Below are 98,541 nucleotides of genomic sequence, written 5' to 3'. Positions count from 1 at the left end.
CGGTCGTGGCGAAGTGGTTAACGCATCGGATTGTGGTTCCGACATTCGGGGGTTCGATTCCCCTCGTCCGCCCCATTCTATGCAATCTACAATTTTTAAAAAAATAATTATTATGGCGGTCGTGGCGAAGTGGTTAACGCATCGGATTGTGGTTCCGACATTCGGGGGTTCGATTCCCCTCGTCCGCCCCATTTATTCTTTGGGGTATAGCCAAGCGGTAAGGCAACGGACTTTGACTCCGTCATTCGTTGGTTCGAATCCAGCTACCCCAGTTTTTGCGGAAGTAGTTCAGTGGTAGAATACGACCTTGCCAAGGTCGGGGTCGCGGGTTCGAATCCCGTCTTCCGCTCCAACTTTCTTACGGCGGCATAGCCAAGCGGTAAGGCACGGGTCTGCAACACCCTTACCACCGGTTCGATTCCGGTTGCCGCCTCCATACTTCATGTATGCTGTAAGTAATTTGTTGTTATGCCCGAGTGGTGGAATGGCAGACACGTCGCACTCAAAATGCGATGCCGCGAGGCGTGCCGGTTCAAGTCCGGCCTCGGGTATCCACGTCGAAAAGATGCAACCCTGGTTGCATCTTTTCTCTTTCTACATTATTGTAATAAATGTTCTTGATACACTCTATTATGCCCAAGTGGTGGAATGGCAGACACGTCGCACTCAAAATGCGATGCCGCGAGGCGTGCCGGTTCAAGTCCGGCCTTGGGTATCCAGTACACATTTAATAAACGCTCCTTCCACATTCGCGTGGATAGGAGCGTTTTCCATGGGTTGGAGTCGTGTATTGCTAGTCAATCGTCCATATGTGTTCAAAAAGTGAATGGTTCCTTTCCATTCACTAGCACGGAAGGACTTTCTTCATCAATTACATAGCAAGACGCCTCTCCTCCGCTAATGGACGTAAACATATTGCCGCATGCAGTAGTCAGTTTCAAAGCTTCCTCCTTATCCATAGAAGGTCGGAGAAATAGAACGTGCAGCGCATCCGTCGTCTCTTCCGTCACGGCCGTTCTGATAGAGTCTACATAAGGACTGCCGAAAGGGCTGTATTCATCTTTTAATTGAAGGATGTTGTGAAGTGAGTTGAAACGTCCATTCAAACCATCATATCCATCTTCTTCTCCGCCAACGGTTAATTGGATATCTCCGACAAGCTTAGCTGCATCGTAAATGCCTGCAGGAATTTCATATTGGAGAGAGAAAAATGTATTGAGGTCAACCGCAGTATGGACAGTGTGCAAGTAATTCTGCTTCTTAATTCTTCGGTAAAGAGCTTCCACGGATGGTCTGTATCGGTTTGGATCCGCTCCAAAAGCTTTCCAGGTCTCTCTCCATTCCTTAATGCCAGGAAAGTCAGTCAGAGGTTTGGTGTCCAATTCGAAAAAGAGCTGTTCTTGGAATAATTGAAGCCTTCCTCTTAGCATTTGAGGAGATTCAGACACTGTAATTTTGGTATAATGGATAATGCCCAATTTCAATCCGGGCATCTGCTTCAATAGATGTTTATTTAAAGTTATTTTCATCCTCATCACCTTTGTTATCTTTTCATCAATCCTATCATAAAGGAGGCGGAATGTTGTGAATGTCGCTCATCTACAGTCGTCCATCAAAGAATATGCAGCTATGATCGGCATCGATAAAATTGGCTTTACAACCGCCGCTCCTTTTCTCGAATTAAAAAACAGGCTGCGACGTCAGCAGGAATTGGGCTATCAATCCGGCTTCGAAGAAAGTGATGTTGAAAAACGGACAGAGCCACTCATGTTGCTCGATCGCGCTGAAAGCATTATTTCCATAGCGATCGCTTACCCTTCTAAAATGGCAGAGGCGCCAAAAGGAAAGAGGGGAGAGCGGCGAGGCATATTTGCGAGGGCATCGTGGGGAATGGATTATCATCACGTTCTTCGTGAAAAGCTGCAGCTCTTAGAATCGTTTATATCCGAAAAGATGCCAAATGCGACAATGCGTTCGATGGTGGACACAGGAGAACTTGTTGACCGGGCTGTGGCCGTCCGAGCGGGAATTGGCTGGTCCGGTAAAAACTGTTCAGTGATCACACCTGAATTCGGTTCGTATGTGTATTTAGGGGAAATGATTACGAATATCCCGTTTGCGCCTGACGTTCCGATGGAGGATCAATGCGGGGATTGTACGCTCTGTTTAGATGCCTGTCCTACTGGGGCTTTGATTCAAGGAGGGCAGCTCAATGCACAACGATGCATCGCCTTTTTGACACAGACGAAAAAGCCTATACCTGAAGAATTCCGTGCAAAAATCGGAAATAGGGTATACGGCTGCGATACGTGCCAAACTGTATGCCCGAAAAATAAAGGTAAATATAATCTTCACCAGCCGGCGTTTCAACCTGAGCCCGAATTGGCGAAGCCGCTCCTCGTACCGATGCTTAGTTTGTCGAATCGTGAATTCAAGGAAACGTACGGACATATGTCGGGTTCCTGGAGAGGCAAAAATCCGATACAGCGGAATGCCATCTTGGCACTTGCTCATTTCAAGGACGAGACTGCTGTACCTACTTTGTCGGAACTACTTGTGAAAGATCCACGTCCGGTCATCCGCGGAACAGCTGCATGGGCACTCGGACAAATTGGGACGAACGAAGGCATTGAAGCGGTTGAGAAGGCATTGCATACAGAAGAGGATCCGAACGTACGGATCGAGATGGAAAAAGTATTGGAAATTATCTAAAGGAAGTGCTGAAATGGCAATACATGTCGCATTATTTGAACCATTGATACCCGCGAATACAGGCAATATCGCTCGTACATGTGCCGGAACAGGAACAAAATTGCATCTTATAAAACCACTCGGATTTTCCACTGATGATAAGATGCTCAAGCGTGCCGGGTTGGATTATTGGCAATACGTAGATATTACGTATCATGAAGGGATACAAGAATTTTTTGACGCATATCCTGAGGCACAGTTTTTCTTCATTACGAAATTCGGGGAACGGACGTATTCAGACTTTAATTTTTCGGATCCTTCCAAGGACATCTTCTTCGTTTTCGGGAAAGAAACGACAGGCCTACCTAACGAAGTGATTGAACAGAACAAAGAAAACTGCTTGCGCATACCGATGAATGATCATATAAGATCATTAAACTTATCCAACACAGCTGCGATTCTTATTTACGAAGCGCTACGGCAGCAGTCATTTTTAGAATTGAAATAAACAAAAGCGGAGGGTGGCGGTAAGCTGTCACCCGAAGCAGGATGATAAAAAACGGGACAGCCACTTATGGCATGTCCCGTTTTTACTACTTATTTTTTCACTTTACCTGGTTTATCTTCGTATCCGCCTGTAAGGATTGCAGAAAGGAAAGCGAAGCAAACGCCCATGATAAGGATAAGATTCATCAGATGTACCTCCTGTAAAATCAGTAGTCCTTCAATTAGTATACCCTAATAAGTTAGAAAATGAAATGACTGGACTGAAAAATTGTGTCATTCTTATTAACAATTGATTATCTCTATTCGTCAAAATTATGAAATACAGGTACAATATAATCAGAAACAAGATAGGAGGAGAGTGGATTGGATTCTTTCGACAGTAAGGTGACACTGACAAACGGAGTAGAAATGCCTCAGCTCGGTCTTGGCGTTTATAAAATGACTAACAGGGAAGAGACGATACAAGCGATTTCACATGCCTTAAAAGTCGGCTATCGTGCTATTGATACAGCTGCAATCTATGAAAATGAGAAAGAGACAGGCGAAGCGATCCGGCAATCGGGAATTCCGCGTGAGCAGCTATTCATCACGTCAAAAGTGTGGAACACTGATCAAGGGTATGATGCGACGTTAAAAGCATTTGAAGCCTCATTGGAAAGGCTCGGTATGGAGTATTTGGACCTTTACTTAACCCATTGGCCAGTGTCCGATACATTCGTGGACACATATCGTGCAATCGAGCGGCTTTATGATGAAAAACTGATCCGGGCTACAGGAGTATCCAATCATCATATCCATCATCTTAAGCAGGTTTTCAATATCGCGAATGTGAAGCCTATGGTTAATCAAATCGAATTGCATCCTCGGCTTACACAGGAACCACTACGTAACTTCTGCAACGAACATGGCATTGTCATCACTTCATGGTCGCCATTGGCAAGAGGGAGGCTTATGGACGAACCGACGTTGATGCAGATTGGAATGAAATACGGAAAGACGCCTGCCCAAGTCATAATCAGATGGCATTTGCAACATGGTTTGGTTGTCATTCCTAAATCGGTGACACCATCCCGCATTGAGTCAAACATTGATGTAAACGACTTCGAGTTGACGTTGGAGGATATGATGAAAATCGATTGCCTGAATCTCAACGAGCGAACGGGTACAAATCCGGAAACGTATGACGAGGCGTAAAATACCAATTAAAAAACGCGGAATAAATGAATTGTTCATTTACTCCGCGTTTTTTTATATAACTTCTATCGTAGTCTGTTCATTAGTAAAAGGATGTTCGAAAGAAACCTTTTTTGCCACTAAACGGTAGTTGCCATCTGCAGTTTCACTTCCACCATAAAGTATATCGCCTTTGACAGGATGTCCGATATGGGAAAAGTGTACCCGGATCTGATGGGTTCTTCCGGTTTCAAGGCTTGCCTCCACAAGTGTTGTGTCATCATTTCGTTCAATGACACGGTAGCGGGTGATGGCATCCTGTCCGCCAGGAGATACCCGGCGGCGCGTTGGATGGTGGCGGTCCCGCCCAATCGGATATTGTAGCGTCCCGCGCATCCGTTTCAAGCGTCCTTCCACTTCTGCGTGATAGTTTCGTGTAATGGCACGTTCCTCGATCATCCGGTCGAAAAGTGCTTTTGCAATTGGATGCTTCGCAACGAGCACGATTCCTTCCGTTCCTTTGTCAAGACGGTGGATATGCTCTGCATAAGCTCCGCCATTGCTTGCGACATGCGCCATGATGGAATTCATGAAAGTCCCGCCCTCATCGTTCTCATCGGGATGAATAGCTATGCCAGCCGGTTTCGTAGCGGCGATGATATGCTCATCTTCGAATAAAATGGAAACTTCCGCTGTATCATCCGGTTTATAGGAGGACACGGCGTCCTTAAAGTGAAAAACGAGTTCTGTCCCTGCTGCCAAAGGCGTGCGCCAGTCGACAGGCTGTATGGCTGTATCCGTAACAGCCTTTTCCATTCTCATTTGATGAACTGTCTTCTTACCTGCTTTCCAATCGTCCCGAAGAATTTCCTCAATCGTCTGTCCGTCTCGGATTATCTGATAACGGAAGGCTGTATGATGCTTTTCCATCATTCTTTATCGTACGCATCGAAGAAGGCTCGGATATCTTCTTCGGGATTTTTTGGCAAGCCAACGGAACGTGCAACTTCTTTTCCATCCTCATAATGTATTAATGCCGGCCAAGATGTAATGCCGTATGGCTGAGATTCCTGTTGGAACTCAAGCATATTGTACTGATACACGTGAATTCCTTTTTCCTTCGCAATCGGCATAAGGATTGGTGTCATTTCCATACAATATGGGCATTCTGGAGAAAAGAAGTACGCAGTAACAGATTCACCGGACGTCACTTTTTCGTAAAGGTCATCTGGTAAGATAATATTGCTGTAATTTTCATTTCCAAGCAAATCGATTGTCGCCTGGTCAAGTTTGTTTGTTCCATATGGATTATCTTTCAGCTTTTCTTTGTTGGATTGGTTATTCAATACGATGATTAAAGCGAAGATGGCGACGATGACACCGCCGATAATAAGTAATTTCTTCAATTCAATTAGACTCCTTTTGCCATTTCAATAAGAAAAGGCTTGTAATGAGGATCAGCACAAATGCCGTTAAAGCCATGAACGGAATTGTGATGAATCCAAGGTAGTTCACATACTGTCCTGTACAGGATACATCTCCGCAAGCGGGCGCACTATCTTGTAAAAAACGCAGTTTCTGCAGTCCGTAATGGTAGATTGAAATGGAACCGCCGACAATCGAAAAAACAGCTGCCGTCAATGCAATTTTTGCGTTTTTCTGGAATAAAGCGACGCCGGACATCAACACGATCGGATACATGAAGATACGTTGATACCAGCATAGTGTGCAAGGTTCAAATCCGCGTACCGTTGAAAAGTACAAAGATCCTAATGTTGCGATGAGGGAAGTAGTGAAAATGAAAACAAGTCCGTTCTCCAAGCGTTTGTGCATACGATCAACTCCTGTTCCTACGACTCCACCTTGATTATACGGGGAAGGTGTATTCATGTAAAATATTCGTAACTAGATGACTTTACTTCATTGATTATGGGTACATATTATGTAGAAAGGGTGAAGTGGATGAGTGAAGAAATTGATTTATCATCATTTGAAATGAGCATGATCATCCGGGAGATGAAAGAGGATGACATCGAAAAGATTTTGAAGATGCAAGAAGTATGTTTCCCGGGCATGGATCCGTGGGAAGAGGGGCATTTGAAAAGCCATCTGTCCATATTTCCGGAAGGGCAGTTCGTTGCTGAGCTCGACGGGGAAATTATCGGATCCTGTTCAAGCTTGATCATCAATTTTGATGAATACGATGATCGGCATTCGTGGGATGATATTTCCGCGCATGGCTATATAACGAACCACAATCCTGAAGGCTATAACCTATACGGCATCGAAGTGATGGTTCATCCGGATTATAGGAGAATGAAGGTAGGGCAACGGCTGTATGAGGCGAGGAAAGAGCTTGTACAACGATTGAATTTGAAGTCTATAATTATCGGGGGAAGAATCCCGAATTATCATCGGTATGCTGCGGAAATGTCTGCCCGTGAATATGTAGAAGCGGTAACGCGACATAAAATTTATGACCCCGTCCTCACATTCCAGCTACTAAATGATTTCACGCTTATGCGGATCAATCCTAATTATTTGCCTGATGACAAGGCATCAAAAAGATACGCTACATTGATGGAATGGAATAATGTCGATTATAAGGCGACGACGAAGCGGCATTATAAGACAAGCTATCCGGTACGTATTTGTGTTGTTCAATATTTGATGAGAAAAATATCTTCATTCGAAGAAATGGCAAATCAATGCGAGTACTTTGTGGATGTTGCGTCTGATGCAAACTCGGATTTCGTCGTCTTTCCTGAAATATTTACGACGCAGCTCATGTCGTTCTTGGATGAACCTTCTCCAAGCAGGGCCGTGCGGAAAATGACAGAATACACACCACAGTACATTGAATTGTTCACGAATCTTGCCGTCCGATACAATGTGAATATTATCGGAGGCTCCCATTTTGTTGAGGAAGATGATGAGGAAATTTACAATATCGCCTATCTATTCAGAAGGGATGGGTCGATTGAGAAACAATATAAGATCCATATTACGCCGAATGAACGGAAATGGTGGGGAATCAGCCAAGGCGATGAAATAAAAGTTTTTGATACAGACTGCGGAAAAATTGCCATCCAGATCTGTTATGACATCGAATTTCCAGAGCTTGCGCGCATTGCGACGGACAAAGGGGCGAATATTATCTTCACTCCTTTTTGTACAGAAGACCGACAAGGCTATTTACGCGTACGGTATTGTGCACAGGCCCGGGCAGTTGAAAATCAGATTTACACAGTGATTTCTGGAACTGTCGGCAATTTGCCGCAAACGGAGAACATGGATATCCAATATGCACAATCAGCCATCTTTGCGCCTTCTGATTTTGAATTTGCGAGGGATGGAATTGTAGGAGAGACGAATGCGAATTTGGAAATGGTGTTAATTGGTGATGTGGATCTTGAAATTTTGCGAAGACAACGCCAAGATGGAACGGTAAAACAGTTGAAAGACCGCAGGCATGATGTGTATCGAGTGGAGTATAAGAAAGGATAATACAGACAAACGGCACCCCTCAAAATGGGATGCCGCAGCCTGTTGACAAACGCTCGCATCCGTTGTTGCTCGTCTCGCTCGTCCGCTCATGAACTTTAGTTCTATTCGCGTCTTCGCTCGACTTCACGCCTAGGCTGACAAGCGTTTTCAATCAGGCTGGGGAAATTCCTGCCCATTGTCACTTGCCTTAAAAAGAGTGTAGACAAAGTCTGAAAACGACTTTGTCTACACTCTTCGGCATCCCTCAAAATGGGATGCCGTTTAGCTTTTATCTACTATAGTTACGCTTCGATCTGCAGGTCAGCAGATCCATTCGTTTTTTCATTTTTCATGACTTCCAAGTAAAGGATATGATGTCCTTCAACATCTTTCACAGTAAACTCATAGCCTTGTTCAATGATTTTTTCACCCGGAACAGCTTCGAAACGTTCCGACATGAACCATCCTCCGATTGTATCGATATCCTCTTCATTAATATCAATATCGAGTACATCGTTAACGCTTTCAATTAACATTTTTGCGTCCAAAATATAATGGTTATCATTGATTTTCTGTACTTCAGGCACTTCGTCCATATCAAACTCATCTTGGATTTCTCCGACAATCTCTTCTAAAATATCTTCAATTGTCACGAGTCCGGAAGTTCCGCCGTATTCATCCATCAGAATGGCCATATGAATCCGTTCGCGTTGAATTTTAAGTAATAAATCACCGATTGCCATCGATTCGATGACCCGGATGATTGGTTGCATATATTCGCTGACAGGCTGATCTCCTGTTTCAGGATCTTTAATGTAAGCTGTCAATAAGTTTTTCATATTCACCAAGCCGATGACATGGTCTTTATCGCCGTCTGTGACCGGGTATCTTGTAAATTGCTCAACACCCATCAATTCAAACATTTCCCTCAAAGTGACGTCTTTCTCAATTGTCATCATTTCAGTACGGGGCACCATGATTTCTTTGGCGAGCCGATCATCGAACTCAAATATTTTATTGACAAACTTATATTCCGACTGGTTGATTTCTCCACCTTTTAAGCTATCAGATAAGATCATCCTCAACTCATCCTCAGAATGGACCATTTCCGATTCTGAAGCTGGTTTGAAACCGAAAAGGCGGATAATGGCACGTGCCGATCCGTTCATCCCTTTAATGACAGGGTACATAATGAAGTAAAAAAATATGAGCGGTTTCGCTGATGCCAGCGTAATGGCTTCCGCTCGCTGAATTGCGATCGTTTTAGGAGCCAATTCACCTACTACCACATGTAAAAACGTTACGACTGTAAATGCGATGATGAAAGAAAGGATGGTCGCAGCATTCGGGGCAATATCAAATTGGGTAAATACTGGCTTCATAAGTAGTTTGACGGTCGGTTCGCCTAGCATACCGAGACCTAAAGCAGTTATCGTTATTCCCAATTGACAAGCAGATAAATACTCATCGAGATTGCTAATGATTTTTTTTGCTGTAATCGCCCGGCGGTTCCCTTCCGCAACAAGCTGGTTGATCCGTGTTGTTCGTACTTTCACTATTGCAAATTCACTCGCAACAAAAAATGCGGTGAGTGCGATCAAGGCAGCAAATGCTGCCAATCGTATGGCAATGTCCAAATAAGTTTACTTTGCCCCGCGCCCGAATGAGGGGTAGAACAAAGTGCACACCTCCTGTAAAATTAAAATGGGTATTTAAGATAATGATAAATTATTTACAAGAAAAAAACAAATGGTTTTGCCTAAGTTTTGTATAATGGATGAAATGATCGGAGGTTTTAATTTGAAGAAACGGAATAGTAAAACAGAGATTTTGCGTACATCTCTACTATTAGGACTAACATCTTTCGGAGGTCCCGCGGCCCATATCGGTTACTTCCGAGATGAATATGTAAAGAAAAAGAAATGGCTTGACGATAAAATGTATGCGGATATCGTGGCGTTATGCCAATTCCTGCCTGGCCCTGCAAGCTCGCAAGTCGGAATTGCAATCGGATTGATGAGAGGGGGGTTACTCGGAGGGATTCTTTCCTGGATTGGTTTTACATTGCCGTCTGTATTGCTGCTAATGGCATTCGCATGGCTAATTTCATCGTCAGCAACATTCGATATCGGGTGGATTAAAGGATTGAAGATTGTTGCAGTTGCTGTAGTCGCACATGCGCTAGTCGGAATGAGCAAATCATTGACGCCGGATCGGCCGAGAATATCACTTGCTATCGTTGCGGCAGTTTTGACATTATTGATTCCGACTGCGATTGGCCAAATCGCCATCATCGTTGGAGCTGGTATTGTCGGGTATATGTTATATCGGAGAGAAAAGGCGCCGAAGCCGGAGTCAATCGATCTTTCATTTGGAAAGAAGACGGGAGTGGCGGCATGGGCAATTTTCTTCTTACTTCTTATCATCGTTCCGGCGATTAGGACTTTCATTGAAAATACGTTCCTGGCCATTTTTGATATTTTTTATCGGGTCGGTTCAATTGTTTTTGGAGGAGGACATGTTGTATTGCCGATGCTGGAACGGGAAGTCGTGCCAGCTGGCTGGATGGACGCTGAGACGTTCATCGCAGGATACGGGGCGGCACAAGCGGTACCTGGGCCACTTTTTACATTGTCCGGTTATTTGGGACAGTTAATGAATGGACCGTCGGGGGCTGCGGTTGCGGTAATTGCAATGTTCTTGCCTTCATTCTTGCTTGTCATCGGCACATTGCCATTTTGGTCGGCAATTCGATCAAAGCCTGGAATTCAAGCAGCCTTAAAAGGAGTGAATGCGGCGGTCGTCGGAATTTTGCTTGCAGCGCTTTATGACCCGGTATTCACTAGCGCTATCGGCCAGCCGGTCGATTTTGGAATTGCAATCATCGCTTTCGGTCTTTTAATGTATTATAAAATGGCTCCTTGGCTCGTAGTACTGATTACGGCAATATTAGGAGCACTATCCCATTTGTTCATAGGATGATGCATTTTAAGCTGCAACTCGCGCATACAATGAAAAATGCCAGGAAACGTTCTCCTGGCATGCCCATTTCTATATATACTTTGCCGTGGGGTTCTGTTGATGAACTTTGCCGCACATCAATAACAACCAGTAGATGACCACTTCATCAAATACTTTGAGTGGTATAGTTTTTAATACCCGATTGCCATGTATTAAAACAATGGATGTAAATTGTGCAGAAATGTATTGACAAATGGAAATTATCAGTGGTACTGTTGAATTATTCGAAAATCGAAATAGTGAGGAAGGTGCGGAAAATGAAAAAAGTCCTTTTTATCAAAAAACAATCAAATATGTATCCCGTGCTGACCTGCTCTTTCTCTATTCTATGAAATGTACCAGGGCGGCATGACTTAGTCGTCCCTTTTTTTGAGCACACGCTTATGTTAAAAGGCGTGTGCTTTTTTGTCTTTAGAAGGAATATTTGGTGTTTCCACGTCATATACGTGTGAGATATAAAAAAATGAAGGAAAGGAGCGCTGATTATGAAAATTATCAATCAGCAACGGAAACTATTAAAGAAGGAATCTCTAGAAAGTGGATAGTTGAAAGATTTGAAGGAAGAAGGTTGAAAGTATGTTTTCAGTATTATTTAAATTAAAGTGGTTTTTCAAGGAAAATCGCAAAAGGTATACAGTAGCACTTGTCCTTTTAATGGTGGCGAATGTGCTCGTTATTTTACCGCCGTGGTTGATCGGGCAGGCGATTGACGCCATTTATACGAAGACGATGACTACGCATCTGCTTGCACTATTCATCGGAGCGATGTTTCTCATCATGCTTGTAGCGTATGTCGGAAACTTCGTCTGGCAGTATCAGCTTTTCGGAGGAGCATATGTAATTGAAAGGCAACTGAGGACACGGCTTATGCGCCATTTCCTTAAAATGACTCCGACATTTTATGAGAAAAACAAGACTGGGGATCTAATGGCGCGTTCGACGAATGACCTTCGCGCGATTTCGGAAACTGCAGGCTTTGGGATTATGACGCTCGTCGACTCGACTGCGTATTTGGGTACGCTCATTATTACAATGGGATTCGTCGTCTCTTGGAAATTGACATTAGCAGCAATTTTGCCATTGCCAATCTTAGCCTATATATTGCAAGTCCTCGGAAAGAAAATCCACGAACGGTATATGACAGCCCAAGAGGCATTCGGTGATTTGAATAACAATGTGCTAGAGGCTGTGGCAGGTGTCAGGGTCGTTCGTGCATACGTACAAGAGCGCGCTACGGAGCAACGTTTCGCGGATATGACGGAAGATGTGTACAAGAAGAATATGCATGTCGAAAAAATCGACGCGTTGTTCATGCCTTTTTCGAAAGTGCTCACAGCGCTGACATATATGATTGGTCTCGGGTACGGTGCCTATTTAGTGTCTGCTGAGGAAATTACGCTAGGAAACCTAGTCACATTTAATGTCTATTTAGGGATGATCGTTTGGCCGATGTTTGCAATCGGTGAGTTGATAAACGTATTGCAGCGAGGAAATGCTTCCTTGGATCGTGTTATGGAGACGTTGAATTATGAGGAAGATGTGAAAGATCCTGATAAGCCAGTCGATATCGATCAGCCGGAAAGTGTCGGCTTCAATGATGTCAGCTTCACGTATCCAATGTCACATGCGGTCAATTTGGATCATATCGAGCTTCAGTTGGACCGTGGGCAGACGCTCGGCATCGTCGGAAAGACGGGAAGCGGGAAAACGACGTTCGTCAAGCAACTGTTGCGTGAATATCCTGCAGGGGACGGGGAAATCGTCTTTTCGGATGTTGCCCTTCAATCGTTGAAGAAGGATCAAGTCCGTGATTGGATTGGATACGTACCACAGGACCATGTACTTTTCTCGCGTTCTGTTCGTGATAATATCCTGTTTGGACGTCCGGAAGCGACGGAGGAAGATATTGCCGAATCAATCCGTCTATCTCATTTTGAAAAAGATTTACAGATGCTGCCTTCAGGACTTGATACACTTGTAGGAGAGAAAGGCGTTGCATTGTCAGGTGGTCAGAAGCAGCGTATTTCAATCGCTCGTGCTCTTGTGAAAAATCCTGAAATCCTTATTCTCGATGACTCGCTTTCAGCGGTTGACGCGAAGACAGAAGCGAAGATCATTGAAAACATCCAGTCGGAACGGTCAGGGAAAACGACGATCATTACAACACACCGTTTATCTGCAATCCAACATGCGGATTGGATCATCGTACTTGACGATGGGCGTGTTATTGAAGAAGGAAGACATGAAGACTTGCTTGCGAATAACGGATGGTATAAAGAGCAATTCGACCGCCAGCAGATCGGGGAGGTTGAATAATATGAGTACTGGAAAACGTTTAGTGCGTTATGCGCTTGATTATAAGAAGCTTTTAATTACAGGAATGGTCCTTCTTGGATTTGCTGTTGCAGCAGATCTAATGGGACCGATGATTGCAAAGAAGATCATTGACGATCATATTGCCGAGGCGGTTGATAAGACGATCAATTTTACACCAATCGCTAAACTGCTGGCTGTATTCTTTGGGCTAGCTGTAGTGACAGCTGTTTTAAGGTATTTCCAATATTTATTGCTGCAAAATGCTGCAAACCGAATTATCCAGAAGATGCGGAATGAATTGTATGGGCATATCCAAACGTTGCCGATCCGTTATTTCGATAATTTACCTGCAGGAAAAGTCGTCGCGCGAATTACAAATGACACAGAAGCAATCCGAAATTTGTATGTGACGGTCGTTTCACAGTTTGCAATTAGCGGTATGTATATGCTTGGGATTTTCATCGCCCTTTTCATTTTGGATCCGAAAATGGGAGCCATTACGCTTTTCGTCTTGCCAGTACTATACGTCTGGATGAAATTGTATCGGAGATTCGCTTCGAAAGTGAACCATATTATCCGGAGCAAAAATAGTGAAATGAATGCGATGATTAATGAATCAATCAACGGCATGACGATCATCCAAGCTTTCCGCCGTGAAAAGCAGATGGATGGCGAATTCAATGAATTGAATGATGAACATTATAAGTACCAAAGTAAATTATTGAAAGTCGAAGCGGCGACGTCCCATAACCTGGTCGACATTATCCGCTCGCTAGCATTCGTCTTTCTGATCTGGTATTTCGGTGGTGCTTCATTGTCGGCGGAAAGTGTCATTTCTGTCGGGATGCTATACGCATTCGTCGATTATATTACACGGCTATTCAACCCGATTACCGGAGTCGTCAACCAGTTTGCGCGACTTGAACACTCACTTGTCGCCGCTGAGCGTGTGTTTAGCCTGATGGATCGCCAAGGGGAGCCAGTCAGCGATGAGAAGATTGCCCGGTATCGAGGAAACGTCAGATTCGAGAAAGTCTGGTTCGCTTATAAAGATGAGGAATATGTGCTGAAGGATATATCTTTCGAGGCGAAGCAAGGGGAGACCGTTGCGCTCGTTGGTCATACCGGATCCGGAAAAAGTTCAATCATGAACTTGCTATTCCGTTTCTATGATGTATCAAAAGGTAAGATAACGATCGACGGAATGAATATCGGCAACATGTCGCGCCAAACAATACGCGATCATATGGGAATCGTATTACAGGATCCGTATTTGTTTAGTGGAACAGTAGAGTCAAACATCAGCTTGGGAGATGCTCGTATTTCACGCGAAAAAGTACAAGAGGCGCTTGATGCGGTCGGTGGAGAACGCGTACTGAAGCACTTGCCTGGTGGGATTGACGAGCCGGTCGTGGAGAAGGGAAGCACGCTTTCTTCAGGGCAGCGCCAGCTTATTTCATTCGCACGCGCACTTGCCTTCGACCCTGCGATTTTAATATTGGATGAAGCGACATCAAACATCGACACGGAAACAGAGGAAATCATCCAGCATGCGATGGATGTGTTGAAGAAGGGGCGGACGACGTTCATCATCGCCCACCGTTTATCGACCATTAAAAATGCTGACCGCATTTTAGTATTGGACCGAGGCGAAATCGTCGAGCAAGGCGATCACGATGAGTTGCTTGCGCTCGGCGGACAGTATGCACAAATGTATAAACTGCAGGCGGGGAACGGTTCAAAAGTTGGATGAATTGTATGTGCGGACTGTCACGGAAAGTCAAAACAATGACTTTTCGTGGCAGTTTTTTGTTTGGGAGAAGGCGCGCGTCCAAAGTGAGAGGTTGCGCGTCCAAAGCGAGGGGTTGTGCGTCCAAAGCGAGGGGTGGCGCGTCCAAAGTGAGGGGTTGCGCGTCCAAAGCGAGGGGTTGCACGTCCAAAGCGAGGGGTTGCGCGTCCAAAGCGAGGGGTTGCGCGTCCAAAGTGAGGGGTTGCGCGACCAAAGCTCTTCCCCAAAGTCCGCTGAAACTTCCATGTTACTGAACCGTAAATGTAGCAAGGGCCATGCAGAAAATAGTTAGTTGAAATGAGGAGGAGTAACGTGAAAAACTTTAGTGTGAGAGAGTGTCCGAAATGCGGCAGTCACGAGATTGGTAGAGGGAAACAGTCAGGATATGCAGGGATAACACCATATGGAAAAATTGGATTTAACCATAGTTTAATACATTTGATATGTACAGATTGCGGATGGGTCGTTGGTAGTTATGTTGAAAATCCGGCAACTTTCAAAAAGACAGTTAGTGATTATGTCCGTGGTATTTAGCGTATCAAGTAGCAGAAATTAATAATGAAAGCGACTTCATTTTTTATTACTTTTCAAAGCTTAGATTATAATGAAAATTCCGTTGCGAAATGTTTCGTAAACACGTATATTTAGAGTGTCGAAGTATTTGTTGCGGAAAGTTGGAATTATAGATGAAATGGTTCAGTGAATGGGGACGTAAATTTTCCTCTTTCAATCGGAATGTTAGGCTTTTTATAATCGGGAACGCACTTATCCAAATCGGTATGGGTGTTTTCATGGTCATGTACAATTTATACATAAGAGAGTTAGGAATGCCCGAAACGGTAAATGGGAAAGTGATTTCCATGACTGCAATGGCTTCCGCAATCATGCTTGTACCTGCGGGTTTTTTAAGCGACCGATTCGGTCGTAAATGGATGATTGTCGGTGGTGCCGTATTAGCGGTGACAACGCTCTTCTATCGGGGGATTGCAGTAGCAGAGACTCCGATTATTACAGCTGCATTTTTGACGGGTTTATTCATGGCATTCGTTCAAGTATCGGGCATTCCGTTTCTGGCGGAGAATTCATCACCGACAGAAAGGGTAAAGCTTTTCAGCGTGAATTTTGCAATCGTCACGATCGCAAATGTCCTCGGTAGTTTGGCAGGAGGCATTATAGCGGACGTTTTGGAAACAGTGTTCAAGCTAAGTACAACGGAAGCAATTCGATATGCATTGCTTTTAGGCGCTGCGATTTTCACAGTCGGCTTAATTCCACTATTCAAATTGCAGGAAAAACCCATTGAATCTGCCAAGGAGAAAAAAGGGCAAATAGAAGAGACGTTACCACCAGATGATAGCTTCAAGCGGAATTTAATAGTCATTTTCCATTTTTCATTCGCAAGCTTATTGATAGGATTTGGTTCTGGTTTAGTCATTCCATATTTGAATTTGTATTTTGCGAATCGGTTTGATGCTTCCAATTCCTATATCGGGCTTGTTTTATCATTAGGTTCAGCAATGACCGCAGTTGCCGCGATGATTGGTCCAGCACTCTCGCGGAAAGTTGGTAAGGTGAGAGCGATTATTTTATTCCAAGCGTTATCGATCCCGTTCCTACTATTAACGGCGTATACGACATCATTATGGTTGGCGTCTCTAGGATTTTTGCTTAGACAGGCGCTTATGAACGCGGGCAACCCGATCCAAAGTGCCGTCGCGATGGAAGTCGTGTCCGACAAATACAAAGGACTCGCCAATTCTATGAATCAGATGGTATTTAATCTTGGATGGGCAACGATGGGATCGGTTGCAACAGGATTAGTCGTTGCGCATGGATCTTATTGGGGCTACGCGTATGCATTCACGATTACTGCTGGACTTTATATTGTATCGTCATTCTATTATTATTTCATATTCGGAAGAAGGAAATTGGCAGGGGAATGAGAAAAGCGGAGGGCTGTGTTTAGCCTCTCCGCTTTTTTTATTCGCCTCGTCTGTACTGAGTTTCTTTCCAAGCATTTTGCTCATTCGGTACTCGGCTTTTATCCTCGAAGACATTTTCGGTTTTCTGGTTTTGCACTTTCAACTGTTCTTTTTCTTTCTGCAACTGTTCAGGGGTCTTTTCATTTTCCTTCATCATATCTATCCCTCCTTATCGAGGGATAGTATGGACGGAAAAATTTCCATCATTCATAGACATGGAATGTCATCAGCTCGTGGATCATTTTTTTGACGTTTTCTTCGTCGGTTGGCGTTTCGCCAGTCCATTCAATAGTGCCGTCTGGCTTATAGTCTCCCGTGAAACGTTCGTTTTTATAAAAAAAGGAAAACGTCCATCCAGGCAAGCTGCCGCCTGCAAACATCGGTTTATAGCTAAAATGCTGAAGCAATTGAATCGCTCCTTTCATAGACAAGCGCCCATCCGCATAAAGTGTACAAAAGACGCGAAAGGGTGCTGACGTGTTTGTTGATAAATTAAAGCAGGCAATCGAAGGTGAGTACAAGGATTATTACTTTTACAAGTCCATGTATGAGAAAACGGATGATCCTCTTTGGCGGGACTTCATCCAGCATGCATATGAGGATGAAAAAAGCCATTATGAAATGTTTCAACAACTCTATTATATGATGACTGGGACGTTTGTACAAAATCCAAAGAAACCAATTCCATGCTACAATTTCAAACAATGTGTCAAACAGGCACTCGTTGGTGAATTGGATGGCGTAGAGACGTATAAAGAAATGTTATTGACGATTCCTTTTCAGCAAGCGTACAATCCTTTGTTCATCGCCATGCATGACGAAATGGAGCACGCGATCCGGATGTCGACAATCTATAATTCATTATGAATCAAAAACACGAGACCATCTAGTTATGATGATCCCGTGTTTTTTACATACAACGATACTCTTCCTTCCATAGTCTATTTTTGAATACCTGTATGATAAGTTTGAAATATTTTGCATTTCCTATATTATTAGACTGAAATGTCTTTAAATTTATTTTGCTGAAAAAGGATGAATGGAAAAAAGGAAAGGATATGACTTTATGAACGTTTGGGCCTGGATTGGAATGTTAGGTATTATAATTCTTACACCTTTGTCATTACTTAAAAAAGAGAATCGAACGAAAGAGGAAATCAGGAAAGTGGTCGTGATGGAGATAATTGCGCTAACAATTATTATCGCGGTCCTCTTGTTTAATGTGAATTATCTTCTTGCAATTGTTGTCGGTTTTATTGTGATGATTGTATTCAATAAAAAAACGTATACAAAGAAGAGATTAATAACTTATGGCGCAATTATTCTTGTTATAGGAATTGCAGTCAGTTATGTATTTCGAGATAATCCGGATTATGTTTTAAATCATTTAATAGAAAATCCGCAAACGACGTCTTTTTACTTAGCGGAAAATGGCGTTGAATTAATCACTTATCAATCGGATGTCGTCCGGCCATTAGCAAGCACAGTAAAGATGTTGATTGCTGTCGAGTATGCAATGCAAATAGATGAAGGGGTTTTGGATAAAGATCGGTCTGTGCCATTGGATGAGTTATCCCGTTATTATGCAAAAGGAACGGATGGCAATGCACATGTAGAGTGGCTTAAAGCGATGGAAGGCGAAGGGAAAGTTGTAGAAAATAAAGTAACGCTGCATGACGTTGCAAAAGGAATGGTGACGTATAGCTCCAATGCCAATACAGATTATCTAATAAATTTGCTTAGAGCAGATGCTATCAATGAGCGGGCAATATCGCTCGGGCTTACTAGGCATGAAGAAGTATATCCGATTGTTGGTGCGCTCTTAATTCCGGAATACTGGAAAAGTGAATCAATGAACAACGAGGAACTAATTAGAGGGCTTGAAGCGATACCGATTGATGAATATCGAGAGTTAGCGATGCATTTAAGTACTCAGCTGAAGGAAGAGGTGATCAAGATTGAAGATTATACATTTGATTTGCCTTTAAAGGTACAAAAAGTATGGTCGGATCGTCTAATTGGTGCATCAGCTAATAATTATGGGGAATTATTGGCGGTAGTTTCGAATGAGCAGCTTCCTGAGAAAGCTGCTGAGACAGCAAGGGATTTACTTGAGTGGCCAATGCAACTAAACGTAGGCAACAAGAAGCGTTTTGTTCATCTTGGGGCAAAAGGCGGATCGACTGCATTTATAGTAAACGATGCAATGTACGCAGAAAATCATAATGGGGATAAAATTGAAATGGTGATCTTCACCGATGACTTAAGCCTTTGGCAAGGAATGCTCATTCGAAACAATCTTAATTCGTTTGAATCCAAATTACTTGGTAATGAGGAATATCGTCTAAAGATTGTGAAAGAACTCTCCGATTTGTAATGAACCAAAAAAGCCAGCATCGAAGTGATGTTGGCTTTCGTTTACTATATTTCTAACTGTTGTTGAAAGTAAGCTGCAGCTTCCAGCATCCGCGGCCCGTACCAAAACATTTCTCCGTCAACGAGGACTGGTTCGGTTTCCGGCATCATATCCATAAACTCTTTGAAATGTTTTTCTTTAAACGGAAAGGGTTCTGATGCGAGCAATACATAATCCAATTTCGCATTTTGAAAATCGTCGGCTGTAATGGCGGGATATCTTCCTTCCGCTTCGGTAAATGGATTGACGAATCCCATCTTTTCTAATAACGAGTTGATGTATGTATCTTTCCCGACGACCATATACGGTTTTCTCCAAATGACGTAGCCAATGCGCTTACTAGATGCTTTTGGCAAGGAGGCGAATTGGTGTTGGATAGAGTTAATTAACTTCGCCGCAGCAGCATCCCGATCCGTCAAAGTTCCGATTTCCTCAATCATCACGTATGCATCATCTACTGATTGAACTTCGGCGACGTACACAGGGAAGAATTTCTCCAGTTGCTCTACAATTTCTTTCGTATTTTCCTCTTTTTCAACGATGATGAGATCCGGTCGAACATCTTGGATTGCCTCCAGTTTGATGTCCTTTGTGCCTGCAACAGCAGGTACATTTTCGACTATTCCTTTCGGGTAGATGCAAAATCGTGTCCGGCCAACAATCTTCTCTTCAAGGTCAAGTGCAAACAACGTATCAGTAATGCCCGGACATAAAGAAACGATTCGTTTTGGAGGAAAGGGAAAAGTAACACTTCGTCCGACACGGTCTACAACAGTTTTATTCAAAACTTTGCTTCATTCCTTTCATACGAAGAATTTTGCCGCTTCTTTGGCAACCTCTTCAGGGGCTTTCAAGGACAAAGGTTCTCCATGCAAGTAATTGAAAACATTCATATCGCTTGTTTCAAGCATCCCGATTGTCATTCGTGGAATCAGCCGGACATGAACTTTCTCGGATGTCTGCTTGTTCACTGGGATGAATAACGCAGCATTGAAGCTTGCCAATCCAACTTCTTTGAAATAGCTGAAGAAACGGAGAAGGCTTTTTGCAAGATCATCATAGCTGTCAGCAGTCAATTCATTGAAAGAATCCGCTTCGAAAACTCCGATAAAGTCGCAATGGCTCTTAGGAGCATAAGCGTGCATCCAGTTGATGCCGCCTTCATTTCCGATCCAGCGTTCGTTCAGCTTGTTTTCTTCATTAACAAGTGAAGTAAAGTAGTTCCTTCCTTCATTTTCATAAAAAGCAAGGCTGTTTGACGTCACGGTTGCCTGATAATTCGTCGGCTCCTCCGACGCCAAAACATGGATATGTGGATGAAGGATGCTGCCTCCTGAGGGTGGCAAGTAATTCCAATTGACAGAGACGTACTCGGTATTTTCATCAAACTCCAGCACTTTTTGGATATATTGATGAGCGGCTTTAAAAGCATCCGAAATAAGAGCTTCAGTAAATTCCTCAAGCTTCACATAATGTTGATTGGACATACGGACGACAGCATTATGCTTGCTGTAAGGAAAGAGATTCGGAAAGACAACCGCTTCTTTTCCAACGAATCGTCCACCTTCCACAAGTTCATCAGGAAAACGAGGCGTGATTTTGGATACATTTTCAGCGCAAAAAGGACATTTTTCGCCTTCCGTAACCTTGGCAAGCTCTGAATAATCCTTTGGCACGAATGGGGCACCCGGATCGAAAATGATCCGTGACGTTTCACCGGTTAACGGATCGAATCTAATTTCTGTTTTTCTGTCAATCAACTTCCCGTCTTGCATCGGATCATGGAATGTGAAAAATTCTTCACGTTTGCGAAATGAAATTGGCATCGTCATACTCCCCCTTAAAAACATCTTTCTTCCATTCTATCGTTGACTGACAGAAAAGTCAGCCGGTTGCTTATCGAAATGTCGTAATCACACGCCCTTTTCCATTTTTAACTGACACTCGTCCTTGAGCCCCATTCACGAATGTAATTTGAGGGGGGACGTGCCCTACATCAGCGTCGTATACGACCGGCAATCCAATCATCTCTTTTAATCTTTCCATTGAATCCAATACAGTAAATCCACCGACTTCTTGACCAGCAGGAGAGCGGCCGAAGATAATTCCCGCGGCATTGTCAAACCATCCTGCATAGGCGAACTGAAGCATTGATCTATGAAAATCAGTAGCGTTCATCTCGCAGTTCTCGAAATACCATAAAATCGGCTCGTCGTTCAAGAAGTTCTTCTGAAATGAAGCGATATCGCCATAAGGAGTTCCAACGAGATGACGGATCGTATCAATGCAACCGCCTAAAAAGCGTCCTTCCAATTCAATCGTTTCTGTTCCAATCGTCTTCCATGCTGTCGAAGAATCGAGTTTATATACATAAGGATCATTCGGAGCATCATGCTGCCATTTGGATTGAAACTTTTCAGATGAGTGTTGTTCAATAATTGATCCTTCAGAAGCTTGTAGTACATTCATGAACTGGCTTGCGACAGGTTCCCATTCATCACTGCGCAATTCTACGAAGTTTGGTCCATGCGCAGTCGCAATTCCCGTTTTGACAGTCATCGCAAATAGGAAGGTGCTCATATCCGAATAGCCTAAAATCCACTTCGGGTCAATTTTGTCCCAATCGATAAATGGCAATATTTCTAATAGGATTTCTCCACCCCATGGAGGGATGATTGCGTTTATGTCCGGATTGTTGAACATTTCCATTAGCTTCGCTGCACGGACTTCTTTAGTTGCTGAAGCAGCCTTGTATTGCGTCCAAACCGTATCATCGACATGTACATTGAACCCTCTTTTTTCAAACTGGTGTTTTGCATGATGGACAAGATGGTGAAGACTTTCGTCAACTCCGGACGAAGGAGCTGTCACGCCGATCGTGTCTCCTTGTTGCAATGGTCTTGGATAGCGGATCATAAGAATCACTCCATTTTCTTTCATAATATATGGTAAGATAATTGTATAGTAGTTTATCAAGAATTCTCTAAATTGTCCCGAACTATTTACAGAGGGGGGAAAAGGGCTTGTTGAAATATAAAAAGATGTTTGGATTGAGTGTCATCCTTTCAGTGGCTTCAGCGTTTATACTTCCGGGGAATGAAAATGGATTCGGATGGCCATTTGCATGGATGGAATACCATGGGCACTCCTCAATTACATTTGGATCGGAGCTATTTCAACCGAATAATTTCGGAGCTGTTTTCTTCGACCTATGGAATTTAGTATTCGGGGCATTACTAATTTACATTGTCCTTTTATTGATTTACAAAGGTCTGAATAAATTAAATATAGATGCAGAGATAGGGGAAAAGTGAAGATGATTAAGTCTGCGAAATTGTACACAAATAATATAAAAGCATTACGGCGTTTTTACGTAAATATATTGGAGCTCGATATGACCGAGTCGACATCGGAACAGTTTACAGTGAGAATCGGCGAATCTTATCTTACTTTTACTCAGACAGACAAACCGGCCTTTTATCATTTTGCTATCAATATTCCGGGGAATCAGTTCTCGATGATGAAATATTGGATCACGGATCGTATCACATTGAACCGCGAAGAAGGGAGAGACGAAGTCTATTTCCCAAGCTTTGATGCGGATTCAATGTATTTTGAAGACCCAGCCGGCAATATTGTTGAATTGATCGGTCGTAGGAAACGTGATCTTTTTGGAGACCTGACAAAAGAATCGTTCTTAAATATTAGTGAAATCGGCATCACAACCCCTCATGTTGTCGAAGTAGGCGATGAGTTGCAGGACCTTGGGATTCCGTTACGCAATGGAACCGAAGTGGAGCCAAATGAACTGAACTTCCTCGGACGCGGAGACACCTTCATCGTCCTTGTTCCGCCAGGCCGCCGCTGGTATTTTTCAAAGAAGGTAGCGGAAGCATATCCGCTTGAACTTACTTGGAATGATGCGCATATTAAATTGAACGGGGAAGGGAACCTTTCTATTGAATAACTGAGGAAAGCCGATTGCATCTTCAGCAATCGGCTTGATTTATGTTATGAGCTGGATTAATAGATCACTCACGCGGATTTATGATCACCTACCACGAAAATCCTCTCCATCATATCGTATGCTTTTTCCAATTGAACTCCTTCTGTTATAATGGAAACCGAACGAAATGGAAATAAGGTGAAGCGATGGATTTCATATGGACGTTATTGTTTATGGCTTTCATTGGGGCATTGATAGGTGCCTTTACGAATCATTTGGCGATTAAAATGCTGTTCAGACCCCATGAAGCGAAATATATCGGAAACTGGCGGCTTCCTTTTACGCCGGGGTTAATTCCAAAACGGCGTGACGAACTTGCCGTGCAATTAGGGAGGACGGTCACGAACTATTTAGTGACGCCCGATGTATTGAGAAATAAATTATTGACGCCAGAAATGGAAAGAAAAGCAGAAGCATTCCTCCAGAAAAAGATTGAGGATCATGTACTTCATTCGGACAAGACGTTGCATGATTGGCTTCACGTGGCGGGTGCGAACGATGTTGTTGAGAAAGCTGAGCGTAAAATCGAGTCTCTCTTAGACGCCCAGCTTTTGAGCGTCCGTACAAAATTGACGTCGGGCACGATTGAAGAGGTTGTACCAATGGAATGGCAGGAACGGGCGAAAGCACAAATTCCTGTCATGACAAACTATGTCCTGAAGCGATCCGAGCAGTTTGTGGATTCGTATGAGGGTAAGGTCATGTTCCAGAAATTGATCAATGACTTTCTTGAGTCAAAAGGGACGTTCGGCGGCATGTTGAACATGCTTTTCGGCGATTCCAACTCACTCGTTGAGAAGGTGCAGCGGGAAGCATTGAAATTCATCAATGCGCCAGGAACTTACAATCTCTTGCATTCTGTTATCGATAAGGAATTTGAGAAGCTGCAAAAACGGCCAATGGAAGAACTGCTTGCAGGGTTTAATTGGGATGGACTGTTCACTTCCGTCAAAGCATATGCTAACAAGGAACTTGCGCTAGATGCCCGGTTGAATAAAACAATCCGGGATTATTGGCCAAATGGTTCCGAATGGACGGCAGAAAATTTGACGCCAAAAGTTACACAGTTCGCTTTTGATCAAGCGCAAAAGCAGTTAGAGGAATCTTTGAAAAAACTGAAGCTCGATCAAATTGTCAAAGAGCAAGTCGATACATTCCCGGTAGCTGTCCTGGAAGATCTCGTCCTTGGCATTTCCAAGCGGGAATTCAAAATGATTACGATCCTGGGCGGGTTTTTAGGCGGTCTCATCGGGATTGTGCAAGGGTTAATCGTCTTGCTTACTAACTAAGGGGGAATAGAGGATGACTATTAATATTTATGACGACTTGAACAAATTGGAGTCTACACTTCGGAAGACAGACGAATTTGCAGAGGTGAAAAACGCGATTGAGGAAGTAAAGAATGATGAGCAGGCGCTTGAGTTGTTCAAAAGCTTCCGTAAAATCCAAATGACGCTTCAGCAAAAGCAGATGCAAGGCGAAGAGATTGCACATGAAGAATTGGAATATGCGCAAAAAACGGCTCAATTGGCTCAGCAAAACGAAAAGATTATGCAAATGCTGCAAGCGGAAATGAAACTGAGCGGCCTAATTGAAGAAGTGAACCGTGTTTTAATGAAACCGGTTCAAGAAATGTATGAATCCATGCAATAAAACCGGCCTAGCCGGTTTTTTTGTGTTATTATTTCAGGGAGTCGAAACGATAACAGAAAGATGGAGTAACCATGCAAAAAATAATTTTAACAAAATCATTCGAACAAGATTGGATACGGATGTTCACCCATCTCGCCAACCTCTTCTTCGAACAATCTAAAGTCATCACAGATTCAAAAGAAGAAGGCATACTTGTCGATTTATCCATAAATAAAGACAGTGAAACAATACGGGGCAGCGCCCATTTAACCTACGATGGCAATGAATTCAGCGCGACGTTTACTGAACAAGTAACAATGGACAATTCTGAAACCGAGACGCGTCAGTTGAAAAGGGTTTATTCCCACGTATTCCTCGAAGTATTGGAACAACTTACTGGAATGAAACAATCTTGGGGCATCCTAACCGGGATTCGTCCAATGAAACTTTTCCATAAATACCGCCAACAAGGACATGATATCGAAGCGGCAAAGCGCCTATTAATGGAGAAGCACCGGATTTCTGAAGAGAAAAGTGAGCTTTTAGCGACGATTGAAAACGTTCAGCTACAGGCAATCCCTGATTTGCATCAAATCCAAAACGATGTGAGCATTTACATCGGCATTCCGTTTTGCCCAACAAAATGTGCATACTGTACGTTCCCGGCTTACGCAATTCATCGGAAAAATGGCCGCGTCGAATCTTTCCTTGACGGGTTGCATGAAGAAATCCGTGAGATCGGGAAATGGTTGACAGAACGGGATATCAAGATCACGACAATTTATTTTGGCGGAGGAACGCCGACTTCCATCGAAGCAGACGAAATGGATGCTCTTTATAAGACGATGTATGATTCATTCCCTCATATGAATGAAGTGAGGGAAGTAACCGTCGAAGCGGGTCGGCCAGACACAATTACCCCTGCTAAAATCGATGTGCTGAAAAAATGGGGCATCGACAGGATCAGCGTCAATCCGCAATCATATACAGATGAGACGTTGAAGGCGATCGGAAGGCACCATTCCGTCCAAGAAACGATCGATAAGTTCTGGCTGTCGCGAAATATGGGAATGAAAAACATTAATATGGACCTTATTATCGGCTTGCCGAATGAAGGGCTCGAAGAATTCCGCCATTCGTTAGACGAAACAGAAAAGATGCAGCCGGAATCGCTGACAGTTCATACGCTTTCATTCAAACGGGCTTCCGAGATGACGCGGAATAAAGAGAAATATAAAGTGGCGGATCGGGAAACGGTTGAACAGATGATGCAGATGGGTGAGCGTTGGACGAAGGATAATGGTTATGTTCCGTATTATCTGTATCGACAAAAAAACATTCTCGGCAATTTGGAAAATGTCGGATATGCGAAACCTGGCGAAGAGAGCCTATACAACATCATTATTATGGAAGAAGTGCAAACGATCATCGGAATCGGCTGTGGAGCGTCAAGTAAATTCATGGATCCTGCTACCGGCAAAATTACGCAATTCCAAAATCCGAAAGACCCTGCTGCGTATATCCTTACATTTGAAGAGTATATCGATAAGAAGATCGAACATCTTGAAAGAATCTTTCCTGAAGTAAGTTATAGCTGAATAGTAAAAATTTAGACCTTAGTAATTTTCGAATGCTAAGGTTTTTATTTGAATAAAGAGGGTATAGCAAGACAGTTATCGAATTAAGTAGTGAATAGCAATTCATAAATGAAGGGGTGGGACATTTATGTACACTACAATAAAACTTTCAATAGATGGCCGGCTTGCCAGATTGATGTTGCATCGTCCACAGTCCATGAATGCAATGGATGATGTGATGATGAAGGAAATTGGGGATGCATTTGAATCATTGAAATCTAATCAAGACGTTCAAGTGCTGATCATTCAAGGTGATGGAAAAGCATTTTCAGCTGGCGGGGATATAAAGAAAATGGTTGACCCAGACTCTCCAATGGATATTGAGAAAGTGATGGTCGATGTATCGCGTTTGGCAAAAGCGTTATACGAACTGCCGCAAATTACGATTGCTTCAATTCACGGTGCTGCAGCTGGGCTCGGTTTTAGTATGGCGCTCGGTTGTGATTTCATCGTAGCTGAGGAGAGTAGTAAACTTGCAATGAATTTTATCGGTATCGGGCTTGTACCTGATGGTGCCGGCCATTTCTTCCTAAAAGAACGGATTGGAGTGCCGAAAGCGAAGCAGCTAATTTGGTCGGGTGAAGTGATGAATGCTGGAGTAGCTATGGAGAGAGGGCTCGTCGATCAAGTCGTTCCGGACGGTACTGCCGGACAAGCTACTGAAGCGCTTGTTGAAAAGTTTCTATCAGCTCCAATCGCGGCAATGCTTGCTTCCAAAAAGATATTACATGAGCAGAAAATTGCTGAGTTGGAAAATGTATTGCGAATGGAAAGCGAAATGCAAGTGGCGATGCGAAAAACAAAGGATCATTTGGAAGGAATTAAGGCATTTGTAGATAAAAGAAAACCGGTCTTTATAGGAGAATAATTTTTCGGACAGCTGTTGTCCTTTGTATTTTGGATGACAACTGTCACTACATAGAGACATGAACTCATCGGAGGGAAGTTATGACAAGCTCAATTAATTTTGAAGTGAATAAATTTATTAAAGAAAATGGGGAGCATTTTGAAGAAGAATTATTGAAAGAGGCGTCGACTGTAAGGGAAAAAATTAATGAAATCCTCGAAGTCGGGAATATTGATTTAATTAATAATGCACATAAACTTGTCTCCTATACGATGGAATCGAGAATGGAAGAACTTCAGCAATTCGCAAAAGGAGAAGGAATTGCTTGGGCAACTTATTCATTGACACTAGCGTTTAAATTGGAGTGGGTCCAAGCTATCCGGAGGACAGTTTGGACATTCGTTCAAAAATTTATCGAGGTTAGGGAAGTCGAAATCGACTTTTTTCACATGGAGAAACAAATTAATATATCTATCGATAAATTCCTGAACACATTTTTCATTAGTTATTCTGAATATAAGGATGAACTCTTGAAGGCACAAAGGGAACTCGTTGAGAATCTATCGGTGCCTATCATCCCGATTACCCCTACTGTTTGCATTCTTCCTATTATAGGTTCGATCGATTATTACAGGTCGAAAGTAATGGAAGAGAAGGTGTTGATGGAAGTTGGCAGATTGCACACTCAAACGTTGCTGATGGACCTATCTGGGATAGCGGTCATGGAAGCGGAAGTGATTGATCAGTTAAAGAAGATCATTGATGGGGTAGCCATGATGGGATGCACAACAGCAATTACAGGATTACGACCAGATGTCGTCCGAAGCATGGTACGTCTTGGTGTCCAATTTGAAAGGAACACACAAATGGTTGGAACACTGCAACAAGCACTGAGAATTTATTTCACAAATTAAAGGACTTACTCCCCTAGAGGAGTAAGTCCTTTTGTTTTGTATTTATCCGCTGTGTCGCGCCATGTGAAATAGCCTCTTTCCACTGCCGCTATTAACAATTCAGCAGTCGCAATATTCGTTGCGAGCGGTATTCCATAAACATCACAAAGACGCAGTAATGCACTGACGTCAGGCTCATGGGGCTGGGCGGTCAAAGGGTCACGGAAGAATAGGATTAGATCCAACTTTCCGGTAGCAACCATGGCACCAATCTGCTGGTCGCCTCCTAACGGTCCTGACATCATCCGGTTAACATGAAGATCAGTTTCCTGCATAATCCGTTTTCCAGTTGTACCAGTTGCATACAACTCATATTTTGAAAATACATGTTCATATGCAATCGTGAAATTCACCATTTCATCTTTTTTCTGATCGTGTGCAATGAGTGCAATATTCAAGTGGAGCACCTCCATACTGTGGCTTGCACCTTTAACATATCATAGGGGCATAATCGAAGCCAAATCTTATAAATGGTTTTACCAATTCTTATTATACGTGAAACAGCAATAGTTTCCCTGCTGGTGAAGCGAGGCGATGCGTTTGTTCAAGGAGATTTTTTTCTTCGAGCAAAGCATGGCCTTTTTCTTTTGCCGAATCATCGTTATCTGCCGTGAATGTTTCCTCTGTAATTAACTGTCCTGTTTTTTCATAAGCCGTCAATTTATAAGTTCTCAACCTAATCACCCTTCCGTCCTTTTCTCCATTATACTATGAACGCTTCAGAAATGAATAGCTATTCATTCCGAAAACGAATTGTAAAGGTTGCTTGACATTCTGCATATAGTAAAGTAACCTTTACGTAAAGCAACCTTTACAATGAAAGGGGGAGCATGTAACTGAATAACGTGATTAAGGAATTGCGAACGTCGATGGGTTGGACGCAGGATGATCTTGCGGAAAAGTTAGAAGTGTCAAGGCAAACAATCATCTCTCTGGAAAAAGGAAGATATAATCCATCGTTGATTTTAGCATTTAAAATTGCGAAGCTCTTTAATTGCCGTATTGAAGATATTTTTCAACCGGAGGAGGTTTGAAGATGTACGAAGGATTTGATATTTGGGCGTTTTTGGCGGGCTTGCCGCTCGGGCTAGTTATATGGGGAATTGTGCATTATTTAATGTGGAAAAAAGGAAAGAAGGAGCGGTTATTTGATGAAAGGTATACAAACCTTCATCGACACGCGAGATCGATTTCATGGAAGGTAATGACCGTAGCTATTTTACTTGCTTGGATCATCGTCATGATTGTTGAAGGAGCAAAATTGGCGTTTTTTATCTTAACTGGGCTGTGGGTTATTCACATGCTCTCCTGGATGGTAGGGGCAGCGATTGTGAACAAACATCATTAATGGGAGAGGGGGGGAACTATGGTTCCATCAATTGAAAGTATATCAGGATTTATAACAGGGGCGGGAATCGTACTATTGATCGCCTTCCTTTATTTCAAAAAGGGAAAGAAAGAACGCCGCTTTGATGAAAGATATCAGGAGGTTCACGGGAAAGCGAGAACACTGTCATGGTCAATTACACTTATTGCGCTTATGTTGATGTGGGTAGGAGCACTTATTTTCGAAGGTCCGAAATTGGCCTATCTCCTACTGTCATCAGCATATGGAGTGATGCTCATTTCATATTGTATCGGGGTCCTAATAATGAATAAGCGGATGTAGCGAAACTATTATTCAATGAAACACGTAAATGAATAAAGCCTGAAAAGGGAAGGGAGAAACAAATGGCATTACAAATCGAAAATGTAACAAAGCGGTTCGGGGATTTCACTGCTGTTGACCAATTGAATCTTACGGTGGAAAAAGGTTCTATGTACGGATTCCTTGGAGCGAACGGGGCTGGTAAAACGACTACGTTCCGCATGATTTTAGGGTTATTGAATGCGAATGAAGGACATATCACTTGGAACAATAAAACAATTTCCTATGATACAAGTCCGGAAATTGGCTATTTGCCGGAGGAACGAGGACTTTATCCGAAGATGAAAGTGGAAGACCAGCTAATTTTCCTCGGTGAATTGAGGGGAATGAAGAAGGCGGATGCAAAGAAGGCAATTGATTATTGGCTCGATCGGTTCGAAGTGTCGCAAAATAAGAATAAAAAAGTGGAGGAGCTATCGAAAGGGAATCAACAGAAAATACAAGTCATCGCAGCATTAATGCATGACCCGAAGCTCCTTATCCTCGACGAGCCATTTTCTGGACTCGACCCGGTAAACGTGGAAATGTTGAAGAAGGCAATCACCGATTTCAGAAATAACGGAGCGACCATCCTTTTCTCCAGTCACAGGATGGACCATGTGGAAGAATTATGTGAGAAGCTTAGCATCATCCATCATGGTAAGCAGGTCGTGAGCGGCTCGTTGCGGGATGTGAAACGGTCATTCGGCAGACAAAATGTACGAATCCGTTCTGATTATGATTTGAAGAACCTCGATAATGTTCCGGGCGTCATTTCCGTCGCTCATTCCGTTGAAGGCGCTGTCTTCCAGATCGAGGAGGAAGAAGTGGCGACCGATTTGTTGACAGCTGCATTGCAAGCCGGTCCGATCCGCCACTTTGAAATCGAAGAGCCTTCCTTGCAAGACATTTTTATCGCAAAGGTGGGGAAAGAATATGCGTGAGTTTTGGATCGTTTTTAAACAAGCATTTGCGTCAAAGGCAAAATCAAAGTCTTTTATTATAACAACCGTAATTATGATAGCCGCAATATTTTTATTAGCAAACATATCAAAAATTATTGATACAGTTCAGGAAGTGACAGGAGCAGGTGATTCACAGAATGCCCTACAAGTCGTAGATTCAAGCGGGATGCTCGTCGATAGGCTGCAATTGCAGTTAGCAGACGATATCTCTATCGAAGCGACCGACGAATCGGAAAAGAATCTTGAGGAGAAAGTGTCGTCCGGGGAAATCGATTCATTCCTTAGCCTCTCAGTCGATGATGGAGGAATTATCCATGCGAAGTATACGACGATGAGCATGATGGATTTTTCATTCCCGATGCGTATACAAGATGCATTGCAATCAATCCAAACAGAAATGAAGGCAGAAGAGCTTTCCCTTTCAAGTGCACAAGTTCAAACTTTGTTTACTCCAATTCAGTTTGACCAGAAAAACGTCTCGCCTTCCGCAAAATCGGAAGAGGAGCTGAATCAGGCGAGAGTTCTCGTTTATGTTCTCATGTTCGTCATCTATATGGCAGTCATCATGTATGCGAGCATGATTGCGATGGATGTCGCGAATGAAAAATCTTCAAGGGTAATGGAAATCCTTATTTCAAGCATTTCACCTGTAAAGCATATGTTTGCGAAAGTGTTAGGAATTGGATCATTAGGGATTCTTCAAATTATCATTTACGGAGTGACAGGCTACATCGCATTGAAAACGTCCGCGACGGAAGTACCTGGAGGGTTTTCGGATTTCTTCAGCATGAAAGATGTAAGTATAAGCACATTGGTGTATGCGGCAGTATTCTTCGTGCTCGGATACTTCCTCTATGCAACTCTTGCTGCTTTACTAGGTTCGTTGGTGAGCAGGGCAGAAGATGTCCAGCAAATGATTATGCCGATGACGATGCTTATTGTCCTAGCATTCATCATATCCGCAACGGGCTTGGGCAACCCTGAACTCGGCTATGTGACATACTCTTCATACTTCCCATTCTTTGCTCCGCTCGTCATGTTTTTGCGGGTAGGTATGCTCGATTTGCCGATGTGGGAACCGTTGCTTTCAATCGCCATTATGTTATTGACGATATTTGTTCTCGGCTGGTTCGGTGCGCGTGTGTACCGTGGCGGAGTCCTTATGTATGGACCTTCACGTTCATTGAAGGACATTAAAAAAGCGATCCAGTTAGGGAAAGAATAATGACAAGCCGTTTTTCGTCGAAATAATCGACGGAAAGCGGCTTTTTCATGAAATATTTTCTAATCTGCTTTCACGTATGGTAAAATTAGAACAAATATTCGTGAGGAAGGGAAGATGCTTCTTGTCTACAATCCGTTTTATACATACGGCAGATTTGCATCTCGACAGTCCGTTCAAAGGGATGACAGGACTGCCACCGGCACGGTTGAATGAACTGCGGGAAAGCACATTCACTGCTTTCAACCGACTCATTGACTATGCGGTCGAATCTTCGCCGGATTTCATATTAATCGTTGGAGATATTTATGACGGAGAAGATCGCAGCTTGCGGGCTCAGAGGAAATTCCAAGAAGGGATGGAAAAGCTCCATAAAGCAGGGATTCCTGTCTATATCACTTATGGAAATCATGATCATCTAAGTGGGAATTGGACCCGTTTTGAACTGCCGCCGAATGTCCATGAATTTTTAGGTGAGGTAGAAGAAGTGTCATTGACGGTAAGAGGGCAGGAGGTCGTGATCCATGGCTTCAGTTATCCAAACAGATATGTTAAAGAGGAAATGGTCAGCAAATACCCAACCGCTTCAAACAATCAATCATTCCATATTGGGCTGTTGCACGGAAGTCTCGCCGGAAACGAAACACATGCTGTCTACTCGCCTTTTACAATCTCGGATTTACAGTCAAAGCATTATGATTATTGGGCTTTAGGCCATATCCATCTCCGTCAGCAATTATCGGACAACCCTCCGATCGTCTATCCTGGGAATATTCAAGGACGTCACCGGAATGAATCAGGGGAAAAAGGGTTTTACGAAGTGGAGCTCAGTAAAACGGATGCAGTCCTATCATTCATCACGACTTCAGCCGTCCATTTCGGACGTATTCAAATCCCTTGTGCACAGATTACACATGCGAATGAATTCCTCACTGTTTGCGAGGAGGCATTGCTTTCATTCGCTTCGGAACATGGGCCTGCCGTCGTCGATGTTGAAATCTTGCATCTTGACGAGGAAACCTCCGCTTTTTTTGCACAGACAGCGGAAGATATATGGCTGGATGCCATACGTGAATTGATGGAAGGCGATGAACCGTTTGTATGGGTTCAGCGATTGACAAGTATCTATGCTCTCCATAAACAGGAAAACAATTCGCTCGTAGAATCTGTACTTGGACAAGTTGACAATTGGTCGACTGAACAGTGGAAACAAGTGCTGGAAGACGTTTATCAGCATGTGCGTACTACAAAATACCTCGACCCGTTAACAGAACAAGATATCCACGACTTACGGAATGATGTTGAGAATCTCCTGTTGAATGAGTTGCCTACGATGTTGGAGGTGAATCGGTGAAAATTAAAAAGTTGGTCATTTATGGCTTCGGAAAGCATGAAAACAAAACGATAGAATTCAGTGATGGCATAAATGTACTCTACGGCCATAATGAAGCGGGCAAGACGACGATCCAGCAATTCATTATGCAAACGCTTTTCGAATTTCCCCAAAAGAATAGTGCACAGATTCGATATGAACCGAAAGCGGGCGGTAAATTTGGCGGTCAAGTCCATCTGCACGATGATCTGTATGGAAACTGCATCATTGAGCGCGTGCAAGGAAAATCAGCGGGAGACGTTACCGTATATTTCGAGGATGGCACACAAGGCGGGGAAGAAGCTGTCAAAGCAATCGTAAGGCAGTACGACCGCGCCTCATTCGAATCAATTTTCTCTTTTTCTCTTCTTCAGTTGCAAGGCTTCGAGCGGATGGATGAAACCGAGTTAAGTAGGACGCTCCTCTCCTCGGGTACAACTGGCGTCGATACATTATTACGTGTTGAAAAAAAGATGGAGAAGGAGATGGGGGATTTATTTAAAAAATCCGGTCGCAATCCGGAAATGAATGCCCGAGCCAGCGAATTGAAGGAAATGGAGAAAGAGCTGAAAAGCGCACAGGAGCGGATTTCAGCATACGCTCCGAAAACGAAACGTATCCATGAACTTGAAAGGGAATGGGACGAAGCTAAACGAGCGTATGATTCATTGCGGGAGCAATATCGGGATCTGGAAGTAGATCTTCAATTATTACCGTTGAAGGAGAGGAAAATAAAACTCTCACGCAGACTGGAGGAAGTCCGTACTAACACTTTTCCAGCTGATGGAATTCGTCGCTTTGAAATGATTACTAGCAGACTGACAGAGATGGAAGCGAAGAAACGTGGTTTGGAAGCTGAAATAACGGCGCTGGCAGAGAAGGTGCCGGATAATCCTAGCCCGGAAAGGATCGCAAATTTTGAACGTTTGCTTGCGCGTGAGCCGGAGTGGCATGAATGGCGTTCGACAATCAGTGCGCTCCGCGAAAATATGGCACAGTTAAAAGTGAAAAGACTTCGCCTACTGGACCGTTTAGGCTTAGGTAAAGCAGATACTGTGCTGCATGTGGACGTTTCGATTCATAAAGAAGAACAGTTATATGAACAACTGCAGAGAGCGGATGCTATGAATCAGCAAATCGGCTTTATGGATAGGCAGCTTTCCCAATTAGAGAATGAATTGCGGGACATTCGAAATGAACAGCTCACATTGCAAAAGAACTCTCCTTCAGAAGTGGAGAGGAAGAAAGCGGAAGAGTGGCCATCCATTCGAAATCGGCTGGCCGAAGCGAAAGCGTTTATTCAAATGGGACAGTCAAGCAGGGAAGACGGCAATTCAACAATGCTTATGATTTTGCTCATAGTGGCGGCCGCATTGTCCGTTGTAGGGCTTTTTAGTGACCAGTGGATCGTCGTCGGACTTGGTGCGGTTCTTGCTGTGCTTGCTGTCATTGCAAAGCTTGGGAAACGCAGCGGTCAGCCGTCCCAAAAAGATATGGAAATGAAGCGGTTCGTCGATGCTTACGCCGGACAAGAAGCGATGATGGAAGCTATTGTTGAAAAGGTACGGGAATACGAAGAGAAGCAAAGTAGGCTGACAGAAGCCGCACAAGCAACTGAACGGAAAATGGGAATGATTGAGGAAGAGTATGGAGTTATCATGCAAGAAAAAGAACAGCTAGATACATCTTTAAGCGGATTCTTTCTTGCATATGGATTACGGAAAATACCGAACTCTGGAATCCTTCACGAGTTTTTTAGCATGGTCCGATCGTTGCAGGAAATGGAACGCGAGTTGGAAGACAATGAGCGCAGGTCGGAAGCGATCCAAGAGGAGATTCGCTTGAGGTACTCAGAAATAGAAAGTCTTTTATCGAAGGAAGTTCCGGAGTCATCGATCTACGATCAATTGCGCTCGGCTTACATTTCATTAAAAGAGAAGTCGCAATCATTTAAAACGACCACTCGTAGGATTGAAGAAATCAAAATACAAAAGCAAGAGGCGGAAGAGTTGCTATCTTCGTTAAGCAGTCAGCAACAAGAATTGTTCGGAGATGCCGGCGTAGAGACGGAAGAGCAATATTACAAAGCTTATGCGGCATTTCAGGAAACACTCACTTTGACGCAGCAAATCGATGATATTAATTCCCAACTCTCAATGCATGACGTGACAGAGAAAGAGCTTGGACGTCCGGAAGGCGAACTTCGGGAAAAACTCCATAAGATTGAAAAGCGCCTTTCTGGACTGGAAGAAGAGATGAATTCGTTAGTGAAAGAAAAAACCGCCTTGGAAGTTGAAACGGAGAAGTTGTTAACCGACGATTCTTATCAACGGAAACAGCAACTATTTGAAATGAAGAAAGCGGAGTTTGCCGAGCTTGCGAAACAATGGTCAGTCCGCCAAGCGATTGTCGCTGCAATCAGTGGCATGATGGAGGAATTAAAGGAGAAAAAGCTGCCTGAAGTGCTGAACAAAGCGGAAAATATATTCAATGAACTGACGGGCGGTGCCTATATATCTCTCGTATTATCGGAGAATGGTTTATTCCAAGCTGTTGCTCAAAACGGAATCCGTTACCCGATCATTGAACTGAGCCAGGCGACAAAGGAGCAGGCATATATCGCGTTGCGATTGTCATTGGCTAGCGCCAAAGAGGAAACAGCTCCATTTCCACTATTGTTGGATGATCCTTTTGTCCACTTTGACGAAACGAGATTTTCACGTATGATGGAAATTATGGAACGGCTTAGCACGAAGCATCAGTTCATCTACTTCACGTGTCATGATAAGATAGTAGAATACTGGACGAATGCAACGATTATTAACGTTTCCGAGATGGGAAGCGCCAAGGGGGCGATGACAAGGTGAAAAAAATAATGGAACATCAGGCCGGGGAACCGGTTGATCTTTTTTTACTCATTAAACAATCGACGAAGGGCATTACACAACAGGGAAGCCCTTTTATGACACTTATTTTGCAAGATAAGAGCGGTGATATCGAGGCGAAGCTTTGGGATACCGGTGAAGAGCAAGAACGTCTATATGCTGCCGCGACGATCGTCAAAGTCGGCGGAGAGGTGCATGAGTACCGAGGAAAGAACCAGTTGCGCATTAAAAGCATCCGTCCTGCAAAAGAAGAGGAAGGCGTGACAATTTCAGATCTAGTCCCTTCTTCTGCAAAAAGTAAGGAAGTCCTTTTTGAAGAGCTATTGCAATATTTCTTTGAGATGAAAAATCCGTATATCCAACGTATTACGAGACATTTATTGAAGAAGCATCAAACGGACTTCCTCGTATACCCGGCTGCGACAAGGAACCATCATGATTATGTATCGGGCTTGCTCGATCACGTCGTCTCGATGCTGAAGCTAGGCAAGGCGATTGCCGAACTGTATCCAGCTTTAAACAAAGATTTATTATACGCTGGCATTATATTGCATGATATCGGCAAGGTCGTTGAACTATCAGGCCCTATCGGCACGCAATATACGATAGAGGGGAACTTGCTCGGCCATATAACGATCATGGTGAATGAAATATCGAAAGCGGCGGATGAACTTGAAATTCAAGGGGAGGAAGTGATGCTTCTTCAGCATATGGTCTTGTCCCATCATGGAAAAGAGGAATGGGGAAGCCCGAAACGTCCAATGCTGATGGAGGCGGAAATTCTTCATTATATCGACAATATCGATGCGAAAATGAATATGCTTGGTCGGGCATTGTCCAAAACGGCGAACGGTGAATTTACAGAGCGGATTTTTCCGCTGGATAATCGATCATTTTACAAACCGAATATTGATTGAAAAAAAGGCTGCCTCAGGGGCAGCCTTTTTAGTCATTATTTTTCTTCTTTTGCGTCAGCTTTTGCAGGCAAGTAGCTGTCCAAAGCTTTTTTAAACTCATCGACTTTAATGTCGACATCAGCAGCTTTGATTAGTTCTTGAAGCTTCTCTTCGAATTGAACACGTTTCAAGCTATCTTCGATTTCAGCTTTGATTTCATCTTCTGTTTTTTCGGTTTCGGCTTTACGTGTGTCGAGCAATTCAATGATATGGTAACCGAAGCTTGTCTTTACAGGCTCACTGATTTCTCCTTTTTTAAGGGCGTAAGCTGCATCTTCAAATTCTTGGACCATTTTTCCAGGACCGAACCATCCAAGATCTCCACCTGTTTCTTGTGCAACAGGCTCAGTGGAATATTCCTTCGCTAATTTAGCGAAATCTCCACCGTCTTTCAATTTGGTCAATACTTCTTTTGCAGTCTTTTCGTCTTTAACGAGGATATGGCGTGCATGAATTTCTGTTTTCGCACGTTCTACGCCTTTTGCGATATCTTCATCGGACACTTTCAAAGACTCGATCATTTTCTTTTGAAGCATTTGAGATTTTACGTTCTTCTCAAAGAATTTTTCAGTAATTCCTTGTTGTTGGAGGTACATTTCAAAGTTTTCTCCGAAAGGTTCTTTTTGAGCTTTGATTTCCTCGTTTAGTTCCTTATCAGAGATTTTATATTCTGTTTCCAACGCTTGTTGAAGAAGCAAGTTTTCAACAACTTGTACACCAATTGCGTCCTTCATTTCTTCATATAGGTCTTCTTTTGTAATATTTCCGACTTTGGTTGTAGCGATGATTTCATCATCAGCTGCTTTTTGGTCGTTACATGCCGCTAACGTTAAAACTGAAGCTGCCATTGTTATTGCAAGGACTGTCTTTTTCATTATTTTTTCTCCCCTAACTTTTCTGTACGACAGTTGATACTATAACATAAAAACGATTATAAAACAAAAAGGTTCCTTACCGAAATGCCTATAACCAAAAAAGTCCAATGCATAGGATACAAAGAGAGAGGAGGTGCTCCAATGAGTGGATATGGCCAAGGCTCTTCTGGATTCGCTTTGATTGTTGTGTTGTTCATCTTGTTAATCATCGTCGGAGCTGCATACTTGTACTAAAAGAAAAAGTCCAACTCCCTGTTAAAAGGGAGTTGGACTTTTTCATCCTTAAACGTTCAATAAGACTTCAAGATAGAACGAAAGAATTAAGATCGTAATAAGAATATTGACGGTACGATATATTTTTGGTTGCTTTTCTTCAGGGATTTCCCGTGATTGACAAAGAGCGAATGTCATCTTGTTGATTTGGAATAAATAAAACAATGAGAACATGACAGTTACGATAAGGATCAAATCAATTCCTCCTCTTTACAGCTTCACTTCATCATAGCAGACATTTGAGGAAAATGACATTAATTTTCTTCGACGGCTTGTAATTCGGGAATATCTAGCGACTCTGTTTGGTTATGGTCCAAGGAAACTAAGTCATCGTTGAAAGAATTATCAATTCGTTTGAAGCCAAGCTCAAAGATTTCCATGAAGTCTTCTCCGTAAATATTACGTATGACAGACATGACTTCTAAGAATTCAGGAAATTTCCCATAAATACTTTTTATTGGAAGTGAACCGTCCAAGATGCCGTGTTCGGAGTCATAATAATGTTCGTTCATGCCTGTAATAAGTTCTTCACCTTCTTTGGTGACTGATACATATGTATTCCGACGATCATCTTCTTTTTTGGAGAATTGCAAGTATCCTCGTTCTTCAAGCTTTTTGGAGAAATTGAAAGCCGTGGAAACGTGCATGACGCCAAATTTTGCGATGTCAGAGATAGTGGCACCTTGGAGATGGTAGGCAATCCATAGAATATGGTGTTCATTAATATTCAAGTCATAAGGTTTTATCCATTGCTGCCAATCTTTTTCGACCGCTTTCCAAAGTGCTTTTGACATCTGGGCAACGCGTTGACTATAAATCATTGCTTCTTTTTGGGAAAACTTTTGCTCAGCCATAAGATACCTCCAACATCAAATAGTTAATCTTTTTTCATTATAGCAGGAAAACTTCAAATTAAAAAGTTGAAATTCCAAAAATACTATATATTCATAAATGATTTAATGTGGTGAAGTAGGAATGGTGAGGTTTTCCGGGCTAGTTTGAAAGGAAACGTTGTTTGAGATTCATTCAAATGAAGGTATTCGTGTTTAATTTATTTTAAAGAAAGTTGTAAATGGAATGTTAAAACCATCTATTAAGATCAAAACAATAGATGGTTTTACGCATTTTATTTAATTGGTTGACAACATAAACTTCCTTCACCTTTTTCAAGTGCAGACTTTAAACTGTTTAGTACACCCGACCAAGCCATTTGGTGCCATTCAAATGCTTCTCTCCAATTAACATCTTCTTCAAATCCTGAATGCTCAACAATAACTTTTGTAGAGTTAGTATCAACAGATTCAAAACTAACTTTTACAGTAGTTAATTCGTTATCATTATTCATTACAGAGTCAAATTGATCTGGGCCTTTCCAAGTGAATTGTAATTCCTTTTCTTCAATAAGCCTACTAATTTTACAGCCTTTCGTATTCATTCCGGTTTTATTTCCAGGAATAAAATAAAGCTCGTAAGCCCCGCCTTCTATAGCTTCTATGACTGTTTCGGGAGCGAACCATTCTGACACTCGTTCCGATATTGTCCAGGCATACCAAACTAAATGTAAAGGGGCATTAATGGTAACCTCATTAATAATGGTTCTGTCATTTGTATTGATTGTCAAAACAATTCCTCCTCATGGAAATATTTTCATATGTAGAATATCATTTATAGTGAGTTGAATAAAGAACTTTTTTAATTTGTCAACTATTCAAATGATTAATGTCGCTTAGAGGAGAGAACTTGCATTAGAATGGGGAGAGGTATTTTGAAAAAGAGAATGGGTGTTATATTATTTGCTTTGTTATTGTTAATCGGTTGCAATGACAACAACATTAAACGAAACAAAGAGTTAGAAGAAGATGTCAAATCATTTATTATTATGGTGTCAGATGATAGTGACAGCGAACTTCATTTAAGCGGTATCGTCGATTTCAACTGGGACAAGGCGTTTTTAATAACTCCATATACTTCACAAGAAGAGATAGAAAAACAAGTAGGTGTAAAGCTCAAAGACATCAGTAATATTAGTTTGCGGGATGATATCTATTTATTGATATTCATCAATAACGACAAAGTAGTTCAATATGCAGAAATAAATCGTCTGCAAACTACTTTTTCGTTAAGTGATCAAGAGTATCTTACCCCCTCAAATGATTCAATTTACATAGAAAGGTAACGGCGCAACACTTCCTGTTATTGATCTGCTTTGAGCTGGCAAGAGTTTTATCCAAATTAAGGGAGGAAAGTGAATGAAAAGAGTCAATGTTGTTTATGTGCTTTTGTTCGATGAAAATAAGGAAAAAGTATTAATGGTAAAAAATAAAGGGGAGAACTCATCTTACTATACTCTTCCTGGTGGTGCAGTAGAAGATGGTGAAACATTGGAGGAAGCCGCAATTCGTGAGGTTAAAGAAGAAACTGGAGTAGATGTTGAAGTAGACGGTATTTTAACAGTCAGTGAAGCATTTTTTGAAAAAAGAGGTCATCACACTATCCTCTTCACCTTTGTAGGGAAAATAATTGGAGGAGAATTAAACATCTCCTATCCTGAAGAAATTGAAGAAATTACTTGGATGGAACTAAATCTGGCAGAAAACTATATACATATACCAAAAGAAATGAAAGGATTAATAGTTAACAATTCCCCAGTACCATATATTTTTAGGGGAAAGGTTATTCATTGACTAACCGTTTCGTCGCAATATATAGAGAGAATAAGATTATGAAGGACATAGGGGAGAATCAAAAAAGTGATTCTAACTTAACAGGGCTACAAATAACAAACGTAAAAATACATATTTCACAAGAAAAAATCCAAAAACAATGCAAGACGATCGAATAAAATATAGTTTTACGAGAGGGATGTTTCATTCGGTAAATAGAATCGTCCAAAGCGAGCCGCTCCGCGTCCAAAGCAAGCCATCCAGCGTCCAAAGCGAGCCGCTCCGCGTCCAAAGCAAGCCATCCCGTGTCCAAAGCGAGCCGCTCCGCGTCCAAAGCAAGCCATCTCGCGTCCAAAGCGAGCTGCTCCGCGTCCAAAGCAAGCCACTCCGCGTCCAAAGCAAGCCATCCCGCGTCCAAAGCGAGCTGCTCCGCGTCCAAAGCAAGCCATCCCGCGTCCAAAGCGAGCCGCTCCGCGTCCAAAGCGAGCCATCCAGCGTCCAAAGCAAGCCGCTCCGCGTCCAAAGCGAGCCATCCCGCGTCCAAAGCGAGCCCCTCCGCGTCCAAAGCAAGCCATCCTGCGTCCAAAGCGAGCCATCCCGCGTCCAAAGCAAGCCGCTCCGCGTCCAAAGCAAGCCATCCCGCGTCCAAAGCGAGCTGCTCCGCGTCCAAAGCGAGCTGCTCCGCGTCCAAAGCAAGCCATCCCGCGTCCAAATCGAGCTGCTCCGCGTCCAAAGCAAGCCATCCCGCGTCCAAAGCGAGCTGCTCTGCGTCCAAAGCGAGCCATCCCGCGTCCAAAGCGAGCTGCTCCGCGTCCAAAGCAAGCCATCCCGCGTCCAAAGCAAGCCATCCTGCGTCCAAAGCAAGCCGCTCCGCGTCCAAAGCAAGCCATCCCGCGTCCAAAGCGAGCCGCTCCGCGTCCAAAGCGAGCCCCTCCGCGTCCAAAGCGAGCCATCCCGCGTCCAAAGCGAGCCGCTCCGCGTCCAAAGCAAGCCATCCCGCGTCCAAAGCGAGCTGCTCCGCGTCCAAAGCAAGCCATCCTGCGTCCAAAGCGAGCCCCTCCGCGTCCAAAGCAAGCCATCCCGCGTCCAAAGCAGACCTCCCAATCATAGAAAGGACCTATATTAGCTCGAAAAAAGCCAAACTCATTATAACTAGAGTTTGGCTTTCGTCATGTCTTTCACTTCTGTTGCGCTGCAATCGATTGTTCCAACTCTGCGAGCGAGTTCTGGATTGCTGAAAGTTCCTTCTCCAGCTTAAGTCTGTTAGTCTCCGTGGAGAGTTGCCATTGTTCGATTGATCCCTTAATTCCATTGACGGCTTCAGGAACTAATTCTTTCGCTTCCTTCGTCATATGAGTGATGGAATCTTTCAACTCGGAGATTTTTCCTTTAACATCTTGCAATTTATGCTTCATATCAGCTGAAGCGTTTTTAACGGACGAGCGAATTTCGCTGCCTGTTTGTGGAGTGGAAAATAACACAGTGACAGCGGCTGTCACCGAACCTGCAAGTAGCCCAGCGAGAAACGTAGATGCTTTCATGGGGGAGTGCACTCCTTTCATTTTGAATAGTATTCCTTTTCATAGTTTAATTAAAACATGGTAAACAGTTTCGGGCAAATGAAAAAAGCTTCCCCCCTCGAGGGAAAGCTTGATGTTATTAGTTTGATAATGCTGTTTTGAATGAAGTGCGTTTCAATAATGACTTAATGATCGGGGAAATGATAAAGAAGGCAACCCCATTCATTGCTATTGCAGGAAGAACGACTGTGATGAACAATAATCCGAATGGAATATTTATGCCCATAATGAAGATGGCGACAGATAGGAAAATTGTTCCGGATAACAGTGTTCCGCAGCAAGTGATGATGATTGAAACGATTAAATTGTTTGCGGCCTTTCTGAGCAGTGCAATGACTGCAAAAACGACAAAGGCTGTAATGAACTTATCGATGACATTTGGAATGAAACCACCTGGAAGGCTTGTAAAAATTCCTGAAAGCACTCCTGTCGTAGCTCCGAGTAAAAAGACGCTTCTAACATCCGGAAATAAAAAGATGCCGATGAACATCATCGTCAACATGAAGTCTGGCTTCATGCCTTCCCCATAACCTGGAATGACCAAGTACAAAGCGGCTCCCACTGCTACTAGCAGCGCCATCAACGTAAGATTTTTCGTATTCAATTCTCATCTCTCCTCAACTAGACTCTAATTTTTTGCGTTCTCCTGACGTATCCTCGTGATCGGCAGCGAAAACTTATATAAATTATACAGGTATTCTTATGGACTAGCAAGTACCATTACTTTCCGAATCGAGCTCGAATTTGTTCCGCAATTTCCTGAATCCGTTCTTGTGTGAACTCTTCCACCTTCGGATTCCAGTCCGATTGGAAGCCGTCCGTTTGATCATATCGCGGGATGAAATGCATATGGAAGTGGAATACAGCTTGTCCGGCCGCCGCTCCATTATTTTGAAGCAGGTTCATACCAGCAGGCGTGAACTCCTCTTTTAGAACGTTCGCGATTTTTGGTGCAACCGAGAATAGATGGGAAGCTTCTTCTTCGGTCATGTCATACAGATTCTCACGATGGTTTTTTGGAATAAGAAGAACATGCCCTTTCGTTACGGGCATGACGTCCATAATGGCGATAACGTGCTCATCTTCATAGATTTTCTGACTAGGAAGCGTGCCTTCTGCAATTTTACAAAAGATACATGATGTCATTTGAGGTCATCCTTTCCGATTCTAAGACTCCGTTTAGGAGAAGTATTCATTAATGACACAAGTGTAGCATATTTTCTGTTAATGCGTGAAAGATGGACAAAGCATTCCGGTTCGATGTTTGGTAAAATGGAAACAAGAATGGAGGATGACTATGGCGATTCTTGAAGTTAAAGACGTGACAGGCGGATATACACGAAAACCTGTCTTGCATGATTTATCTTTTGAAATTGGACAAGGCGAGCTTGTCGGTTTGATCGGTTTGAACGGTGCCGGAAAAAGTACGACGATCAAACATATTATCGGGCTAATGAATCCGCATGAAGGCGAAATCGCAGTGAATGGTGTCACGTTTCGTGAAAACCCTGAAGCATACCGTCAAGCGTTCACATATATTCCGGAAACACCGATCTTATATGAAGAGCTTACGCTGAAAGAACATTTAGAGTTGACAGCAATGGCGTACGGATTGGACCGGGAAGTGTTTGAGGCGCGAACTGAAATGCTATTGAAAGAGTTCATGATGGAGAAGCGGTTGAATTGGTTTCCATCGCATTTCTCAAAAGGGATGCGACAAAAAGTCATGATTCTTTGCGCGTTTTTAGTGGAACCTTCGCTATATATTATCGATGAACCGTTTGTCGGATTAGACCCGATCGGAATCCGTTCATTGCTCGATCAAATAGAAGAAAGAAAAGCGAACGGCGCCTCAGTACTGATGTCGACACATGTGCTCTCCACTGCAGAAAAGTATTGCGACCGGATTATTTTACTGCATGAAGGACGTGTAAGGGCGCAAGGGACGATGGATGATTTGCGGAAAGCCTTCAACAGGCCCAATGCTACGTTGGACGAGTTATATATTTCGATGACCGGGGATCATGATCATGAACAGTTTGCGTGAGATTTGGAGCGATCGTTTTGTCCGGTACATGACAGAACTGCAAAAGTATATGAAGTTCGTTTTCACAGGCCATTTAGCAATCGTTCTGCTCTTTACGATTGGGGCAGGCGGATACGCATACAGCGAATGGTTAAAAGAAGTGCCGTCTGAATTCCCTTCAGCGATTATCGCGGCGGTTCTAATCGGCGCAGTATTGTCCATCTGCTCGCCGGTAACATTGCTGAAGCCCGCAGACATCGTCTTTTTCCTTCCGATGGAAAACAAACTTGAAGAGTATTTAAAACGGTCGCTGCGATATTCGCTATTTTCACAGCTGCCGCTTCCATACATTTTATTTATCATTCTATTACCTTTGCTAGCAGCAACGGATGTTGCGGGAAAACCACAATTCTTATTGACTGCCATCGTCATTTTGCTCGTGAAATGGCTGTATGTCGAGACAGAATACCATTATCGCCGTGCTAATGAAGGAGAGGGGATTTGGAAAGACCGTCTCGTCCGGTTCGTGTTAGCAGCGCTGCTCATGTATGTGATGCTAGCTGGCAGTCCTTATTTTATTCCGCTCGTAGGTGTGCTTATGGCTGTCTATTATTTATTCTGGAAGAAAAGAAGTGCAGCAAATCCTTTCCCGTATGAACATTTCATATCGGTGGAGCAAAATCGTATGATGCGTTTTTATCGCTTCGCCAATTACTTTACGGACGTACCGCATTTGAAAGGGTCCGTCAGCCGTCGTGCATGGCTCGGGTTCCTATTGCGCTCTGCTCAATTCGGACAAACATCGCCTCAACGATATTTGCTTAGAAGGACTCTCGTCCGGACGGATGATATATTTTGGCTTTGGGTCAGATTGACTGTTTTATCAGTACTAGGTGTTGCTCTCATTCCGTTTCCGATTGTCGTCTATATCTTTATCGGAGCATTGGCCTTTGCATCATCCATTCAATTAGTGCATGCATTGCGCGCGGGTGATGATTTCCGAATGGATATGCTTTTCCCGGAATCGGAAAATACAAGGACACCTGCCATACGAAAAACAGTTAGCGGAGTCCAATTATTACAAGCAATTTTTGTACTTGTGACAGGTTTAATTGCAATCGGAATATCCGTAACACCGGTTATTATGGCGATCGTTGTATTCGTAGTTTCCGAAGTGACAATCCGTATGTCGAACGAGAAAACAGAAGAGATTTGATCGGCTATCCAAAAAAAGTAATAATAGAATATTCTTAAAAACCTTGCAATTGATCCCGGAATTTATGTATAATAAAAAAAAGGCATCAGGGGTGAGGGAGATGGAAAACAATTATTCATATGCCGAGTTCTTAAAAGCCGTGGGGAAAAATAGTACTTCGCTTCAAGCGGAGAGATTATTGAATGATATTTACATGGATCTATTCCTGAACCATATTCATCGAGAACAAACGAAAAAACGTCTCTTGAGGCTGATTGATCTTGCGCTTGATGAAAAGGACGAGTGCGCTTTTAACGAGCTTACGGATGAATTGGTGAAACTGGAAGAAAATTAAACAAATTTGCAGCGGGCTGCCAGCTAGTCGAAAACCGATTAGCTGAGTAGACCCGCTTTTTATTATTTCTACTGAATGGGTAAGAAGCAAATATAGCTAGTAGTATTGAAATTTATATTTGAACATACGTTCTCTTATTTCTTTGGTCTTGGCAAAGTCTATGTTAAAATGGAAATAATTCATTTGGGGAGGGGCTTCAATGGTCCGAAAATTCGATTTGCACGCTCCTTATGTTCCGTTAGGCGACCAACCTGCCGCCATTTCAAAACTTGTGGAAGGCATAAAGGAAGGCAAAAAGCATCAGACACTTTTAGGTGCGACCGGAACAGGGAAGACGTTCACCGTTTCAAACGTTGTAACGGAAGTTAATAAACCGACACTTGTCATTGCGCATAATAAAACACTTGCTGGCCAGTTGTATAGCGAGTTCAAAGAATTTTTTCCGAACAATGCAGTCGAGTATTTCGTGAGCTTCTACGATTATTACCAACCGGAAGCTTATGTGCCGCATACGGACACATATATAGAAAAAGATGCAACAATCAACGATGAGATCGACAAGCTGCGCCACTCCGCGACATCTGCGTTATTCGAAAGGAATGATGTGCTCATCGTCGCATCCGTCTCTTGCATTTACGGCCTAGGTTCGCCGGAAGAATACGGGAAGCATGTCGTTTCCCTCCGTACTGGTATGGAGATCGGCAGGAATGAGCTGCTTCGTCGGTTCGTTGATATCCAATACTCAAGAAACGATATCAATTTCACGCGTGGTACGTTCCGGGTGAGAGGGGACGTCGTGGAAATATTCCCGGCCTCCCAAGACGAAAACTGTATTCGCATTGAATTTTTTGGTGATGAAATTGACCGTATCAGAGAAGTGGATTCACTTACAGGAGAAATTTTAGGGGAACGCGAACACGTCGCCATCTTCCCGGCATCCCACTTCGTTACTGGTGAAGAGAAAATGGTGAAGGCGATTGCGAATATCGAAACCGAGTTGGAAGAAAGACTTGCCGTTTTGCGCAAGGAAGATAAACTTCTGGAAGCTCAGCGACTTGAGCAGCGCACTCGTTATGATTTAGAGATGATGCGGGAGATGGGATTCTGTTCAGGAATTGAAAACTATTCGAGGCATTTGACATTACGACCTGCGGGGGCTACCCCTTATACATTGCTTGACTATTTTCCTGATGATTTTCTGATCGTTATCGATGAAAGCCATGTCACCTTGCCGCAAATCCGAGGTATGTATAACGGTGACCAAGCGCGTAAGCAAGTATTGGTCGATCACGGGTTCCGCCTGCCTTCCGCTTTAGACAATAGACCGCTCATGTTCGATGAATTCGAGCGCTACGTCCATGAAGCGATCTACGTGTCTGCAACACCCGGTCCTTACGAGATCGAGCATACACCCGAGATGGTTGAACAGATCATCCGACCGACTGGCTTGCTTGACCCGATTATCGATGTACGGCCGATCGAAGGGCAGATTGATGATTTGATCGATGAAATCAATGAGCGTATAAAGCGTAACGAAAGGGTATTGATTACTACATTGACGAAAAAGATGTCCGAAGATCTTACCGACTATTTGAAGGATATCGGCATTAAAGTCCAATATTTACATTCGGATATCAAAACATTGGAGCGGATTGAAATCATTCGGGAACTCCGTCTTGGTAAGTACGATGTTCTCATCGGCATCAACTTGTTAAGGGAAGGGCTCGATATACCTGAAGTGTCACTCGTCGCGATATTGGATGCGGACAAGGAAGGATTCCTTCGTTCAGAACGTTCCCTCATCCAAACAATCGGACGGGCAGCTCGTAACTCCGAAGGAAAAGTCATCATGTATGCAGACCGATATACGGATTCGATGAAGAAGGCAATTGAAGAGACGAAGAGACGTCGGGAAATTCAAATGGCTTATAATGAAAAGCATGGAATCACTCCGACGACGATCAAAAAAGCAATACGTGAAGTTATTCGAGCAACTCAAGTCGCTGAAGAAGATATTTCAGCTTTGGAAAAAGTGACGAAAGGCAAGAAATTGTCGAAGGACGATAAAGTGAAATTGCTTGCGAATCTCGAGAAGGAAATGAAAGAGGCAGCAAAAGCACTTGATTTCGAAAGGGCTGCCGAATTGCGCGATACGATTTTAGAATTGAAGGCTGAAGGGTGAAAATGCGATGAAAAACACGGAAATAGTCATTCAAGGGGCAAGAGTTCACAATCTGAAAGATATTGACGTCCGCATCCCGCGTGACAAGCTTGTCGTTATGACAGGCTTGTCAGGTTCCGGGAAATCGTCTCTTGCATTCGATACGATTTACGCGGAAGGGCAAAGGCGGTATGTCGAATCGCTCTCCGCTTATGCGAGACAGTTTTTAGGCCAGATGGACAAGCCCGATGTGGACGTAATTGAAGGGTTGTCGCCTGCGATTTCAATTGATCAGAAGACGACGAGCCGCAATCCACGTTCCACTGTCGGAACAGTTACTGAAATCTATGATTACTTACGTCTATTGTTTGCACGTGTCGGCAAGCCGATCTGTCCGAATCATGGAATTGAAATTTCGTCCCAGACGATCGAGCAGATGGTCGACCGCATTATGCAGTTGCCGGAACGTTCCCGGCTTCAAATCCTTGCGCCTGTCGTATCCGGCAGGAAGGGAACGCATGCGAAGCTAATCGAGGACATTAAAAAACAAGGCTATGTCCGGATTCGCGTCAATGGGGAAGTAATCGATCTCGATGACAATATTGAGCTGAATAAAAATAAAAAACATACGATTGAAGTCGTCATTGACCGGATTGTCGTGAAGGAAGGGATTGAAGCCCGTTTAAGCGATTCACTCGAGTCGGCGCTTCGATTGGCGGAAGGAACTGTGCTTGTCGATGTGATTGGTGTCGAAGAATTACTGTTCAGTGAGCACCATGCATGTCCAATATGCGGATTCTCCATCGGCGAACTTGAACCTCGGATGTTTTCATTCAACAGTCCGTTCGGGGCTTGCCCTGATTGTGATGGTCTTGGGACGAAGCTTGAGGTTGACCCTGAACTTGTCATTCCGGACACGTCCCTCTCTTTGAAGGAAGACGCAATCGCTCCTTGGATTCCTACGAGCTCACAATACTATCCTGAACTATTGAAGACAATTTGTAAGCATTTCAAAATACCGATGGATGTACCGGTGAGCGACTTGTCTGATGAAGATCTGAACATCATTTTGTACGGTTCGAAAGATCAAAAAATCAAATTCCAATATACGAATGAATTCGGCAATACACGTGTGAACAACATCTATTTTGAAGGTGTACTCGCAAACGTGGAGCGCAGGTTCAAGGAGACGTCCTCTGATTATATTCGTGAACAAATGGAGAAATATATGGCGAGCCGCGCTTGTCCGACTTGTCACGGATACCGATTGAAAGAGGAAACACTTGCGGTTAAAGTGAATGGCACGCATATCGGAGAAGTGACTGCGTTGTCCATTACGGAAGCAGACCGTTTTTTCAGCAACCTCGTGCTTTCTGAAAAGGACATGCAAATTGCAAGATTAATATTGCGAGAAATCGCTGAAAGATTAGGATTCCTCATCAACGTCGGGCTAGACTACTTGACGTTATCGAGAGCTGCTGGCACATTGTCCGGTGGGGAAGCGCAGCGAATCCGGCTTGCGACGCAAATCGGATCCAGATTGACGGGCGTCCTTTATATTTTGGATGAGCCTTCGATCGGTCTCCATCAACGTGATAATGACCGTCTTATCGGAACGTTGCAAAGCATGCGCGATATAGGGAATACGCTTATTGTCGTAGAGCATGACGAAGATACGATGATCGCTGCCGATTATTTAATCGACATCGGACCAGGTGCAGGGGCTGCGGGAGGGCAAATCGTTTCCGCCGGCACACCGGAAGAAGTGATGAACGATCCTCAATCATTGACGGGTCAATATTTGAGTGGAAGGAAGTTCATTCCTCTGCCAATGGAACGACGGAAATCCGATGGCAGGGTCGTGTCCATCAAAGGTGCGTCCGAGAACAATTTGAAAAACGTCAACGCAGACTTCCCGTTAGGACAGTTCATTGCGGTGACAGGCGTTTCGGGCTCCGGGAAAAGTACGCTTGTCAATGAAGTGCTATATAAAGTACTTGCACAAAAGCTAAACCGCTCGAAACAAAAACCTGGCCAATTCAAGTCCGTTACAGGCCTTGAAGAGTTGGAAAAAGTGATCGATATTGACCAATCTCCAATCGGACGGACACCGAGATCGAATCCGGCGACATATACAGGGGTCTTTGATGATGTTCGGGACGTCTTTGCGATGACGAACGAGGCAAAAGTAAGAGGTTACAAGAAAGGTCGCTTCAGCTTCAACGTAAAAGGTGGCCGCTGCGAAGCTTGTCGCGGCGACGGAATTATTAAGATTGAAATGCATTTTCTGCCAGACGTATATGTTCCTTGTGAAGTATGCCATGGTAAGCGATATAACCGTGAAACGCTTGAAGTAACATACAAAGGGAAGAACATTGCAGATGTCCTTTCCATGACCGTTGAAGATGCGCTCGTTTTCTTTGAAAACATTCCTAAAATCAGTCGGAAACTGCAAACGATTGTCGATGTCGGTCTAGGCTACGTTCAACTTGGGCAGCCTGCCACGACTTTATCAGGCGGGGAAGCACAAAGGGTGAAGCTTGCATCAGAATTGCATCGACGTTCAAACGGAAAATCGTTTTATATTCTAGACGAGCCGACGACAGGTCTCCATGTCCATGATATTGAAAAGCTTCTTCACGTATTGCAACGTCTTGTCGATTCCGGAAATACCGTCCTTGTCATCGAGCATAATTTGGACGTTATTAAAACCGTCGACCATATTATCGACCTTGGGCCTGAAGGCGGGGATAAAGGCGGGCAAATCATTGCAAAGGGAACTCCTGAGAAAGTGGCAGAAAGTGAAGTTTCATACACCGGCCGCTATTTGAAGCCGATTTTGGAACGAGACCGACAAAGAATGAAAGAGCTGATCGAAGCTGCCGCTGGAAAAGAATGAAACCTTCTGATAGATGATTCGTATATATAGTAAGTGTTAAAGGAGTCTCCTCCAGTTTTGCATGAGGCGGAGGTTCCTATACGAAAAGAAATCTCAAGCATACTTAGGAGGCGGAACAATGCAGAATGAACGCAAACGTATCTTGACAATGTTGGAAAACGGCACAATTTCAATGGACGAAGCATTAACCCTTTTAGAAGCGATGGAGAAAAAGCAGCCATCGACTGACAATGGGTCTACCCAAACGACTGAAACAAAGTTTACAGGGGAAGATGCAAACCAAGATAACGCAAACGACTTTTCCGGACAATCAAAAGACAAGGATCCATCGATGGATGAATTCATTGAAGATATCCGGAAAGATTTCGTAACTGTAGGAGATCGTTTCATGCAGTTCATGCAATCCACCGTGGAAAGAATGAAAGGATTCGATTTCGATATGCCATTTGGCGGCGGTTCGACATTCCATCACACGATTGTGAAACAAGCCGATGACTTAGATGAAATTCTCGTCGACGTCGATCACGGAAGCGTATCGATTCATGCAACTGACAATCCAGAAATTCGAGCGGAATTCACCGTCAAATCGTTTAATGGACGATCTGAAGAAGATGCGAAAAAAGAATTTCTCGATAAATTGATCTTCCTTAAAGACGAAGGAAAGCTGCGTTATTTAAGTGATTTGAAATTAAGTCAGGTAACTGTCGACTTATTCATTCCAAAACAGGATTATCGTAAAGTTTCCGTAAGACTACTGAATGGTAATTTCAACTTGAAGGATATTACGGTCGATCGTCTTTATTCAAAAACAGCGAACGGAAAAGTCGATGTGGAACGTATTACTTTTAAAGAAGCTGAGTTAGAAGCTGGCAACGGATCGATTCGCTTGAACGATAGCACAGGCGATACACTTGAAGCTGAAACAATTAACGGACGCGTGTACGTATCTGGTAAAGTGAAGGATGTTGAAGCGAAATCGTTGAATGGTCATGTAGTTGTGACAACAACGGATGCTGATGCACAAAAAATCGATGCTAAAACAGTGAGCGGTTCTGTTGAGCTATATATTCCATCTGATGTTTCACTTCGTGGTGAAATCTCAACGAATATGGGACGTTTGGATCTTCAGCTGAATGATGTCAGCAAAACGACAGAACAAGAACAGTTTCTGAGCCGTACGATCATTTTCAATAAGGATGCGGAAGGCAATGCCACTCAACTCCATGTTCACGGGGAAGCGAAAACTGGCTCTGTTATTGTTTGCTATAATGTGAAGCATAATTAATGAAAAAAGACTGCCCAGAAAGTCAGTGCAAACTGACTTCTGTGGCAGTCTTTTTTGATGAAATACGTGTCTTGCTCAAGAAAGCAAATTAGCGCTCAAGAAACCAAATTGGCGCTCAAGAAACCAAATTGGCGCTCAAGAAACCAGATTGGCGCTCAAGAAACCAAATTAGCGCTCAAGAAACCGAATCCGCGCTCAAGAAACCAGATTGGCGCTCAAGAAACCCAAATTGGCGCTCAAGAAACCAGATTGGCGCTCAAGAAACCGAATCCGCGCTCAAGAAACCAAATTGGCGCTCAAGAAAACAGATTAGCGCTCAAGAAAACAGATTAGCGCTCAAGAAAACCAGATTGGCGCTCAAGAACCCAAATTAGCGCTCAAGAAACCAAATTAGCGCTCAAGAATTCTGTCCCTGCGCCCAAAGCAAGCCGCGAGTCAGATGAGCTTCTCCCGAAAAAGCCAATTCAAAATGCCGAAGCTGATCGCCCGTGCGCATTGCACGCGGTACGCTTTAGATAGTAAAAGAGCAGCCTCTTCGCGATTGGTCATGAAACCGCACTCCACTAACACGGCAGGCATCTTTGTATCCCTCAATACTGCAAAATTTGCGGTTTTTACCCCTCGGTCTTTTCGTCCGCAAGCAAGTATCAATGAGCTGTGTATTTGTTCAGCCAATATTGCGGTTCGTTTGCTTGCTTGGGGATACATATATGTTTCGATGCCATGCGCATCATTCCAATTGGAGCCATATGCATTAGCGTGGATGGATACGAATGCGTCTGCATTCAGCCTGTTGGCGATCGAAGTCCTTTCAGGCAAAGGTACATCACGTCCATTTTCATGTGAATAAATGACGTTCACCCCTTCCAGCACCAAACAATGCTTTACAATTTGCGCCACGGCAGAATTGAAGCGGAATTCAAGTAGTTTGCCATCTGGTGAGCGTTTTCCAGATGTGTTCGGTCCGTGTCCTGCGTCAAGGATAAGTAATGCCATCTTATCTCCTCCTTGCCACTTATATAGTTTGATACGTATCATTCGTGGACAAATTCGGACGAAATCATTTCAATTGAATTCGTTCATGGTAAAATGGTGGATAGGGTTTGCGTTACATAAGATCATTCGCAAAGCGGTCGAGAAATTATATAGAAAGTAGGGGAATTAATGTCGGTTGTTACAGTAGAAGACGTTCAAAATCGTTTTGGACTTGAAGTTGTTGCAGGTGTAGAAGGTATTGAACGGAAAATCCTTACGAGTGACATATCACGGCCGGGGCTTGAAATGGCCGGTTATTTTGATTTTTACTTGGCTACACGAATTCAGCTGCTCGGGAAAACAGAGCTGTCCTTTTTTAATAAACTGGATGAAGCGGATCGTCAGGATCGCATGGATCGACTCTGTTCAACTGAAACACCAGCTTTCATCATAGCGCATAATTTTGAATGTCCATTAGAACTCAAACAATTTGCAGACGAGAGAAGCATCCCCGTGCTCCAGACCGAGCATCCGACGACTAGATTCTCAGGAATGCTCACCAATTTCCTTGAAGGTCAGTTAGCTCCCATGACGACAGTTCATGGTGTGCTCGTCGATGTGTACGGCATTGGAGTTTTACTTACGGGAAAAAGCGGTGTCGGTAAAAGTGAAACCGCTTTGGAGCTTGTAAAGCGTGGTCATCGTCTAGTCGCGGATGATGCTGTGGAAATACGGCAAGTCGCAAAAAACGTCTTGATCGGAAATTCGCCGAAGCTGCTTAGGCATATGCTTGAAATCCGTGGAGTTGGTATTATCGACATGATGATGCTTTTCGGTGCAAGCGCCGTAAGGGATGACAAACGGATATTAATGGTCATCGATTTGGAGACGTGGAATCCGGATAAAGTGTATGATCGGCTAGGCATTGATGGGGAAAAGATGAAAATCATGGATTCTGATTTGACGAAGCTTACTGTTCCTGTAAAGCCGGGTCGAAACTTATCGGTCATTATCGAAGTGGCCGCTATGGATTATCGGATGAAACGATTAGGCATCAATGCGGCAGAGACATTTTCGAAAAAACTAGATATGGCAATTAGCCAAGATACAGGAAAATCTGATGAAGAGGGGATAGAGTAAACTCATGTTTGATTTACTAGCGATTGATCCGACGGCTTTCAGTCTGGGTCCAATAGATATCCGTTGGTATGGAATTCTAATAACAACTGGTATTATTCTTGCATTCATCGTCGTTCAAAAAGAGATGGTGAAGCGGGGGATGCACCCGGATTTCTTAACGGATCTGCTTATTTGGGCAGTACCGTTATCTATCATAAGTGCGAGGATTTACTATGTCATATTTTCCTGGGATTCCTATAAAGACAACCCTGCAGATGTGTTCAAAATATGGGAGGGCGGTATTGCCATCCACGGTGCATTGATAGGTGCCTTTTTAACGACATACTTTTATACGAAACGTCGAGGCATTTCATTTTGGAAAGTGGTGGACATCGCTGTACCGGGAATATTGATCGGTCAAATCATCGGTCGATGGGGAAATTTCATTAATCAGGAAGCGCATGGCGGTCCAGTTTCGCAAAGTTTTCTGGAAAACACATGGATTCCTGACTGGATTATGAATCAAATGACGATTAACGGAGTAACGTATCATCCGACGTTCCTCTATGAATCGTTGTGGAATGTTGTCGGTCTCATTATCATTTTGCTTTTGCGAAGAGTCCGGTTAAAGCGAGGCGAAATGTTCTTCTTCTATTTGACATGGTATTCAATCGGAAGATTCTTCATCGAAGGGATGAGGACGGACAGTTTGTACGGCGGAGATCTTCGCGCTGCGCAAATTGTTTCCATTATCGCCATTGTATTTTCGGTGTCAATGTTCATTTGGAGAAGATTTATAAAGAAAGTTAAAGTGGAATATCAAGATAAATAGAAGAGAGATGGGGAAATGCAAACGCTTCGAGCTGGTTTGGCCGCTGGATTAAAAACGACGTGGACATTAGGGAAAGTCATTTTCCCGATTACTCTCCTCGTCGTCATATTGCAACATACACCTGTGTTGCCTTGGGTAGTTAAGTTGATTTCACCGTTCATGGGTTTATTCGGACTGAGCGGGGAAGCAGCGATCCCGTTAGTACTTGGCAATGCACTGAATTTATATGCTGGCATTGCAGGAATCCTCTCGCTCGACCTGACCGTGAAGGAAGTTTTCATTTTGGCTGTTATGCTCAGTTTTGCGCATAATATGTTCATTGAGACGGGAGTCGCGTTAAAGGTCGGAGTGAAACTGTGGATTGTTTTAGTCGTTAGATTCGGTTTAGCTGCTTTTTCAGGCATCATTATCAACTTATTCTGGAAAGGCGGAACCGAAATTGCGCAGTATGGTATGGCGCCTGAAGTGTCCGCTGTTCCGGAAGGTTGGTTGGAAATCGGATTGCTCGGCTTACAGAAAGCGTCGTTTGGCGTTTTGCAACTTGCGCTTATTGTCATTCCGCTTATGATTATTGTTCAATTTTTGAAAGACAATAACTACTTACAGAAGTTTTCGGAGAAACTGGCACCATTTACAAAAGTCATTGGTGTTCAACCGAATGCATCAATGACATTGGTTGCCGGACTTGTTATTGGTCTTGCCTACGGGGCAGGTGTCATGATTCAAGCTGTACAGGAAGATGGCGTCAGCAAAAAGGATGCAACGCTTGCATTCATTTTCCTAATTGCTTGTCATGCGGTCGTTGAAGATACACTCATATTTTTACCTTTAGGCATACCGATCCTGCCATTGCTCATTATCCGCCTTGTCACAGCGTTTACATTGACGATCGCGGTTGCTTACTTATGGAAACAGGCAGAACGAAAAAGGGAGAAGGAGGTAACAGTTCTGAATGGATAAAATTACAACATTGTTATTTGACTTCGATGGAACGTTACTAGATACGAACGAGCTCATCATTCAAACGTTCCAAACGGTTTTGAATGCACATTATCCGGGAAGGTTTGAAAGAGAAGACATCCTGCCTTTCCTCGGACCGACGTTAAGGGAAACATTCGAAAGCATCGATCCAGAAAAAACGGAAGAACTGATGGCTGAATATCGTACATGGAATTTGGCTAATCACGATTCTTTTGTTAGTGAATTTGATGGGGTCACGGAAACGCTCAGACAGTTGAGAAATAAAGGGTTGAAAATGGCGATCGTGTCAACGAAGCGAAATGAGATGGTCATGAGAGGCTTGCGGCTCATTGAAGCGGAAGAGCTCTTTGATACGATTGTCTGTTTGGACGATGTACAACATGCGAAGCCTGATCCGGAGCCATTGTTACTTGCGATGGAACGATTGAACTCGTCCCCAAATGAAACGATGATGGTCGGCGATAATAGTCATGATATCCTCGGAGGAAAGAACGCTGGAGTTCGCACTGCTGGTGTAGCATGGTCAGCTAAAGGCGAGAAATTCATCCGTGAGCTGAAGCCTGACTTTGTTTTGCAGGATATTTCAGATTTGCTGTCGATCGTAGAAGGCGAAGAGGCTTGAGACGGACCGAGCGTTATCCTGCTGAAGGAAATGCGAACTCCCTTTGGCATATATACAAAACGGTTTCATTTCTAAAAGTGGCAAAGAACTTCGTCTTTATCCAAATCGGACGGTATACGCCTTTCATTCCGTTGAAGAATTTCATCTATCGAACATTTTTAGGAATGAAGATAGGGGAAAAGACATCATTCGCATTAATGGTCATGCCCGATACGATGTTTCCTGAGCGCATTACAGTCGGTGACAATTCAATCATCGGCTTCAATACGACGATTTTAGCACATGAATATTTGATAGAAGAGTATCGAATCGGTGACGTCATCATCGGTGATCGCGTCATGATCGGTGCGAATACGACAATCCTTCCAGGAGTGGAAATTGGAGACGGCGCAATCGTATCGGCAGCTTCACTCGTCAACCGCGACATTCCCGCCGGTGCAATGGCAGGGGGCAACCCTGTGCGGATCATTTACACTTCAGAGCAGTTGGAGGAGCGCCGAAAGACAGATAGTGATGGCTGACAAGAAATAGGATGACGGAAATGGAACTTATGATATAATGAAGCCAGCTGATTGGAGGGACGTGTATAGCGTTCCTTCTAATTTTTTTCGGAGGAATTTGATTGGATAAAAAGTATAGGAACATAGATAAGAAAGTCATTTCATTTATCCCTGACGGTGAATTCTACTATCAAAAAGGCGTTAAAGCTATGCAGCGCGACCGTTTTGATGAGGCTCATAAATATTTGCAAAGGGCTGTTGAACTGAGTCCTAATGATCCGCTTATTCTTATGCAATACGGCATTCTCATTATGGAAGAGGGAATGTTTGAGGAAGCGTATGAAATTTTGGCCGCAGCGCACGGTCTTGATCCGGAAGAGGAAGATATCATCTTTTACTTAGCGGAAGTCCACGCTCATTTAGGTCTTCTTCGAGATGCGAAGATATATGCGGAAAAGTATATTGCATTGGCGCCTGATGGACCTTTGGCAGACGACTCGATGGAGATTATCGATTTTGCCGAGCAAGAGGAGGCCTTTTTTACCGACGAAGAAATGCCCGACGGAGAAGTGTATTTCTTGCAAGAAAAAGCAAGAAGGTTGATGGAAGAGGGTTCTTTTAAAGAAGCAATTGAAATTTTAGAGTCCATCATCACAGATTATCCTGACTTTTGGGCTGCCTATAATAACTTGGCGCTCGCCTATTTTTATGTCGGTAGTATTGAACAAGCGAAACTATTGTTATTTGATGTGCTCGAAAAGAATAAAGGAAATTTGCATGCACTATGTAATCTCGCCGTCTTTTATTATTACGAGAAAGATAAAGAGGAATTGGATGCAATGCTCGAGCTCCTCATGAAAATAAAGCCGTACCAATTTGTACATCGTTATAAATTAGGGGCTACATTCGCGTTAGTCGGCAAACATAAAGAAGCGTACGGTTGGCTCAGAAGCTTGCAAAAACGTGGTTTTGAAGGGGATGCCGGTTATTATTTCTGGCTCGCTCATTCTGCATACTTTTCCGGCAATGAGCAAGTTGCGAAGGAGTCGTATGAGAAGTTGGTCGAATTAGATCCATCCAAGGCGGGTTTTGAGCCATGGAAAGATGTACATTCATCGACCAAGCCGGAATCATATGAACAAGACCGTGAATTTTTATTAAGTAAAATTACGAATAAATATAGAAGTGAAAGATTGTTAGGGTTTTATTTGCTAGGAAAATCAGCACATAAACAGGAGATCGTTTCGCATCCCACGTATATTGATCTCGAAAAGCTAAGTGTCATTGAGCAATTATTTTTGGCGCATAGCCTCGATTATGAGTTTACGGTGGAAAATGAATTTGACCATTCATTCATGCGTGCATTGGAAGCGACCGAGTTGTTATATGAAAAATATAAACCATTGGAACGGCAAGGGACCCATCTATTCCAAATGTGGTTCACCCTTTGCGAAGTAGGACTCATCCGATCCTATCATTTTAGGAACCCCGCGGCATTGGCTGCAGCGGCGGATTATATGTTCCAGTCTTCTCGTTATAAAGGAGTTACAAAAGCGGCAATAGCCCGAACTTACGACATTTCGGTGCCTACGTTAACGAAATACGTCAGTGATTTGATGGAGTTTTTGCCGCAATTCAATGTGTAAGCAGCGAACGATCATGTAAGCATATATATTGATTGGCCCCTCGGAATCTTATACGATTTGGTCAGTGGTATATGTACTGGAGGAGGATAAGGTATGACAACCGAGAAAATATACGACGTCATTATCATTGGCGCAGGACCAGCTGGAATGACCGCTGCGGTTTACACATCTAGAGGAAGTTTATCGACTCTCATGTTGGAGCGCGGCATTCCGGGCGGACAAATGGCAAACACGGAAGAAATCGAGAACTACCCTGGATTTGAGACGATTCTCGGTCCTGATCTTTCGACAAAAATGTTTGAACATGCGAAAGCTTTCGGAGCTGAATATGCATATGGCGACGTCACAGAAATTATAGATGAGGGGAACCTCAAAACAATCAAATCGGGCAATAAAGAATATAAAGCGCGTGCCATCATTATTACAACAGGTGCCGAGTATCGTAAAATGGGCATCCCTGGTGAAAAAGAACTGACTGGCCGTGGAGTCAGCTATTGTGCAGTATGTGACGGAGCTTTCTTCAAGAAGAAAGAAATAGTTGTCATCGGAGGCGGAGACTCCGCAGTCGAAGAAGGTGCATATTTGACACGCTTTGCGGATAAAGTAACAATTATCCACCGACGCGATGAACTTCGTGCACAAAAAATTCTTCAAGACCGTGCGTTTGCAAATGAAAAAATAGACTTCATCTGGAATTCAACAGTTAAGCAAGTGAATGAAAAAGACGGCAAAATCGGCTCTATTACACTCGTTTCTACAGTGGACGGCACTGAAAAAGTAATGGAAACTGAAGGCATGTTCATTTATATCGGAATGGACCCGTTAACGGCACCATTCAAGCATTTAGGAATTTTGGATGAACATGGCTATATCGTGACTAACGAAGAAATGGAAACGAAAGTACCTGGTATCTATGCAGCTGGCGACGTTCGTCAAAAAACACTTCGCCAAGTCGTCACAGCAACAGGCGACGGCAGCATCGCAGCCCAAGCATGCCAAAAATATATCGAAGAACTAGCGGATAAAATGGCTGCTGAAGCTTAAGAATAAAAAAGAGATCCTTGATAGGGTCTCTTTTTTATATGGGAAATATCTCTTTTCAATCTCCATTGCTTGGAGTGAAGGCACGTAGACTCCTGCGGGAAAAGCGTCAGCAGAAGACCCCGCAGGGAGCGAAGAATGAGCGGACGAGGAGGCTGAAGCGACGCCCGCGGAAAGCGAAGTGCCGTAACGGAAAGCTGAATCCAGCTACGCAACTTAATATTTAACAAGATTAATCTATCCTTAATGTTCCTGTAACCGTCCTGCAATACAAAAAGGTTATGATAAGAATATCAATTGACCCCCCTTTTTAATATAGCAACATTTTAAAGACGATCTGCCCTTCAAACGGCAGGTGGTCTTCTTTTTTTGTCGTTTGCTTTCAAAACATTGTATAATGGTTATATGCGTATTGAAGAAGTGAGGAAATGGTCATGCAAAGAATCGCAAATTTACTTATAGTCAAAGACAACCAAGTTCTTTTATTGAAGAAACCGAGACGGGACTGGTATGTTGCTCCCGGCGGCAAAATGGATTCGGGTGAATCGATCTACGACGCAGCCATCCGTGAATTTACCGAAGAAACTGGCGCGACACCTGTCAATCCTCACGTAAAAGGCATCTATACAATGATGATTGTCGATAAAGAATCAAAAGAATTACTGAACGAATGGATGCTATACACTTTCGTTGCGAGGGATCTCATTGGAACTCCTTATGAATCAAACAGAGAAGGCCTGCTCGAATGGCATCCTGTAGAAAGTTTACACACACTTCCGATGGCGGAAGGAGACCGGAAAAATTTGTTATTTGCAGCCTCCCAAACAGGCGTGCAATATGGTACATTTTATTATACAGAAGAGTTTGAACTGTTGGATGAACACATACAAAAATCAATGGAAGGTGACCTGGATTAATGGAGAATGAATTACCGAACAGCGATGTTGAATTAGTTATCATTACTGGTATGTCAGGTGCGGGAAAAACAGTTGCCATGCAAAGTTTCGAAGACCTGGGGTTCTATTGTATCGATAATTTGCCTCCTGAACTGCTCGTTACTTTTCTCGATTTGATGATGAAGTCGGAAAATAAGATGAGACGGATTGCTGCTGTCATGGATACGAGGGGCGGCGACCTGTTCGACGCCTTGATCGGGGCGTTGGATAACTTGCTGCAAATGGACGGCGTATCGACGAAGTTGCTTTTCTTGGATGCGGATGATGAGACGCTCGTCAGACGGTACAAGGAAACGAGAAGGTCACACCCACTTGCGGTAGGCGGGCTGCCATTGACAGGCATCCGAAAAGAAAGAAACCTCTTAACTGAATTGAGAGGCCGGGCCCGTTCCATTTATAATACATCCGAATTGAAGCCGAGGGAATTAAGAGAAAAGATCATGTCGACATTTTCCTCCGCCGGGGATACTTCGTTCACCCTCAATTTCATCTCTTTCGGTTTCAAGCATGGCATGCCAATAGACGCAGATGTCGTCTTTGATGTCCGTTTTTTACCAAACCCCTATTACATCGAAGATTTGAAACCACTAACCGGGTTAGAGAAAGAAGTTTATGAGTATGTGTTAAAATGGAATGATACACAAGTTTTGATTGAAAAGTTGACAGACCTGTTCAAATTCATCATTCCTCAATATAAAAACGAAGGCAAATCGCAAGTCGTCATCGCGTTTGGTTGCACAGGCGGACAACATCGTTCGGTGTCGTTAGCAGAATACTTCGGAAATCGTTTCAAAGAGGAATATAAGACGTTAATTACCCATCGGGATGTAGAGAAGAGAAAGGGTTGACACTATGCTGCAATCCGGAAAATTGAAGAAAATAGTCGTCTTTGGAGGCGGGACCGGATTGTCCACGTTACTGCGGGGATTGAAAGCCTATCCAGTCGATCTGACCGCGATTGTAACGGTCGCGGATGACGGAGGAAGCTCGGGACGACTGCTGGATCAATACAATATCCCGCCACCAGGGGATATCCGTCAAGTGATGGCAGCGCTTTCAGATGTAGAGCCGTTAATTGAGAAAATGTTCCAATACCGTTTTTCCAACTCGGACGATTTGAAAGGGCACTCACTCGGCAACCTCATGCTAGCTGCATTGACTGATATAACAGGCGATTTTGCCCGTGCTGTCGAAAAGATGGGCAGAGTGTTGAATATTAAAGGGAAAGTATTGCCTGCCGCAAACCAAAAGATCACCTTGCATGCTGAGCTCGATGATGGCACAATTGTAACCGGTGAATCTAAAATTCCGGTGTATGGGCGCAAAATTCGAAAAGTCTATGTATCTCCGCAAGAAGTGGAGCCTTTGCCTGAAACGGTAGAGGTTATCAATGAAGCGGACTTGATCATTTTTGGGCCTGGCAGCTTATATACGAGCATTTTGCCGACGATACTTGTAAGGGATATTCGTGATGCTGTTCTAGCGTGCCGTGCAAAAAAAGTATATATTAATAACTTGACGACGCAGGAAGGCGAAACGTATCAGTACACTGCATCTGAGCATGTGAAAGCGTTATATGATCATGCCGGCAGTCAATTCATTGACACGGTTCTGTTGAACAAAACGGATTTTCGAACTTTATTAAACGGGGAAGAGCCGTCCGATGTTCAGCTCCCTGTAGAAAATGATATTGATGCTTTGCAAATGCTAGTCCCTACTATCGTATTAGGGGACTTTTCGACGGTTTCAGACGGAAGAATTATCCATGATGCTGAAAAAGTCGCATCGTGGATTATGGGTTATATGGAAGGTACGATCGTAAGCGAGGAGACCTGATCATCGCCGAGAGAGAGGGGGAAAATCATGTCTTTTGCATCTGAAGTGAAGAAGGAACTGACACAAATCGAATCCAAGGAATGCTGTGTGAAAGCGGAAATTGCCGCCTTTATTAGGATGAACGGTGCTCTATCGTTTTCCAATAAACAATTGAGCTTGGACGTGCAAACAGAAAACGCGGCAATCGCAAGGAGACTTTATTCAAACATCAAGCGGCTATATCCTTATAAAGTCGAATTGCTCGTTCGTAAAAAAATGCGCCTGAAGAAGAACAACGTCTACATATGCCGAATTCGGGAAGGTGCCAAGCAATTATTAGAGGACCTTTATATACTGACAGGAACCTTTCAATTTAAAAATGAAATTGTAGAGCAATTGGTTAAAAAGAAATGTTGCCAGAAGTCCTATTTGCGTGGTGCATTCCTCGCAGGAGGTTCTGTCAACAATCCCGAAACGTCTTCCTATCATTTGGAGATTTTCTCTTTTTACAAAGAGCATAGCGAAGCGTTAGTGGATCTGATGAATAAATACCAACTGAATGCGAAATCGATTGAACGGAAAAAAGGTTATATCGCCTATTTGAAAGAGGCGGAGAAGATTTCAGACTTTCTTGGTATCATTGGAGCACACGTATCGTTGATGAAATTTGAGGACGTCCGGATTCTAAGGGATATGCGGAATAGCGTCAATCGCCTTGTCAATTGTGAAACCGCTAACTTGAATAAAACAATCGGAGCGGCACAACGGCAAGTTGAAAATATAAAATTCATCCAGAGCACGATTGGATTGGATCAATTACCTGACCGTTTGCAGGAAATCGCTCAATTGCGCATCGATAACCAGGACGTCACTTTGAAAGAGCTCGGTGAAATGGTGAGCGGCGGTACGGTTAGTAAATCGGGCGTGAATCATCGCCTTCGTAAAATTGAAGAAATCGCGGAAAGCCTCCGCAGTGGAGGAATTGTTAGCCGATAAAATAGACGAGTCAGAGAGGAGTCAATGGAATATGGCAGAAAGAACGGTTGAAGTAAAGATGAAGACCGGATTACAAGCACGACAAGCTGCACTTTTCGTACAGGAAGCAAATCGATTCACGGCGGACGTATTCTTGAAAAGAGATGAACGTCAAGTGAACGCGAAAAGTATTATGGGTGTAATGAGCTTGGCAATCGCAAGAGGTGCTGAAGTGACATTGATCGCTGAAGGCGTCGACGAGGAGCAAGCAATCGAAAAGCTATCTGCGCTTGTGGAGAACGAAAATTAATATAAAAAACAGCCGTTTCACTATGAAAATAGGAAACGGCTGAAAAATAAAAAAGCCGTAAACATGTTTTCATGTTTACAGGCTTCTTTAAAAACTTTATACGCCCTCGGCAGGAGTCGAACCCACATTTCAAGAACCGGAATCTTGCGTGCTATCCATTGCACCACGAGGGCAATTTCTTGCTACTATCAGTAACAGACAAGATTAATTATACAAAGAAAGTGGTATGATTGCAATACCTAAATTAAAAGCGTTATATTTGACCTTTATTGACCATAATATGTATGATAGATGTACAGTTGAAACAACTGGTTTCAGCAGAACGATAATCCTGACCCATCATAAGGAGGAAATAACATGAATTTAATACCTACAGTTATTGAGCAAACGAATCGGGGAGAGCGCGCTTATGATATTTACTCCCGTTTATTGAAAGACCGGATCATTATGCTAGGCAGCGCAATCGACGACAATGTAGCAAACTCGATTGTTGCGCAATTGCTTTTCCTAGAAGCGGAAGATCCAGAAAAGGACGTATCGATCTACATCAATAGCCCGGGTGGCAGCATCACTGCAGGTATGGCGATTTACGATACGATGCAATTCATCAAACCGGACATCCAAACAATCTGTATCGGTATGGCTGCATCGATGGGATCTTTCCTATTGACAGCAGGTACAAAAGGGAAACGTTATGCGCTTCCTAATGCAGAAGTAATGATCCACCAACCACTTGGAGGAGCGCAAGGGCAAGCGACTGAAATCGAAATCGCAGCTAAACGCATTCTCTTCCTACGTGAAAAATTGAACACGATCCTTTCCGAGCGCACAGGCCAGCCTGTCGAAGTAATCGCGAAAGATACAGATCGCGATAATTTCATGACAGCAGAACGCGCGAAGGAATATGGTTTGATCGACCACATCATCACTCGCAGCGACATGAAAGAATTGGAATCGAAAAAATAATACTGAACTACTGCCGACTCTGATTATGGAGTCGGTTTTTTTTTGTGTGCATTTGTCGGGGGCTCAACAAAAGTGCTTCCGCGTCCAAAACGAGTGTCTCCGCGTCCAAAGCGAGTGTCTCCGCGTCCAAAGCGAGTGTCTCCGCGTCCAAAGCGCGTGCCTCCGCGTCCAAAGCGAGTGTCTCCGCTTCCAAAACGAGTGCCTCCGCGTCCAAAGCGCGTGCCTCCGCGTCCAAAGCGAGTGTCTCCGCTTCCAAAACGAGTGTCTCCGCGTCCAAAACGAGTGTCTCCGCGTCCAAAGCGAGTGCCTCCGCGTCCAAAACGAGTGTCTCCGCGTCCAAAGCGCGTGTCTCCGCGTCCAAAGCGAGTGTCTCCGCGTCCAAAACGAGTGCCTCCCCGTCCAAAGCGCGTGCCTCCGCGTCCAAAACGAGTGTCTCCGCGTCCAAAACGAGTGTCTCCGCGTCCAAAGCGCGTGCCTCCGCGTCCAAAGTGAGTGTCTCCGCGTCCAAAGCGAGTGTCTCCTCGTCCAAAACGAGTGCATCCGCGTCCAAAGCAAGTGTCTCCGCGTCCAAAGCGAGTGCCTCCGCGTCCAAAGCGAGTGTCTCCACGTCCAAAGCGCGTAGCTCCGCGTCCAAAGCGAGTGCCTCTGCGTCCTAACTAGATTTATTTCCGCTAGGTTTGAAACCTTTTCGGACTACATACGATAAATAATGTATACTTGCTCAATTGTTTGGAAAGCGGTACTGGTTGGGTATTGCAAATATATCGAATGGAGTGTGAAAAGATGAAAAAGATATTAGGGCCAATAGCAATAATTGTTGTCATTCTTGTAATTCTTGGCGTCATACTCGTGCCGAGCTATAACAAATTTGTCAATTTAGAAGAGAATGTCGATCAGTCGTATGCACAAGTTGAAAACCAGCTGCAGCGCCGACTTGATTTGATTCCAAACTTGGTGAGCACGGTTAAAGGATACGCGAGTCACGAGAAAGAAGTGATTGCTGAAATATCCGATGCACGCGCAAAGCTTGCAGGAGCGAGTGGGCCTGAGGAGCAGGCGGCTGCTGATACGGAGCTTTCGAACGCACTTGGCCGATTGCTCGTTGTCGTGGAAAATTACCCTGACCTTAAAGCGAATCAGAACTTTACACAATTGATGGATGAGCTTGCCGGAACGGAAAACCGAATTGGCGTTGCAAGGATGGATTATAACAACGTCGTAGCGGATTATAACCGGCAAACAAAGCGTTTTCCAGGTAAACTCGTAGCTTCCATTTTTGGATTCGACGAGAAGGAATATTTCAAAGCGGATACAGCTGCGAATGAAGCGCCTAAAGTCGATTTCGGAGATGACAGCAAGTGATCCGTAGGGCATTCCAATGCATGATTATTATATGTCTTAGCATCATGATCATGCCGGCAATGGCGTTGGCAGCTGACGTCCCGCCATGGAATACACAGGATTACTTTATACAGGACCATGCGAATATTTTGTCGGCGGAACAGAAAGCCGAGCTGAATCGATTAGGTGAACAGTTGAATAACGCGACTGGTGCAGAGCTTGCGGTATTGACGTTGCCGAGTATAGGTGATGAACCGGTAGAAACATTTGCTGTAAAAGCGCTCAGGGAATATCAGCTTGGCAAAAAGGATAAGAACAACGGTGCATTACTTGTCGTGACAACTATTCCAAATTCGGCTGGTGACAGGCATTTCGAAATGTCGACCGGGTATGGCTTGGAAGGCGCTTTGCCGGATGGGAAAGTAACTAGGATTATGGATGAAGTGGCGGTTCCGTATTTGCAAAATGAACAGCCAGATCTAGCTATAATGGAAGCATACAAATCGTATTATAACGAAATTGCTGCTGATTATGGATGGAATGGGGAAGTCGCGGAAGTGAACACACTCGCTGGCCAAGGCGGTTCAGGAATTGGCATCCCATCACCAATCATTATCTTAATCATCATATATCTGCTATTCCGCTATATGGGTGGCGGCCGCGGAGGTGGCGGCGGTCCAGGCGGCCGAAGAAGAGGAAGAAGTGGTCCGATTTTCTTCCCTGGCTCCTTTGGAGGCGGAGGAGGCTTCGGTGGTGGAGGCTTCGGCGGAGGTGGCGGAGGCGGCTTCTCCGGTGGCGGCGGATCTGGCGGCGGAGGCGGAGGAGGGCGAAGTTGGTAAACTCCCGAGTCTCGACAACATAAATAAACGGCATTCTGCAAAACTTTTTGCGGAATGCCTTTTTTCATTTATACTAAAAGAAAACGCTAATCGAGGTGTCCAGTTATGCATGTCCAGTTCTACACAAAAAAAGGCTGTCATTTATGCGACGAGGCGGAATCGATGATGAAACTCGTTCAGGAGGATTTTCCGTTAACATGGTCGACGATTGACATTGAAACGGATGACGAAAGCCATGAAAAATATATGCTGATGATTCCAGTCGTAGAGAAGGATGGCGAAGTCCTACTATACGGTTCCATCAGTTATGTTGACTTGGTTGACTTATTCTAAAATGTGTCAAAAAGTTTGAACTTATTGACAGTAAGGTATATACTAATAATAAGAAATATATTTTTTTGCACTAGGTGGGACAAATAAAATATAGGTGGGCTGAAATTGTCCTATCGTTGAAAGAGGGGCTTTCCTATGATCCCGAAAATTATAGAGGCACAACGAAAGCTTGTGCCAGAAATGATGGAGTTATTACATCAGCGGTACAAAGTTTTGAAATTCATTGAAGTGGCAGGTCCGATTGGAAGAAGACCGCTTGGCCAGATGGCGGATATTTCGGAACGGGAATGTCGAAACCTGATGGAGATGTTGCGGTCGGAAGGACTGATCCGAGTAGCAAAAGAGGGAGCCACGATTACGCAAGAAGGGGCAGCCGTCCTCGACACGCTTGGGTCAACAATAGAAGAATGGACCGGACATGGATTGATTGAAAAAAAATTGGGCGATTTATTAGGTATTGAAGGTGTACAAATTGTTCCTGGAGACTGTGATGAAAATCCAGCTGTGAAGAGTTTGATTGGCAAAGAAGCTGCTGAGGAATTCATGAGTCGGATAAGCGACAGTCAAATTATTGCTGTCACGGGAGGCAGCTCGGTAGCCGCAATTCCGCATCATATTCATACGATCGAAAATGCCGACCGTTTACATTTCATTGCCGCAAGGGGAGGGGTCGGCGACGATATTGGATTACAAGCGAATGTCATCGCAGCCTCTTTCGCTGAAGCGAGCGGAGGGACGTACAGCACGTTTTACTACCCCGAATCGCTAAGCGCTGAAGCGCATGAAGTTTTCAAGCGGGAGCCTACCGCTATCGAGATGATGGAACTGTATGAGAAGACGGATTGCGTCCTGCATGGAATTGGGAATGCGCATCGTATGGCTAATTTGCGGAACACGCCTGAGAACGAAATCATTCAATTGCAAGAGCAAGGCGCGAAAGGTGAAGCGTTCGGCTATTACTTCGATGGCAGCGGAAATGTCGTCCATCGTATTCGAACGGTCGGAATTCAGACGGAGCAGTTGAAGAAAATTCCGCTCATCATTGCTGTAGCAGGTGGGAAAAGCAAAGCTGAAGCGATCATGTCCTATATGGCAAGCGCTCCCCGTCAAACGATTCTTGTCACGGATGAAGGAGCAGCGCGTGCCATGCTGATGAAAATGGAAGGTTAACACGAGTGAATAACGCAAATACTTGAATAGAATCTTAGGAGGTAATGGAAATGACGATTAAAATGGCAATCAACGGATTTGGACGTATTGGAAGAGTAGTTATGAGAGAGGCAAGAAAGCATGATGAAATTGAAATCGTAGCAGTAAACGATTTAACAGATGCACAAATGCTAGCGCATCTATTGAAATACGATTCAGTGCACGGAATTTTAGACGCAGAAGTTGGCTCAGAAGAAGACTATCTCATCGTCGATGGGAAGAAAATTAAAGTATACGCTGAAAAAGATCCTTCCCAATTGCCTTGGGGCGAATTAGGTGTCGACGTCGTCATCGATTCGACAGGCGTATTCCGGGATGAAAAATCATTGATGAAACATATTGAAGCAGGCGCGAAAAAAGTAATCTTGTCTGCACCTGCAAAAGGGGACATGAAGACGCTCGTCATGGGTGTGAATGAAGAATCTTATGATCCACAAAACGACAAAATCGTTTCGAACGCATCATGTACGACAAACTGTCTTGCGCCTGTCGTCAAAGTGTTGCAAGACCAATTCGGCATTAATCGCGGTATGATGACGACAGTCCACTCATACACGAATGACCAACGTATTTTGGATTTGCCGCATTCCGACTACCGACGTGCGCGTGCAGCTGCTGAGTCAATGATCCCTACGACAACTGGTGCAGCTTCAGCAGTAACGAAAGTTATTCCGGAATTAAAAGGGAAATTGGACGGTATGGCTGTCCGCGTGCCGACGCCAAACGTATCTCTCGTCGACTTCGTAGCTGAACTTGGAACAGAAGTAACAGTGGAAGACGTGAACGCCGCTTTGAGAAAGGCTTCGGAAAATGAATTGAAAGGCATTCTCTTCTATAATGAGATTCCACTTGTTTCGACGGATTATAACGGCAACACTGCATCATCGACTGTCGACGGTCTATCAACGATGGTATTGGACAACAATATGGTGAAGGTCATCGCTTGGTATGACAATGAATCAGGTTATTCTGCCCGCTGCATCGATTTAGCCCTTTACATGAATGAAAAAGGTATCTAACTTATACGTCTAGACTCCGGGCGCTAGCCGCTCGGGTCATAAGACATCTCCGCTGCACGGCAAAGGGCGCCGTTTGGCAGATCTGCCTTATGCCTTTCGCAGCTAAGCAAGCGCCCTTCGCTTTTGTATTAGCCATTCTAATGGCGACCCATTATAATAGATAGATGGGTAGGAGGAACGGAGAGACCCGTTCCTTTTTTTTACATTCCTCGCCGTTTTTGGCGCTCAACTTTCTTGGAAGGGTGCGGTTTACATGATAGCCAAACAAACAATCAAAGATATTGAACTGAACGGGAAGCGCGTTTTTTGCCGCGTTGATTTCAATGTGCCGATGGAGAACGGTGAAGTAGCGGATGATACGAGAATCCGCGCAGCTGTTCCGACAATTGAATTCATGGCGGAGCAAGGGGCGAAAGTCATTCTCGCCAGTCACCTTGGAAGGCCAAAAGGTGAAGTGAACGAAGAAATGCGACTTACGGCAGCCGGTAAAAGATTATCGGAACTGCTTGGGAAAGACGTGAAAAAGCTTGATTCTTCCATCGGGGAAGAAGTTGAACAAGCTGTCGCCGATATGAAACCGGGCGACATCATTCTTCTTGAAAATGTCAGATTCCATGCTGGGGAAGAAAAGAATGATTTGGAGCTCGCGAAAAAGTTTGCGGATTTAGCCGATGTCTTCGTTAACGATGCATTCGGAGCTGCACACCGTGCACACGCTTCGACTGCGGGGATTGCACAATACATTCCGGCGGTGAGCGGATTCTTACTCGAAAAGGAATTGGAAGTCCTCGGAAAGGCATTGTCGAACCCGGAACGACCGTTCACAGCAATTATCGGCGGCGCGAAAGTGAAGGACAAGATTGGTGTCATTGACAATCTTTTAGACAATGTGGACCACTTATTGATTGGCGGCGGACTTTCTTATACATTTACGAAAGCGCAAGGCTATGAAACAGGTAACTCGTTAGTCGAAGAAGACAAAATCGAGCTTGCTCAATCATTCATTCAAAAAGCGAAAGAGAAAAACGTCAAGCTCCATTTGCCGATTGATGCGGTAGTGGCGGATGCGTTTTCCGAAACTGCGAATGTGAAAACGGTAAAAATCGACGAAATCCCGGATGGTTGGATGGGGCTCGATATCGGACCGGAAACGGCTGAACTGTATGCGGATATCATTAAAAATTCCAAGCTCATCATTTGGAACGGGCCGATGGGCGTGTTCGAAATGGAACCGTTTGCTGCAGGTACGAAGAAAGTTGCATTGGCAATGGCTGAAACGGAAGCTTACACTGTTATCGGTGGTGGAGATTCTGCCGCGGCTGTAGAAAAGTTCGATGTTGCAGAAAAAATGGATCATGTGTCAACTGGCGGCGGCGCGTCATTGGAGTTCATGGAAGGAAAAGAATTGCCCGGCGTAACTGCGCTGAATGATAAGTGACGGAGGAAGAAAAATGCGAAAACGAATCATTGCAGGAAACTGGAAAATGTATAAAACGATCGGTGAAGCTAAAAACTTTGTAACTGAAGTGAAAGACCGCTTGCCTGAAACAGACAAAGTCGAAGCAGTCATTTGTCCGCCTTCTCTATACCTGTCCGAACTTGTAGGGGTAACAGAAGGCACTTCATTGAAAATTGGTGCTCAAACGATGCATGACGTCGATGAAGGGGCATTCACTGGAGAAATAAGCCCAAAAATGCTGGCGGATCTGAATGTGCCATTCGTCATTCTCGGCCATTCTGAACGTCGCCAATATTTCAATGAAACGGATGAAGCGGTGAATCGTAAAGTATTGGCAGCCTTTTCGAAAGGATTGACGCCAATTGTTTGTGTCGGTGAAAGCCTTGACGAGCGGGAAGCTGGGAATACTGTAGAAACAGTAGCAGACCAAGTGAAGAAAGCGTTTGAAGGCGTGAGCGCGGAGCAGGCAAAAGCTGCAATCATCGCTTACGAGCCGATTTGGGCAATCGGAACAGGCAAAACGGCGACAGCGCAAGATGCGAATGAAGTATGCGGAGAGATCCGTGCTGAAATCGGCAAGCTATACGACGATGAAACAGCTTCGGCAATCCGCATCCAATACGGCGGCAGCGTGAAACCTGGCAATATCGGTGAGCTTCTGTCGATGGAACATATTGATGGTGCGCTTGTCGGGGGAGCGAGCCTTGAACCGGATTCATTCCTTGAAATGATCGGGGTTGCGGCGAATGACTAAAGCACCTGTCGCATTGATTATTTTGGATGGCTTCGGACTAAGGGAGGAACGGTTCGGCAATGCGGTTGCACAAGCGAGCACACCGAACTTCGACATCCTTTGGAATGAATATCCGCATTCTACATTAACCGCTTGCGGTGAAGCTGTCGGCCTCCCTGAAGGGCAGATGGGGAATTCGGAAGTTGGCCATCTGAACATCGGCGCAGGCCGGATCGTCTATCAAAGCTTGACGCGGATCAATAAGTCCATCAAGGACGGGGACTTCATGACGAAACCGGCTTTGCTTGGGGCAATTGATCATGTGAAACAGAACGACTCATCCCTTCATCTGATGGGGCTGCTTTCGGACGGCGGTGTACATAGCCATTATGAGCATTTATTTGCCCTCCTTCGCCTTGCCAAAATGAAAGGCATTAAAAAAGTATTTATACACGCATTCCTGGACGGACGGGACGTCGGACCGCAAACAGCTCCAGGCTATGTTGAGCAGACTGAAAAGGTGTTGGAAGGGCTCGAAGTCGGTAAGATTGCCACAGTTTCCGGCCGGTTTTATGCAATGGACCGGGATAAAAGATGGGACAGGGTGGAGCGCGCATACCGGGCAATTGTCGACGGTACAGGTGAAACATTCAAAACAGCTACGGAAGGCATATTATCTTCGTATGTGAAAGGCATCCACGATGAGTTTGTGGAGCCGTTCATCATTGAGGAAGATGGCAAGCCGGTCACAACAGTGAAAGACGGGGACGCGGTCGTTTTCTTCAATTTCCGTCCCGATCGTGCGATTCAATTATCGAAGGCGTTTACTGATCCATCGTTTGACGGTTTTCATACAGGACCTGAAACGTTCGAAAACTTGAAGTTCGTCACATTTACACAGTATAGTGATGAAGTTGAAGCAGACGTTGTGTTTGGAAATGAAAATTTGCAAAACACGTTAGGAGAAGTGCTTTCTAAAAATGGACTTCGCCAGCTGCGGATTGCCGAAACGGAAAAATATCCGCATGTGACGTTTTTCATGAGCGGCGGCAAGGAAGATGAATTCGAAGGCGAGAAAAGGATTCTGATTGCAAGTCCGAAAGTCGCAACGTATGATTTGAAGCCTGAAATGAGTGCCATTGAAGTGACAGAGGCGTTGCTGAAAGAGATTGAAGATGAAACGCAGGACGCGATCATCCTCAACTTTGCGAACCCTGACATGGTCGGGCATAGCGGAATGCTTGAGCCGACGATCAAAGCGATCGAAACGGTCGATGCATGCCTTGGAAGGATCATCGACGCATTGTTGCTAAAAGGCGGAACGGCAATCGTCACTGCGGACCACGGGAACTCCGATGAAGTCGTGACGATGGAAGGGAAGCCGATGACTGCACATACGACAAATCCGGTGCCGGTCATCATTACAAAACCTGATATCGAGTTGCGGGAAGGCGGTATACTATCGGACCTTGCCCCGACAATGCTAAAATTATTGGAAATCGAACAGCCGGAAGAAATGTCCGGAACACCATTATTCTAATAAAGGGAGAGATTGAAATGCCAATCATTACTCATATCCAAGCAAGAGAAGTTCTTGATTCACGCGGAAATCCGACTGTTGAAGTCGAAGTGTTTACAGAAAGCGGAGCGTTTGGCCGTGCCATCGTTCCTTCAGGAGCTTCCACAGGTGAATACGAAGCTGTCGAACTACGCGACGGCGACGCATCCCGCTATCTTGGAAAAGGAGTTTTGAAAGCGGTCGATCATGTCAATGAAATCATCGCGGATGAAATCGTAGACAATTATTCAGTGCTCGATCAAGTTGTCATCGACAATGCGCTGCTTGAACTAGATGGTACGAAAAATAAAGGCAAGCTAGGCGCAAATGCGATCCTTGGCGTTTCAATGGCAGTAGCACACGCTGCAGCGGATTACTTGGACGTTCCACTTTACCAATACCTTGGCGGCGTAAACGCGAAGCAATTGCCAGTTCCAATGATGAACATTTTGAATGGCGGAGAACATGCGGATAACAACGTCGACATCCAAGAATTCATGGTCATGCCTGTAGGCGCGGAATCTTTCCGTCACGGTCTTCGTATGGGAGCTGAAATTTTCCATAGCTTAAAAGACGTGTTGAAATCGAAAGGCCTTAACACTGCTGTAGGTGATGAAGGCGGCTTCGCACCGAACTTGGCATCGAACGAAGAAGCGCTTGCTACAATTATGGAAGCAATTGAAAATGCTGGATACAAACCAGGTGAAGAAGTATTGCTTGCAATGGACGTTGCCTCTTCCGAGTTCTACGACAGCAAAGAGAACTTATACCGTCTTGCTGGGGAAGGAATTACAAAAACTTCCGAAGAAATGGTTGCATGGTATGAAGAGCTTTGCTCGAAATATCCGATCGTTTCGATCGAAGACGGCCTTGACGAAAATGATTGGGCTGGGCACAAGCTATTGACAGAGCGTCTCGGCACGAAAGTTCAATTGGTAGGAGACGATCTATTCGTTACGAATACAGAGAAATTGGAGCGCGGCATTGAAGAAGGTGTCGGCAACTCGATCCTCATCAAAGTGAACCAAATCGGTACATTGACAGAAACATTCGATGCGATCGAAATGGCGAAACGTGCAGGCTATACAGCAGTCATTTCCCACCGTTCCGGCGAATCCGAAGATACAACAATCGCTGATATCGCAGTCGCGACAAATGCAGGGCAAATTAAGACAGGTGCACCTTCACGTACAGACCGCGTCGCGAAATACAACCAATTGCTTCGCATTGAAGACCAATTGGATGAAACAGCAGTCTACCTTGGAGCAAAAACGTTCTATAACTTAAAAAAATGACAACAATAATCAGCCGGCAATGACCGGCTGATTGTTTTTAAGTGGGGAGATCGTATTTTTGAGCGCAGAATTGAAATCTTGAGCGCTGGACTGGGATCTTGAGCGCGAGACTGGAATCATGAGCACGGAACTGAAATCATGAGCGCGGAACTGGAATCATGAGCGCGAAACTGGAATTCATGAGCGCGGAACTGGAATTCATGAGCGCGGAACTGGAATTCATGAGCGCGGAACTGAAATCATGAGCGCGGAACTGAAATCTTGAGCGCGGAATTGGGATCTTGAGCGCGGAACTGGAACCATGAGCGCGAAATTGGAATCATGAGCGCGAAACTGGAATTCATGAGCGCGTGACTGGAATCATGAGCACGGAACTGGAATTCATGAGCGCGGAACTGGAATTCATGAGCGCGGAACTGGAATTCATGAGCGCGGGACTGGAATCTTGAGCGCGAGACTGGAATCATGAGCACTGAACTGGAATTCATGAGCTCAGAACTCGAATCTTGAGCGCAAAACCGTAATCTTCCCGAATTTTGTTGTAACAGTTTAATATGTTTGATAGAATATAAATGTTGAGATGCTCTATGCAGGAGGTGGAACAAAGTGCATGCTTTGTTAATGACATTACTATTAATCGTATCATTGGCGTTGATTGTCGTTGTATTATTGCAATCCGGAAAAAGTGCAGGTCTGTCTGGAGCCATCTCCGGTGGTGCCGAACAACTTTTTGGAAAACAGAAAGCACGTGGACTAGACTTAGTGCTTCAAAGAGTGACAATTGTACTTTCAATTTTATTTTTCGTTTTGGCGATCGCCATCGTGAAATTCTAATCGGAACTATATAATCACATAACTGTCAAACGCCTGGCCACCCGAATGGTCGGGCGTTTTTTTCATCATAAAAAGGGAAAGATAGGATACATAAGGCTTTTTTATTTAAATCTACATGAATTTTTGTAATGCCGGGATGGAAGAGAAAGGATGAGGGATATGAGAATAGCACAGCCGAAGCCGTTCTTTTTTGAAAGTGGCAAACGGGCCGTCTTATTATTGCACGGCTTCACAGGAACATCCGCAGACGTCCGGATGCTTGGTCGTTTTCTAGAAAAGAAAGGCTATACATCACTAGCTCCGCACTATAAAGGACATGGTGTCCCGCCTGAACAACTGATTGGAACAGGACCCGACGAATGGTGGGAAGATGTCATTGCGGGCTACAATGAATTAAAAGAAGCTGGCTATGAAGAAATCGCAATCGGCGGATTATCATTAGGCGGTGTATTTTCATTGAAATTAGGGGTTAAAATGCCTGTGAAGGGTATTGTAACTATGTGCTCGCCAATGGTTATGAAAACTCCGGATAAATTGTATGAAGGCGTATTAAAATATGCTTCAGACTATAAAAGATATGAAGGAAAATCGAAAGCCGAAATCGAAGAAGAAGTTGAAGCACTCCGCGGCAAAACGATGCCGTCTCTTGCCGAATTGACGCCGCTAGTCGATGAAGTAAAGGGACAGCTTCCGGAAATCGATGCTCCACTTCTCGTCATCCAATCACGTAATGACGAAGTGATCGATCCTAATTCGGCCAACATCATTTACGAGAATGCATCATCTGAAAAGAAACAGATCGAGTGGTATGAAAAATCCGGTCATGTCATTACACTTGGACCTGAAAAAGAACATCTTCACGAAACGGTATTTGAATTTCTTGAATCACTCGACTGGAACGTGTGAAAATGAAATCAGTTGACGATAGTTATGAATGGAGGGATGGTAATTGGATTTTATTGACGAAGAGTTAAAAACAAGACTGTTGTCTTTCATGAAAGAGGAATCGTATAAGCCATTGACGGTTCAGGAAATCCAGGAGTCATTGGGCATTGAAGGGGCTGCAGAGTTCAAGGAGCTCGTAAAGATGCTCGTGCAGCTCGAACAAAAAGGCGAAATTGTCCGCTCACGCACAAATCGATACGGCGTCCCTGAGCGCATGAACTTAGTGAGAGGTAAATTCATCGGACATGCGAAAGGTTTCGGATTCGTCACGCCTGAAACGGAAGGGATGGACGATATATTCATTCCACCGCCTGAAGTGAACGGGGCGATGAACGGGGACATTGTCCTTGTACGTGTTTCGAAAGGTGATTACGGCGACCGTCGCGAAGGCTCGATCATTCGAATCGCTGAGCGGAAAACGACGAAGGTTGTCGGCACGTACCAAGATAACCGCGGCTTCGGCTTTGTTATCCCGGACGATAAAAAACTTCCGATGGATATTTTCATTGGCAAAGGAAATTCACTCGACGCCGTAGACGGACATAAAGTCGTCGTGGAAATTACAGATTGGCCAAGTGAACTGAAATCCGCAACAGGCATGGTCGTGCAAATCCTCGGACATAAAAACGACCCAGGTGTCGATATTTTATCGATCATCCATAAGCACGGCATTGAAGTCGAGTTCCCGCCTGAAGTGATGGAGCAGGCAAATCGTACGCCGGATGAAGTGCAAGAAAAGGATCTGTTCAAACGCACTGACTTGCGGGAAGATCTCGTCATTACAATTGACGGCGCCGACGCAAAGGACTTGGATGATGCCATTTCCCTTGTGAAAAACGAGGATGGCTCTTATGTATTATCCGTCCATATTGCGGACGTCAGTCACTATGTACAGGAAAACACACCGCTTGACGATGAGGCGTACGAACGGGCGACGAGCGTCTATTTGACGGACCGAGTCATCCCGATGCTTCCTCATAAGCTGTCAAACGGCATTTGTTCCTTGAATCCGCATGTCGACCGTCTGACGATGTCGTGCCGCATGACAATCGATCGAAACGGTAAAGTGATCCATCATGAAATATTCGAAAGTGTCATCCAGTCGAAGGAAAGAATGACATACACAGACGTCTATAAAATTATTGAGTTAAAAGACGAAGAACTCATGAAAAAATACGAGCATATCGTTCCGATGCTGAATGATATGGCCGAGCTCGCGTCCATCTTAAGACAGAAACGGATCGACCGTGGCGCGATCGACTTCGATTTCAAGGAATCGAAAGTGATTGTCGATGAAAAAGGATGGCCGACTGATATCGTGTTACGGGAACGTACAGCGGCGGAACGTCTTATCGAGGAATTCATGCTCGCGGCAAACGAAACAGTTGCCGAGCACTTTCACTGGATGCAAGTGCCGTTCCTTTACCGGATTCACGAAGACCCGAAAGTGGAAAAGCTTCAACGATTCTTTGAGTTTCTGACTAACTTCGGAATCGTCGTGAAGGGTACTGGGAATAAAGTGCATCCTCGTGCCTTGCAGGAAATCGTCGAGTCGATCGAAGGCATGCCGGAAGAGACCGTCATTTCGACAATGCTCCTCCGCTCAATGCAACAAGCGAAGTATTTCGAGGAAAGCCTTGGCCACTTCGGTTTGTCAGCCGATTTCTATACGCATTTCACGTCACCAATCAGACGTTATCCGGACTTGATCGTTCATCGACTGATCCGGACGTATTTGATCGAAAAAGATGTTTCGTCTGAAACGATTGCTCATTGGAACGCAAACATGTCTGAAATCGCTCAGCATACATCAGAGCGTGAACGCCGTGCAGTTGATGCGGAACGCGATACAGACGCATTGAAGAAGGCACAGTACATGCTCGATAAGATTGGCGAGGAATTCGACGGCGTCATTTCATCGGTGACGAACTTCGGTATGTTCGTGGAACTTGAAAACACAGTCGAAGGACTTGTCCATGTCAGCTATATGACGGACGATTATTACCGTTTCGATGACCGTCAAATGATGATGATCGGCGAGCATACCGGCAAGCAGTTCAGGATTGGTGATGAAGTGACGATCCGCGTCGTTTCCGTAAAACCTGAGGAATCGGCGATCGACTTTGAAATCGCGGGGATGAAGCAGTCCTTCCATCGCGCGCGGAAAGAGACGCCGAAGGTCATCCACGCGAAGAAGCCATCAAGTGGCGGCGGTCGTCGAGGAGATTCCGATAAGCCTAAAGGTGAGAAGAAAAAAGGCGCTCCTAGCCAGAAGAAGAAGTTCTATGAAGGTGTAGCGAAAAAGAAGAAGAAACAGGCTCCAAGAAAGAGAAAATAAACGTAGCGGCATTCGTTCAGGCGAATGCCGTGGAGTTTTTGATTGAACAGGGGGGATTTTCATGGCGAAAGGCCAAGGAAAAGTTCTAGCAATTAATAAAAAAGCAAACCATGATTATGCGATTGAAGAGACAATAGAAGCAGGCATCGTGCTGCAAGGAACGGAAATCAAATCGATCCGAAACGGCAAAGTCCAGCTTCGCGACGCATTCGTCTTGATCCGCAACAATGAAGCATGGATTTCCAACATGCATATCAGTCCGTACGAACAAGGAAATCAATTCAACCACGACCCATTGCGTTCGCGGAAACTGCTGCTTCATAAGAAACAGATTGCAACGCTAGTCGGGCAAGTGAAGCAGGAAGGTTACACAATTGTGCCGCTAAAGATGTACTTGAAAGACGGCTTCGCGAAAGTATTGATCGGCGTTGGTAAAGGGAAGAAGCTGTATGATAAACGCGACGATCTGAAGAAGAAAGAAGCGAAACGCGACATGGAACGTGCCTTCAAAGCGAAACAGCAATATTGATTTTTACGTAAAAATGTAGTATGATACTAGTAGTGATATAGTTCAGAAGCCTTTCAACAGGCATTCCTGACATCCCTTTAAAGGTGTAACAACCTTTTATAACGGGGACGTTACGGATTCGACAGGGGTGGTCTGGGCTTGAGCTGCGCGTCGGAGGGATCGTCTCCGTCAGAAACGACAGTTAATAATAACTGGCAAAACAAACAACAACTTAGCATTCGCAGCGTAAGCTGATGAATCTGCCTAGCAGTTCCATCGCCCATGTGGCATTGTTAGGCTCACCTATTAGTGGGATACGGTAACGGTCGCCTCCTGAGGCCGTTGCAAGAGATTATCAGGATAGCGCTCAAGACGCCTTGATTGACGGCATAATGCAGTGCGAATCGCAAGTAGTCAATCTACACGCGTAGACGCTGAAGTAGCAGAGCCTTTGGACGCGGGTTCGACTCCCGCCGTCTCCATACTAAGCCCGTAAGCCTTGATGCTACGGGCTTTAATTTTAAGTATAACTTTGCCGCACTGGCAAGGATATACTTAAATTTATTTTTGGCAAGAAATATACTAAATTGGTTATTATCAAGTGAAGGAACATGAAATATCAAGAAGTTATGGTAGTAAAAATTGTTTTTCTATGACTAAAATTGAATCTGTGACGTAAAGCTAAGTTTTCCAAATGGAAAGCTTATGCTTTATTTTTTTATGGAAATCTTATGGTTGTTTTAAGGAATACTATGGCGTTATTTTTTATCCTTGATAAACACGTTATTCAACAAACGGGTCAGGTTGTTGAATAACAATTTTAAAGAAAAGTTGGTATTGTGAATACAAGTGTTATAAACAGGAGTAAAATTAGCTCGTAAATAAGAAAACTATCAAAGCCAAATCTCAACAATTGAGAACGGAGGACCCAATCTTTTGGGGTTAATTCTGCATTGCAGATAGGATGATATATATACTCTTTCGCCATCCTAACCCGTCGGCTAATGCGAAGGAGGTCATAAAATAGACCGCCTTATTCAAGTATTCTTTTTGTCGTTTACTGTAAAATTTAAATCGGTCTTTTCACGTTCATAAAACTTTATTAATTATTTTAGAATAAGAAATAACCTCGACGGTAAAACATACCTAAGCTTGGAACAAGTGTATGGGTAAATATACTTTTAACTTAATTTTAGGAGAGAGTTATGAAAAAATTCAAAGAGAGCCTTAATCCATCGAAAGTACTTGTTATGGTTTTTTTCCATTTTAATCCTAATAGGAGCTTTTTTATTGACTCTCCTGATAGCGACAGAGGATGGTAAAGGACTTCCATTCCTAGATGCGTTATTTACAGCTACTTCTGCTATATTTTGTTTACGTTATAAGTTATTCAATAGAAAAATTAAAGGTTTTGCCTTTTTGAATTTGCATCCGTCAAAGGATCAATATTAATATTGTATTTTATTTTAATGTCCATCTTCTCAAACATTTCAATCCATTTTTTTTCTTCCATTGGTTTTGAGAATGGTCTTTTTGTTTGTATGCCAAGCTGTAATGGATCCACTTTCAATTCTTGGATCTTTTTAATTAGTTCATGTGTTTGTTTTTCAAGGTGGGTTTCGATATCTTTTTTCATATTTTCTAACTCCTTTGGGTCAAATAATTGCTTCTCTCCCCGGTATTCCTCAATCCTAGTGTCTATATTCACGGTATAGGTCATTGTAGAATAGCTGCTATCGATATCTACTATTATTTTAGATCTAACATGACCCAGTACAATTTCAAATTTTTGAATCGGTAAAACAGCTAAGTAGTGATCGTTGTTTATCAGCTGGAAGATACGATCATCTAAAGATGAAATAGTTTCAACTAGCTTGTCATCTTTAAACAAGGCTGTACCTTCATAGTTGACCCCATCCTCTTCTATTTTGAATACAGGCAAGAAAGGATCTGAATAAGGAGTATAGAGCAAATTTTTAAATTGATGAAGATTAACGACAGTTAATTCTCCTTGGTTTTTTTCCTCATAATGCTTCAGCATTCGGTAAAACGAGTAATCAAAGTTTTCATCTTTGTCCAATTGACTTTCCAAGTATTCATCAAAATTTCCTTTTACGATAACTAAATAGATTCTCGGAGAAATATCCGGATCAGTCAATAATACATTTATAATGGACATAATCCCGTCTTTTCCAAGTTCATCACTAATTACCAGCATCCGCATTTGTCCGGATTTAATTTCCTGGTAGAAGTTTAAGTTGTACTTCTGTACTCCCTCCTTTAATAAGCTGACTTCTTGTGACATAACAAACTTATTTTCTTTACTTAGAGGAGGCATAATTGTACTGACTTTTAATTTCCCTTTATCCCCCTTACTAATTGACAAAAAGGTAACGGGAGAAATCTCTTCAATAAGGTTATTTTCGGTAAAAGGGGCACAGCCAGATAACCAAAATGTCATAAAAAGGATTATCAATCTTTTACATATCTTTTTATATAGACACATGTTTTTTAACCCCCTGTTCTTTTTTCATTACTAAAACAATAACAAGTGGAACAAGAAAATAGCTTATGCTTCCAGCTATAATTTGAAGATTAAGTAAAAAGTTCTCCTTCTCCCAGGGTTTCCAAAACAATTCATTCAAAAGAACCATTCCGATAAAAATAAGGATTACACTGAATAATAAACCTTTTCCACTGGACGGCTTGCTCATTTTACCAAAAGCTATTTTAGATGCTCCATAAAACAATAGTAGAAATAGAGAAACCGCAAAAACTAAGTTAAATAATTCAAAGGAAAGCATGATCATATCAATTCGTTCAAACACTGGGTTTTGAAAATAACGGGTCATATTAATAATTGGATATTGACTTTTACTTAAATAATTGGAACCGAAAAAAAGTAGGGATGCTATAAATAGGAATACATACTCTACAACGGTGAGAGCGTTGCCGTAAGATAAATAGCGAAAGGTTTTATTGTTTGTTTTAAGCCATGGTCCCATAAATACCAGAAATTCTGGGCCAGAATAGGAAGACAAAATTAAAAAAAAAGCTTTCCAATTTTCTACTTTCCACTCCATTGGAATAAGTGGATACAAATCACTGAGTTGAGCTATTGGAGGAAAGAAGAAAAAAATGAAAAATGTGATCATCCAAAATGTACAGAAAAAAGAAATCAACACAAAACGAATGGTATGTTCAATGCCCTTACCTGCGACATAAAAACAGAACAACAAAATAAAAAAGACAAGAAAATTTGTATCTGTTGATGGAAGTATAAATGTTTGAACAATTTCGCTGAATCCTAAGGTTATGACGGAAAGTTTAAGTAGAATAAAGAACAACCCGATGAAAGAGAGAAATCGCACCAATTTTTTCCCGAACAATTGGACAAATCCATTATATCCATTGCTAGATAACCGGGTTAAAAGCCACTTCGATAAAAGAAGAAGGTTTAGTTGGGATAATATCCCGACAGCTATAAGCACCCAAATCATATATGGATTGATCAAGATGTTTGGCATAATCAGAAAAAAGTATAGCATTTGGAGGCGATTTACCAACAACATGGCATAGAGCCCATTATAAGTTTCATTTTTTTTAAATAATTGGTGGGTTTCCATCAAGTCATCTCCTAGTTTTATATCTCTTCAGTTTTAGAGGTTTAAGATGCTCTGGACGCTCCAACATTTTGTCTAATGGCCCTCGTATGAATAAGTCAATCCAATCCTTTCCAAAGAAAGGGGAAACTGGTGAAAAATAGGGTTGCTTGATTGAAGACAAGCTATTAAGATGGGCTAAAATAGCAATGCTTCCTAGTGCAATCCCAATTATCCCAAGTAAAGAAGAAAAAACTAGAAGCATCAATTGAATTAATGAATTTGCTTTTGTCATAAGGTAGTTGGGAATAAGAAAGGAAGCTATCGTGGAGATCCCAACCATGACAATTAATACTTTGCTAGCGAATCCAGCCTCAACAGCTGCTTGACCAATCACAATACCACCAATAACCCCAAGTGTTTGACCTGTTTTTGTAGGCATTCTTAAACTTGCTTCTTTTATGATTTCAATAAAAATTAACATGATAAATGCTTCCCAAAAAGGAGTAAAAGGAAGCTTGCTCCTTGAGTCGACCAAGACCAGAAGTGTTTGCATAGGAATCATTTGATAGTGATGAGTTGTCAATGCCACATAGAAAGGAATCAATGTGATTGACAGAATGAAACTGATATATCGGAGGATTCGCAAAAAACTGGAAACTACCCATCGATTAATATAGTCCTCGGGTGATTGGAACAAATGGAAAAAAGTAATGGGTGCAACAAGAGCAAATGGGGTATTGTCTACCAGAAGGGTGATCTTTCCTAATCCCAGAGAATAAGCAACTACATCAGGCCGGTCAGTTTGCTGAAACTGAGGAAAAATACTGTTTTGATGTTCCTCCATGAATACCGCAACTTGAGAGGAGTCAAAGAAGAGATCAAAATTAATTTCAGAAATCTTCTCTTTGACTGTTGAAACAAAATCTGGATTAGTCAGCCCCTCTATGTACATTAAAACAACACTTGTCTCACTCATAGAACCGACAGTAAACTTCTCTGCTTTCAGTTCATGTATGGGGAGTCGTCTTCGAATAAGCGTAATATTTTGTTCTACTTGTTCACTAAAGCTGTCTTTTGCTCCGAACAGGATGGTTTCTGTTTCAGATGTTTCAATGGCACGTCCAATAGGATTTTGTAATGGCACAGCTAACCAAAGGTTTTGCGAAGAATCAAATAACAAAATGGACCCTGAAAACAACTGTTTTTTTGCCTCTATAAAAATAGGAATGTGAATAATTGAGGAATTCACAATGCAATCTTGAATAGACGGTTTGGAACAATTAGTTAAAGGATTTATAATGCTTTCATTTAATTTTTCTGTGTCAATGAGAGTTCGTATGTAAACAAGATGAATTTTTCGAATATCGGAAATGTCAATTTCCACAAATTCTGCATCATCCATTTGAACGAGGCTTTTTTTCAGAGCTTCTATCGATAATTCTGATTCAGCTATTGATTGAGCAGCAAGCTTACTTTCAATTTGTTTTTTTTTCCAAAACATGTACATCCCAGCCCTCTAGTCTTACTTAAATATTCATACACATTATTAGCAAATTAATATTAAAATATACATAACACGTAGAGGAGCATAACGACCCAAGAATTGTTAACCATACATATGCCAAAAATAAAATAATTATCTAAAACGATACCAAAAGTTAAAGGTAAACCCAATTCAATCAATCTAATACTTATAATTTGAGTGGATATAAAAATCAAATACGTTGAAAGGGTTGATATTACTGTACTGGCAAAAATATCGCTAAGTAAACGGCGAAGAAATAATTAAAATCACAAGTAGAAGTACAAATCCTCTTCATGGAGGATTTGTACTTCTTTTTTTGTCCATCTGTTCTTTGAAGGAAGTGTTATTTGTAATATGGGCTGTTTAGCAGTTAGGGAATTAAGAGTCCTGTACTGCACAGAACCCTCGGATACTCCTATTGGAGTTCCCGAGGGTTCAGAATTTTACTATGGCGTTATGAAAATCTGCGTAACTTATTGTTGCATTTTACCTGCAGTATAACCGCCATCCACTGCAAGTGTTACACCGCTAATTGATTTTGCAAGATCTGAGCATAGGAATACGACAGCATTTGCTTGATCTTCAGCGGTAGACATTCTTCCAGCTGGAAGTGATTTGAGTACGCCTTCGTATTGTTCTGGAGATGTTTTTGCCCAAGATTCAATTGCAGGTGTAATCGTTGCACCAGGTGCAATCGAATTAATGGTAATGCCTTTTTGACCATATTCCAATGCAACTGATTTCGTTAAACCAGCAATTGCATGTTTAGATGCTGTATAAGGGGCCATGTTTGGTGATCCTTCAATACCAGCACCTGAAGCCGTATTGACAATTGCACCGCCGCCAGTTTTCAACATTGCATTGACTTGGTGCTTGATGCAGTAAAAAGTACCATACAGATTTACTTTTAGTGTAATATCCCAGTCTTTAGAATCCATTTCTCCAATTGGTTTAAGACCTTTGTTGATACCTGCATTGTTATGTGCAAAGTCAAGCTTGCCAAATGTTTCAACTGTTTTATTGACAAGTGCGATTACTTGCTCTTCATCACTTACGTCACATTTGAAAAATGCTGCTTCGCCGCCGTTATCTTTGATGATTTGTACAGTTTCTTGTCCTGCTTGTTCGCTTACGTCAGAAATCATTACCTTTGCGCCTGCTTTTGCCAATGCAACTGCAGCTGCTCTACCGATTCCAGACCCTGATGCTGTGACTAATCCTGCTTTACCTTCCATAATTCCTACCATGAAAAACACTCCTTTTTTTTGAAATACAATATGAAAAATTTATCTTATTAATAAGCTAAACTAAATAACCCATTGATATGTGTTAAATAACGAACGTTACTCGCTTCCTTCATTAAAGAAGCAGGTAAACCTTTAAGTGCTATATTGTTAGCTCCGATTGAAGCCACACCGTCTTTACGACCAAGGCTTGCCAATGTACCGGAGTTTGTTGGATCAAATGCTTCTAACGTTTTTCCTTGTAAATACGCATATAGGTTATATCCTACAAGTTCACCCATTTGCCAAGCATTTTGTGCAGTAGGAGCATATGGACGACCACCTTCAGAAGGGAAGGCAACCGCACTGTCACCTACAACGAATACATCTGGATGTGAGCTTGATTGAAGAAACTCATTAACCGTAGCACGACCGCGATCTACTGCAAGTTCTGATTCACCAACCAATGGATTACCCGCTACTCCGCCCGTCCAGACAAATGTATTTGCTACAATTGTACGGCCATCTTTCAACGAGATTTCATTACCACTCACATTTGTTACAGGTAGTCCCATTAAGAATTCTACCCCACGTGCTTCTAGGCTTGCGGTTGCGCGCTCTATTAAATGATCTGGTAATACTGGCAATACTTTTGGACCGGCTTCAACAAGTTTGATTTTCAATTCTTTTGGATCGACACCAAAACCTTTTGCAATTTTGGGCATATGGTCAATAATTTCCCCGACTAATTCGATACCGGTTAAGCCGCCACCACCGATTACAATGGTAGCGTCAGCTTCATTTTTAGATTTTGCGTATTCACTAATTTTACCTACGATATGATTGTAGATTTTAGTAGCATCATTTACTGATTTTAACACCATGCTATTTTCTTCAAGCCCTGGTATACCAAAGTAAGCTGTTACACTGCCTAATGCGACCACAAGTGCATCATATTTTACAATTGAACCATCAGAAACCTTTACCTCTTTATTGTCGACTGAGAAAGACTCGACCTTTGCTATTTTTAGGTCGATATCTTTTCCTTTGAAAAGCTTTTCTAAAGGTATCGAAACGGCCTCTTCAGAGATTGTCCCACCTGCAAGTCGATGCAATTCAGTAATAATCTGGTGTGTTGGATATTGATTGATAACAGTAATTGTAGCGTCATCACTTGATAAATAGTTGCGGACAGTTAGAGCAGTTAGAAGACCACCATATCCTGCGCCTAAAATTACAATGCGTTTTGACATTTTGTTATCCCCTTTCTTATCGTCTTGGAGTAGAAGAATTATCTTCTGTTCTCACGTTCAGCTGCTACTTGCAAATATGAATTCACAAAACGGAAAAGCTTTTGTGCCTGTGGATCTTTCATCATTTTCAGAAGACCAAAAAGACCAATCACTTCGTTGCTATCCTCGGCACGGTCTTTGGCTTCGATCATTGTAGCTGCAATATTTTTTACAGAGTCTTTTACCGGTTCGCCTATTTCTTTTATGAAACCAAATGTATCATTTACTAATACATCATCGGTTGCAACAGATTGAGCAAAATCATAGGACTTATTCAAAATGGTGAGAAGCTCGGTTAGTTTCGGCAATTGCTCTACTAAAGCTGTTAATGACTCTTGTACTTCAGGTTTTAATAGTTGATCAAGAACATCTAGTTTTTCTTGATTTGAAGGTACATTCACGAGTTCTTCAGCAGGATTTGTTGCATTATTCTGTGCTGTCATTTGCTATTCCCCTTTACTTTATTATTAAAATTAAACTGATCCTTACATCAGCAATAAATCAAATTACTGTTGAAATATAACGGAAGAAAACCTCTACTAAGTTTTCCATTGAACAATATACGCCCATCTTCAAGTAAAATCAAACATATTATTTGATGTCTAACTATTAAGCATGTAAAACAACCAAAAGTATATGCATTCTTCAATTTCTAATGGATTATGCGCCTCTTTAATTTACTAGCTGAAAGAGGCTGCTTTTATGGAGAAAGGGAGGTATGGACGTTATTTTTCATAAAATGGACAATAAGTAAAAAAAAATATTTGTCATGCAAGTATTTGAGATTGTAATTTGCACTCAAATTTTATAGAATAACAAACATAGTTCAATTAGAGTACTTTAATTAAACTATAATTCGTAAAAATTGAGATGTAGAGAGGAAATAGTAAATGAAATTTAGAGAGTTTTTAAAAGGTAAAGGTGCGACCTCCGCAATATTTATGGGGGTTTTATATGCAGTTTGTATGTTAGGGATCTTTTTGCCAGGTTACACGGCAATTCCAGGAAATATCGATCAACTACCAATTGCTATTATTAATGATGACGAAGGAGAATTTGGGGGGCAAGTTGCAGAGAGCCTAGAAGAACAACTCCCATTCGAGAAAATAACAACAGATATTTCGAATAAAGTAGCTTTAGAAGACTTAGAAGATAACGAATTAGCTTTAGTTATTCATATTCCAAAAACGTTTTCAGCTGATTTGAAAAATAGTGATGTATCATCAAGCATTGAGTTCACTCTCAATGAAGCTGGAGCAACAGTTGTAGCCTCTTCCATGAATCAAGTTGTTTCTCAAATTAATGCGCAATTAAGTGCACAATTCTCACAGCAAACAGCAGAAGGCATCTTAATGAACTTTAACGTGCCTGAAGAGCAAGCAAAAGAAATAGCGAAGACAATTGAAAACAGCTATGTAGGGAATATTGTTACAATCAATGACATTCCAGATGGTATGCATAATAATATGCTACCCATGTTCTTAACGATGGCCTTGTATGTAGGGGCAATGATTGCAGCAATGCAATTAGTGGGAGCGTTTAAAGCGAATCGCGGGAAAGCTACGAAAACACGTTTATTCATCTACGTGCAATTAACAGCTATCCTCGTTGGATTAATTGCTGGTTTAGTATCCACAATAATCGTGATGGGGATTAATGATTTAAGCGGGGATTTATTCCTGCAGATTTTGGGGCAACAAATCCTTAATTATTGGGTAAGCTTTAACTTCACGGCAACTGTCATCTTCTTGTTTGGAGAAGCAGGAATGGTTCTAAATATCCCAATCTTATTAGTTCAGACACTTGCAAATGGAGCAGTCATTCCACGTGATATGATGTATGCGCCTTATAATTGGGCAAGTCACATTTCACCGATGTATTACTCGGTACAAGCTTATTTTGCGAATCTTTTTGGTAGCACAAGTGTAAGCCCTTATCTGTTAGGATTAGCTATAGTTGGACTAGTCGCGATGGCACTTAACATTGTTATCGTTTGGATCTTACACAAGCCAATGCCAATAGAGAAGTCAATAGAATCTGCAAATGTTTAAAATCTGCTGAAGTAAATGATTGGTTTTGATAGAATAGAACTAATGATTACCGAAGGAGCTGAAATAATGGCGATTCAAATTTTCATTCTGACTAAGCTTATGGAAGAAAATAATTACCCTTATAAATTGAAAAAACAAATCGCAGAATTACAGCCTCTAGAGACGATCAATGGTTTGACTGAAAGCAAGTTGTATTACCATTTTGAATCATTAGCAAAGCAAGGCTTCATTGAGGTAAAAGAAATCATTAAAGAAGAGCATCGACCAGATAAACAAGTATTTGCAATTACTGAAAAAGGTCAGGAAGTCTTACCGAAAAAGATTTATAAACTCTTTGAAAATGCAAATTCAATCGGGGATATGGTGATTGGTTTAGCCAATTTGAAATATGTGGATCGTGATAAAGTCGTCGGTATATTAGAGAAAAAGGTAAACGGCATAAAAACGAATTGGGACAAGATGTCCAAATTCGAGGGACGACATTTTATTGAGCCCGGACAAGAAATATTAGCTGACTTTATTGGCGATTATGCGAACTATAGAATAAATTCCTCCATACAGTACTTTGAAAGATTAATTAAACATATTCAAAAAGAGGAAATATAGGAAGTATGGGGCGTCTCCATAGACTTTATTCAACAAATAAAGGTTAGAGGTATACTTCACTATAGAATGTACATTATATTTGTTGAATAGTATCTCGTGAAGCCGAGATAAGAAAAGTAGGTGAACATAATGGGGAAATATCAATTGGATAACAAAGGTAAATCAGCCGTGACTAAATATCATGAAAAAAACAAGCCTGCTCAATTTGATAAAAAGCAGCAACTGGAAAAAATACGTGCGGAGTATTTGAAGAAAAAGCAAAAACAAACAGATAAATAATATGAATGAAAACATAGGAAGACTAAGATCTCCCTATGTTTTTTCTTTTTCCAAGTTCTCTTGTTTAAATTTAATTAAATCATAGAAGCTAGGCTGTTTTTTGGATTGGGCATTAAAAAGAAATAGAAGAGGGACCTTCTATTTCTTATAGGGAATATTCAACAATTCAGGAACAGTGACAAACTCGTACCCTTGCTCTTGCAGTGCCGGAATTATTTGGCGAAGCGATTTGATGGTATTCGTTCGATCTCCACTCGATTCTGCGCCATCGTGCATGAGAATGATTGAGCCTGGTTGAATGTTGTCTACTACTTTGGAAGTAATAACTTCCGGCGGGTCTTCTTGCCAATCCAAGGAATCCACCGACCATCCAATTACGTAATTGTTCATTTTACCAAGCTTTTCGACGAGTTCATTGTATAAGAAGCCATATGGTGGCCTAAATAATTTTGTCCGGTAACCAATAATGCCGTTAAGGGCATCTTCCGTTCTAGCCACCTCCCGCTTAAGAGTTTGGAGGTCGGACTCTTTGACAAGGTTCGGATGGGAATACGTATGGTTTCCGATTACATGTCCCTCGTTTTGCATTCGCTTGACAATATCAGGATTAGCAACGGCTTTTGAACCTAACACGAAGAATGTTGCTGGTACATTGTACTGTTTCAATACATCTAATACATCATTTGAAAAGCGTGGGTCAGGACTATCATCAAAAGTTAAAGTAACTCGTTTTTAATCGGTAGGATCTTGTAAGAAAAATATAGCCGGATACCGCTGCTGTAAAATTCGTAGGTCAACAGGCTGCTGAATTTTCCGACCAGAATTATCAGTTCCTCCGTCAGGGTCAGGCAAATCTTCTTCCTGGTCATCTTGTATGACTGCTTTCGACTTTTCCTACGCTATATATACCAAGGGCTCGTCATTCGCATAAACAGATGCATACAAAATAAAAACCCCGTCACCAACAACCACTTCAATATTCGAAGTTGCATCCCTTCATCTCCTTTTTTTATTCCATAACAGAGACTATTTATTGTCATCATTGTTATGATCAACTGAAATGGGTTATTTATTCAGAGAGAAATGAACGTGCCTCTAATTTGAAATGGCAGTTAATAAACAAACAACAACCTAGCATTAGCAACGTAAGCTGATGAATCTGCCTAGCAGTTCCATCGCTCATGAAACGTGTGCGCGAATCGCAAATCGTCAATCTTCACGCGTAGACGTTGAAGTACACAGAGCCTTGAAGCGAGGATTCTCCATAATTTATGGAAAACAGTAAAGATAAGAAGCATAAATTCTCTTATTGGGGATTTGTGCTTCTTTTTTGTGCAGACATTTGAGACTGTTCGAGAATCACTGATAAGAAAAAGCCATCCCCTCCACATGCCGGAGAGAATGACTTTCCTTAAAACAACTCATTATAGTTTTGCCCAACGTTCCTCTAACCAGTTCATAAATTGTTCACCCTTGTCACCTTCATACGCATCAAAGACATCTAAACGCATACGTTTTAGCTTATCCGCAAAGTCTGCCACTGTATGGTCCTTCGGCAAGCTCTTTCTCACCCGTAGGAAAATTTTGTCCGTGTCTTTAATAATATCAAAACGTGCAGGTGACGGCTTCTCTACGTCTTCACCAAACGCCACAAGTGCTTCATAGGCTGCTAATTGCACCTTGTTGACAGTATCATACTTCATACGATTTTTTAATAAATCAATGACTTTATCATGTTGATAAGCCGATAGTATTTCGACTGCGTCTAATCGATCTCGCCAGCTAGACGTATAATTGGCCTGTTTTTTTAACGTTTCATATTGCTCAGGTAATGCTGTTTCAAACTGTTTCAAGTAAAAGCACCTCTTTTTTAAACTAGAGGAAAAATGAATTCTTCTCTGCCTCATTTATTATACGTTGTCTAGGTGAAAATAGCGATGAATGGCTTGTAAGGCGATTCATAAATTAGCGAGTGCCTGGTACTTGAATTTTTGAATTTCGAATGGTTTCAGAAAGTTGCACCGTGAAATACCACTCTTTTTGGGGACGTTAAGGATTCGACAGGGGGCTGGGCTAGAGCTTCGCGTCTGAGGGCTCGACTCCCTCAGAAACGGCAGTTAATATAACTTTTAAAACAAACAACAACCTAGCATTCGCAGCGTAAGCTGTTGATCTGCCTAGCAGTTCCATCGCCCATGTAGCATTGTTAGGCTCACCTATTAGTGTGGGATACGGTAACGGTCGCCTCCTGAGGCCGTTGCAAGTGATTATCAGGATAGCGCTCAAGACGCCTTGATTGACGGCATAATGCAGTGCGAATCGCAAGTAGTCAATCTACACGCGTAGACGCTGAAGTAGCAGAGCCTTTGGACGTGGGTTCGACTCCCACCGTCTCCATAAGATAAGAATAATAGATTAAATTCATTGATATTCAAGTTTTTTTCTTTTGGAGTATGCCAATATCCTTTATTAGTTTTTAAATGTTTTTAACTGAATATGTAATATTATTTTGCGTTAACTCAATTTTATTTCTTATTGGAATTTATTTGTTATGATTCTATAGACATATGAGTTTCCAAAATGTACTATTAATGAAAAGTGATTGACAGTTTAATTAGTTTATTGTTTTATTCTATGCTATGAAAATTGTTATCACTTAGATAAATAGATTGGAGGAAAACTAGAATGATTAGTATTGAAAAGCTTGTAATAAAAAACTATAGAAAATTACAAGATGAGGTAATTACTCTAGACAATCATTTAACAGCAGTAGTAGGTTCTAATAACTCTGGTAAAACATCTTTAGTAGAATTATTATCTAATACTTTTAGAGAGCGAAAAGATTATATAAATATAGATGACTTGAATAGTAAAACACGTTTAGAGAATGATGAAAAAATAGAAGGAATTATTAATGATAATAATTTGAGTATTGATGATAAGAAAGATAAGTTACACAAGATACATAAAGAACTAAAAAAAATTAAAATAGGTGTAGCAACTAAATATGATGATGAAAGTGATGATCTTGAATATTTTTCAAGATATTTATCAGATATAGATATTAATAAAAAAAATTTTTATTTTCTAATTGAATATGAATATACCCCTGCTAAAGAAAAGGACATATTAGATATATTGAATGGTGAAAGAGACTTTAGAGAAATATTTTCAGAATTGCAATCAAACATTTATTACTGTAACGAGGATTTTAAAAATAAAATCAGTATTCCTGATAAATCGAATTTCTATGATCTATTTAATTACCATTGTGTGTACGCGATTAGAAGACTTGCTGATACTTCAGATGATAAGCAAAATTTTTTAAGTAAACATTTGCTGAAAACTGTACAGAACAATAGTGTTTGGAAAGAAAGTTTAAAAGTTCTGATAAATAGCATAAATACATTATTGAATCAACAAAAGTTATCGAATGAGATTGATGCGATAACACTAAAACATATCAAGAAAACTCTCCATAGTTTTTCAAAAACAAATGGAGGAAATACTGGAAATCTAGGAATAGACTTTAGACTGGAAAATAAGGATATAGAAAAGGTCCTCCTTGATTTTATACATATTTACTTTGAACAAGATGAAGGTTTAAAAGTAAAGGAACAAAAACAAGGCCTTGGCTATAGTAATCTGATCTATTTATTATTAGAAGCACAAATTTTTAGTGAAAAAATTGATCCTAGAAAAGTGAATTTACTAATTTTTGAAGAGCCTGAGGCACACCTTCACCCCCAGATGGAAAATATTTTCATTAGATATATTAATATCATTGCGAACGGCTCTGAAATAAAAGTTGAAGAAGTCGAAGGCGATGTAGAAGAAGGAGAAGTTCAAAAAGCAGCAGCAACAACAGAAATAATAGGAGGAGTGGAAGTATCTGAAGAAGAGTCAAAAGCAAAGTCAAAAGCAGAAGTAGCTACTGCGGCTGCGGAATCTTTAAGCACTTCTACAGCAATTGTTTTAGTAGAAGATATTGTTGCAAATGAAGAGAAAAGTGTACCTTTCCAAATGTTAATCACAAGTCATTCGAGTGAGATGACAAAAACAATTGGATTAAATAATATCCGTGTATTTAGATCTAAAGGGCATACAGAATCAAAAGTGTACGACTTAAATCATTTTATAAATATCCCAACAATAAATAAAGAGTTTTATCAAAAGTTCTTTCAGTTCAATATGGTTGAAATGGTTTTTGCAGATAAATTAATTTTATTTGAAGGAGATGCAGAAAGATTATTATTTAAGTATTTAATTTCAAATATTAAAGATTTTGAAGACTTATCAACTCAGTATATTTCATATATTCAAGTTGGTGGTGCATATGCCTATCAATACTTAGACTTAATACAGTATTTAGAGATTAAAACTTTAATTTTCACAGATATTGACTATGAATACTCAAAAGAAGACATTAATTTGGAAACGGACGTTCTTACTAAGGATATAATTAACCGTTCCACAACTAATGACACTATCAAGAAATTTACGGGAGAATCCATTATCGCTAATATCTTTAAAAAAAATACCGAAAAAAGTGGTATGTTCTTAGAGGACACTAGCGTTTGTTTGAAATTTCAAACAGACCTTGATGGGTATGCACGCACCTTAGAAGATGCAATATTAAACAAGCTCTTGAATTTCAAAACCGTTTTTGACAAGATCTCCAAAGCTGATTTTCAATTATTAATTGATAATAATAAGCTATTATTACCTAATACTAGTAAAAGTGAAACATCATTAAGAGATAGAATTGATAAATTAAAAAACAAAACGGATTTCATGTATTCATTAATTGAAACTGAAAGTATTGAGGAAGCAATCCCTAATTATATCGAGGAGGGATTAAATTGGTTGAAGGATTAAATATAAATAAACAATTCACTCTTGTTAATGCTCCTGCTGGTAGTGGAAAAACAACTGCTCTTTCTAAAACAGTAAACAAACTTCTTCAAACGCCTCAAAAAAGAATACTATGTATAACTTATACTAATAGAGCAGCCAATCAGTTAATAGAAAAAATTGACAACGACAAAGTTGAAGTAAGTACTATTCATTCATTTATCAGTAAGTTCATGAGACCCTTTTTTAAAATCGAACCAGTTATCGAGTATTTTGTAGAGTTTTATGAAAATGATATTAGAAGTCTATTAGGAAGTGATGATGAGAGAGATAGAATTAAATTACAGAGATTTAAAGATAAATTTAATTTAGAGGAGGATTGTGAGGTAACACTACAAACTATTAAAGAAAATATCTCTGAATTAGAATATGGGGAGACACAATTCACATCAGTTCTATATGGTAGACTGTCTCATGATGATTTATTAATATTTGCAAATAAAGTATGTCATGAGTTCCCGAAACTCAGTAAAGTAATCTCACAGAGATATTCGTACATTTTTATAGACGAATATCAGGATACACAATCAGAAGTCTTGGAGCTGTTTTATCATTCGTGTATAGGTAGTGAGACAAAATTGATACTTCTAGGTGATGAAATGCAACAAATCTATAATGAAAGAGTCGAAGGATTTCAATCAATAATAGAAGACAATTTTGTTAGAAATTACTCATTAAAGTTTAATTGGCGCTCCCAAGGGAATATTGTAAAGCTATTAAATAATCTATACTTTGATTCTTCGTATCAACAAATCCCTAAAATTATGGATGAAGAGAAACCAAAGCTGTATATAGTAGATGATTTAGGTACAGAAATAAGTGAGGGTAATTTACAGTTAGTTTTATATAATAGTGATTTGTTTAAAGCAATAGGCGCCTATAATTTGTATGTTGCATATAATGAGAGGTATAAATTATTCGATAAACACAACACGAAAGAGATATTATTAGATATGTCCATGGATAATCCAGATGATTTAATTGTTCTTTTAATATTTATAACAAATATTAGTGATCTCTTTGATAATAAACAATACAATCGAATAATTGGCGAAATTAGAAATTACAAGTTTTCAAATAAGGAAATATGGAAGATTAAGAACCATAAAGATAAAATAAAAATAGCTCAGTATCTAAATCAATTGAGTAATGAATTAAAAAAGGATTTAACAATCGAAGAATTGTTGAATTTTTTGCGCGGAAATGAAATTATATACAAATCACATATCGATATGATTATTAGTCAGATAGATGAAAATGAAGAATTTAAAAATAAAATTAACTCAGTGAAGTTTGAAGAATTTATTCACTGTTATATAGAATCTAAAAGTCCGGAATTCTCAACCCAACACGCAGTTAAAGGTGAGGGTTATGATAATGTTGCTTTAAAGATCTCGGATGGTAATAATCCAAATGTAAAAATGTATTTCTTTTTGGATTTAATTTCAAGAGATTTATTTGATTATCTTGAATTAACTTCTATGCAGAAAGAAATTAATGAAAATATTAATGCACTTAGTGAAACTACAATGAAAAGAATATCTGAGATAAAAGCAGCCGATTATAAAAATTCTGAGAAACAATGCGAGGTGTGTTACTTAAATATTAAAAAAGTTCTTGTTAATAACGAAGAATTATTTAATGCTTTTTTTGTTGATATATTCTCGAAATACGAGGAGAAACCAAACCTTTCAAATTTTTTGAAATGTATTAGATTAGTAAGAAGAATAGAAGGGGCATTATTAGCTTATAAGTTATTTTATGTTGGCTGTTCTCGTGCCAAAAGAAAATTGAGTGTATATGTTGAGAAAAGTAATATTCATAGCTTTGAACAAGAGTTCATTTCAAAAATGGTGAATTTGAATTTTGAAGTTGTAACTTAGAATAGCCAGGCACGCAAACAAATCCGAATTCATTCCAAAAAAGTGTGACTTTAAGTAAATCTTTGTCTCTAAGACAAAGATTTACTTAATTTTATTTTCAGGAGAAGCTATACTAAAAATAGGTTTTTATGTTAAGTGCCACGAAATTACTGCAAGGGAGGAAGGATTATAATGATACGTTTTGAAAGTGATTATGCTGAAGGTGCTCATATACAAATTCTGAATCGGCTACTGAAAACCAATGAGGAACAGACACCTGGCTATGGCGTGGATGACTATTGTGAAAGGGCTAGAGGGTATATTCGAAAAGCGTGTGATATGGAGAATGCAGATGTACACTTCTTAGTTGGCGGAACACAAGCAAATACTACAATTATTTCTTCCATCTTGCGTCCGCATCAAGGAGCGGTTTCTGCGATTACGGGTCATATTGCAGGACATGAAACGGGAGCAATTGAAGCGACTGGACATAAAGTGCTTACGTTGCCGAGTGATGATGGGAAGATTACAGCAACACAAGTAAAAGAGTTATATGATACTCATTGGAATGATGCCACTCATGAACATATGGTGCAGCCAGGTTTGGTTTACATATCTCATCCTTCCGAGAATGGGACGACTTATAGTAAATCCGAATTGGAGGAATTAAGCAAGGTTTGCCGGGAATGTGGTTTGCCCTTATTTATGGATGGTGCTCGTTTAGGATATGGTCTCGCTGCAAAAGACAACGATCTATCTCTTATTGATATCGCAAGACTTTGTGATGTGTTCTATATCGGCGGAACGAAAGTTGGAGCGTTGTTTGGAGAAGCTGTTGTCATCACAAATGATGATCTTAAAAAAGACTTTCGGTATATGATCAAACAAAATGGAGGAATGCTCGCTAAGGGGCGTTTGTTAGGGATCCAGTTTGAAACCTTGTTTGAAGGTGGCTTATACTTTGAGATTTCTAAGCATGCTGTGGACTTGGCGATGATGATTCGAGAGGCGTTTGTTGAAAAAGGGTTTTCATTAAAATATGATTCCAAGACAAATCAACAGTTTCCTATTTTGCCGAATGACGTGGTGGATGAATTGAGCAAGAAGTATTCTTTTTCCTATTGGGAGAAAGTCGATGATACACAAAGTGTTGTGAGATTTTGTACGAGCTGGGCGACAA

The 98,541-nt window shown here is 42.4% G+C and carries 96 protein-coding genes, 7 tRNA genes, 2 other RNA genes, 2 pseudogenes and 1 riboswitch (1 of these 108 cut by a window edge); of the genes and pseudogenes, 76 read left to right on the top strand and 31 right to left on the bottom strand.

What is annotated here, in order from left to right; genetic code table 11:
- The first annotated feature begins 115 nt into the window (after nucleotides 1-115).
- The 6 genes from ACR65H_RS11405 to ACR65H_RS11380 all read left to right on the top strand — a co-directional run bounded on the left by ACR65H_RS11405 (nucleotide 116) and on the right by ACR65H_RS11380 (nucleotide 715).
- Nucleotides 116-191 (top strand) — tRNA-His (locus ACR65H_RS11405).
- Nucleotides 192-200: 9 nt separating this feature from the next.
- Nucleotides 201-272, top strand: a tRNA-Gln gene (locus ACR65H_RS11400).
- Nucleotides 273-277: 5 nt separating this feature from the next.
- Nucleotides 278-352, top strand: a tRNA-Gly gene (locus ACR65H_RS11395).
- Between the two features lie 10 nt (nucleotides 353-362).
- Nucleotides 363-436, top strand: a tRNA-Cys gene (locus ACR65H_RS11390).
- A gap of 34 nt (nucleotides 437-470) precedes the next feature.
- Nucleotides 471-551: transfer RNA gene (locus ACR65H_RS11385), tRNA-Leu, on the top strand.
- An 83-nt stretch (nucleotides 552-634) separates the two neighbouring features.
- Nucleotides 635-715, top strand: a tRNA-Leu gene (locus tag ACR65H_RS11380).
- Between the two features lie 100 nt (nucleotides 716-815).
- Here the strand turns inward: ACR65H_RS11380 and ACR65H_RS11375 are convergent.
- Nucleotides 816-1,529 (bottom strand): B3/B4 domain-containing protein, encoded by a 714-nt coding sequence (locus ACR65H_RS11375; protein ID WP_440500381.1) that lies wholly within the window; start codon nucleotides 1,527-1,529, stop codon nucleotides 816-818.
- 55 nt (nucleotides 1,530-1,584) lie between these two features.
- On the opposite strand from ACR65H_RS11375, the gene queG reads away from it, so the two are divergent.
- The 3 genes from queG (at nucleotide 1,585) to ACR65H_RS11360 (ending at nucleotide 4,392) form a co-directional block, all read left to right on the top strand.
- On the top strand, nucleotides 1,585-2,712 hold the full coding sequence (gene queG / locus ACR65H_RS11370; protein ID WP_440500380.1) for a tRNA epoxyqueuosine(34) reductase QueG: 1,128 nt from the start codon (nucleotides 1,585-1,587) through the stop codon (nucleotides 2,710-2,712).
- Nucleotides 2,713-2,725: 13 nt separating this feature from the next.
- Nucleotides 2,726-3,199 (top strand): tRNA (uridine(34)/cytosine(34)/5-carboxymethylaminomethyluridine(34)-2'-O)-methyltransferase TrmL, encoded by a 474-nt coding sequence (trmL, locus tag ACR65H_RS11365; RefSeq protein WP_440500378.1) that lies wholly within the window; start codon nucleotides 2,726-2,728, stop codon nucleotides 3,197-3,199.
- Nucleotides 3,200-3,606: 407 nt separating this feature from the next.
- Nucleotides 3,607-4,392: an aldo/keto reductase gene (locus ACR65H_RS11360; RefSeq protein WP_440500392.1), complete on the top strand. Its 786-nt coding sequence runs from the start codon at nucleotides 3,607-3,609 to the stop codon at nucleotides 4,390-4,392.
- 54 nt (nucleotides 4,393-4,446) lie between these two features.
- On the opposite strand, the gene ACR65H_RS11355 is transcribed toward ACR65H_RS11360, so the two are convergent.
- From ACR65H_RS11355 to ACR65H_RS11345, 3 genes are read right to left on the bottom strand one after another with little or no spacing between them, the layout of a single operon-like run.
- Nucleotides 4,447-5,301, bottom strand: coding sequence for an RluA family pseudouridine synthase (locus ACR65H_RS11355; protein ID WP_440500376.1), 855 nt, complete (start codon nucleotides 5,299-5,301; stop codon nucleotides 4,447-4,449).
- Nucleotides 5,301-5,777: a thioredoxin family protein gene (locus ACR65H_RS11350; protein WP_440500375.1), complete on the bottom strand. Its 477-nt coding sequence runs from the start codon at nucleotides 5,775-5,777 to the stop codon at nucleotides 5,301-5,303. Before ACR65H_RS11350 ends, ACR65H_RS11355 begins: the two co-directional genes overlap by 1 nt.
- A 1-nt stretch (nucleotide 5,778) precedes the next feature.
- Nucleotides 5,779-6,204 (bottom strand): disulfide oxidoreductase, encoded by a 426-nt coding sequence (locus ACR65H_RS11345; RefSeq protein ID WP_440500373.1) that lies wholly within the window; start codon nucleotides 6,202-6,204, stop codon nucleotides 5,779-5,781.
- Nucleotides 6,205-6,333: 129 nt separating this feature from the next.
- Between ACR65H_RS11345 and ACR65H_RS11340 the strand changes: the two genes are divergently transcribed.
- Nucleotides 6,334-7,878 (top strand): GNAT family N-acetyltransferase, encoded by a 1,545-nt coding sequence (locus ACR65H_RS11340; RefSeq protein ID WP_440500372.1) that lies wholly within the window; start codon nucleotides 6,334-6,336, stop codon nucleotides 7,876-7,878.
- Between the two features lie 281 nt (nucleotides 7,879-8,159).
- Here the strand turns inward: ACR65H_RS11340 and ACR65H_RS11335 are convergent, their stop codons facing one another.
- Nucleotides 8,160-9,494: a hemolysin family protein gene (locus ACR65H_RS11335; RefSeq protein WP_440500370.1), complete on the bottom strand. Its 1,335-nt coding sequence runs from the start codon at nucleotides 9,492-9,494 to the stop codon at nucleotides 8,160-8,162.
- A 163-nt stretch (nucleotides 9,495-9,657) separates the two neighbouring features.
- On the opposite strand from ACR65H_RS11335, the gene chrA reads away from it, so the two are divergent.
- The 4 genes from chrA (at nucleotide 9,658) to ACR65H_RS11315 (ending at nucleotide 16,926) form a co-directional block, all read left to right on the top strand.
- A complete protein-coding gene (gene chrA / locus ACR65H_RS11330) occupies nucleotides 9,658-10,839 on the top strand; it encodes a chromate efflux transporter (protein ID WP_440500368.1) in 1,182 nt (393 codons plus the stop codon).
- Between the two features lie 615 nt (nucleotides 10,840-11,454).
- Nucleotides 11,455-13,194 (top strand): ABC transporter ATP-binding protein, encoded by a 1,740-nt coding sequence (locus tag ACR65H_RS11325; protein WP_440500367.1) that lies wholly within the window; start codon nucleotides 11,455-11,457, stop codon nucleotides 13,192-13,194.
- A 1-nt stretch (nucleotide 13,195) separates the two neighbouring features.
- Complete coding sequence (locus ACR65H_RS11320; protein ID WP_440500366.1) at nucleotides 13,196-14,947, top strand: ABC transporter ATP-binding protein; 1,752 nt, start codon at nucleotides 13,196-13,198, stop codon at nucleotides 14,945-14,947.
- Nucleotides 14,948-15,669: 722 nt separating this feature from the next.
- Nucleotides 15,670-16,926 (top strand): MFS transporter, encoded by a 1,257-nt coding sequence (locus ACR65H_RS11315; protein ID WP_440500364.1) that lies wholly within the window; start codon nucleotides 15,670-15,672, stop codon nucleotides 16,924-16,926.
- Nucleotides 16,927-16,963: 37 nt separating this feature from the next.
- Here ACR65H_RS11315 and ACR65H_RS11310 read toward each other — a convergent pair whose 3' ends face one another.
- Complete coding sequence (locus tag ACR65H_RS11310) at nucleotides 16,964-17,122, bottom strand: hypothetical protein (protein WP_440500362.1); 159 nt, start codon at nucleotides 17,120-17,122, stop codon at nucleotides 16,964-16,966.
- Between the two features lie 46 nt (nucleotides 17,123-17,168).
- On the bottom strand, nucleotides 17,169-17,372 hold the full coding sequence (locus ACR65H_RS11305; RefSeq protein WP_060204273.1) for a YheE family protein: 204 nt from the start codon (nucleotides 17,370-17,372) through the stop codon (nucleotides 17,169-17,171).
- Nucleotides 17,373-17,442: 70 nt separating this feature from the next.
- Here ACR65H_RS11305 and ACR65H_RS11300 point away from each other — a divergent pair, with 70 nt between their 5' ends.
- Nucleotides 17,443-17,832 carry a ferritin-like domain-containing protein gene (locus tag ACR65H_RS11300; protein WP_440500361.1) on the top strand — a complete coding sequence of 130 codons (390 nt, stop codon included), beginning with the start codon at nucleotides 17,443-17,445 and terminating at the stop codon, nucleotides 17,830-17,832.
- Nucleotides 17,833-18,004: 172 nt separating this feature from the next.
- On the top strand, nucleotides 18,005-19,342 hold the full coding sequence (locus ACR65H_RS11295) for a serine hydrolase (protein WP_440500360.1): 1,338 nt from the start codon (nucleotides 18,005-18,007) through the stop codon (nucleotides 19,340-19,342).
- Nucleotides 19,343-19,386: 44 nt separating this feature from the next.
- Here ACR65H_RS11295 and ACR65H_RS11290 read toward each other — a convergent pair whose 3' ends face one another.
- The 3 genes from ACR65H_RS11290 to ACR65H_RS11280 form a co-directional block, all read right to left on the bottom strand.
- Complete coding sequence (locus tag ACR65H_RS11290; RefSeq protein ID WP_440500359.1) at nucleotides 19,387-20,166, bottom strand: helical backbone metal receptor; 780 nt, start codon at nucleotides 20,164-20,166, stop codon at nucleotides 19,387-19,389.
- A gap of 18 nt (nucleotides 20,167-20,184) precedes the next feature.
- A complete protein-coding gene (locus ACR65H_RS11285) occupies nucleotides 20,185-21,207 on the bottom strand; it encodes a hypothetical protein (protein WP_440500358.1) in 1,023 nt (340 codons plus the stop codon).
- Nucleotides 21,208-21,277: 70 nt separating this feature from the next.
- Entirely contained in the window at nucleotides 21,278-22,297 is a 1,020-nt protein-coding gene (locus ACR65H_RS11280; RefSeq protein ID WP_440500356.1) for a S66 family peptidase, read from the bottom strand.
- A gap of 107 nt (nucleotides 22,298-22,404) precedes the next feature.
- On the opposite strand from ACR65H_RS11280, the gene ACR65H_RS11275 reads away from it, so the two are divergent.
- The 7 genes from ACR65H_RS11275 to ACR65H_RS11245 all read left to right on the top strand — a co-directional run bounded on the left by ACR65H_RS11275 (nucleotide 22,405) and on the right by ACR65H_RS11245 (nucleotide 28,417).
- Complete coding sequence (locus ACR65H_RS11275) at nucleotides 22,405-22,695, top strand: hypothetical protein (protein WP_440500354.1); 291 nt, start codon at nucleotides 22,405-22,407, stop codon at nucleotides 22,693-22,695.
- 2 nt (nucleotides 22,696-22,697) lie between these two features.
- Nucleotides 22,698-23,348, top strand: coding sequence for a glyoxalase (locus ACR65H_RS11270; protein ID WP_440500353.1), 651 nt, complete (start codon nucleotides 22,698-22,700; stop codon nucleotides 23,346-23,348).
- Between the two features lie 185 nt (nucleotides 23,349-23,533).
- Nucleotides 23,534-24,676: a DUF445 domain-containing protein gene (locus ACR65H_RS11265; protein WP_440500351.1), complete on the top strand. Its 1,143-nt coding sequence runs from the start codon at nucleotides 23,534-23,536 to the stop codon at nucleotides 24,674-24,676.
- A 13-nt stretch (nucleotides 24,677-24,689) separates the two neighbouring features.
- Nucleotides 24,690-25,040, top strand: a complete 351-nt coding sequence (locus tag ACR65H_RS11260; RefSeq protein ID WP_440500350.1) for a YlbF family regulator — start codon at nucleotides 24,690-24,692, stop codon at nucleotides 25,038-25,040.
- 71 nt (nucleotides 25,041-25,111) lie between these two features.
- The gene (locus ACR65H_RS11255) at nucleotides 25,112-26,617 is read left to right on the top strand and encodes a coproporphyrinogen III oxidase (protein ID WP_440500349.1); all 1,506 of its coding nucleotides are present in this window, start codon (nucleotides 25,112-25,114) and stop codon (nucleotides 26,615-26,617) included.
- 127 nt (nucleotides 26,618-26,744) lie between these two features.
- The gene (locus ACR65H_RS11250; RefSeq protein ID WP_440500348.1) at nucleotides 26,745-27,524 is read left to right on the top strand and encodes an enoyl-CoA hydratase; all 780 of its coding nucleotides are present in this window, start codon (nucleotides 26,745-26,747) and stop codon (nucleotides 27,522-27,524) included.
- Between the two features lie 80 nt (nucleotides 27,525-27,604).
- Nucleotides 27,605-28,417, top strand: a complete 813-nt coding sequence (locus ACR65H_RS11245; protein ID WP_440500347.1) for an STAS domain-containing protein — start codon at nucleotides 27,605-27,607, stop codon at nucleotides 28,415-28,417.
- Between the two features lie 5 nt (nucleotides 28,418-28,422).
- Here the strand turns inward: ACR65H_RS11245 and mgsA are convergent, their stop codons facing one another.
- Nucleotides 28,423-28,869 carry a methylglyoxal synthase gene (mgsA, locus tag ACR65H_RS11240; RefSeq protein ID WP_440500345.1) on the bottom strand — a complete coding sequence of 149 codons (447 nt, stop codon included), beginning with the start codon at nucleotides 28,867-28,869 and terminating at the stop codon, nucleotides 28,423-28,425.
- 76 nt (nucleotides 28,870-28,945) lie between these two features.
- The gene (locus ACR65H_RS11235) at nucleotides 28,946-29,131 is read right to left on the bottom strand and encodes a YhzD family protein (protein WP_440500343.1); all 186 of its coding nucleotides are present in this window, start codon (nucleotides 29,129-29,131) and stop codon (nucleotides 28,946-28,948) included.
- A 161-nt stretch (nucleotides 29,132-29,292) separates the two neighbouring features.
- On the opposite strand from ACR65H_RS11235, the gene ACR65H_RS11230 reads away from it, so the two are divergent.
- The 8 genes from ACR65H_RS11230 to yhaM all read left to right on the top strand — a co-directional run bounded on the left by ACR65H_RS11230 (nucleotide 29,293) and on the right by yhaM (nucleotide 37,504).
- The gene (locus tag ACR65H_RS11230; protein ID WP_440500391.1) at nucleotides 29,293-29,490 is read left to right on the top strand and encodes a helix-turn-helix transcriptional regulator; all 198 of its coding nucleotides are present in this window, start codon (nucleotides 29,293-29,295) and stop codon (nucleotides 29,488-29,490) included.
- Between the two features lie 2 nt (nucleotides 29,491-29,492).
- The gene (locus ACR65H_RS11225; RefSeq protein ID WP_440500342.1) at nucleotides 29,493-29,804 is read left to right on the top strand and encodes a hypothetical protein; all 312 of its coding nucleotides are present in this window, start codon (nucleotides 29,493-29,495) and stop codon (nucleotides 29,802-29,804) included.
- An 18-nt stretch (nucleotides 29,805-29,822) separates the two neighbouring features.
- The gene (locus tag ACR65H_RS11220) at nucleotides 29,823-30,125 is read left to right on the top strand and encodes a DUF2178 domain-containing protein (protein WP_440500340.1); all 303 of its coding nucleotides are present in this window, start codon (nucleotides 29,823-29,825) and stop codon (nucleotides 30,123-30,125) included.
- 62 nt (nucleotides 30,126-30,187) lie between these two features.
- Nucleotides 30,188-31,087 (top strand): ABC transporter ATP-binding protein, encoded by a 900-nt coding sequence (locus ACR65H_RS11215; protein ID WP_440500339.1) that lies wholly within the window; start codon nucleotides 30,188-30,190, stop codon nucleotides 31,085-31,087.
- Nucleotides 31,080-32,333 carry an ABC transporter permease gene (locus ACR65H_RS11210; RefSeq protein WP_440500338.1) on the top strand — a complete coding sequence of 418 codons (1,254 nt, stop codon included), beginning with the start codon at nucleotides 31,080-31,082 and terminating at the stop codon, nucleotides 32,331-32,333. The genes ACR65H_RS11215 and ACR65H_RS11210 overlap by 8 nt, the downstream gene beginning before the upstream one ends.
- 121 nt (nucleotides 32,334-32,454) lie before the next feature.
- On the top strand, nucleotides 32,455-33,684 hold the full coding sequence (locus ACR65H_RS11205) for a metallophosphoesterase family protein (protein ID WP_440500336.1): 1,230 nt from the start codon (nucleotides 32,455-32,457) through the stop codon (nucleotides 33,682-33,684).
- Entirely contained in the window at nucleotides 33,681-36,569 is a 2,889-nt protein-coding gene (locus ACR65H_RS11200) for an ATP-binding protein (RefSeq protein ID WP_440500335.1), read from the top strand. Before ACR65H_RS11205 ends, ACR65H_RS11200 begins: the two co-directional genes overlap by 4 nt.
- Before the next feature lie 8 nt (nucleotides 36,570-36,577).
- Nucleotides 36,578-37,504, top strand: coding sequence for a 3'-5' exoribonuclease YhaM (gene yhaM, locus ACR65H_RS11195; RefSeq protein WP_440500390.1), 927 nt, complete (start codon nucleotides 36,578-36,580; stop codon nucleotides 37,502-37,504).
- Between the two features lie 35 nt (nucleotides 37,505-37,539).
- On the opposite strand, the gene ACR65H_RS11190 is transcribed toward yhaM, so the two are convergent.
- On the bottom strand, nucleotides 37,540-38,418 hold the full coding sequence (locus tag ACR65H_RS11190; protein WP_440500334.1) for a peptidylprolyl isomerase: 879 nt from the start codon (nucleotides 38,416-38,418) through the stop codon (nucleotides 37,540-37,542).
- Nucleotides 38,419-38,559: 141 nt separating this feature from the next.
- On the opposite strand from ACR65H_RS11190, the gene ACR65H_RS11185 reads away from it, so the two are divergent.
- Nucleotides 38,560-38,652, top strand: coding sequence for a YjcZ family sporulation protein (locus tag ACR65H_RS11185; RefSeq protein ID WP_440500332.1), 93 nt, complete (start codon nucleotides 38,560-38,562; stop codon nucleotides 38,650-38,652).
- A gap of 48 nt (nucleotides 38,653-38,700) precedes the next feature.
- On the opposite strand, the gene ACR65H_RS11180 is transcribed toward ACR65H_RS11185, so the two are convergent.
- The 3 genes from ACR65H_RS11180 to ACR65H_RS11170 form a co-directional block, all read right to left on the bottom strand.
- Nucleotides 38,701-38,886 carry a hypothetical protein gene (locus ACR65H_RS11180; protein ID WP_060210602.1) on the bottom strand — a complete coding sequence of 62 codons (186 nt, stop codon included), beginning with the start codon at nucleotides 38,884-38,886 and terminating at the stop codon, nucleotides 38,701-38,703.
- Between the two features lie 59 nt (nucleotides 38,887-38,945).
- Entirely contained in the window at nucleotides 38,946-39,545 is a 600-nt protein-coding gene (locus tag ACR65H_RS11175) for an HTH-type transcriptional regulator Hpr (protein ID WP_440500331.1), read from the bottom strand.
- A gap of 272 nt (nucleotides 39,546-39,817) precedes the next feature.
- On the bottom strand, nucleotides 39,818-40,312 hold the full coding sequence (locus ACR65H_RS11170) for an SRPBCC family protein (protein ID WP_440500330.1): 495 nt from the start codon (nucleotides 40,310-40,312) through the stop codon (nucleotides 39,818-39,820).
- A 144-nt stretch (nucleotides 40,313-40,456) separates the two neighbouring features.
- On the opposite strand from ACR65H_RS11170, the gene ACR65H_RS11165 reads away from it, so the two are divergent.
- Together ACR65H_RS11165 and ACR65H_RS11160 are read left to right on the top strand one after the other, a co-directional pair.
- Entirely contained in the window at nucleotides 40,457-40,867 is a 411-nt protein-coding gene (locus tag ACR65H_RS11165; protein ID WP_440500329.1) for a hypothetical protein, read from the top strand.
- Between the two features lie 73 nt (nucleotides 40,868-40,940).
- The gene (locus ACR65H_RS11160; protein WP_440500328.1) at nucleotides 40,941-41,375 is read left to right on the top strand and encodes an NUDIX hydrolase; all 435 of its coding nucleotides are present in this window, start codon (nucleotides 40,941-40,943) and stop codon (nucleotides 41,373-41,375) included.
- 58 nt (nucleotides 41,376-41,433) lie between these two features.
- On the opposite strand, the gene ACR65H_RS11155 is transcribed toward ACR65H_RS11160, so the two are convergent.
- From ACR65H_RS11155 to ACR65H_RS11140, 4 genes are all read right to left on the bottom strand, one after another.
- Entirely contained in the window at nucleotides 41,434-42,444 is a 1,011-nt protein-coding gene (locus tag ACR65H_RS11155; RefSeq protein ID WP_440500326.1) for a hypothetical protein, read from the bottom strand.
- Between the two features lie 88 nt (nucleotides 42,445-42,532).
- Nucleotides 42,533-42,895: a YtxH domain-containing protein gene (locus tag ACR65H_RS11150; RefSeq protein WP_440500325.1), complete on the bottom strand. Its 363-nt coding sequence runs from the start codon at nucleotides 42,893-42,895 to the stop codon at nucleotides 42,533-42,535.
- Between the two features lie 118 nt (nucleotides 42,896-43,013).
- Nucleotides 43,014-43,538 (bottom strand): tryptophan transporter, encoded by a 525-nt coding sequence (locus tag ACR65H_RS11145; protein ID WP_440500323.1) that lies wholly within the window; start codon nucleotides 43,536-43,538, stop codon nucleotides 43,014-43,016.
- A gap of 116 nt (nucleotides 43,539-43,654) precedes the next feature.
- Nucleotides 43,655-44,080, bottom strand: coding sequence for an HIT family protein (locus ACR65H_RS11140; RefSeq protein WP_440500322.1), 426 nt, complete (start codon nucleotides 44,078-44,080; stop codon nucleotides 43,655-43,657).
- A gap of 151 nt (nucleotides 44,081-44,231) precedes the next feature.
- On the opposite strand from ACR65H_RS11140, the gene ACR65H_RS11135 reads away from it, so the two are divergent.
- The 7 genes from ACR65H_RS11135 (at nucleotide 44,232) to ACR65H_RS11105 (ending at nucleotide 53,188) form a co-directional block, all read left to right on the top strand.
- A complete protein-coding gene (locus tag ACR65H_RS11135; protein WP_440500321.1) occupies nucleotides 44,232-44,981 on the top strand; it encodes an ABC transporter ATP-binding protein in 750 nt (249 codons plus the stop codon).
- Entirely contained in the window at nucleotides 44,965-46,176 is a 1,212-nt protein-coding gene (locus tag ACR65H_RS11130) for an ABC transporter permease (protein ID WP_440500320.1), read from the top strand. Before ACR65H_RS11135 ends, ACR65H_RS11130 begins: the two co-directional genes overlap by 17 nt.
- 100 nt (nucleotides 46,177-46,276) lie before the next feature.
- On the top strand, nucleotides 46,277-46,510 hold the full coding sequence (locus tag ACR65H_RS11125) for an IDEAL domain-containing protein (RefSeq protein ID WP_440500319.1): 234 nt from the start codon (nucleotides 46,277-46,279) through the stop codon (nucleotides 46,508-46,510).
- Between the two features lie 199 nt (nucleotides 46,511-46,709).
- Complete coding sequence (gene uvrB, locus ACR65H_RS11120) at nucleotides 46,710-48,692, top strand: excinuclease ABC subunit UvrB (protein WP_440500317.1); 1,983 nt, start codon at nucleotides 46,710-46,712, stop codon at nucleotides 48,690-48,692.
- Between the two features lie 7 nt (nucleotides 48,693-48,699).
- Complete coding sequence (gene uvrA / locus ACR65H_RS11115; RefSeq protein WP_440500316.1) at nucleotides 48,700-51,570, top strand: excinuclease ABC subunit UvrA; 2,871 nt, start codon at nucleotides 48,700-48,702, stop codon at nucleotides 51,568-51,570.
- 118 nt (nucleotides 51,571-51,688) lie between these two features.
- Nucleotides 51,689-52,855, top strand: coding sequence for a DUF4097 family beta strand repeat-containing protein (locus tag ACR65H_RS11110; RefSeq protein ID WP_440500315.1), 1,167 nt, complete (start codon nucleotides 51,689-51,691; stop codon nucleotides 52,853-52,855).
- A 57-nt stretch (nucleotides 52,856-52,912) separates the two neighbouring features.
- Nucleotides 52,913-53,188, top strand: coding sequence for a hypothetical protein (locus ACR65H_RS11105; protein WP_440500314.1), 276 nt, complete (start codon nucleotides 52,913-52,915; stop codon nucleotides 53,186-53,188).
- Nucleotides 53,189-53,290: 102 nt separating this feature from the next.
- Here ACR65H_RS11105 and ACR65H_RS11100 read toward each other — a convergent pair whose 3' ends face one another.
- Entirely contained in the window at nucleotides 53,291-53,851 is a 561-nt protein-coding gene (locus ACR65H_RS11100; RefSeq protein ID WP_440500313.1) for an N-acetylmuramoyl-L-alanine amidase family protein, read from the bottom strand.
- A 168-nt stretch (nucleotides 53,852-54,019) separates the two neighbouring features.
- Between ACR65H_RS11100 and hprK the strand changes: the two genes are divergently transcribed.
- The 12 genes from hprK (at nucleotide 54,020) to ACR65H_RS11040 (ending at nucleotide 64,627) form a co-directional block, all read left to right on the top strand.
- Nucleotides 54,020-54,970, top strand: a complete 951-nt coding sequence (gene hprK / locus ACR65H_RS11095) for an HPr(Ser) kinase/phosphatase (protein ID WP_440500312.1) — start codon at nucleotides 54,020-54,022, stop codon at nucleotides 54,968-54,970.
- 4 nt (nucleotides 54,971-54,974) lie between these two features.
- Nucleotides 54,975-55,781, top strand: a complete 807-nt coding sequence (lgt, locus tag ACR65H_RS11090; protein WP_440500311.1) for a prolipoprotein diacylglyceryl transferase — start codon at nucleotides 54,975-54,977, stop codon at nucleotides 55,779-55,781.
- A gap of 15 nt (nucleotides 55,782-55,796) precedes the next feature.
- Nucleotides 55,797-56,741, top strand: a complete 945-nt coding sequence (locus ACR65H_RS11085; protein WP_440500310.1) for a nucleoside recognition domain-containing protein — start codon at nucleotides 55,797-55,799, stop codon at nucleotides 56,739-56,741.
- Nucleotides 56,734-57,384, top strand: coding sequence for a pyrophosphatase PpaX (ppaX, locus tag ACR65H_RS11080; RefSeq protein ID WP_440500309.1), 651 nt, complete (start codon nucleotides 56,734-56,736; stop codon nucleotides 57,382-57,384). Before ACR65H_RS11085 ends, ppaX begins: the two co-directional genes overlap by 8 nt.
- Nucleotides 57,381-57,905: an acyltransferase gene (locus tag ACR65H_RS11075; protein WP_440500308.1), complete on the top strand. Its 525-nt coding sequence runs from the start codon at nucleotides 57,381-57,383 to the stop codon at nucleotides 57,903-57,905. The genes ppaX and ACR65H_RS11075 overlap by 4 nt, the downstream gene beginning before the upstream one ends.
- A gap of 101 nt (nucleotides 57,906-58,006) precedes the next feature.
- The gene (locus tag ACR65H_RS11070) at nucleotides 58,007-59,530 is read left to right on the top strand and encodes a tetratricopeptide repeat protein (RefSeq protein WP_440500307.1); all 1,524 of its coding nucleotides are present in this window, start codon (nucleotides 58,007-58,009) and stop codon (nucleotides 59,528-59,530) included.
- A gap of 93 nt (nucleotides 59,531-59,623) precedes the next feature.
- On the top strand, nucleotides 59,624-60,574 hold the full coding sequence (gene trxB / locus ACR65H_RS11065; protein ID WP_440500306.1) for a thioredoxin-disulfide reductase: 951 nt from the start codon (nucleotides 59,624-59,626) through the stop codon (nucleotides 60,572-60,574).
- A 431-nt stretch (nucleotides 60,575-61,005) separates the two neighbouring features.
- On the top strand, nucleotides 61,006-61,488 hold the full coding sequence (locus ACR65H_RS11060) for an NUDIX domain-containing protein (protein ID WP_440500305.1): 483 nt from the start codon (nucleotides 61,006-61,008) through the stop codon (nucleotides 61,486-61,488).
- Nucleotides 61,488-62,375, top strand: a complete 888-nt coding sequence (gene rapZ, locus ACR65H_RS11055) for an RNase adapter RapZ (protein WP_440500304.1) — start codon at nucleotides 61,488-61,490, stop codon at nucleotides 62,373-62,375. Before ACR65H_RS11060 ends, rapZ begins: the two co-directional genes overlap by 1 nt.
- Before the next feature lie 4 nt (nucleotides 62,376-62,379).
- Entirely contained in the window at nucleotides 62,380-63,363 is a 984-nt protein-coding gene (locus ACR65H_RS11050; RefSeq protein WP_440500303.1) for a gluconeogenesis factor YvcK family protein, read from the top strand.
- Nucleotides 63,364-63,390: 27 nt separating this feature from the next.
- Nucleotides 63,391-64,338, top strand: a complete 948-nt coding sequence (gene whiA / locus ACR65H_RS11045) for a DNA-binding protein WhiA (protein WP_440500302.1) — start codon at nucleotides 63,391-63,393, stop codon at nucleotides 64,336-64,338.
- Between the two features lie 31 nt (nucleotides 64,339-64,369).
- A complete protein-coding gene (locus ACR65H_RS11040) occupies nucleotides 64,370-64,627 on the top strand; it encodes an HPr family phosphocarrier protein (RefSeq protein ID WP_440500301.1) in 258 nt (85 codons plus the stop codon).
- 101 nt (nucleotides 64,628-64,728) lie between these two features.
- Here ACR65H_RS11040 and ACR65H_RS11035 read toward each other — a convergent pair.
- Nucleotides 64,729-64,800, bottom strand: a tRNA-Arg gene (locus tag ACR65H_RS11035).
- A gap of 184 nt (nucleotides 64,801-64,984) precedes the next feature.
- On the opposite strand from ACR65H_RS11035, the gene clpP reads away from it, so the two are divergent.
- Entirely contained in the window at nucleotides 64,985-65,593 is a 609-nt protein-coding gene (clpP, locus tag ACR65H_RS11030; protein WP_440500300.1) for an ATP-dependent Clp endopeptidase proteolytic subunit ClpP, read from the top strand.
- A 7-nt stretch (nucleotides 65,594-65,600) separates the two neighbouring features.
- Here the strand turns inward: clpP and ACR65H_RS11025 are convergent, their stop codons facing one another.
- On the bottom strand, nucleotides 65,601-66,227 hold the full coding sequence (locus tag ACR65H_RS11025; protein ID WP_440500299.1) for a coiled-coil domain-containing protein: 627 nt from the start codon (nucleotides 66,225-66,227) through the stop codon (nucleotides 65,601-65,603).
- Nucleotides 66,228-66,376: 149 nt separating this feature from the next.
- Here ACR65H_RS11025 and ACR65H_RS11020 point away from each other — a divergent pair, with 149 nt between their 5' ends.
- From ACR65H_RS11020 to ACR65H_RS10950, 15 genes and pseudogenes are all read left to right on the top strand, one after another.
- Nucleotides 66,377-66,955, top strand: coding sequence for a LemA family protein (locus tag ACR65H_RS11020; RefSeq protein ID WP_440500298.1), 579 nt, complete (start codon nucleotides 66,377-66,379; stop codon nucleotides 66,953-66,955).
- Between the two features lie 20 nt (nucleotides 66,956-66,975).
- Nucleotides 66,976-67,773 (top strand): TPM domain-containing protein, encoded by a 798-nt coding sequence (locus ACR65H_RS11015; protein ID WP_440500297.1) that lies wholly within the window; start codon nucleotides 66,976-66,978, stop codon nucleotides 67,771-67,773.
- 105 nt (nucleotides 67,774-67,878) lie between these two features.
- Nucleotides 67,879-68,106: a glutaredoxin family protein gene (locus ACR65H_RS11010; protein WP_440500296.1), complete on the top strand. Its 228-nt coding sequence runs from the start codon at nucleotides 67,879-67,881 to the stop codon at nucleotides 68,104-68,106.
- A gap of 135 nt (nucleotides 68,107-68,241) precedes the next feature.
- Nucleotides 68,242-69,276 carry a sugar-binding transcriptional regulator gene (locus ACR65H_RS11005; protein WP_440500295.1) on the top strand — a complete coding sequence of 345 codons (1,035 nt, stop codon included), beginning with the start codon at nucleotides 68,242-68,244 and terminating at the stop codon, nucleotides 69,274-69,276.
- Nucleotides 69,277-69,326: 50 nt separating this feature from the next.
- On the top strand, nucleotides 69,327-70,334 hold the full coding sequence (gene gap, locus ACR65H_RS11000; RefSeq protein WP_440500294.1) for a type I glyceraldehyde-3-phosphate dehydrogenase: 1,008 nt from the start codon (nucleotides 69,327-69,329) through the stop codon (nucleotides 70,332-70,334).
- A 253-nt stretch (nucleotides 70,335-70,587) separates the two neighbouring features.
- Nucleotides 70,588-71,772 carry a phosphoglycerate kinase gene (locus tag ACR65H_RS10995; protein WP_440500293.1) on the top strand — a complete coding sequence of 395 codons (1,185 nt, stop codon included), beginning with the start codon at nucleotides 70,588-70,590 and terminating at the stop codon, nucleotides 71,770-71,772.
- 13 nt (nucleotides 71,773-71,785) lie between these two features.
- A complete protein-coding gene (gene tpiA / locus ACR65H_RS10990) occupies nucleotides 71,786-72,547 on the top strand; it encodes a triose-phosphate isomerase (protein ID WP_440500292.1) in 762 nt (253 codons plus the stop codon).
- Nucleotides 72,540-74,066, top strand: coding sequence for a 2,3-bisphosphoglycerate-independent phosphoglycerate mutase (gene gpmI / locus ACR65H_RS10985; RefSeq protein WP_440500290.1), 1,527 nt, complete (start codon nucleotides 72,540-72,542; stop codon nucleotides 74,064-74,066). Before tpiA ends, gpmI begins: the two co-directional genes overlap by 8 nt.
- 17 nt (nucleotides 74,067-74,083) lie before the next feature.
- Entirely contained in the window at nucleotides 74,084-75,379 is a 1,296-nt protein-coding gene (gene eno, locus ACR65H_RS10980) for a phosphopyruvate hydratase (protein ID WP_440500289.1), read from the top strand.
- A 606-nt stretch (nucleotides 75,380-75,985) separates the two neighbouring features.
- Complete coding sequence (gene secG / locus ACR65H_RS10975) at nucleotides 75,986-76,213, top strand: preprotein translocase subunit SecG (protein ID WP_060209912.1); 228 nt, start codon at nucleotides 75,986-75,988, stop codon at nucleotides 76,211-76,213.
- Nucleotides 76,214-76,372: 159 nt separating this feature from the next.
- On the top strand, nucleotides 76,373-77,119 hold the full coding sequence (locus ACR65H_RS10970) for an alpha/beta hydrolase (protein WP_440500288.1): 747 nt from the start codon (nucleotides 76,373-76,375) through the stop codon (nucleotides 77,117-77,119).
- 88 nt (nucleotides 77,120-77,207) lie between these two features.
- Complete coding sequence (rnr, locus tag ACR65H_RS10965) at nucleotides 77,208-79,496, top strand: ribonuclease R (protein ID WP_440500389.1); 2,289 nt, start codon at nucleotides 77,208-77,210, stop codon at nucleotides 79,494-79,496.
- A 61-nt stretch (nucleotides 79,497-79,557) separates the two neighbouring features.
- Nucleotides 79,558-80,025 (top strand): SsrA-binding protein SmpB, encoded by a 468-nt coding sequence (gene smpB, locus ACR65H_RS10960; protein ID WP_440500287.1) that lies wholly within the window; start codon nucleotides 79,558-79,560, stop codon nucleotides 80,023-80,025.
- A 103-nt stretch (nucleotides 80,026-80,128) separates the two neighbouring features.
- Nucleotides 80,129-80,489: a transfer-messenger RNA gene (gene ssrA, locus ACR65H_RS10955) on the top strand.
- A 404-nt stretch (nucleotides 80,490-80,893) separates the two neighbouring features.
- A riboswitch (cyclic di-AMP (ydaO/yuaA leader) is annotated at nucleotides 80,894-81,033 on the top strand.
- 176 nt (nucleotides 81,034-81,209) lie between these two features.
- Nucleotides 81,210-81,369: pseudogene (locus tag ACR65H_RS10950) on the top strand (Trk family potassium uptake protein); the annotation flags it as partial.
- 37 nt (nucleotides 81,370-81,406) lie between these two features.
- On the opposite strand, the gene ACR65H_RS10945 reads toward ACR65H_RS10950, so the two are convergent.
- The 6 genes from ACR65H_RS10945 to ACR65H_RS10920 form a co-directional block, all read right to left on the bottom strand.
- Complete coding sequence (locus ACR65H_RS10945; protein WP_440500286.1) at nucleotides 81,407-82,510, bottom strand: Ger(x)C family spore germination protein; 1,104 nt, start codon at nucleotides 82,508-82,510, stop codon at nucleotides 81,407-81,409.
- Entirely contained in the window at nucleotides 82,497-83,630 is a 1,134-nt protein-coding gene (locus tag ACR65H_RS10940; protein WP_440500284.1) for a GerAB/ArcD/ProY family transporter, read from the bottom strand. Before ACR65H_RS10940 ends, ACR65H_RS10945 begins: the two co-directional genes overlap by 14 nt.
- Nucleotides 83,631-83,634: 4 nt before the next feature.
- Nucleotides 83,635-85,110: a spore germination protein gene (locus ACR65H_RS10935; protein ID WP_440500282.1), complete on the bottom strand. Its 1,476-nt coding sequence runs from the start codon at nucleotides 85,108-85,110 to the stop codon at nucleotides 83,635-83,637.
- 497 nt (nucleotides 85,111-85,607) lie between these two features.
- On the bottom strand, nucleotides 85,608-86,381 hold the full coding sequence (locus ACR65H_RS10930) for an SDR family NAD(P)-dependent oxidoreductase (RefSeq protein WP_440500281.1): 774 nt from the start codon (nucleotides 86,379-86,381) through the stop codon (nucleotides 85,608-85,610).
- A 47-nt stretch (nucleotides 86,382-86,428) separates the two neighbouring features.
- On the bottom strand, nucleotides 86,429-87,610 hold the full coding sequence (locus tag ACR65H_RS10925; protein ID WP_440500278.1) for an NAD(P)/FAD-dependent oxidoreductase: 1,182 nt from the start codon (nucleotides 87,608-87,610) through the stop codon (nucleotides 86,429-86,431).
- A 38-nt stretch (nucleotides 87,611-87,648) separates the two neighbouring features.
- On the bottom strand, nucleotides 87,649-88,092 hold the full coding sequence (locus ACR65H_RS10920) for a helical membrane plugin domain-containing protein (protein ID WP_440500277.1): 444 nt from the start codon (nucleotides 88,090-88,092) through the stop codon (nucleotides 87,649-87,651).
- A 447-nt stretch (nucleotides 88,093-88,539) separates the two neighbouring features.
- Here ACR65H_RS10920 and ACR65H_RS10915 point away from each other — a divergent pair, with 447 nt between their 5' ends.
- The 3 genes from ACR65H_RS10915 (at nucleotide 88,540) to ACR65H_RS10905 (ending at nucleotide 90,585) form a co-directional block, all read left to right on the top strand.
- Entirely contained in the window at nucleotides 88,540-89,700 is a 1,161-nt protein-coding gene (locus ACR65H_RS10915; protein ID WP_440500276.1) for a YhgE/Pip domain-containing protein, read from the top strand.
- Nucleotides 89,701-89,766: 66 nt separating this feature from the next.
- Nucleotides 89,767-90,306: a PadR family transcriptional regulator gene (locus tag ACR65H_RS10910; protein ID WP_440500274.1), complete on the top strand. Its 540-nt coding sequence runs from the start codon at nucleotides 89,767-89,769 to the stop codon at nucleotides 90,304-90,306.
- 129 nt (nucleotides 90,307-90,435) lie between these two features.
- Complete coding sequence (locus ACR65H_RS10905; RefSeq protein ID WP_440500272.1) at nucleotides 90,436-90,585, top strand: hypothetical protein; 150 nt, start codon at nucleotides 90,436-90,438, stop codon at nucleotides 90,583-90,585.
- 138 nt (nucleotides 90,586-90,723) lie between these two features.
- On the opposite strand, the pseudogene ACR65H_RS10900 reads toward ACR65H_RS10905, so the two are convergent.
- Nucleotides 90,724-91,257 (bottom strand): annotated as a pseudogene (locus tag ACR65H_RS10900) (polysaccharide deacetylase family protein); the annotation flags it as partial.
- Nucleotides 91,258-92,009: 752 nt separating this feature from the next.
- The gene (locus tag ACR65H_RS10895) at nucleotides 92,010-92,438 is read right to left on the bottom strand and encodes a HEAT repeat domain-containing protein (protein WP_440500271.1); all 429 of its coding nucleotides are present in this window, start codon (nucleotides 92,436-92,438) and stop codon (nucleotides 92,010-92,012) included.
- Between the two features lie 189 nt (nucleotides 92,439-92,627).
- Here ACR65H_RS10895 and ssrA (ACR65H_RS10890) point away from each other — a divergent pair.
- The 4 genes from ssrA (ACR65H_RS10890) to ACR65H_RS10875 all read left to right on the top strand — a co-directional run.
- Nucleotides 92,628-92,985, top strand: a transfer-messenger RNA (tmRNA) gene (gene ssrA, locus ACR65H_RS10890).
- A 285-nt stretch (nucleotides 92,986-93,270) separates the two neighbouring features.
- On the top strand, nucleotides 93,271-95,463 hold the full coding sequence (locus ACR65H_RS10885; RefSeq protein ID WP_440500270.1) for an ATP-dependent nuclease: 2,193 nt from the start codon (nucleotides 93,271-93,273) through the stop codon (nucleotides 95,461-95,463).
- Nucleotides 95,448-97,382 carry a UvrD-helicase domain-containing protein gene (locus tag ACR65H_RS10880; RefSeq protein WP_440500269.1) on the top strand — a complete coding sequence of 645 codons (1,935 nt, stop codon included), beginning with the start codon at nucleotides 95,448-95,450 and terminating at the stop codon, nucleotides 97,380-97,382. Before ACR65H_RS10885 ends, ACR65H_RS10880 begins: the two co-directional genes overlap by 16 nt.
- Nucleotides 97,383-97,553: 171 nt before the next feature.
- Nucleotides 97,554-98,541, top strand: the 5' portion of a protein-coding gene (locus tag ACR65H_RS10875) for a threonine aldolase family protein (RefSeq protein ID WP_440500268.1). 47 nt of this gene lie beyond the right edge of the window; only the first 988 of its 1,035 coding nucleotides appear in the window; the start codon lies at nucleotides 97,554-97,556; its stop codon lies beyond the right edge, outside the window.

The sequence above is a fragment of the Sporosarcina sp. SAFN-015 genome (genome assembly GCF_059415085.1).
This window is presented reverse-complemented; position numbering and strand designations above follow the sequence as displayed.

Bases quoted from the DNA above. Each gene is read 5' to 3' on its own strand.
- ACR65H_RS11375 (WP_440500381.1), bottom strand. From the start codon at position 1,529: ATGAAAATAACTTTAAATAAACATCTATTGAAGCAGATGCCCGGATTG.
- trmL (WP_440500378.1), top strand. From the start codon at position 2,726: ATGGCAATACATGTCGCATTATTTGAACCATTGATACCCGCGAATACA.
- ACR65H_RS11360 (WP_440500392.1), top strand. From the start codon at position 3,607: ATGCCTCAGCTCGGTCTTGGCGTTTATAAAATGACTAACAGGGAAGAG.
- ACR65H_RS11355 (WP_440500376.1), bottom strand. From the start codon at position 5,301: ATGGAAAAGCATCATACAGCCTTCCGTTATCAGATAATCCGAGACGGA.
- ACR65H_RS11345 (WP_440500373.1), bottom strand. From the start codon at position 6,204: ATGCACAAACGCTTGGAGAACGGACTTGTTTTCATTTTCACTACTTCC.
- ACR65H_RS11340 (WP_440500372.1), top strand. From the start codon at position 6,334: ATGAGTGAAGAAATTGATTTATCATCATTTGAAATGAGCATGATCATC.
- ACR65H_RS11325 (WP_440500367.1), top strand. From the start codon at position 11,455: ATGTTTTCAGTATTATTTAAATTAAAGTGGTTTTTCAAGGAAAATCGC.
- ACR65H_RS11320 (WP_440500366.1), top strand. From the start codon at position 13,196: ATGAGTACTGGAAAACGTTTAGTGCGTTATGCGCTTGATTATAAGAAG.
- ACR65H_RS11315 (WP_440500364.1), top strand. From the start codon at position 15,670: ATGAAATGGTTCAGTGAATGGGGACGTAAATTTTCCTCTTTCAATCGG.
- ACR65H_RS11310 (WP_440500362.1), bottom strand. From the start codon at position 17,122: ATGATGAAGGAAAATGAAAAGACCCCTGAACAGTTGCAGAAAGAAAAA.
- ACR65H_RS11295 (WP_440500360.1), top strand. From the start codon at position 18,005: ATGGAAAAAAGGAAAGGATATGACTTTATGAACGTTTGGGCCTGGATT.
- ACR65H_RS11285 (WP_440500358.1), bottom strand. From the start codon at position 21,207: ATGCCAATTTCATTTCGCAAACGTGAAGAATTTTTCACATTCCATGAT.
- ACR65H_RS11280 (WP_440500356.1), bottom strand. From the start codon at position 22,297: ATGATCCGCTATCCAAGACCATTGCAACAAGGAGACACGATCGGCGTG.
- ACR65H_RS11270 (WP_440500353.1), top strand. From the start codon at position 22,698: ATGATTAAGTCTGCGAAATTGTACACAAATAATATAAAAGCATTACGG.
- ACR65H_RS11265 (WP_440500351.1), top strand. From the start codon at position 23,534: ATGGATTTCATATGGACGTTATTGTTTATGGCTTTCATTGGGGCATTG.
- ACR65H_RS11260 (WP_440500350.1), top strand. From the start codon at position 24,690: ATGACTATTAATATTTATGACGACTTGAACAAATTGGAGTCTACACTT.
- ACR65H_RS11255 (WP_440500349.1), top strand. From the start codon at position 25,112: ATGCAAAAAATAATTTTAACAAAATCATTCGAACAAGATTGGATACGG.
- ACR65H_RS11250 (WP_440500348.1), top strand. From the start codon at position 26,745: ATGTACACTACAATAAAACTTTCAATAGATGGCCGGCTTGCCAGATTG.
- ACR65H_RS11245 (WP_440500347.1), top strand. From the start codon at position 27,605: ATGACAAGCTCAATTAATTTTGAAGTGAATAAATTTATTAAAGAAAAT.
- mgsA (WP_440500345.1), bottom strand. From the start codon at position 28,869: ATGGAGGTGCTCCACTTGAATATTGCACTCATTGCACACGATCAGAAA.
- ACR65H_RS11225 (WP_440500342.1), top strand. From the start codon at position 29,493: ATGTACGAAGGATTTGATATTTGGGCGTTTTTGGCGGGCTTGCCGCTC.
- ACR65H_RS11220 (WP_440500340.1), top strand. From the start codon at position 29,823: ATGGTTCCATCAATTGAAAGTATATCAGGATTTATAACAGGGGCGGGA.
- ACR65H_RS11215 (WP_440500339.1), top strand. From the start codon at position 30,188: ATGGCATTACAAATCGAAAATGTAACAAAGCGGTTCGGGGATTTCACT.
- ACR65H_RS11210 (WP_440500338.1), top strand. From the start codon at position 31,080: ATGCGTGAGTTTTGGATCGTTTTTAAACAAGCATTTGCGTCAAAGGCA.
- yhaM (WP_440500390.1), top strand. From the start codon at position 36,578: ATGGAACATCAGGCCGGGGAACCGGTTGATCTTTTTTTACTCATTAAA.
- ACR65H_RS11190 (WP_440500334.1), bottom strand. From the start codon at position 38,418: ATGAAAAAGACAGTCCTTGCAATAACAATGGCAGCTTCAGTTTTAACG.
- ACR65H_RS11185 (WP_440500332.1), top strand. From the start codon at position 38,560: ATGAGTGGATATGGCCAAGGCTCTTCTGGATTCGCTTTGATTGTTGTG.
- ACR65H_RS11175 (WP_440500331.1), bottom strand. From the start codon at position 39,545: ATGGCTGAGCAAAAGTTTTCCCAAAAAGAAGCAATGATTTATAGTCAA.
- ACR65H_RS11160 (WP_440500328.1), top strand. From the start codon at position 40,941: ATGAAAAGAGTCAATGTTGTTTATGTGCTTTTGTTCGATGAAAATAAG.
- ACR65H_RS11150 (WP_440500325.1), bottom strand. From the start codon at position 42,895: ATGAAAGCATCTACGTTTCTCGCTGGGCTACTTGCAGGTTCGGTGACA.
- ACR65H_RS11140 (WP_440500322.1), bottom strand. From the start codon at position 44,080: ATGACATCATGTATCTTTTGTAAAATTGCAGAAGGCACGCTTCCTAGT.
- ACR65H_RS11135 (WP_440500321.1), top strand. From the start codon at position 44,232: ATGGCGATTCTTGAAGTTAAAGACGTGACAGGCGGATATACACGAAAA.
- ACR65H_RS11130 (WP_440500320.1), top strand. From the start codon at position 44,965: ATGAACAGTTTGCGTGAGATTTGGAGCGATCGTTTTGTCCGGTACATG.
- ACR65H_RS11125 (WP_440500319.1), top strand. From the start codon at position 46,277: ATGGAAAACAATTATTCATATGCCGAGTTCTTAAAAGCCGTGGGGAAA.
- uvrB (WP_440500317.1), top strand. From the start codon at position 46,710: ATGGTCCGAAAATTCGATTTGCACGCTCCTTATGTTCCGTTAGGCGAC.
- uvrA (WP_440500316.1), top strand. From the start codon at position 48,700: ATGAAAAACACGGAAATAGTCATTCAAGGGGCAAGAGTTCACAATCTG.
- ACR65H_RS11110 (WP_440500315.1), top strand. From the start codon at position 51,689: ATGCAGAATGAACGCAAACGTATCTTGACAATGTTGGAAAACGGCACA.
- ACR65H_RS11105 (WP_440500314.1), top strand. From the start codon at position 52,913: ATGAAATACGTGTCTTGCTCAAGAAAGCAAATTAGCGCTCAAGAAACC.
- ACR65H_RS11100 (WP_440500313.1), bottom strand. From the start codon at position 53,851: ATGGCATTACTTATCCTTGACGCAGGACACGGACCGAACACATCTGGA.
- hprK (WP_440500312.1), top strand. From the start codon at position 54,020: ATGTCGGTTGTTACAGTAGAAGACGTTCAAAATCGTTTTGGACTTGAA.
- lgt (WP_440500311.1), top strand. From the start codon at position 54,975: ATGTTTGATTTACTAGCGATTGATCCGACGGCTTTCAGTCTGGGTCCA.
- ACR65H_RS11085 (WP_440500310.1), top strand. From the start codon at position 55,797: ATGCAAACGCTTCGAGCTGGTTTGGCCGCTGGATTAAAAACGACGTGG.
- ppaX (WP_440500309.1), top strand. From the start codon at position 56,734: ATGGATAAAATTACAACATTGTTATTTGACTTCGATGGAACGTTACTA.
- trxB (WP_440500306.1), top strand. From the start codon at position 59,624: ATGACAACCGAGAAAATATACGACGTCATTATCATTGGCGCAGGACCA.
- ACR65H_RS11060 (WP_440500305.1), top strand. From the start codon at position 61,006: ATGCAAAGAATCGCAAATTTACTTATAGTCAAAGACAACCAAGTTCTT.
- rapZ (WP_440500304.1), top strand. From the start codon at position 61,488: ATGGAGAATGAATTACCGAACAGCGATGTTGAATTAGTTATCATTACT.
- ACR65H_RS11050 (WP_440500303.1), top strand. From the start codon at position 62,380: ATGCTGCAATCCGGAAAATTGAAGAAAATAGTCGTCTTTGGAGGCGGG.
- whiA (WP_440500302.1), top strand. From the start codon at position 63,391: ATGTCTTTTGCATCTGAAGTGAAGAAGGAACTGACACAAATCGAATCC.
- ACR65H_RS11040 (WP_440500301.1), top strand. From the start codon at position 64,370: ATGGCAGAAAGAACGGTTGAAGTAAAGATGAAGACCGGATTACAAGCA.
- clpP (WP_440500300.1), top strand. From the start codon at position 64,985: ATGAATTTAATACCTACAGTTATTGAGCAAACGAATCGGGGAGAGCGC.
- ACR65H_RS11020 (WP_440500298.1), top strand. From the start codon at position 66,377: ATGAAAAAGATATTAGGGCCAATAGCAATAATTGTTGTCATTCTTGTA.
- ACR65H_RS11015 (WP_440500297.1), top strand. From the start codon at position 66,976: ATGATTATTATATGTCTTAGCATCATGATCATGCCGGCAATGGCGTTG.
- ACR65H_RS11010 (WP_440500296.1), top strand. From the start codon at position 67,879: ATGCATGTCCAGTTCTACACAAAAAAAGGCTGTCATTTATGCGACGAG.
- ACR65H_RS11005 (WP_440500295.1), top strand. From the start codon at position 68,242: ATGATCCCGAAAATTATAGAGGCACAACGAAAGCTTGTGCCAGAAATG.
- gap (WP_440500294.1), top strand. From the start codon at position 69,327: ATGACGATTAAAATGGCAATCAACGGATTTGGACGTATTGGAAGAGTA.
- ACR65H_RS10995 (WP_440500293.1), top strand. From the start codon at position 70,588: ATGATAGCCAAACAAACAATCAAAGATATTGAACTGAACGGGAAGCGC.
- tpiA (WP_440500292.1), top strand. From the start codon at position 71,786: ATGCGAAAACGAATCATTGCAGGAAACTGGAAAATGTATAAAACGATC.
- gpmI (WP_440500290.1), top strand. From the start codon at position 72,540: ATGACTAAAGCACCTGTCGCATTGATTATTTTGGATGGCTTCGGACTA.
- eno (WP_440500289.1), top strand. From the start codon at position 74,084: ATGCCAATCATTACTCATATCCAAGCAAGAGAAGTTCTTGATTCACGC.
- ACR65H_RS10970 (WP_440500288.1), top strand. From the start codon at position 76,373: ATGAGAATAGCACAGCCGAAGCCGTTCTTTTTTGAAAGTGGCAAACGG.
- rnr (WP_440500389.1), top strand. From the start codon at position 77,208: ATGAAAGAGGAATCGTATAAGCCATTGACGGTTCAGGAAATCCAGGAG.
- smpB (WP_440500287.1), top strand. From the start codon at position 79,558: ATGGCGAAAGGCCAAGGAAAAGTTCTAGCAATTAATAAAAAAGCAAAC.
- ACR65H_RS10945 (WP_440500286.1), bottom strand. From the start codon at position 82,510: ATGTGTCTATATAAAAAGATATGTAAAAGATTGATAATCCTTTTTATG.
- ACR65H_RS10940 (WP_440500284.1), bottom strand. From the start codon at position 83,630: ATGGAAACCCACCAATTATTTAAAAAAAATGAAACTTATAATGGGCTC.
- ACR65H_RS10935 (WP_440500282.1), bottom strand. From the start codon at position 85,110: ATGTTTTGGAAAAAAAAACAAATTGAAAGTAAGCTTGCTGCTCAATCA.
- ACR65H_RS10930 (WP_440500281.1), bottom strand. From the start codon at position 86,381: ATGGTAGGAATTATGGAAGGTAAAGCAGGATTAGTCACAGCATCAGGG.
- ACR65H_RS10925 (WP_440500278.1), bottom strand. From the start codon at position 87,610: ATGTCAAAACGCATTGTAATTTTAGGCGCAGGATATGGTGGTCTTCTA.
- ACR65H_RS10920 (WP_440500277.1), bottom strand. From the start codon at position 88,092: ATGACAGCACAGAATAATGCAACAAATCCTGCTGAAGAACTCGTGAAT.
- ACR65H_RS10915 (WP_440500276.1), top strand. From the start codon at position 88,540: ATGAAATTTAGAGAGTTTTTAAAAGGTAAAGGTGCGACCTCCGCAATA.
- ACR65H_RS10910 (WP_440500274.1), top strand. From the start codon at position 89,767: ATGGCGATTCAAATTTTCATTCTGACTAAGCTTATGGAAGAAAATAAT.
- ACR65H_RS10905 (WP_440500272.1), top strand. From the start codon at position 90,436: ATGGGGAAATATCAATTGGATAACAAAGGTAAATCAGCCGTGACTAAA.
- ACR65H_RS10885 (WP_440500270.1), top strand. From the start codon at position 93,271: ATGATTAGTATTGAAAAGCTTGTAATAAAAAACTATAGAAAATTACAA.